At 68.1% G+C, this 111,516-nt stretch carries 108 protein-coding genes, 2 pseudogenes and 1 riboswitch (1 of these 111 only partly in view); of the genes and pseudogenes, 64 read left to right on the plus strand and 46 right to left on the minus strand.

The genetic code is table 11. The annotated features are described in order from the left end of the window. Positions 1-295 (minus strand): annotated as a pseudogene (locus M8A51_RS18775) (IS110 family transposase); the annotation flags it as partial. A 168-nt stretch (positions 296-463) separates the two neighbouring features. Here M8A51_RS18775 and M8A51_RS26595 point away from each other — a divergent pair. The 12 genes and pseudogenes from M8A51_RS26595 to M8A51_RS18830 form a co-directional block, all read left to right on the plus strand. Next, a pseudogene (locus tag M8A51_RS26595) lies at positions 464-682 on the plus strand (transposase); the annotation flags it as partial. A gap of 139 nt (positions 683-821) precedes the next feature. Then, positions 822-1,259 (plus strand): IS3 family transposase, encoded by a 438-nt coding sequence (locus M8A51_RS18780; RefSeq protein WP_251780061.1) that lies wholly within the window; start codon positions 822-824, stop codon positions 1,257-1,259. 160 nt (positions 1,260-1,419) lie between these two features. Further along, a complete protein-coding gene (locus M8A51_RS18785) occupies positions 1,420-1,821 on the plus strand; it encodes an ester cyclase (protein WP_251780062.1) in 402 nt (133 codons plus the stop codon). Between the two features lie 120 nt (positions 1,822-1,941). Then, complete coding sequence (locus M8A51_RS18790; RefSeq protein ID WP_251780063.1) at positions 1,942-2,487, plus strand: hypothetical protein; 546 nt, start codon at positions 1,942-1,944, stop codon at positions 2,485-2,487. Between the two features lie 90 nt (positions 2,488-2,577). After that, on the plus strand, positions 2,578-3,054 hold the full coding sequence (locus M8A51_RS18795) for a VOC family protein (RefSeq protein WP_251780064.1): 477 nt from the start codon (positions 2,578-2,580) through the stop codon (positions 3,052-3,054). 181 nt (positions 3,055-3,235) lie between these two features. Further along, entirely contained in the window at positions 3,236-3,781 is a 546-nt protein-coding gene (locus M8A51_RS18800) for a DUF1697 domain-containing protein (RefSeq protein WP_251780065.1), read from the plus strand. 104 nt (positions 3,782-3,885) lie between these two features. Next, complete coding sequence (locus M8A51_RS18805; protein ID WP_251780066.1) at positions 3,886-4,269, plus strand: hypothetical protein; 384 nt, start codon at positions 3,886-3,888, stop codon at positions 4,267-4,269. A gap of 303 nt (positions 4,270-4,572) precedes the next feature. Further along, positions 4,573-5,085 carry a phytanoyl-CoA dioxygenase family protein gene (locus M8A51_RS18810; RefSeq protein ID WP_259372076.1) on the plus strand — a complete coding sequence of 171 codons (513 nt, stop codon included), beginning with the start codon at positions 4,573-4,575 and terminating at the stop codon, positions 5,083-5,085. Between the two features lie 26 nt (positions 5,086-5,111). Continuing rightward, positions 5,112-5,627 carry a GNAT family N-acetyltransferase gene (locus M8A51_RS18815; RefSeq protein WP_251780068.1) on the plus strand — a complete coding sequence of 172 codons (516 nt, stop codon included), beginning with the start codon at positions 5,112-5,114 and terminating at the stop codon, positions 5,625-5,627. 3 nt (positions 5,628-5,630) lie between these two features. Then, entirely contained in the window at positions 5,631-5,942 is a 312-nt protein-coding gene (locus tag M8A51_RS18820) for a hypothetical protein (RefSeq protein WP_251780069.1), read from the plus strand. A 3-nt stretch (positions 5,943-5,945) separates the two neighbouring features. Further along, a complete protein-coding gene (locus M8A51_RS18825) occupies positions 5,946-6,482 on the plus strand; it encodes a hypothetical protein (protein ID WP_251780070.1) in 537 nt (178 codons plus the stop codon). Between the two features lie 31 nt (positions 6,483-6,513). Beyond that, complete coding sequence (locus tag M8A51_RS18830; RefSeq protein ID WP_251780071.1) at positions 6,514-6,789, plus strand: DUF2164 domain-containing protein; 276 nt, start codon at positions 6,514-6,516, stop codon at positions 6,787-6,789. A 33-nt stretch (positions 6,790-6,822) separates the two neighbouring features. Here the strand turns inward: M8A51_RS18830 and M8A51_RS18835 are convergent, their stop codons facing one another. Continuing rightward, a complete protein-coding gene (locus M8A51_RS18835; RefSeq protein WP_251780072.1) occupies positions 6,823-7,827 on the minus strand; it encodes a LysR family transcriptional regulator in 1,005 nt (334 codons plus the stop codon). A 145-nt stretch (positions 7,828-7,972) separates the two neighbouring features. Between M8A51_RS18835 and M8A51_RS18840 the strand changes: the two genes are divergently transcribed. The 4 genes from M8A51_RS18840 to M8A51_RS18855 are packed head-to-tail and all read left to right on the plus strand — an operon-like array spanning position 7,973 to position 14,744. Next, positions 7,973-8,803, plus strand: coding sequence for an alpha/beta hydrolase (locus M8A51_RS18840; RefSeq protein WP_251780073.1), 831 nt, complete (start codon positions 7,973-7,975; stop codon positions 8,801-8,803). A 50-nt stretch (positions 8,804-8,853) separates the two neighbouring features. After that, positions 8,854-10,083, plus strand: a complete 1,230-nt coding sequence (locus M8A51_RS18845; protein WP_251780074.1) for an efflux RND transporter periplasmic adaptor subunit — start codon at positions 8,854-8,856, stop codon at positions 10,081-10,083. 21 nt (positions 10,084-10,104) lie between these two features. After that, the gene (locus M8A51_RS18850) at positions 10,105-13,311 is read left to right on the plus strand and encodes an efflux RND transporter permease subunit (protein WP_251780075.1); all 3,207 of its coding nucleotides are present in this window, start codon (positions 10,105-10,107) and stop codon (positions 13,309-13,311) included. Positions 13,312-13,331: 20 nt separating this feature from the next. Continuing rightward, positions 13,332-14,744, plus strand: coding sequence for an efflux transporter outer membrane subunit (locus M8A51_RS18855; protein ID WP_251780076.1), 1,413 nt, complete (start codon positions 13,332-13,334; stop codon positions 14,742-14,744). A gap of 20 nt (positions 14,745-14,764) precedes the next feature. Here M8A51_RS18855 and M8A51_RS18860 read toward each other — a convergent pair whose 3' ends face one another. Together M8A51_RS18860 and M8A51_RS18865 are read right to left on the minus strand one after the other, a co-directional pair. Beyond that, positions 14,765-15,520 carry a hypothetical protein gene (locus M8A51_RS18860; protein WP_251780077.1) on the minus strand — a complete coding sequence of 252 codons (756 nt, stop codon included), beginning with the start codon at positions 15,518-15,520 and terminating at the stop codon, positions 14,765-14,767. Further along, positions 15,517-16,263 carry a cupin-like domain-containing protein gene (locus M8A51_RS18865; protein ID WP_251780078.1) on the minus strand — a complete coding sequence of 249 codons (747 nt, stop codon included), beginning with the start codon at positions 16,261-16,263 and terminating at the stop codon, positions 15,517-15,519. Before M8A51_RS18865 ends, M8A51_RS18860 begins: the two co-directional genes overlap by 4 nt. A 338-nt stretch (positions 16,264-16,601) precedes the next feature. Here M8A51_RS18865 and M8A51_RS18870 point away from each other — a divergent pair, with 338 nt between their 5' ends. After that, entirely contained in the window at positions 16,602-17,390 is a 789-nt protein-coding gene (locus tag M8A51_RS18870; RefSeq protein WP_251780079.1) for an ATP-binding cassette domain-containing protein, read from the plus strand. A 7-nt stretch (positions 17,391-17,397) separates the two neighbouring features. On the opposite strand, the gene gdhA is transcribed toward M8A51_RS18870, so the two are convergent. Both gdhA and M8A51_RS18880 read right to left on the minus strand, forming a co-directional pair. Then, positions 17,398-18,741, minus strand: coding sequence for an NADP-specific glutamate dehydrogenase (gdhA, locus tag M8A51_RS18875; RefSeq protein WP_251780080.1), 1,344 nt, complete (start codon positions 18,739-18,741; stop codon positions 17,398-17,400). A 190-nt stretch (positions 18,742-18,931) separates the two neighbouring features. Continuing rightward, a complete protein-coding gene (locus M8A51_RS18880) occupies positions 18,932-19,456 on the minus strand; it encodes a hypothetical protein (RefSeq protein WP_251780081.1) in 525 nt (174 codons plus the stop codon). On the opposite strand from M8A51_RS18880, the gene M8A51_RS18885 reads away from it, so the two are divergent. From M8A51_RS18885 to M8A51_RS18900, 4 genes are all read left to right on the plus strand, one after another. Next, positions 19,443-19,631, plus strand: coding sequence for a hypothetical protein (locus tag M8A51_RS18885; RefSeq protein ID WP_251780082.1), 189 nt, complete (start codon positions 19,443-19,445; stop codon positions 19,629-19,631). The genes M8A51_RS18880 and M8A51_RS18885 overlap by 14 nt on opposite strands. Before the next feature lie 475 nt (positions 19,632-20,106). Then, positions 20,107-21,618, plus strand: a complete 1,512-nt coding sequence (locus M8A51_RS18890) for an ABC transporter substrate-binding protein (RefSeq protein WP_251780083.1) — start codon at positions 20,107-20,109, stop codon at positions 21,616-21,618. Between the two features lie 10 nt (positions 21,619-21,628). After that, on the plus strand, positions 21,629-23,020 hold the full coding sequence (locus tag M8A51_RS18895) for an amidase (RefSeq protein WP_251780084.1): 1,392 nt from the start codon (positions 21,629-21,631) through the stop codon (positions 23,018-23,020). 56 nt (positions 23,021-23,076) lie between these two features. Next, positions 23,077-24,399: a tetratricopeptide repeat protein gene (locus M8A51_RS18900; RefSeq protein ID WP_251780085.1), complete on the plus strand. Its 1,323-nt coding sequence runs from the start codon at positions 23,077-23,079 to the stop codon at positions 24,397-24,399. Between the two features lies 1 nt (position 24,400). On the opposite strand, the gene M8A51_RS18905 is transcribed toward M8A51_RS18900, so the two are convergent. Both M8A51_RS18905 and M8A51_RS18910 read right to left on the minus strand, forming a co-directional pair. Beyond that, positions 24,401-24,787, minus strand: a complete 387-nt coding sequence (locus tag M8A51_RS18905) for a VOC family protein (protein ID WP_251780086.1) — start codon at positions 24,785-24,787, stop codon at positions 24,401-24,403. 76 nt (positions 24,788-24,863) lie between these two features. Then, positions 24,864-26,657 carry a sigma-54-dependent Fis family transcriptional regulator gene (locus M8A51_RS18910; protein ID WP_251780087.1) on the minus strand — a complete coding sequence of 598 codons (1,794 nt, stop codon included), beginning with the start codon at positions 26,655-26,657 and terminating at the stop codon, positions 24,864-24,866. Between the two features lie 266 nt (positions 26,658-26,923). Between M8A51_RS18910 and M8A51_RS18915 the strand changes: the two genes are divergently transcribed. Genes M8A51_RS18915 through M8A51_RS18925 form a run of 3 tightly spaced genes read left to right on the plus strand, consistent with a single transcriptional unit; the run spans position 26,924 to position 30,370 of the window. After that, on the plus strand, positions 26,924-28,402 hold the full coding sequence (locus M8A51_RS18915) for a benzaldehyde dehydrogenase (RefSeq protein WP_251780088.1): 1,479 nt from the start codon (positions 26,924-26,926) through the stop codon (positions 28,400-28,402). A gap of 18 nt (positions 28,403-28,420) precedes the next feature. After that, positions 28,421-29,188: a coniferyl-alcohol dehydrogenase gene (locus tag M8A51_RS18920; RefSeq protein WP_251780089.1), complete on the plus strand. Its 768-nt coding sequence runs from the start codon at positions 28,421-28,423 to the stop codon at positions 29,186-29,188. A gap of 39 nt (positions 29,189-29,227) precedes the next feature. Continuing rightward, positions 29,228-30,370: an ABC transporter substrate-binding protein gene (locus M8A51_RS18925; protein WP_251780090.1), complete on the plus strand. Its 1,143-nt coding sequence runs from the start codon at positions 29,228-29,230 to the stop codon at positions 30,368-30,370. A gap of 5 nt (positions 30,371-30,375) precedes the next feature. On the opposite strand, the gene M8A51_RS18930 is transcribed toward M8A51_RS18925, so the two are convergent. Genes M8A51_RS18930 through M8A51_RS18940 form a run of 3 tightly spaced genes read right to left on the minus strand, consistent with a single transcriptional unit; the run spans position 30,376 to position 32,734 of the window. Further along, on the minus strand, positions 30,376-31,194 hold the full coding sequence (locus tag M8A51_RS18930; protein ID WP_251780091.1) for a helix-turn-helix domain-containing protein: 819 nt from the start codon (positions 31,192-31,194) through the stop codon (positions 30,376-30,378). Between the two features lies 1 nt (position 31,195). Then, positions 31,196-31,834, minus strand: coding sequence for a glutathione S-transferase family protein (locus M8A51_RS18935; RefSeq protein WP_251780092.1), 639 nt, complete (start codon positions 31,832-31,834; stop codon positions 31,196-31,198). An 18-nt stretch (positions 31,835-31,852) separates the two neighbouring features. After that, on the minus strand, positions 31,853-32,734 hold the full coding sequence (locus M8A51_RS18940; protein WP_251780093.1) for an EamA family transporter: 882 nt from the start codon (positions 32,732-32,734) through the stop codon (positions 31,853-31,855). A gap of 116 nt (positions 32,735-32,850) precedes the next feature. Between M8A51_RS18940 and M8A51_RS18945 the strand changes: the two genes are divergently transcribed. Next, entirely contained in the window at positions 32,851-34,113 is a 1,263-nt protein-coding gene (locus tag M8A51_RS18945; RefSeq protein WP_251780094.1) for a glycerophosphodiester phosphodiesterase family protein, read from the plus strand. Positions 34,114-34,128: 15 nt separating this feature from the next. Here M8A51_RS18945 and M8A51_RS18950 read toward each other — a convergent pair whose 3' ends face one another. From M8A51_RS18950 to M8A51_RS19005, 12 genes are all read right to left on the minus strand, one after another. Next, positions 34,129-36,369, minus strand: coding sequence for an ATPase, T2SS/T4P/T4SS family (locus M8A51_RS18950; protein ID WP_251780095.1), 2,241 nt, complete (start codon positions 36,367-36,369; stop codon positions 34,129-34,131). Then, complete coding sequence (locus tag M8A51_RS18955; RefSeq protein WP_251780096.1) at positions 36,366-37,514, minus strand: sensor histidine kinase; 1,149 nt, start codon at positions 37,512-37,514, stop codon at positions 36,366-36,368. The genes M8A51_RS18950 and M8A51_RS18955 overlap by 4 nt, the downstream gene beginning before the upstream one ends. Continuing rightward, positions 37,511-38,164 (minus strand): GTP-binding protein, encoded by a 654-nt coding sequence (locus M8A51_RS18960; protein WP_251780097.1) that lies wholly within the window; start codon positions 38,162-38,164, stop codon positions 37,511-37,513. Before M8A51_RS18960 ends, M8A51_RS18955 begins: the two co-directional genes overlap by 4 nt. 273 nt (positions 38,165-38,437) lie before the next feature. Continuing rightward, positions 38,438-39,118: an OmpW/AlkL family protein gene (locus M8A51_RS18965; protein ID WP_251780098.1), complete on the minus strand. Its 681-nt coding sequence runs from the start codon at positions 39,116-39,118 to the stop codon at positions 38,438-38,440. A 21-nt stretch (positions 39,119-39,139) separates the two neighbouring features. Then, complete coding sequence (locus M8A51_RS18970; RefSeq protein WP_251780099.1) at positions 39,140-40,525, minus strand: alpha/beta hydrolase family protein; 1,386 nt, start codon at positions 40,523-40,525, stop codon at positions 39,140-39,142. Positions 40,526-40,627: 102 nt separating this feature from the next. After that, positions 40,628-41,212, minus strand: coding sequence for a dihydrofolate reductase family protein (locus tag M8A51_RS18975; protein ID WP_251780100.1), 585 nt, complete (start codon positions 41,210-41,212; stop codon positions 40,628-40,630). A gap of 82 nt (positions 41,213-41,294) precedes the next feature. After that, a complete protein-coding gene (locus tag M8A51_RS18980; protein ID WP_251780101.1) occupies positions 41,295-42,002 on the minus strand; it encodes a helix-turn-helix transcriptional regulator in 708 nt (235 codons plus the stop codon). Further along, positions 41,989-42,264: a TfoX/Sxy family protein gene (locus M8A51_RS18985; protein WP_251780102.1), complete on the minus strand. Its 276-nt coding sequence runs from the start codon at positions 42,262-42,264 to the stop codon at positions 41,989-41,991. Before M8A51_RS18985 ends, M8A51_RS18980 begins: the two co-directional genes overlap by 14 nt. Before the next feature lie 23 nt (positions 42,265-42,287). Next, entirely contained in the window at positions 42,288-42,677 is a 390-nt protein-coding gene (locus M8A51_RS18990; protein ID WP_251780103.1) for a VOC family protein, read from the minus strand. Between the two features lie 123 nt (positions 42,678-42,800). Beyond that, positions 42,801-44,279 (minus strand): AAA family ATPase, encoded by a 1,479-nt coding sequence (locus M8A51_RS18995; protein ID WP_251780104.1) that lies wholly within the window; start codon positions 44,277-44,279, stop codon positions 42,801-42,803. A gap of 102 nt (positions 44,280-44,381) precedes the next feature. Further along, positions 44,382-45,875: a glycerol kinase GlpK gene (gene glpK, locus M8A51_RS19000; RefSeq protein ID WP_251780105.1), complete on the minus strand. Its 1,494-nt coding sequence runs from the start codon at positions 45,873-45,875 to the stop codon at positions 44,382-44,384. A 10-nt stretch (positions 45,876-45,885) separates the two neighbouring features. After that, complete coding sequence (locus M8A51_RS19005) at positions 45,886-46,647, minus strand: DeoR/GlpR family DNA-binding transcription regulator (RefSeq protein ID WP_251780106.1); 762 nt, start codon at positions 46,645-46,647, stop codon at positions 45,886-45,888. 362 nt (positions 46,648-47,009) lie between these two features. On the opposite strand from M8A51_RS19005, the gene glpD reads away from it, so the two are divergent. From glpD to M8A51_RS19040, 7 genes are all read left to right on the plus strand, one after another. Further along, positions 47,010-48,632, plus strand: a complete 1,623-nt coding sequence (glpD, locus tag M8A51_RS19010; RefSeq protein WP_251780218.1) for a glycerol-3-phosphate dehydrogenase — start codon at positions 47,010-47,012, stop codon at positions 48,630-48,632. Between the two features lie 32 nt (positions 48,633-48,664). Next, complete coding sequence (locus tag M8A51_RS19015; protein ID WP_251780107.1) at positions 48,665-49,732, plus strand: ABC transporter ATP-binding protein; 1,068 nt, start codon at positions 48,665-48,667, stop codon at positions 49,730-49,732. A 2-nt stretch (positions 49,733-49,734) separates the two neighbouring features. Continuing rightward, positions 49,735-50,832 (plus strand): ABC transporter ATP-binding protein, encoded by a 1,098-nt coding sequence (locus tag M8A51_RS19020; RefSeq protein WP_251780108.1) that lies wholly within the window; start codon positions 49,735-49,737, stop codon positions 50,830-50,832. Positions 50,833-50,854: 22 nt separating this feature from the next. Then, positions 50,855-51,739 (plus strand): carbohydrate ABC transporter permease, encoded by an 885-nt coding sequence (locus tag M8A51_RS19025; protein ID WP_251780109.1) that lies wholly within the window; start codon positions 50,855-50,857, stop codon positions 51,737-51,739. Next, positions 51,732-52,622 (plus strand): carbohydrate ABC transporter permease, encoded by an 891-nt coding sequence (locus M8A51_RS19030; RefSeq protein ID WP_251780110.1) that lies wholly within the window; start codon positions 51,732-51,734, stop codon positions 52,620-52,622. The genes M8A51_RS19025 and M8A51_RS19030 overlap by 8 nt, the downstream gene beginning before the upstream one ends. A gap of 21 nt (positions 52,623-52,643) precedes the next feature. Beyond that, positions 52,644-52,952 carry a DUF2160 domain-containing protein gene (locus tag M8A51_RS19035; RefSeq protein ID WP_251780111.1) on the plus strand — a complete coding sequence of 103 codons (309 nt, stop codon included), beginning with the start codon at positions 52,644-52,646 and terminating at the stop codon, positions 52,950-52,952. Positions 52,953-53,041: 89 nt separating this feature from the next. Continuing rightward, positions 53,042-54,775, plus strand: coding sequence for an ABC transporter substrate-binding protein (locus M8A51_RS19040; protein ID WP_251780112.1), 1,734 nt, complete (start codon positions 53,042-53,044; stop codon positions 54,773-54,775). 99 nt (positions 54,776-54,874) lie between these two features. Here M8A51_RS19040 and M8A51_RS19045 read toward each other — a convergent pair whose 3' ends face one another. From M8A51_RS19045 to M8A51_RS19070, 6 genes are all read right to left on the minus strand, one after another. Continuing rightward, a complete protein-coding gene (locus M8A51_RS19045; protein ID WP_251780113.1) occupies positions 54,875-55,390 on the minus strand; it encodes a pyridoxamine 5'-phosphate oxidase family protein in 516 nt (171 codons plus the stop codon). Between the two features lie 242 nt (positions 55,391-55,632). Beyond that, positions 55,633-55,821: a CsbD family protein gene (locus M8A51_RS19050; protein WP_251780114.1), complete on the minus strand. Its 189-nt coding sequence runs from the start codon at positions 55,819-55,821 to the stop codon at positions 55,633-55,635. A gap of 130 nt (positions 55,822-55,951) precedes the next feature. Then, a complete protein-coding gene (glcF, locus tag M8A51_RS19055) occupies positions 55,952-57,232 on the minus strand; it encodes a glycolate oxidase subunit GlcF (RefSeq protein WP_251780115.1) in 1,281 nt (426 codons plus the stop codon). A 16-nt stretch (positions 57,233-57,248) separates the two neighbouring features. Then, positions 57,249-58,343: a glycolate oxidase subunit GlcE gene (gene glcE / locus M8A51_RS19060; protein WP_251780116.1), complete on the minus strand. Its 1,095-nt coding sequence runs from the start codon at positions 58,341-58,343 to the stop codon at positions 57,249-57,251. Positions 58,344-58,374: 31 nt separating this feature from the next. Beyond that, positions 58,375-59,904, minus strand: a complete 1,530-nt coding sequence (locus M8A51_RS19065) for an FAD-linked oxidase C-terminal domain-containing protein (protein WP_251780117.1) — start codon at positions 59,902-59,904, stop codon at positions 58,375-58,377. 163 nt (positions 59,905-60,067) lie between these two features. Beyond that, positions 60,068-60,625, minus strand: a complete 558-nt coding sequence (locus tag M8A51_RS19070; protein ID WP_251780118.1) for a hypothetical protein — start codon at positions 60,623-60,625, stop codon at positions 60,068-60,070. Positions 60,626-60,710: 85 nt separating this feature from the next. On the opposite strand from M8A51_RS19070, the gene M8A51_RS19075 reads away from it, so the two are divergent. Continuing rightward, the gene (locus tag M8A51_RS19075) at positions 60,711-61,388 is read left to right on the plus strand and encodes a hypothetical protein (RefSeq protein WP_251780119.1); all 678 of its coding nucleotides are present in this window, start codon (positions 60,711-60,713) and stop codon (positions 61,386-61,388) included. On the opposite strand, the gene M8A51_RS19080 is transcribed toward M8A51_RS19075, so the two are convergent. The 3 genes from M8A51_RS19080 to M8A51_RS19090 all read right to left on the minus strand — a co-directional run bounded on the left by M8A51_RS19080 (position 61,375) and on the right by M8A51_RS19090 (position 63,912). Then, positions 61,375-62,598: an FIST signal transduction protein gene (locus tag M8A51_RS19080; protein ID WP_251780120.1), complete on the minus strand. Its 1,224-nt coding sequence runs from the start codon at positions 62,596-62,598 to the stop codon at positions 61,375-61,377. The genes M8A51_RS19075 and M8A51_RS19080 overlap by 14 nt on opposite strands. Before the next feature lie 51 nt (positions 62,599-62,649). After that, the gene (locus M8A51_RS19085) at positions 62,650-63,354 is read right to left on the minus strand and encodes a PhaM family polyhydroxyalkanoate granule multifunctional regulatory protein (protein WP_251780121.1); all 705 of its coding nucleotides are present in this window, start codon (positions 63,352-63,354) and stop codon (positions 62,650-62,652) included. 75 nt (positions 63,355-63,429) lie between these two features. Then, positions 63,430-63,912 carry a retropepsin-like aspartic protease family protein gene (locus M8A51_RS19090; RefSeq protein ID WP_251780122.1) on the minus strand — a complete coding sequence of 161 codons (483 nt, stop codon included), beginning with the start codon at positions 63,910-63,912 and terminating at the stop codon, positions 63,430-63,432. Between the two features lie 105 nt (positions 63,913-64,017). Here M8A51_RS19090 and M8A51_RS19095 point away from each other — a divergent pair, with 105 nt between their 5' ends. Next, positions 64,018-64,908 (plus strand): pirin family protein, encoded by an 891-nt coding sequence (locus M8A51_RS19095; protein WP_251780123.1) that lies wholly within the window; start codon positions 64,018-64,020, stop codon positions 64,906-64,908. 74 nt (positions 64,909-64,982) lie between these two features. Here M8A51_RS19095 and M8A51_RS19100 read toward each other — a convergent pair whose 3' ends face one another. Then, complete coding sequence (locus tag M8A51_RS19100; protein ID WP_251780124.1) at positions 64,983-65,930, minus strand: porin; 948 nt, start codon at positions 65,928-65,930, stop codon at positions 64,983-64,985. A 194-nt stretch (positions 65,931-66,124) separates the two neighbouring features. Beyond that, entirely contained in the window at positions 66,125-67,108 is a 984-nt protein-coding gene (locus tag M8A51_RS19105) for a fumarylacetoacetate hydrolase family protein (protein ID WP_251780125.1), read from the minus strand. Between the two features lie 51 nt (positions 67,109-67,159). On the opposite strand from M8A51_RS19105, the gene M8A51_RS19110 reads away from it, so the two are divergent. The 3 genes from M8A51_RS19110 to M8A51_RS19120 all read left to right on the plus strand — a co-directional run bounded on the left by M8A51_RS19110 (position 67,160) and on the right by M8A51_RS19120 (position 70,896). Continuing rightward, the gene (locus M8A51_RS19110; protein ID WP_251780126.1) at positions 67,160-67,933 is read left to right on the plus strand and encodes a DUF3108 domain-containing protein; all 774 of its coding nucleotides are present in this window, start codon (positions 67,160-67,162) and stop codon (positions 67,931-67,933) included. 153 nt (positions 67,934-68,086) lie between these two features. Next, positions 68,087-68,365, plus strand: a complete 279-nt coding sequence (locus M8A51_RS19115) for a BTH_I0359 family protein (RefSeq protein ID WP_251780127.1) — start codon at positions 68,087-68,089, stop codon at positions 68,363-68,365. Positions 68,366-68,592: 227 nt separating this feature from the next. Then, on the plus strand, positions 68,593-70,896 hold the full coding sequence (locus tag M8A51_RS19120; protein WP_251780128.1) for an ATP-binding protein: 2,304 nt from the start codon (positions 68,593-68,595) through the stop codon (positions 70,894-70,896). A gap of 12 nt (positions 70,897-70,908) precedes the next feature. Here M8A51_RS19120 and M8A51_RS19125 read toward each other — a convergent pair whose 3' ends face one another. After that, entirely contained in the window at positions 70,909-71,301 is a 393-nt protein-coding gene (locus tag M8A51_RS19125; RefSeq protein ID WP_251780129.1) for a rhodanese-like domain-containing protein, read from the minus strand. 104 nt (positions 71,302-71,405) lie between these two features. On the opposite strand from M8A51_RS19125, the gene M8A51_RS19130 reads away from it, so the two are divergent. Next, positions 71,406-72,455, plus strand: a complete 1,050-nt coding sequence (locus M8A51_RS19130) for a homocysteine S-methyltransferase family protein (protein WP_251780130.1) — start codon at positions 71,406-71,408, stop codon at positions 72,453-72,455. Between the two features lie 23 nt (positions 72,456-72,478). Here the strand turns inward: M8A51_RS19130 and M8A51_RS26600 are convergent, their stop codons facing one another. The 4 genes from M8A51_RS26600 to M8A51_RS19150 all read right to left on the minus strand — a co-directional run bounded on the left by M8A51_RS26600 (position 72,479) and on the right by M8A51_RS19150 (position 75,442). After that, on the minus strand, positions 72,479-73,087 hold the full coding sequence (locus M8A51_RS26600; protein WP_368408571.1) for an OmpA family protein: 609 nt from the start codon (positions 73,085-73,087) through the stop codon (positions 72,479-72,481). Positions 73,088-73,231: 144 nt separating this feature from the next. Further along, entirely contained in the window at positions 73,232-73,759 is a 528-nt protein-coding gene (locus tag M8A51_RS19140) for an OmpA family protein (protein WP_251780131.1), read from the minus strand. Between the two features lie 17 nt (positions 73,760-73,776). Next, complete coding sequence (locus M8A51_RS19145; protein WP_251780132.1) at positions 73,777-74,448, minus strand: OmpA family protein; 672 nt, start codon at positions 74,446-74,448, stop codon at positions 73,777-73,779. 178 nt (positions 74,449-74,626) lie between these two features. After that, positions 74,627-75,442: a FecR family protein gene (locus M8A51_RS19150; protein WP_251780133.1), complete on the minus strand. Its 816-nt coding sequence runs from the start codon at positions 75,440-75,442 to the stop codon at positions 74,627-74,629. A 167-nt stretch (positions 75,443-75,609) separates the two neighbouring features. Continuing rightward, positions 75,610-75,687: riboswitch (S-adenosyl-L-homocysteine riboswitch) on the plus strand. On the opposite strand from M8A51_RS19150, the gene metH reads away from it, so the two are divergent. Continuing rightward, on the plus strand, positions 75,660-78,476 hold the full coding sequence (gene metH, locus M8A51_RS19155) for a methionine synthase (RefSeq protein ID WP_368408573.1): 2,817 nt from the start codon (positions 75,660-75,662) through the stop codon (positions 78,474-78,476). (Overlaps the previous riboswitch by 28 nt.) Positions 78,477-78,485: 9 nt before the next feature. On the opposite strand, the gene M8A51_RS26385 is transcribed toward metH, so the two are convergent. After that, positions 78,486-79,109 (minus strand): TetR family transcriptional regulator, encoded by a 624-nt coding sequence (locus M8A51_RS26385; protein WP_280926097.1) that lies wholly within the window; start codon positions 79,107-79,109, stop codon positions 78,486-78,488. 142 nt (positions 79,110-79,251) lie between these two features. Between M8A51_RS26385 and M8A51_RS19170 the strand changes: the two genes are divergently transcribed. From M8A51_RS19170 to M8A51_RS19180, 3 genes are read left to right on the plus strand one after another with little or no spacing between them, the layout of a single operon-like run. Beyond that, a complete protein-coding gene (locus tag M8A51_RS19170; protein ID WP_251780134.1) occupies positions 79,252-80,460 on the plus strand; it encodes an efflux RND transporter periplasmic adaptor subunit in 1,209 nt (402 codons plus the stop codon). A gap of 14 nt (positions 80,461-80,474) precedes the next feature. After that, positions 80,475-83,618, plus strand: a complete 3,144-nt coding sequence (locus M8A51_RS19175) for an efflux RND transporter permease subunit (RefSeq protein WP_251780135.1) — start codon at positions 80,475-80,477, stop codon at positions 83,616-83,618. A gap of 11 nt (positions 83,619-83,629) precedes the next feature. Then, complete coding sequence (locus M8A51_RS19180; protein WP_251780136.1) at positions 83,630-85,042, plus strand: efflux transporter outer membrane subunit; 1,413 nt, start codon at positions 83,630-83,632, stop codon at positions 85,040-85,042. On the opposite strand, the gene M8A51_RS19185 is transcribed toward M8A51_RS19180, so the two are convergent. Beyond that, positions 85,043-85,585: a gamma carbonic anhydrase family protein gene (locus M8A51_RS19185; RefSeq protein ID WP_251780137.1), complete on the minus strand. Its 543-nt coding sequence runs from the start codon at positions 85,583-85,585 to the stop codon at positions 85,043-85,045. It abuts the gene before it with no gap. Between the two features lie 127 nt (positions 85,586-85,712). Here M8A51_RS19185 and M8A51_RS19190 point away from each other — a divergent pair, with 127 nt between their 5' ends. Next, a complete protein-coding gene (locus M8A51_RS19190; RefSeq protein ID WP_251780138.1) occupies positions 85,713-86,363 on the plus strand; it encodes a LysE family translocator in 651 nt (216 codons plus the stop codon). A 37-nt stretch (positions 86,364-86,400) separates the two neighbouring features. Here the strand turns inward: M8A51_RS19190 and M8A51_RS19195 are convergent, their stop codons facing one another. Then, a complete protein-coding gene (locus M8A51_RS19195; RefSeq protein WP_251780139.1) occupies positions 86,401-87,930 on the minus strand; it encodes a YifB family Mg chelatase-like AAA ATPase in 1,530 nt (509 codons plus the stop codon). A gap of 446 nt (positions 87,931-88,376) precedes the next feature. Between M8A51_RS19195 and M8A51_RS19200 the strand changes: the two genes are divergently transcribed. From M8A51_RS19200 to M8A51_RS19245, 10 genes are all read left to right on the plus strand, one after another. Then, on the plus strand, positions 88,377-88,715 hold the full coding sequence (locus M8A51_RS19200) for a P-II family nitrogen regulator (RefSeq protein ID WP_251780140.1): 339 nt from the start codon (positions 88,377-88,379) through the stop codon (positions 88,713-88,715). Between the two features lie 24 nt (positions 88,716-88,739). Continuing rightward, a complete protein-coding gene (locus tag M8A51_RS19205) occupies positions 88,740-90,155 on the plus strand; it encodes an ammonium transporter (RefSeq protein ID WP_251780141.1) in 1,416 nt (471 codons plus the stop codon). Positions 90,156-90,338: 183 nt separating this feature from the next. Then, the gene (gshA, locus tag M8A51_RS19210; protein ID WP_251780142.1) at positions 90,339-91,634 is read left to right on the plus strand and encodes a glutamate--cysteine ligase; all 1,296 of its coding nucleotides are present in this window, start codon (positions 90,339-90,341) and stop codon (positions 91,632-91,634) included. A 102-nt stretch (positions 91,635-91,736) separates the two neighbouring features. After that, the gene (locus tag M8A51_RS19215) at positions 91,737-93,623 is read left to right on the plus strand and encodes a potassium transporter Kup (RefSeq protein WP_251780143.1); all 1,887 of its coding nucleotides are present in this window, start codon (positions 91,737-91,739) and stop codon (positions 93,621-93,623) included. Positions 93,624-93,773: 150 nt separating this feature from the next. After that, positions 93,774-94,961, plus strand: a complete 1,188-nt coding sequence (locus tag M8A51_RS19220; RefSeq protein ID WP_251780144.1) for a benzoate/H(+) symporter BenE family transporter — start codon at positions 93,774-93,776, stop codon at positions 94,959-94,961. After that, the gene (gene gshB, locus M8A51_RS19225) at positions 94,958-95,914 is read left to right on the plus strand and encodes a glutathione synthase (RefSeq protein WP_251780145.1); all 957 of its coding nucleotides are present in this window, start codon (positions 94,958-94,960) and stop codon (positions 95,912-95,914) included. The genes M8A51_RS19220 and gshB overlap by 4 nt, the downstream gene beginning before the upstream one ends. A 4-nt stretch (positions 95,915-95,918) precedes the next feature. Beyond that, complete coding sequence (locus M8A51_RS19230) at positions 95,919-96,731, plus strand: arylamine N-acetyltransferase family protein (protein ID WP_251780146.1); 813 nt, start codon at positions 95,919-95,921, stop codon at positions 96,729-96,731. A 51-nt stretch (positions 96,732-96,782) separates the two neighbouring features. Beyond that, positions 96,783-98,663, plus strand: coding sequence for an ABC-F family ATP-binding cassette domain-containing protein (locus tag M8A51_RS19235; RefSeq protein ID WP_251780147.1), 1,881 nt, complete (start codon positions 96,783-96,785; stop codon positions 98,661-98,663). 139 nt (positions 98,664-98,802) lie between these two features. Beyond that, the gene (locus M8A51_RS19240) at positions 98,803-99,150 is read left to right on the plus strand and encodes a hypothetical protein (RefSeq protein WP_251780148.1); all 348 of its coding nucleotides are present in this window, start codon (positions 98,803-98,805) and stop codon (positions 99,148-99,150) included. A 136-nt stretch (positions 99,151-99,286) separates the two neighbouring features. Continuing rightward, positions 99,287-99,979 (plus strand): hypothetical protein, encoded by a 693-nt coding sequence (locus M8A51_RS19245; RefSeq protein ID WP_251780149.1) that lies wholly within the window; start codon positions 99,287-99,289, stop codon positions 99,977-99,979. A 111-nt stretch (positions 99,980-100,090) separates the two neighbouring features. On the opposite strand, the gene M8A51_RS19250 is transcribed toward M8A51_RS19245, so the two are convergent. After that, the gene (locus tag M8A51_RS19250) at positions 100,091-100,681 is read right to left on the minus strand and encodes an ATP-dependent Clp protease proteolytic subunit (protein ID WP_251780150.1); all 591 of its coding nucleotides are present in this window, start codon (positions 100,679-100,681) and stop codon (positions 100,091-100,093) included. Between the two features lie 139 nt (positions 100,682-100,820). On the opposite strand from M8A51_RS19250, the gene M8A51_RS19255 reads away from it, so the two are divergent. After that, positions 100,821-101,624: a sigma-70 family RNA polymerase sigma factor gene (locus M8A51_RS19255; protein WP_251780151.1), complete on the plus strand. Its 804-nt coding sequence runs from the start codon at positions 100,821-100,823 to the stop codon at positions 101,622-101,624. Here the strand turns inward: M8A51_RS19255 and M8A51_RS19260 are convergent. From M8A51_RS19260 to M8A51_RS19270, 3 genes are all read right to left on the minus strand, one after another. Then, positions 101,609-101,929: a hypothetical protein gene (locus M8A51_RS19260; RefSeq protein WP_251780152.1), complete on the minus strand. Its 321-nt coding sequence runs from the start codon at positions 101,927-101,929 to the stop codon at positions 101,609-101,611. The two genes, M8A51_RS19255 and M8A51_RS19260, sit on opposite strands and share 16 nt — an antisense overlap. Positions 101,930-101,953: 24 nt before the next feature. Further along, positions 101,954-102,718: a hypothetical protein gene (locus M8A51_RS19265; RefSeq protein WP_251780153.1), complete on the minus strand. Its 765-nt coding sequence runs from the start codon at positions 102,716-102,718 to the stop codon at positions 101,954-101,956. A gap of 190 nt (positions 102,719-102,908) precedes the next feature. Further along, entirely contained in the window at positions 102,909-104,357 is a 1,449-nt protein-coding gene (locus tag M8A51_RS19270) for an aminotransferase-like domain-containing protein (protein ID WP_251780154.1), read from the minus strand. Between the two features lie 99 nt (positions 104,358-104,456). On the opposite strand from M8A51_RS19270, the gene M8A51_RS19275 reads away from it, so the two are divergent. The 10 genes in view from M8A51_RS19275 to M8A51_RS19320 are tightly spaced (at most 21 nt apart) and all read left to right on the plus strand, a layout consistent with a single transcriptional unit that may run on beyond the window. Next, a complete protein-coding gene (locus tag M8A51_RS19275; RefSeq protein ID WP_251780155.1) occupies positions 104,457-105,074 on the plus strand; it encodes a LysE family translocator in 618 nt (205 codons plus the stop codon). A 1-nt stretch (position 105,075) separates the two neighbouring features. Next, entirely contained in the window at positions 105,076-106,014 is a 939-nt protein-coding gene (locus tag M8A51_RS19280; protein ID WP_251780156.1) for a DMT family transporter, read from the plus strand. Then, positions 106,011-106,340 carry a cupin domain-containing protein gene (locus M8A51_RS19285; protein ID WP_251780157.1) on the plus strand — a complete coding sequence of 110 codons (330 nt, stop codon included), beginning with the start codon at positions 106,011-106,013 and terminating at the stop codon, positions 106,338-106,340. Before M8A51_RS19280 ends, M8A51_RS19285 begins: the two co-directional genes overlap by 4 nt. Next, positions 106,337-107,512, plus strand: a complete 1,176-nt coding sequence (locus tag M8A51_RS19290; RefSeq protein WP_251780158.1) for an aminotransferase-like domain-containing protein — start codon at positions 106,337-106,339, stop codon at positions 107,510-107,512. The genes M8A51_RS19285 and M8A51_RS19290 overlap by 4 nt, the downstream gene beginning before the upstream one ends. After that, complete coding sequence (locus M8A51_RS19295) at positions 107,509-107,820, plus strand: NIPSNAP family protein (protein ID WP_251780159.1); 312 nt, start codon at positions 107,509-107,511, stop codon at positions 107,818-107,820. Before M8A51_RS19290 ends, M8A51_RS19295 begins: the two co-directional genes overlap by 4 nt. A gap of 9 nt (positions 107,821-107,829) precedes the next feature. Next, positions 107,830-108,663: a PhzF family phenazine biosynthesis protein gene (locus M8A51_RS19300; RefSeq protein WP_251780160.1), complete on the plus strand. Its 834-nt coding sequence runs from the start codon at positions 107,830-107,832 to the stop codon at positions 108,661-108,663. Next, positions 108,663-109,334: a VOC family protein gene (locus M8A51_RS19305; RefSeq protein ID WP_251780161.1), complete on the plus strand. Its 672-nt coding sequence runs from the start codon at positions 108,663-108,665 to the stop codon at positions 109,332-109,334. The genes M8A51_RS19300 and M8A51_RS19305 overlap by 1 nt, the downstream gene beginning before the upstream one ends. Positions 109,335-109,355: 21 nt before the next feature. Beyond that, a complete protein-coding gene (locus M8A51_RS19310) occupies positions 109,356-109,985 on the plus strand; it encodes a LysE family translocator (protein WP_251780162.1) in 630 nt (209 codons plus the stop codon). Further along, positions 109,982-110,959 (plus strand): threonine dehydratase, encoded by a 978-nt coding sequence (locus M8A51_RS19315; RefSeq protein ID WP_407062253.1) that lies wholly within the window; start codon positions 109,982-109,984, stop codon positions 110,957-110,959. Before M8A51_RS19310 ends, M8A51_RS19315 begins: the two co-directional genes overlap by 4 nt. Position 110,960: 1 nt before the next feature. Next, positions 110,961-111,516: the 5' portion of an alanyl-tRNA editing protein gene (locus M8A51_RS19320; protein WP_251780164.1), read on the plus strand. It continues 176 nt past the right edge of the window; 556 of the gene's 732 nt are visible here — the first part of the coding sequence; the start codon lies at positions 110,961-110,963; the stop codon falls past the right edge of the window.

The raw sequence follows: 111,516 nt of genomic DNA on the forward strand, positions 1-111,516 counted from the left end.
TGTGGCCTTGCATGCGGTACGGCGCGGCCAGCTGTGCGGAGATGATGCGTGCGTCCAGCCCCATCGCTTGCAGCCGGCGGCCCCAGTGGTGGGCGCTTGAGCTGGCCTCCATCGCCACGAGGCAACCAGTGGGCAATTGCGCGCACCACGGCAGGAACTGATCGCGTCGCAGCGCCCGGCTGGTGATCACCCGGCCGCGCCTATCCACCGCGTGCACCTGGATCACCTGCTTGGCCAGGTCCACACCCACCCGGGTGGCTTCCCGGCAACGGTCGCTTCGTGTAATCTGCTCCACGGACTTCCCCTTTCCAAGGCTTCAGATTGATGAACTCGCAACCACCAATCTTGGCGCACTTTGTCGCCGTTGCAGGACTGGGGATGTCCCTTCGTATTCCCATCGAGGGGACGTGGAGCTTGCATCGGTTTGGTTGACACTTTCACCTAACGCAAATGGGAGTGTCGATTGGGAACTCCAGGACCTCAGAAGATCAATCGCTACAGCGTCGAGTTCAAGCTCAAGGCCGTGCAGATGAGCGATCAGCCGGGCGTGCTGATCAAGGACGTGGCCGAGTCCCTGTGCATTCACCCGTTCATGCTGTCGAAGTGGCGCAAGCAGGTGCGCGACGGCGAACTGGTGGGCAAGGTGGAGCCGGTGAAGCAGCAGGAGGTGGCCGAGCTGCAGCGGTTGCGTGAAGTCGAGCGCCAGTACAAGCGCCTGCAGCAGGAGCACGACCTGCTGAAAAAAGCTATCCGGTTTGCCTCGGATCCAAAGCGGAAGTCTTCGCCTTCATCGCGGCAAACCGCAAGAACATTCGGTCGAAATGATGTGCTCGCTGTACAAGGTGACGCGTGCGGGCTTCTATGCGTGGTGCAAGCGAGAGCGCAGTGCCCGTGCGGTCGAAGACGAGGGCTTGTTGCAGCAAATCGCTCAGGTACACGAACGCAGCCGGGGCTACTACGGCAGCCCGCGCGTGACGAGCCAGTTGCGCCAGCAAGGGGTGACCGTGGAGCGGCGGCGGGTGGCAAGGGTGATGCGCCAGGCCCGTATCCAGGGACGCAGCGCCCGGTTGTACCGGCGCTCCAAGGTGGGGCAGCGCGCCTTCTTTGCCAGCGTGCCCAACGCGCTGCGCGAGCTGCAGCTCGAGCGAAACAACCAGGCATGGGTGGGCGATGTGACGTACTTGCGCGTCGCGGGCCAGTGGCGCTACATGGCCGCCGTGATGGACCGGCACTCGCGGCGCTGCGCTGCCCCCGAATAACAGCAGCATGAGGCTCTAGAGTTCGATCACCGAGAAGGAGATTGGACCTTGCATCCTCGATGCAGTCCCATGTCTTGTTCGCCGTGACCAGGGCCACATCTGGCCTTCAACGTAAGGCGTCGCGGCACATGTCGTGCGTACTCGACGAGAAGGACTCCCGATGCTCAAGACCGATCTAACAGACATCTACCGGGACTACATCGCCTGCCTGAACCGGCAGGACTGGGCTGCCTTGGCGCACTACGTCCATGACGAAGTGAAACACAACGGAAACCGACTGGGCGTCGCGGGTTACCGTGAAATGCTGGAGAGAGATTTCACAGAGATCCCTGACCTGCATTTCAACGTTGAGCTTCTCGTCGCGCAGCCGCCTTACGTCGCTTGCCGGCTGCGCTTCAATTGCACGCCGAGAGGAAGATTCCTCAACCTGGAAGTCGACGGAACGAAGGTCTCGTTCACGGAGAACGTCTTCTACGAATTCCTTGACGGAAGAATCGTCGAAGTCTGGTCGGTCATCGACAAGCAAGCCATCGAAGCTCAGCTTCGCGGCTCACCCGGGTGACGGCGATGCGAAGCTGCGTTGCCTTCCGCAATCGACAACGGCCACATTCCTCGCCGCGCTGTCTGTCGCTTGTCCCGGCAACCCGGGCCACGTCGCTCATTTCCAACCTTAGGTCGCACCGTGCGCATTGCCTCCCGCCACATGCCGAAGTTCACGCGCCGCGCGGCGGGCCCTGCGTGGTGGTTGCTGCTCTCGTTGCTGGGTGCGAGTGTGGCCTACGTCGCAATTGCGGAGCCGAAGACCTTCGTTTCGGTCGTCGCGGTGCTCACCGTGCTGTTCGCCCTGGCGCACCTGCAAGGCAAACGCGAAGAACGCAAACTGCTGGCCCTGGCTGCTGCACGAAAGGGCCAGACGATCTGCGAATTCGCTCGCGACTTCGATGCACGTGCAGTAGACACTTGGATCATTCGAGCGGTGTATGAGCAGCTGCAAGCTCAGCTCGAGCCCATGCACCCTGCCTTCCCGGTGCGCGCAGAGGACCGACTCAAGGAAGACCTGCTCCTCGACGACGATGACTTGGACGTGGATCTCGTCCAGGAGGTGGAAGCCCGCACCGGCAGGTCACTCGACGGAAGCACCGACAATCCGTACTTCGGCAACGTCAAGACGGTTCGCGACCTCGTGCTCTTCTTTCAGTCGCAACCCAGGTCGAGCCGTGCCACCTGACCGTGCCATCGATCGGCTTGCTCCGAGAAGCTTTGCTCGCCTCAAGACAGGCGCAGCTCGTGTCGAACCACTAGACGCCCGGGAGGCCTCATGACCGTCAAGCGCATGGACAACGTCGGCATCGTGGTGGAAGACATCGATGCGGCCATCGAGTTCTTCTCCGAACTCGGCCTTGCCCTCGAGGGCCGCATGCCCGTCGCAGAAGAATGGGCCGGCCGCGTCACCGGAGTGCGCGGTCAGCGCGTCGAGATCGCCATGATGCGCACGCCCGACGGCCACAGCCGCCTGGAGCTCTCGCGCTTCGACGCCCCGGCCATCGTGTCCGATCACCGCACCGCCCCCGTGAACTCGTTGGGGTATCTGCGCGTGATGTTCACGGTCGAGGACATCGACGACACGCTCACGCGGCTCGCCAAGCTCGGTGCCACGGTGGTCGATGAAGTCGTCAACTACGAAAACGTCTACCGGCTCTGCTACATCCGGGGTCCCGAAGGAATTCTCATCGGGCTCGCCCAGCAACTCGGGCAGCAGGGTTCGCGGGAAAATCCCATGGAAAGTACGCGATGAGGGCACTGGCGTCGGCGTCTCACCATTCATTCCAGCCGACGGCGCTTTGCGGCCGCTTGATTCAGGCGCAGGTCGTTCGACACGGACACCCGGCGGCACTGCGCCAGAGGCGTGCCGAGTCACTGGCGGCTTCACGGCAGGCCGCAAACGGGGAAACCCCTTCATTCGTCGAGCGTTGAAAATGCCGAAATTCGTCGCCCTGTTGCGTGGCATCAATGTGGGCAAGGCCAAGCGAGTCCCCATGGCGGATCTTCGCGCCTTGCTCGCTGAGCTCGGGTACACAGACACCGCGACTTTGCTGAACAGCGGCAATGCCGTTTTCCGGGCGAACCAAGGAGCCCCGGCCCAGCACGCGGCGAACATTGCCGCCGCGATGCTGCAGAGGCTGAAGCTTGACGTTCCCGTCATCGTCAAGTCGGCGCGTGAGCTGTCGGCCATCGTGGGTGAGAACACATTGGCCGAGAAGGCAAGCAACCCTTCCCAACTCCTGGTCGTCTTTGCGCAGGACAACGCTTCCCTGTCAGCACTCCACGTCGTCGAAGCGGCGATCGAGCCGCCTGAGCAGTTCTTGGTGGGCAAGAACGCCGCGTACTTGCATTGCGCGGCAGGAATTCTGGAGAGCAAGGCGGGCGGCGCATTGCTCGGCAAAGCCGGGAAGACCGTCACCACGAGAAACTGGGCCACCGTGCTCAAGCTGCAGGCCTTGGTCGGTGGATCCGGTGCCTGATCTTTGCTCGGCGCCGTCACAGTCAAGCGATCGGTGGGTTGCCGTGGCCGCTGTATAAACGCACCAGTCGCGTAGCCTGATCAACCCGACAGAGGTGAAGAGCCGTGAGCCTGGAAAAGATCTGGAGCCGCATCTGCAGCGCTGCGGCTGCGCCCGTCAACTACGAGTCCATGCACGTGTCAGCGGGCAGGATCGAGTACGTCGCGGCGGGCCAGCGCCACCTCGTGCGGCTGAACGACGTTGCCAGGCTCGAATTCGTCCGGGAAGAGGCTCTCTTCCCCGACCTCGACGGGCCCTACATCGAGTCGAAGTGGCGGGTCCATCCTTGCAGCGGCACTTCGATCGAGATCATGGACGAATGGCCGCATCGAAGGCAGCTGCTGCAAGCCTTCAAGGCGCATCTGCCCGGGTTCGATCAAGACGCTGCACGGCAGGGGCTCCAGGCCAAGGGCGAGGGACGGTGGCTTTGCTGGCAGGCTCGACGGTGAACGTCCCGCTCGACACCGCTTCGGCCGCAGCATTCCGGGCCTTCGGGTTTTGCGTACTGCGCCGATTCTTCGACCCGCGGCCGCTCGCGGCAGAGATCGACCGCGTCATGCACGACGGGCGGGTCGCGTCGGCATCTGGCCGCGAAGAGGTCCGTTTCCACTACGTGCCGATGATGACGGCCGAGACACCCGTCAGCCTGTCGTTGCTGGACCGCATCGAGCCCCTGGCGTCCGGTCTGCTGGGCGGCGCGGTGCTGCCGACGCGTGCAAAGGGGGTGCGGTACTCCGGCGAGACCCCGTGGCATGTGGATTCGACATCCCCGCTCGCCAGCATCGGTTTTCTGGCCTACCTCGAGCCTCTGCGGGGGGGAGGGCGGTGCGCTGCGGGTGCTGCCGGGTTCGCACCATCCGGGCTTCCAGGAAGCGCTGCGCGGGCTCGGGGCCGAAGGCGAGAAAACGGCGGACCTGCCGGCCCACGTCATCGTCAGCGAGCCCGGCGACCTGATCCTGCTCGACGAACACCTCTTCCACGCGAGTTTCGGGGGCCAGACGCGACGGCAGTGGAGGGTCGACTTCCTGAGCGCCCCTGAAAGTGCGCAGGAGACAGCTCTCACAAGGTCTTATTTCGCTGGCATCTACCCGCCGGACTGGGACGGCGGCTACGACGTCGATCGGTACCCGAGCTATGGACCCGATTGGCGCAACTCGGGTCGACCGGCCGTGGCGCCACTCGGCGCGCTCGGCGTGTATGAGCTGGCGGCTGCGCAGGAAGCATACTCACGGGCGCGGCGATCCGGGACGCAGAGGCCCGGATGAGCGCACGCCATCTTTCACAGAAGCTTATGCAAGTCGATCTGGTCTCTCCGCCACAGTACGAGTCTCTCGTCGAGTTGCTGCGCGAGCTGCACACCTACTACCACGAAGGCTCTTCGGTGTCGCGCGAGATGGTGCGCTCCCACCTCGTCGACAACCTGCTCGGCCCGGACTCGCCCCTTCGGCTGGTCGTGGCGTACGAAAACGACGTGCAGGTGTGCGGCCTGGCCGCCATCTCGCTGACCTACTCGCTCGTCGAACCGGCTCCCGACCAACGTCGCCACTGCCAGCTGAAAGAGCTTTACGTCCGTTCGTCGCACAGAAGCCGCGGCGTGGGCAGGGCTCTCATGTCCTGGATGGCGCAGTACGCCGCAGACCATGGCTGCCATCGCATCGATTGGCCCGTCAAGGCATCGAATGCAAGGGGCATCGCTTTCTATCGGGGGTTGGGCGCGCAGCAGGTCGTCGAGCGGCTGAGCTTCAGGCTGGCTGAACCGCATCTTGGCGAGCTGGCCAGCCAGAGCCGGCGTGCGGGCGGAGGCTGATCCTTGAGCGCGCCCCAAGACAGGAACGGAAGCGTCGTGCGCCTGGGCGCTCGCGTGCGTTTGCTGGGCCTGTCCGGCAGATGGCTGGAGGAGCTTCCACAAGACGAGAGGCATGACGTCCTCTCGATGATCGGGCAGGTCTTCGAGATCGAAGAGATCGACGGATTCGGCCATGCCTGGGTGCGCAAGTCGTGGCCCGACGAAGCGGCCGGAACCTGCCGCTCGCATTCGATCGCGCTCGAGCCGCACGAGATGGAACTCGTCAGTGAGCCGGCGGCTCGGCCGCCCTCCGACCGCCCCTCGGGAGGGCGCTGAAACATGGCTCCGATACAGCGCTGCGAACTGCCGGAAGCGGCCCTGCTTCGGGGCTACTTGCAGACAGGCGCCTACACGGACTGCTATGCCACCGATGTCGCGCGGCCGGTGTCCCATGCACAGTACGTCGAGGCCTTCTACACCACCGCGGTGTTCAAGCTCGAGAGATGGCTGCTGGCGCGGCTGGTCGCCCGGCCGTCCACCGACCTGCAGGCGTGGGAGCTGGCGCGCGGGACACGGGCCGTTTTCGCGGCCTGGAGCGTCGAGGCCCGCGCAGCGGATCAACTGCTGATGTGCGACTTCCACGGGCGCACGCGCTCATGGCTCATGTGCGTGCCGACGGCGAACGGCCGCGCCGCGCGGCTCTTCTTCGGGTCGGCGGTCGTGCCCATCGTCGACCGCCGTTCCGGCCAGGCAAGCATGGGCCGGGCCTTCCGCGCCCTGCTCGGGTTTCACAAGCTCTACTCTCGCATCCTGCTGCGCGCGGCGGTCGCGCGCCTGGCCCGCGGGGCGCGGTCGAACGACTTCGGGGCTTCGTGAGCAACGGCAGTCCACAGCACAGCGATTCACCATGACGATAGAACTGACCAAAGAGGCCCGTGCCGAAGCGATCAAGTCGATCGAGCGCTACTTCGAAGAGAACATGGAAGAGCGCATCGGCAACATCGCGGCCGGCGCGTTGCTGAACTTTTTCGTGGAGGAGATCGGCCCCGTCATCTACAACCAGGCGGTGGCCGAGTCGCAAGACCGCTTGCGGGCGCGCATCGACGAACTCGACATCGAGGTGCACGAAGACGAGTTCCAGTTCTGGCGCAAGTACGACAACGGCCGCAAGGGCCGCAAGTGAGCTCACGCAGAGCGGCCCGGGTCGGTCCCGCCGTCAGGCCGTCGCCGGCACTTCGACGGTCGCTTCCTGCGCCTTGTCGGCATGCAGGGCAGCGTTCGGTTGCGGCTTCGGCAGGCTGCACTTGCGGTGGATCAGGTCGCTGCGCGCGAACAACTCGGCCACCCAGTCGACGAACACCCGCACCTTGGCACTCAGGTGCCGGTTCGGCGGATACACCACGTGGATGGGCACCGAGTCTGCGCACCAGTCGAGCAGCAGCGGTACCAGCGCACCGGCGCCGATGTGCATCTGCGCCATGAAGGTCGACGTGCGGATCACGCCCAGCCCGGCCAGCCCGGAAGCCAGCAGCGCGTTGGAATCGTTGACCGACAGTGCGTGGCGGCCATGCACTTCCAGGCGCTCGCCTTGTTCGTTGGTGAAGAAGAACGGGTAGATGCGCCCGGTGCGGTGCGAGAAGTGGTTGACGACGACATGGTCGTCGCCTTCCAGGTCGGTCGGGTGCAGTGGCGTGCCGTGGCGCTTCAGGTAGGCCGGCGACGCACAGATGATCGAATGGAACTCGCCGATACGCCGCGCCACCAGCGACTGGTCGGTCAGCTCGCCGGCACGCAGCACGCAGTCGATGTTCTCGCTGATCAGGTCGACGGGACGGTCGCTGACGCCCAGGTCGATCTGGATCTGCGGGTAGCGTGCGTAGAAGTCGGGCAGCGCGGGAATCAGCAGCAGCTGCGCCACCGGTGCGCCGACGTCGATGCGCAGCCGTCCCTTGGGGTTGCGCTTGGCGCGCGACATGCTGGACTCCAGCTCGTCGATCTCGCTGAGCAGCCGCAGCGCGCGGTCGTAGTACGCGGCGCCATCGGCGGTGACGGTCACGCGGCGCGTGGTGCGGTTCAGCAGCTTGGTGTCCAGGTGCGCTTCCAGCGCCTGGATCAACCGCGTCACCGTGGGCTTGGGCAGATTCAGTGAATCCGCGGCCTTGCTGAAGGTGCCGGCCTCGACCACGCGCGCGAAGACCTGCATTGCTTGGAATCTGTCCATGGGCAGATTGGAACCGAAGACGAGCGCCCGATTGTTAGCCGGCTTGAAATGAAGCATGAGCGAAGCGGCTATTTATTGGCCGGGGCGCCGAACCTATCTTCGCTGCATTGCAACAACACCCGGGCGCCGCAGCGGCGGTCTGGCCATGCAGTCCACTTCCTTTCCCTCCACGCCCAGCCCGGCTTGCGGCTCGCCGATGGCGATCGCCGTCGACCGCGTGAGGGCGTTGTCGGCACGCTACTACGCCTGTCCGGACGCCGGTGCGGCACACCCGCTGGTGCTGCACCTGCACGGCGGTGCGTTTGTCGCCGGCTTGCCGGCGCAGGGCGCGCCGGTGGCGCAATTGCTGTGCGACGCCGGTGCCGCGGTGTTGTCGCTCGACTACCCCGTCGCCCCGGCGCACCCGTTTCCGCGCCCGCTGGAGACGGCGTATGCGGCCCTCGTCTGGGTGCAGCAGCAGCGCAAGCGCCTGGCGTGCACCGGATCGCGGCTGTTCGTGGCCGGCGAGGAGGCCGGCGGCAACCTGGCGGCGGCGCTGGCGATGGTGGCGCGCGACCGCGGCGGGCCGGAACTGGCTGGCCAGATCCTGTTGTCGCCCATGCTCGACGTTTGCGTTGCGACCGCCTCGCAGCGGCAGGCCGGCGCCGGCCATGTCGGTTGCCCGTGGGCGGACGGCTGGCGCAGCTACCTGGCCGAGGCCAGTGACGCGATGCACCCGTATGCCGCGCCCGCGAATGCGATGCGCCTGGCCGGGTTGCCGCCGGCCCTGCTGATCACCGCGCGCGACGACCCGTTGCGCGATGAGACCCATGCCTATGCACAGCGCCTGCAGCAGGCCGGCGTGCCGGCCGGCGAAGCGGTGCTGTCGTTGGCCACCGAGTGGCCGTTGAGCTACCGCGACCCCTCGCAGGCGGATGCCCCGTGGGCCCGCGCGGTGCGCACGCACCTGCGGCGGTTTCTCGAAGCACACCGCTGACGCCCGAACGAATTTCCCTTGCCCCCGTTTCTTCAAGAGTGAGGACTCCGATGAACAAGAACCTTCTCCGCACCCGCCCCGGCCTGCTCGCCGCGGCCGCTGTGATCACCGTGGCGGCCGCAGTGCCGGCCGCACTGTTCGGCGTCGGCAGCACGCAGGCCGAATCCGCGCCGGCCGACGCGCCGCCGCCGGCGATGCCCGCGGCCGTGGCCACCGTCGTGCAGAACGACGTCGTCGCCTGGGACGAATTCTCCGGCCGGCTCGAGGCGGTCGACCATGTCGAGCTGCGCCCGCGCGTGGCGGGCACCGTGCAAGCGGTGCACTTCCGCGAAGGCGGGCTGGTCAAGCGCGGCGACCTGCTGGTGACGATCGACCCCGCGCCGTATGCGGCGGAGGCCGAGCGTGCGCAGGCGCAGGTGGCTGCCGCGCAGGCCCGTGTGACGCATGCACAGAACGAGCACGCGCGGGCCGTGCGGCTGTGGGAAGAAGACGCCATTGCGCGGCGCGAACTCGACGAACGCGACAACGCGTTGCGCGAGGCGCAGGCCAACCTGCGGGCGGCCGCTGCGGCACTGCAATCGGCCCAGCTCAACCTCGGCTACACCCAGGTGCGCGCGCCGATCGATGGGCGCATCGGCAGGATCGAGGTGACGGTGGGCAACCTCGTCGCTGCAGGGCCGGGCGCGCCGGTGCTGGCGAGCATCGTGTCCGTGCATCCCATCTATGCCAGCTTCGACGCCGACGAACGCATCGTCGCCCGCGCGCTGCAGCAACTGCCCGGCGGCAGCGGTGCGCGCGCGCCGATCGAGCGCATCCCGGTGCAGATGGGCACCGGCGACGCCGGCAACGAGCTGTCGCACGAAGGCAAGCTGCAACTGATCGACAACCAGGTGAACGCCGCCAGCGGCACGGTGCGCGTGCGCGCGGTGTTCGACAACCGCGACGGCCGCCTGATGCCGGGCCAGTTCGCGCGGCTGCGCATGGGGCAGGCGACTGCCAGCGCGGCGCTGCTGATCAATGAGCGCGCCGTGGGCACCGACCAGGACAAGCGCTTCGTGATGGTCGTGGGCGCCGACAACAAGGCGGCGTACCGCGAAGTGACGCTCGGCCCCTCGGTCAACGGCCTGCGCGTGGTCACCAGCGGCCTGAAGCCGGGCGAGCGCATCGTCGTCAGCGGCCTGCACCGGGTGCGGCCCGGCACCTTGCTGGCACCGCAACCGGTGGCGATGGACGCCAAACCGGAATTGCAGGTGCAGCGCAAAGACGCCTCGCAGTCGTGAGCGAGTGATCGAAAGCTTCCCATGAATCTCTCCAAGTTTTTCATCGACCGGCCGATCTTTGCCGGCGTGCTCTCGCTGCTGATGCTGATCGCCGGCCTGATCGCGCTGCGGGTGCTGCCGGTGTCCGAGTATCCCGAGGTGGTGCCGCCGTCGGTGGTGGTGCGCGCGCAATATCCCGGCGCCAACCCCAAGGTGATCGCCGAGACGGTGGCGACACCGCTCGAGGAGTCGATCAACGGCGTCGAGGACATGCTCTACATGAGCAGCCAGGCCACCGGCGACGGCTTGCTGACGCTGACGGTCACCTTCGCGCTCGGCACCGACCCGGACAAGGCCCAGCAGCTGGTGCAGAACCGCGTCGCGCAGGCCGAGCCGCGCCTGCCCGAAGAGGTGCGCCGGCTCGGCATCACGACCGTCAAGAGCTCGCCCGACCTGACCATGGTGGTGCACCTGATCTCGCCGAACGAGCGCTACGACGTGACCTACCTGCGCAACTACGCGCTGCTCAACATCAAGGACCGGCTGGCGCGCATCCAGGGCGTCGGCTCGGTGCAGATGTGGGGCTCGGGCGATTACTCGATGCGCGTGTGGCTCGACCCGCAGAAGGTGGCAGAACACGGCCTGTCGGCCACTGACGTGGTGCAGGCGATCCGCGAGCAGAACGTGCAGGCCGCCGCCGGCGTGATCGGTGCTTCGCCCGGCCTGCCCGGCGTCGACCTGCAGCTGTCGGTCAATGCGCAGGGCCGCTTGCAGACCGAAGAAGAGTTCGGCGACATCATCGTCAAGTCGACGCCCGGCGGTGCCGTCACGCGGCTGCGCGATCTGGGGCGGCTCGAGCTGGGCTCGTCCGACTACGCCCTGCGTGCCACGCTGGACAACAAGCCGGCGGTCGGCATCGGCGTGTTCCAGGCGCCGGGGTCGAACGCGATCCAGATCTCCGACGACGTCCGCCGCACGATGGACGAACTCAAGCGCAACATGCCTGAAGGCGTGGACTTCCGCATCGCCTACGACCCGACGCAGTTCGTGCGGGCGTCCATCAAGGCCGTGGTGCACACGCTGCTCGAGGCCGTGGCGCTGGTGGTGCTGGTGGTGATCCTGTTCCTGCAGACCTGGCGTGCCTCGATCATTCCGCTGCTCGCGGTGCCGGTCTCGGTCATCGGCACCTTCGCGGTCATGCATGCGTTCGGCTTCTCGATCAACGCATTGAGCCTGTTCGGGCTGGTGCTGGCGGTCGGCATCGTGGTGGACGACGCCATCGTGGTGGTCGAAAACGTCGAGCGCAACATCGAGGCCGGGCTGCGCCCTCGAGAGGCGACGTACCGCGCGATGCGCGAGGTGGCCGGGCCGATCATCGCGATCGCACTGGTGCTGGTGGCGGTGTTCGTGCCGCTGGCCTTCATCACCGGCCTGTCGGGCCAGTTCTACCGGCAGTTCGCGTTGACCATCGCGATCTCGACGGTGATCTCGGCCGTCAACTCCCTGACGCTGTCGCCGGCCCTCGCGGCGCTGCTGCTCAAGCCGCACGACGCGCCCAAGGATGCGCTGACGCGCGCCATGGACCGCCTGCTGGGGCCTGTGTTCCGCGGTTTCAACCGGCTGTTCCACCGCGGCTCGGCCGGCTACGGCGGCGGCGTGCAGCGGGTGCTGTCGCGCAAGTCGCTGATGCTGGCGGCCTACCTGGTGCTGGTGGCGCTGACGGCGGTGCTGTTCCGCACCGTGCCGTCCGGCTTCGTGCCGGCGCAGGACAAGCAGTACCTGATCGGCTTCGCGCAGCTGCCCGACGGGGCCACGCTCGACCGCACCGACCAGGTGATCAGCCGCATGAGCGAGGTGGCGATGAAGACGCCGGGGGTCGAGGCGACGCTCGGGTTCCCGGGGCTGTCGATCAACGGCTTCACCAACAGCTCGAGCTCCGGCATCGTGTTCGCGATGCTCGACTCGTTCGACAAGCGGGGTGATCCGTCGTTGAGCGCCGATGCCATCGCGCAGAAGCTCAACGAGCAGTACGCCCAGATCGACGAGGCGTTTGTCGTGATGTTCCCGCCGCCGCCCATCCTCGGCCTCGGGCAGACGGGCGGGTTCAAGCTGCAGCTGCAGGATCGGGCTTCGCAGGGCTATGCCGCGCTCAACGAGGCGACGCAGGCCTTCATGGCCAAGGCGGCCCAGGCACCGGAGCTGACCGGGCTGTTCTCCAGCCTGCAGGTCAACGTGCCGCAGCTGTATGCCGACATCGACCGCACCAAGGCGCGCCAGCTCGGCGTGGCCGTGACCGACGTGTTCGACACGCTGCAGATCTACCTCGGCAGCCTGTACGTGAACGACTTCAACAAGTTCGGCCGGACCTATTCGGTGCGCGTGCAGGCAGACGCGGCGTACCGGGCCCGCGCCGAGGACGTCGGCCAGCTGAAGGTGCGCTCGGCCAGCGGCGAGATGGTGCCGCTGTCGGCGCTGATGAAGGTGCGTCCGAGCTTCGGCCCGGAACGTGCCATGCGCTACAACGGCTTCCTGGCGGCCGACATCAACGGCGGGCCGGCCGCCGGCTATTCGTCGGGGCAGGCTCGCGAGGCCGTCGAGCGCATTGCCGCCGAAGTGCTGCCGGCCGGCATCGGCTATGAATGGACCGAGCTCACCTACCAGGAGATCCTGGCCGGCAACTCGGCGGTGTGGGTCTACCCGCTGGCGATCCTGCTGGTCTTTCTGGTGCTGGCCGCCATGTACGAGAGCCTGGCCTTGCCGCTGGCGATCGTGATGATCGTGCCCACCGGCCTGATGGCGGCGATGACGGGCGTCTGGCTGTCCGAGGGTGACAACAACGTGTTCACGCAGATCGGCCTGATCGTGCTGGTGGGGCTGTCGGCGAAGAACGCGATCCTGATCGTCGAGTTCGCGCGCGAGCTGGAGTTCTCCGGCCGTACGCCGGTGCAGGCGGCCATCGAGGCGAGCCGGCTGCGCTTGCGGCCGATCCTGATGACCTCGCTGGCGTTCGTGATGGGCGTGCTGCCGCTGGTGCTGGCCAGCGGCGCGGGCTCCGAGATGCGGCAGGCCATGGGCGTCGCGGTGTTCGCCGGGATGATCGGCGTGACGGCCTTCGGCATCTTCTTCACGCCGGTGTTCTACGTGCTGCTGCGCCGCATGGCGGGCAACCGGCCGCTGAAGCGGCACGGCGAGGTGCCGCATCTCGAAGAGGCGTTTGCCGGCACCGACGACGTGGTGCCCGCGAAATGAGTGCGACCAGGAGCTTCCCGATGACAAGCAAGACATTTCCCCGGCTGGCGCCTTTGATGTTCGCGCTGGTGATGGCCGGTTGCACGACGCTGCCGGTGCCGGATCCTGGCGACCTGCCGGTCACGCCGCAGGCGTTCAAGGAGGCGGGCCACCGCTGGACCACTGCAACACCGGCCGAGGCGCAAGCGCGCGGCGAGTGGTGGAAGGCGTTCGCCGACCCGGTGCTCGACGGGCTGGTCGAGCGCGCGCAGCTGCGCAATGCCGAGATCCACATCGCTGCCGCGCGCCTGCGGCAGGCGCAGGCGCTGGTGCGCGACGCCGAAGCCGACCGCTTGCCGCAGCTGGGCCTGGGCGCCGGCGCGGTGCGCGAAGCCGAGCCGGGCGCACGCGGCCGCGCCGGCACGCTCGTGAGCCTGGGGGCCAACCTGCGCTATGAGGCCGATCTGTTCGGCCGCCTGGCGCGCGCGCGCGATGCCGCAGCGTTGGACGCCGACGCTCGCGCGGCGCTGCTGCAAAGCACCCGGTTGCTGGTGCAGACGCAGGTGGCGCAGCTCTACCTCGCACTGCGTGCGACCGAGGCCGAGCAGGACATCGTGCGCGAGACGGTGCAGGCCTATCGGCGCACGCTCGACCTGAGCGAGCGTCGCCAGCGCGCAGGCGACGTGGCCGAGCTGGAGGTCGCACGCGTGCGCACCGAGCTGGCGTCGACCGAGTCCGAGGAGATCGCGCTCGAGCGACGGCGCACGGCACTGGAGCACGCGCTGTCGGTGCTGGTCGGCGAAGCGGCGTCCAGTTTCACGCTGGCACGCGGGACGCTGCCGGCCGCCTTGCCGGTGGTGCCGCCCGGTGTGCCGGCGACCGTGCTGGCGCGCCGCCCTGACGTGTCGGCCGCGATGGCACAACTGCAGGCGGCACAGGCTCGCGTCGGCGTCGCGCAGGCGGCGTGGTTCCCCAGCGTCGAGCTCACCGCCTCCGGCGGTGTCGCGTCGCCGGAGCTGTCCGACCTGTTCAAGTGGTCAGCCCGCGCCTGGGGCGTTGGCGCGCTGTTGTCGCTGCCGCTGTTCGACGGCGGCCGGCGCGAGGCGGGCGTGCAGTCGGCGCAGGCCGAGTTCGACGCGGCGGTGGCCGGCTATCGCGAGCAGGTGCTGGTGGCGTTCAAGGACGTGGAGGACGAACTGGCGGCGCTGCGCCTGCTGGCCGACCAGGCGCAGGCCCAATCGCGCGCGGTGAGTTCGGCGGCCCGGGCGACGACCTTGTCCGAGTCGCGCTACCGCAACGGGTTCGTGAGCCAGCTGGAGCTGCTCGATGCGCAGCGCAGCGAACTGCGCAACCGGCGGCAGGAAGTGCAGGTGCGCGGTGCACAGTACGAGTCGACGGTGGGTTTGATCCGCGCCCTGGGCGGCGGGTGGACGAGCAGCGGCACCGGGGGGTGAGGGTGCGTGAGCCTGGCGCTTCAGCCCGAGGCCTTGGCGACGCGCTTGTCGCGCGGGACGGTCCCGGCGGGAAGGGCCAGGCGCGGAGCCAGTGACGCCAGCGTGCGCAATGCGGCGTCAGGCACCGCCAGCAGGAACGGCCGCAACCAGGCACGTGGCACCGTTGCGCGAAGAATCGCACCGTAGTTGCACGACGCTTCGTGCGGGAAGTAGTTGTCCCGCACGGCGACGAGCTGGCGGAACCCCTTGTGGTAGTAGTAACGTAGCTGCGGGTCGATCGGAACCCCCGACCGGGTGGCCCGGGCATAGCGTTGTACGCATGCGCCGGGGTGCTTCGCCAAGTGGCGCGCAAGGCCGGGCATCGGTGAGCCGAGATAGACGTGCCGGTATCCCCGCTTCACCGCGGCAAGAAACTGGAACGCGATGAGCTGGAGCGCCGCGCCGGGCTCCACACTCGTGAGGCTGATCCCGAAGAGACTGTCGGCCTTCTGGCTGTCGCTGCAGCCTGGGTCGACGGCTGCGTTGGCCTCCCAGTCCTTGGGCGCCGTCCAGTCGCCCTCGGCTGTCGGTTTGCAGAACAGCGAGGCCAGCAGCTCTCCAGTGCGGGCGTTGAACGCCCCGCTGCACAAGTGCGGGTGCGCGGTGATGCGGGCCTTGAATGCGTCGGCGGTGGCGGCCTGCTCGGCGGTCCACTGCTTGTGCTCGAGGTCCAGCAAGGCGGGAATGTCGCCGAGACGCAGACAGCGGGTCACGACGCGAGGCGGGCGGGGCGTCATTCGGCGGGTCCTTCCGACCGGGGCGCCGGGCCCGGGTCTGGATGGTGAGAAAGTGCGCACGGCGACGGCGCGTGCGGGTGGCAGGTGCAGTTTCTCGGCCGCACCGGGCTGAGCCGGTGCACGAGGTGACGTGCCGCGTTGTGAAGCCAGCGCGGCCCCAGCGTCCACCACGGGCAGTGGAAACCGCTGAGCAGAATGCTGGGTTGCAGGTTGACCACCTCATGCCACCAGCCTTGCGGCACATGGATCGCGTCGCCTGCGTACAGATCGACCGTCAACAGGTCGCCCTGCCGCAACGGCAGGCGGGACAGGGCCTGCACGTCGGTGGCTGCCAGCCGTGCATAGCGGTCGTACTTCGAGGACATCGCGCCGATGCGTTCCACCACGCCGGGTCTGACGAGGAAGAAGCGCTTTGCGGCGCGTATCAACGTGGCACGGTTGTCGAGGTAGTCGTAGTGCAGCCCGGTGCGCGCGCCGGTGCCCCCGAGCCAGGCGCTGCTGAAGACGGCGTGTCCCGCGGGACACAGCGCAGCGGCAGGCGCCTCCTTGCGCAGCCGCGGGGCGGTACCGAGCAGGTCGAATTCCTTGAGGTGGGCCGGCTGAGACCCGTCTCCCCACAGCGGCTGGCCCTGCGCGAGCCGGGCGAGGCAAGCCCGCAGCGACGCCTTCACCAGGCGTGTCGCGCCGGCTTCCCGGTTGCCGAGCACCAGCGTCACCTCCTGCTCGTCGCAGGCAGCGGACAAGTGGGCGAAGCATCCATCGATGCACCGCAGGCCAGGCCGCTGCGGCGGCGCGCAGCACGACCGGCACCTCGCCGCTGGCCAGGAACGCCTGCATCGAGACACTCTCGGTCACGGAAGCGAATGCCCCGCGCGCCTGCCCGCGGCACGCCGTGCTCGTCAGATCGGTCATCAGCTCCCCGCTGTTTGGGATCGACCCGGCGAATGGTCCCAGCGGTCTGTTGTCGTTTTGTGAAAACGGGCGGCAGCCTCACCCTGCGTCGACGAGCGCGTGGGCGGGCGCTCGCTCACCGCCGATGGATGGGGTCGCCGGGGACCGGCTTTGGGTAAGCTTGCGCCCCATGCCCTTGCTCGAAGTCGACCGTCTCACCCAGCACTACCGCCTGCCACGCACATCGTTGTGGCGCCCCGCCGATGCGGTGCCCGCCCTCGACGGCGCCAGCTTCGTGATGGAAGCGGGGCGCAGCCTGGGTGTCGTCGGGGAATCGGGCTCGGGCAAGTCGACTCTCGCGCGGCTGGTGATGGCGCTGGAGCGGCCGACCGCCGGCACCGTGCGCTTGGAGGGCCGGGACCTGCATCGGCTGTCGCCGGGCGACCTGAAGCGCGCCCGGCGCGACATGCAGATGGTGTTCCAGGACCCGTATGGTTCGCTCGACCCCCGCCAGCGCGTCGGCCGCATCGTCGCCGAGCCACTGTCGGCACTGGGCCGCGACGACGCCGCCGGCCGACCTACACGCATTGCCGAAACGCTGGAGGCGGTCGGCCTGCGCGCCGGAGACGCCGACAAGTATCCGCACGAGTTCTCCGGCGGCCAGCGCCAGCGCATCGCCATCGCGCGCGCACTGGTGACCCGGCCGAAGCTGATCGTCGCGGACGAGCCGGTCAGCGCGCTCGACGTCTCGGTGCAGGCACAGGTGCTGAACCTGATGCGCGATCTGCAGGCTGACTTCGGCGTGACCTACCTCTTCATCAGTCACGATCTCGCGGTGGTGGAGTACCTGTGCGACGAGGTGATCGTGATGCAGCAAGGCCGCATCGTCGAACGCGGCGCAGCGACGGAGGTCTTCCGCGCGCCGCGACACCCCTACACGCGCGCCCTGCTGGACGCGGTGCCGACGCTGGAACCCTGAGCCGGTTTCAGACGACGCCTTGCAACAGCATGGCGTCGGCCACCTTGACGAAACCGGCGATGTTGGCGCCGTCGACGTAGTTGATCGTGCCGTCGGCCCGCGTGCCGTGGCGCACGCAGTGCATGTGGATGTCCTTCATGATGGCGTGCAGGCGCTCGTCCACCTCGGCATGCGTCCAAGACAGGCGCATGGCGTTCTGCGTCATCTCCAGCCCCGAGGTGGCCACACCGCCGGCATTGCTGGCCTTGCCCGGTGCGTACAACAGGCGTGCGGCAAGGAACACGTCGACCGCTTCCAGCGTGCTCGGCATGTTGGCGCCCTCGGCCACGCACACCGCGCCGTTGCTGACCAGCCGCTTCGCGTCTTCGGCGTCGAGCTCGTTCTGCGTCGCGCAGGGCAGGGCCACGTCCACCGGCACGTGCCAGGGGCGGCGGCCTGCATCGAAGTGCAGGCCGTGCTTGTCGGCGAACGCGGACAGCCGCCCGCGCTGCACGTTCTTCCACTCCATCACCTGCCTCAACCGCTCATCGCCGAGTCCATCGGGAACGACCAGCGTGCCGTCGGAGTCGGACAAGGTGACCACGCGTGCCCCCAGGTCGATGGCCTTTTGAGCCGCATATTGCGCAACGTTGCCCGAGCCGGAGATCGATACCCGCAGGCCGTCGAAGCTGCGGCCCGCGCGGTGCAGCATCTCCTGGGCGAAGTACACCGTGCCGTAGCCGGTCGCTTCGGGACGCATCAAACTGCCGCCGTAGGACATGCCTTTGCCGGTGAACACGCAGGACGCGTCGTTGGTGAGCTTTTTAAGCATGCCCGCCATGAACCCGACCTCGCGCGCGCCCACGCCGATGTCGCCTGCCGGCACGTCGGTGTCGGCACCCAGGTGGCGGTGCAGTTCGAACATGAGGGCCTGGCAGAAGCGCATGACTTCGCCGTCGCTCTTGCCCTTGGGATCGAAGTCTGATCCCCCCTTGCCACCGCCCATCGGCAGCGTGGTCAGGGCGTTCTTGAAGGTCTGTTCGAACGCGAGGAATTTCAGGATCGACAGGTTCACCGACGGGTGAAAGCGCATGCCCCCCTTGAAGGGGCCGATGGCGTTGCTGTGCTGCACGCGCCAGGCCCGGTTGACCTGCGTGTGGCCCGCATCGTCGATCCACGACACACGGAACTGGATCACCCGCTCGGGCTCGACGAGCCGTTCCAGCAGCGCCTGTTCCGCGTAGCGCGGGTGCTGCTCGACGAAGGGCCACAGGCTGGTCATCACCTCCTTGACCGCCTGGAGAAACTCCGGCTGGTGAGGATCGCGAGCCGACACGGCGCGCAGGAAATCGGCGACGGAACCGTATTTCAACTGGGTCTCCTGGAAATGGCGAAAAGAATCGCACCCGAATGGGGCGCGAAGATCGTTTTCGGTGCATTCTAGGACCGGGTGCGCACGACATTCGGGCGTTGACGCACCACCAACCCCGGGACGCTCGCATTTGGTGCGCCGCGGGCCTGCCGAGGCCCTGCGCCGCGGCGATGCAGGACCGACGTTGACGTCAGGCAGGCCCGGTACCGAAGCTTCGATTCAGGTTCACGAAGTTCGGCGGCAGCAGTTGCTGGCGCAACCGCGCGTATTCCCCTTGAAAATCGGCCGCCGGTTGCCCCTCCAGTCGCGGCAGCTGGCGCACCAGACCGTCGATCAGCTTGAACGCTTCGACCCGTTGGTTGCCGCTTTTCAGGTACTGCGCCTGGCCCGCGAGGTCGAGCACCGCCTGGCACATCTTTTCTTTTGTCTCGGTCAGCACCGCCGACGGGTTGATGGCCGCCGAAATCGCCGTTGCAAGCCGGCCGAATTCCCGTACGCGCTGGTTTTCGGGAACTTGATGGAAGCGCATGATGGAGGCCGCCGACGGCAGCGGGGCGACGGCGCGAGCCGGTCGTGCCGCGCTCGCTGCTTGCCGGGTTCGGTCCAGCGCGGCCAGTGCGTCCGCGGTGAGCGGGGTCGTGGGCACCGCCGTGGAGCGCTCGCCGGCCTGCGCTGTGGTGGCCGCGTGCGTTGCAGGCCGCTTGGGCGGCGGCATCGACGGCTCCTCGGTCTGCTTGCGCTTCGATCCCGCCGCCGCGGCTGCTTCCTCGGGAGACACGTCGTTCAACAAGCTCATCACCGACATGGCGCGCGAGGCGGGTGCCCGGGGCGGGGCCGCTGTTGACGTGACGGACGAGGCGGTCAGATCGATGACCTGTGCAGGCGGCTGAGCCGAAGCCAGCGTGGCCAGCGCCTCCAGCCGACTGCCTGTCAGATCGACGACGGGCGTCGGCAGCGGCTGAGGCCCCGTGCTTTGCGCAGGCGATCCACCGGGCCGCGCCGTGCGGGGCGGCTGCACAGTGGCCGCCGGGGCACTTTCATCGGCGGCCGACCTTCGACGTGGAAGTTGCTCGGCTGCCGATGTCTCCTGTGAGGCGGGCTCAGCGCGCTGGTGGGCGGATGAGGGTTCGGGCGTGGGGCTGGTTCTCACGACGCCTCTGTTGACGGTGTTCCAACTGGATGGCATGGCTGATCGGCGGGCAGTTCGACGCCAGCAATCCTAGGCGTCGGATGACCCGTTCGACAGCCCCGACCTGAAAGCGTCGACAACAACGCGAAGCGCGCAGTGACGTGTTCCCGGCGGCAGCGCGGCCGGATCATGGTGCAATATGTCGCAGGATCTTCGTTTCGAATCAGGAGAGACCGATGATGACCCGCTCCTTTCGCCTGCCGGCTCTCGTGCCGGTCTACGCCGCGAGCCTCGTTGCACTGGCCCTCCTGCCCGTCGACGCGTCAGCGCAAACCGGCAAGACCACCGCCGTGATCGGTATGACGCTGGAACCTCCAGGCCTGGATCCCACCACCGGCGCCGCCGCCGCGATCGGCGAGATCGTTCACTACAACGTGCTCGAGGGCCTGACGAAGATCAGCGAAAACGGCAGCGTCTCGCCGCTGCTGGCCGAGAGCTGGAACGTCGAGCCGGACGGCAGGAGCTACACCTTCAAGCTCAGGCGCGGCGTCAAGTTCCATGACGGCGAGGCCTTCGACGCCAGCGACGTGAAGTTCAGCTTCGAGCGCGCCCGTGCCGAGGGCTCGACCAACAAGGCGAAGAAGGCGGTGTTCGACAACATCGCCCGCGTCGACACGCCCGACCCGCACACCGTGATCCTCACGCTCAACCAGCCGGACGGCACCCTGCTGTTCCGCCTGGGCGAGAACACCGCGGTGATCCTCGACCCGAAGAGCGCGGCCGCCACCGCGACGAAACCGGTCGGCACCGGGCCGTTCAAGTTCGAAAGCTGGGCCAAGGGCTCGGCGGTGGTGCTGAGCAAGTGGGACGGCTTTCGTGCGCCGCAGGCCGTCAAGCTCAAGCGCGTGACCTTCCGCTTCATCAACGACCCGGCCGCGCAGGTGGCGTCGCTGCTGGCCGGGGATGTCGACGCGATCCCGCGCTTCCAGGCGACGCAGAGCGTGGCGCAGTTCAAGAGCGACCCGCGCTTCGAGGTCCGGGTCGGCGGCACCGAAGGCAAGACCATCGTCAGCATCAACAACAAGCGCAAGCCGCTCGACGACGTGCGGGTGCGCCGCGCCATCGCCGCGGCGATCGACCGCAAGGCGCTGATCGACGGGGCGATGGACGGCTTCGGCACGCCGATCGGCAGCCACATGGTGCCCAGCGACGCCGGTTATGTCGACCTGACCGCCGTGAACCCGCACAACCCCGACAAGGCCCGGGCGCTGCTGAAGGAGGCGGGCGTCGCGACGCCATTGAACCTCACGCTGACGCTGCCGCCGCCGCAATACGCGCGCAAGGGCGGCGAGATCGTCGCGGCGCAGCTCGCGAAGGTGGGCATCGTCGCGAAGATCGAGAACGTCGAATGGGCGCAGTGGCTGTCGGGCACCTTCAAGGGCAATTTCGACCTCACCATCATCAGCCACGTCGAGCCGCTGGACATCATGGTCTATGCGAACCCGGCCTACTACTTCGGCTATGACTCCCAGGCCTTTCGCGACCTGATGGCGAAGTACAACGGCAGCATCAATCCGAAGGAGCGGCAGAAGCTGATCGCCGGCGCACAACGCATGCTGGCCGACGACTCGGTCAACGCCTTCCTGTTCCAGCTGCCGCAGGTGTCGGTCAGCAACAAGCGGCTCAAGGGGTTGTGGAGCAGCTCACCGGTGTTCGCCAACGACATGAGCGCCGTGGCGTGGCAGTGAGGGCAACCCGATGGCCGAACTGCATGAACTGAGCGCGGCCGAACTCGGGGCGCTGTATCGACAGGGCGCTGCGTCGCCGGTCGAGGCCACGCGTGCGGTGCTGCGCCACATCGAGCGCTGGGAGCCGCACCTGGAGGCGACCTATGCGCTGGACGGCGAGACGGCTCTGGCGATGGCGCAGGCGTCCGAGGCCCGCTGGATGAAGGGCGAGCCCGCCAGCGCGATCGACGGCGTGCCGACGATGCTGAAGGAAAACATCGCCACCCGGGGCGTGCCGGTGGCGCTGGGCACGGCGGCGACCGAACTGGTGCCGGCGGCAGCCGACTCGCCGCCTGCCGCCCGGCTGCGAGAGGCCGGCGCGGTGTTCCTCGGCAAGACCACGATGCCCGACTACGGCATGTTGTCATCGGGGCTGTCGAGCTTTCACCCGTTGACGCGCAACCCCTGGGGCCTGAGCAAGAACCCGGGCGGCTCCAGCTCGGGCGCCGGTGCCGGTGTGGCGGCGGGCTACGGGCCGTTGCACCTGGGCACCGACATCGGCGGCTCGGTGCGGCTGCCGGCCGGCTGGTGCGGCATCGTCACGCTGAAGCCCAGCCTCGGCCGCATTCCGATCGACCCGCCTTACCCGGCGCGCGTGGCCGGGCCGATGACCCGCACGGTCGAGGACACGGCCTTGCTGATGGAGGTGCTGTCACGCCCGGACGCGCGCGACCACATGAGCCTGCCTTACCAGCGCATCGACTGGGCGCGGCTCGATCGCGACGTGGCCGGCCTGCGCATCGGCCTGCTGATGGATGCCGGCTGGGGCACGCCGGTCGAGCCTCAGGTGCGGCAGGCCGTGCTCGATGCGGCCCGGGCCTTCGAGGCGGCCGGCGCCATCGTCGAGCCGATGCAGCCGTGGGCCGACCGCTCGATGATCGAAGGCGTCGACCGCTTCTGGCGCATGCGTTTTCACCTCGAGATGTGCAAGTTGCCGGCCGAGCGGCGCGACCGGGTGCTGCCCTTCATCCGCGCCTGGGCCGAAGGGGCCGCCGGCTTGAGCGGCGAGGCGGTGTTCGAGGGCTACAGCCAGACGCTGAACCTTCGCGCCGCGACGGTGGCGGCGACGCAGCCGTACGATTACGTGCTGTCGCCGACCGCCCCGATGCCGGCCTTCGCCGCCGAGCTGCCGTGCCCCACCGACGACGTGACGCGGCCGTTCGACCACATCGCGTTCACGCTGGCCTACAACATGAGCGAGCAGCCGGCGGCCTCGGTGAACTGCGGCTACACCGGCGGCGGTCTGCCGATCGGCCTGCAGATCGCGGGACGGCGCCACGACGACCTCGGCGTGCTGCAGCTGGCACGCGCCTGGGAACGCATGCGCCCGGCACAGCGCGCGTGGCCGCAACCGCCGCGGTGAGCCGGGAAGCCCGGGCTCCCGTCCACCTGCGAACCTCGATGCAGGATCCGCGCGGCGTGCCCGTCGGCACACGCTCCACCGAAGCGATGCGGCACGCCGAGCAGGCGCTGTGGCGCATGCTGTCCTTCTTCGGCGACCCGATCCCCGACCTCGATGCCGCCGCAGCAGCCGACCCGGGCTGGCTGCTGCCACCGGTGATGAAGGCCGGCTTCCTGTTGAGCCTGACGGAGGCCGCCTTCCGGCCGCAGGCCGAAGCGGCGCTGGCGGGCGCCGAGGCCGCGAGCCGTGGCGCACCCGCGCGCGAGCGCACCTTGCTCGCCGCGGTAACGCAAGGCTGGCAAGGCGACTGGCAGGCCGCCTGCGACACCTGGGACCGCGTGCTGCTCGATCACCCGCACGACATCCTGGCGCTGCTGTGGGCCCACTTCTTCGACTTCCATCGTGGTGACGCCTGGCAGTTGCGCCGGCGCGTGGCGCGCGTGCTGCCGCAGTGGGATGCGTCCGCGCCGCTGTACCCGTACGTGCTCGGCATGCACGCTTTCGGGCTGGAGGAAAACCACCTGCACGCCGAGGCCGAAGCCGCGGGCCGCCGGGCCCTCGACATCGATCCGCAGGTGCCGTGGGCGGTGCATGCGGTCGCGCACGTGATGGAGATGCAGGGGCGTTTCGACGAAGGCGCTGCCTGGCTGCGTCGGCATCGTCCGCACTGGTCGGTGGGCAACGGCTTCGCCGGCCATTTATGGTGGCATCTCGGGCTGTTCCGGCTGGAGCGCCTCGACACCGACGGCGCGTTGCGGCTGTACGACGAGCACCTGGGCGGGGATGCCGTGCAGATCGCCTTCCAGCGGCTGGACGCCACCGCACTGCTGTGGCGGCTGCATCTGCTCGGGATCGACGGCGGTGAACGCTGGCCCGCACTGGCGCAAGGCTGGGACCGCTCGGACGATGTGGCGGGGTGGTCGGCCTTCAACGACCTGCACCTGATGCTCGCGCTGGCCGGCGCGGCTGACGTGCCGGCCGCACGGCGGTGGCTGGCGCAGGTGGAACGCCGCGTCGAGACGACGGTTTCGACCGAGCGGCAGCTCGCCGCTCGCACCGGGCTGGCGTTGCTGCAAGGGCTGCTGGCGTACGCGCATGGCGACGACGAGGCGACCTGGCGGCAGCTTCATCCGTTGCGTCCGGTGGTGCAGCGTCTCGGCGGCAGCCATGCGCAGCGCGACGTGATCGACCAGACCTTGCTCGCTGCCGCCGCGCGCGGTGGCCTGCAGTCGGCCGGCCGTGGCCTGGTCAATGAGCGGCAGCTGGCGAAACCGGCGACACCGCTGACCCGTCACTGGGCCGGACGGCTCGGCGTGCGGCTCGACGGCCGCCCGTCGTGACTCAGCCGACCCGTGTCGAGATCCACCAGGTGGTGCCGCCAGCGTCCTTGACGCCGCCGCGCTTGTCTTCGTCCTGCTTCTTGACCGGCTCCTGCACCGCCTCGGCTCCTGCCTGCAGCGCGCGGCGGTAGGTGGCGTCCACGTCAGGCACGTAGACGTGCACGTGCGCCGACAGTGCCGGCCACGCCGGCGCACTGTCGGCCAGCATCACGACGCTGTCGGCGATGCGCACCTCGGCATGCATCAGGCGGCCTTCCGCATCGGGGTAGCGGCGCAGCTCGGTGGCGTCGAAGGCGCTTTTCAGGAACTCGATGGTGGCGGCCGCGCCTTGCACGACCAGATAGGGTGAGACGCTGGTGTAGCCCTCGGGCTTGTAGGCAACGGACATGGCAGTTCCTTGCTCGTGTTCGAAATGGCCATCGTGCATGGCAAGCGCTGCGCTGTCTTGTATGAATCGGAAGGCCTCAGCCGCTCCGGGGTGCCTGCGCGTTGCGCCGCCGGTAGGCGAGTTGCGCCCGTGTGAGGCCCAGCAGGCGCGCAGCGGCCGACAGGTTGCCGCCGGCACGCTCGACGGCCTCGGCCATCAACTGCTGCTCGATCGCGTCCAGCGACAGGCCGGCCTCGCCGGTGGCCCGCAGGCGCTCGAACAGGCTGCCGGGTTCGGCCTGCTCGTCGATGCGCTCGGCGCTGCCGGACAGTGCACCTCCCGTGCCCAGCGCCAGCAGCGCGCCCTCGCGCATCTGCTCGCGGCGCAACATGTGGGGCAGGTCGATCACACCGCCTTCGTCGGCGCTGATGACGCCGCGCTCCACCATGTTCTGCAACTCGCGGATGTTGCCTGGGAAGCCGTAGCCGAGCAGCGCCTTCACGGCGCGCGGCGTGTAGCCCAGCAGCCGGCGTCCATGCAGCCGGCCGTAGTGGTGCAGGAAGTGGCTCATCAGCAGCGGGATGTCCTCGCGCCTCTCGCGCAGCGGCGGCAGGTGGATGGGGAACACCTCGAGCCGGAAGAACAGGTCCTCGCGGAAGCGCCCGGCCTTCACCTCGGCCTGCAGGTCGACGTTGGTGGCCGCCACCACCCGCACGTCGACCTGGACGGTGCGCGAGCCGCCGACCCGCTCGATCTCGCCTTGCTGCAGTGCGCGCAGCAGCTTGCCCTGGCCGACCAGGCTCAGCGTGCCGATCTCGTCGAGGAACAAGGTGCCGCCGTCGGCCCGCTCGAAGCGCCCGGGGCGCGACGCGGACGCGCCGGTGTAGGCGCCGCGCTCGACGCCGAACAGCTCGGCCTCGATCAGGTTCTCGGGGATGGCCGCGCAGTTGATCGCGACGAAGGGCCGCTCCTTGCGCGGACTGATGCGGTGCAGCATCGACGCGAACATCTCCTTGCCGACGCCGGACTCGCCGGTGAACAGCACGGTGGCCCGCGTGGGGGCCACACGCGACAACAGGTGGCAGGCCGACTTGAACGCCGACGACACGCCGACCATTTCTTGCGCGTCGGCGCCGGCGAGTACGCTGCCGCCGAGCACCGCCGGCGGTGCCTGGCTGCCGTGCGATTGCGTGCTCAGAAAGTCACGTGCGTTCAGGTAGCGCAGGTCCTCGCTGACATCGCCCCAGGCTTCGGCCACCTTGCCGATCACGCGGCACACGTCGCTGCCCGTCGAACGGCACTCGACCTCGCGGAACACCACCAGCCGGCCCATCAGCCCGGTGACATAGCCCATGGCATAGCCCAGCTGCATCCAGCAGGCCGGCTCGGTGCCCAGTCCGTAGGCGGCGATGTGCTCGTCGTCCTCGGTGGAGTGCTGCCACAGGAACTCGCCGTGATAGTGGCCGCGCTCGGGGTCGATCTCGAACTCGACCGGCTCGACCTTGACCACGCCTTCCAGAGCGTGCAGCCGCGTGCCGGCCATGAACACCGGCACCAGGTCGCTGTCGGGCCAGCGTTCGCGCACCAGTCGCGCGTCGCGCGCACCCGATTCGTAGCCGGTGCGCGTCAGCAGACCGCGCGCCTGTTCCAGCCCCAGCGTGTCGATCAGCTCGCGGCGCAGCGTGCCGAGCGACGCGGTGTGCATCAGCACCATGCGCTGGTCGTTCAGCCAGATGCGCCCGTCGCCGGGCGAGAAGAACAGGCATTCGGTCAGGTCGGCCAGTTGCGGATGCTCTTGTCCTTCGAGCGGCGAGGGCTCGCCGCGCCGCATCAACGCGCCGGTGGCCCGGGACACATCGGCAAGGGAAACGCGCTGGGTGGGAGGACTCATGGGTACCGGGCGGTGGATCGATGCACTGCAGCAGTGTTCGGTGAGTTGATCATTTGAGCAAGCCGGCTCGCGGGTAAACACTGACCGCAGAGCGCGCATGCGACCCGCACGGAGCCTGCGGGTAAGTCCCGATCTCCCCTATGACGCAGCACCGTGTCCGACCCGGGGATGTGCTCGTTGCACCGGCCCGCGGCCCGCGGGTTGCGTAGCTCAGCGCGTCGGCCACCGTCTGGCCGGAATGCTGAACCTTCCAGGAGACACCCACGATGGGCACACCCGAGACCCTTCCCCTGATAGACCCCGGCCTCTGGCAGGGGCGCGTGTTCGACGGCGGCCAGTGGCGCGCGCCGCGCGGCGGCCTGCGCGATGTGGTCGAACCGGCCACCGGCAAGACCTTGGGCCAGACCGGCGTGGCGAATGCCGAGGACATGGGCGATGCGATCGGCCGTGCCCATGCAGCGCAGGCGGCCTGGGCCGCCACCGGCGCGCGCGAGCGTGCCGCGGTGCTGCTGAAGGCCGCCCGGTGGCTGCAGGAAAGCTTCGACGAGCTGGCGCTCGTGATCGCCCGCGAGACGGGGGGCATCGTGCCCAAGGGCCAGCACGAGGTGAAGGAGGCCGCGGTCATCTGCAACATCGCGGCCGGTCTGCCGATGCGGTCGCAGGGCGAGGTGCTGCCGAGCGTGCCGGGGCAGTTGTCGGTTGCGCGGCGCGTGCCGCATGGCGTGGTCGGCGTGATCTCGCCGTTCAACTTTCCGCTGATCCTCGGCATCCGCTCGGTGGCGCCGGCGCTCGCGCTCGGCAATGCGGTGGTGCTCAAGCCCGACACGCGCACGCCGATCAGCGGCGGCGTCATCATGGCCGAGGTGTTCCGCCGCGCCGGCCTGCCGGACGGCGTGCTGCAGGTGCTGCCCGGCGATGCCGAGGCGGGCGAGGCGCTGGTGACCGACGAGCGCGTGCCGATGATCGCCTTCACGGGTTCGCCCGCCGTCGGCCGGCGCATCGGCGAACTGGCCGGCCGCCACCTGAAGAAGGTGTCGCTGGAGTTGGGCGGCGCGAACAACCTGATCGTGCTGGAGGACGCCGACCCCGACCGGGCCGCCAGCGCGGCGGCCTTCGGCGCGTGGTTTCACCAGGGCCAGATCTGCATGGCGTCCAACCGCATTTTGGTGCACGAGTCGATCGCCGAGGCCCTGCGTCAACGGCTGGTCGCGAAGGCGCAGCACCTGCCGGTCGGTGACGGTGCCAGTGGGCAGGTCGCGCTCGGCCCGCTGATCGACCTGAAGCAGCTGCAGCGTTTCGACGCCGTCGTGAAGGACAGCATCGCCGCCGGCGCGACGCTCGATGCCGGTGGCCGCCACGAAGGGCTTTGCTACCGGCCGACCGTCTTGAGCGGCGTGCGCCCCGGCATGCGCGCGTTCGACGAAGAGCCGTTCGGCCCGGTCGCCAGCCTGGTGACCTTCCGCAGCGACGACGAGGCGGTGGCCTTGGCCAACCGCGGCGCGGGCGGGCTGGCCGCCGCGGTGATCAGCCCGTCGATCGGCCGCGCCATGGCGATCGGCCGTCAACTGAACGCCGGCATGGTCCACATCAACGACCAGACCGTCAACGACGAGTGCACCAATCCGTTCGGCGGGCCCGGCATCGGCGGCAACGGCAGCGCCGTCGGCGGGCCGGCGGACGTCGACGAGTACACGCGCTGGCAGTGGATCACGGTGAAGGACACGCTGCCCGCCTTCCCCTTTTGAACGGCATTGGAGACGCACATGACCCTCACTCACAAGACCGTCGTCGTGACCGGCTGCTGCTCAGGCATCGGGTCGGATTTCGCCAAGCTCGCACGTCTGCAGGGTGCGCGGGTGATCGGCATCGACCGCAACGAGCCGACACTGTCGCTCGACGGCTTCGTGAAGGCCGACCTGGGCGACCCGCAGGCGATCGATGCCGCGGTGGCGGCCTTGCCCGCGCACGTCGACGCGCTCGCCAACATCGCCGGCGTGCCGGGCACGGCGCCGGCGGACCTGGTGGCCCGGGTCAACTACCTCGGCCTGCGGCACCTGACGCAGCGCGTGCTCGACCGCATGCCGGCAGGCGGCGCCATCGTCAACGTGTCGTCCATCCTGGGTGCTGAATGGCCGCAGCGGCTCGAACTGCATCGCGCGTTGGCGCAGACCGGCGGCTTCGAGGCAGGCGCGCACTGGCTGCGCGATCACCCGGTGGCGCAGCCAACCTGCTACCAGTACTTCAAGGAGGCGCTGATCGTCTGGACATCTACGCAGTCGCAACGTGTCTTCCTGGAGCGCGGCGTGCGCATGAATTGCGTGGCGCCCGGGCCGGTGTTCACGCCCATCCTTGGTGACTTTGTCTCGATGCTCGGCCAGGAGCGGGTCGAGAAGGACGCACACCGCATGAAGCGCCCGGCCTACAGCGATGAAGTCGCGCCCGTGATCGCTTTCCTGTGCAGCGATGCGTCCCGCTGGGTCAGCGGCGTCAACCTGCCGGTCGATGGCGGGCTCGCATCCACCTACGTGTGATGCCGTCAGGCACGCAACAAGAACGAAACGGAGACCACCATGAAACACCGCATCCGCGCTGCTGCACTGGCACTGGCGCTGCTCTCGGCCGGCGCCGTGCGTGCCGAGCTGAACATCGGCGTGAGCCTGTCGCTGACCGGCCCCCTGTCCTCGCTCGGCCTGCCGCTGAAGGCGTCGCTGGCGCAATGGCCCGACACCATCGCCGGCGAGAAGGTCCGGCTGACGGTGCTCGACGATGCGTCGGACACCACCGGCGCCGTCAAGAATGCACGCCGCTTCGTGACCGAGCAGGTCGACGTGATTCTCGGCTCGTCGGGCGTGCCCGGCGTGCTGGCGATCGCGCCGGTGGCAACGGAAGGGCGCACGGTGCAATTGGCGTTCGCGCCGGCACCGCGGCCCGGCGGGCCGGGCGACTGGACCTTCGTGCTGCCGCAGCCGGTGTCGCTGATGTCCGACGCGGTGGCGCGCCGCATGGCCGACGACGGCGTGCGACGGGTCGCCTTTCTCGGCTGGAACGAAGGCTATGGCGAAATGTGGCTGCAGGCCTTCGGTGCCTCGGCCAGGAAGGCGGGTCTCGAGATCGTGGCCACCGAACGCTTCGCGCCGATCGACACTGCCATCACGGCGCAGGCCTTGAAGGTGGCGGGTGTGCGGCCGGACGCGGTGCTGATCGTCGGCGCAGGCTCGGCCGCCGCGATGCCGCAGATCAACCTGCGCGAGCGGGGCTATCGCGGCCCGATCTACCAGACGCACGGTGCCGGCTCACCCGACCTGGTGCGGGTGGGCGGCAGGCACATGGAGGGCACGGTGCTGCCGGCCGGGCCGGTGCTGGTGGCCGAGCAACTCCACGCCGCCAACCCGGTGAAGGCGGTGGCACTGGAGTACGTGTCGGCCTACGAGAAGGCGCACGGCCCCAACACCCGCACACAGTTCGGTGCGCATGCGCACGATGCGCTGAAGGTGCTGCAGCGGGTGGTACCCGTGGCGCTGAAGCAGGCGCGGCCGGGCACGCCGGCGTTTCGCCAGGCACTGCGCGACGCGCTCGAGTCGGAGAAAGAGATCGTGATCTCGCATGGCGTGCTGAACTACACGCCGACCGATCATCTCGGCTTCGACGAGCGCGGCGTGGTGATGCTGCGCATCGACGGCGGGCGCTTCCGCGTGTTGCCGCCGAGACAATGAGCGGCTCATGCCAGCCGCGCGTGGTTCGCGTGCTCGGTGCGCAACGCCCGGTACTGGGTGGGCGTGAGCCCCGAGAAGGCGCGGAAATCGTGGTTGAAGTGGGCCTGGTCGTGGTAGCCGCAGGCCAGCGCCAGTTCGGCGCCGTCGAAGCCGGCATCGGCATGCAGGCGTTGCAGCGCCGCCTGGAAGCGGCACACCCGGCTGTAGCGCTTGGGCGGTTGGCCGACCTGCGCGGTGAAGAGCTCGGTGAAGCGGCGCGCACTGAGGCCGGCGCGCTCGACCACCGCCGAGACGCTGGGCCCGCTCGTGTCGGCGCGCCACTGGGTCAGCGCCATTGCGACGGCGGGATGCAGCCGCGGGTCGCACCGACGCGCATCGGACTGCAATCGCGACAGCAGCGCGCGCTCGAGCACGGCGAAGCGCGCGGCGTCGCCGCGGGCCTCGTGCAGCCGTTCGCGCAGCTCGCAGGCCAGGCCGCCCCACAACAGGTCGAGCGGGGCGTCCGTGTCTGCCAGCTCGCCCAGCGGCAGCGTGAAGAAGGGCGCGGCCCCCCCAGCGCGAAAGGCGACACCGGCCAGCACCATGCGTGCCTCGAAGTCGACCACGCAGACCTGCGCATGGGCCCCGACGGCCACCATGCCGCCGGCCACCGAATCGCACGGCCCGCCGGGGCTCACGTCGACGATGAGTTGCAGCTTGCCGCTGGGCAGGACGCGCTCGCTCCAGCGTGCGCCGGGCGCTTCCCGGCCATCTCCTTCGTACAGCCACAGCCCCTCGACCCAACGGTCGAGCGGGGCACGGGCCCGGCGCGCAGAAAAACGCATGTCAGAAGAACGTCTCGCGGATGCCCTGCTGCTCGTACATGCGCTGCACCGCCGGACGCTCCAGCATGCGTTGCAAAAAGGCGCCCAGGTGCGGCAGGCTGCGGGCCGGCCGCGGGAAGAAGCGGGTCCAGCGGCACAGCGTCAGCACATAGGGGTCGAGCAGCGTGTAGGCGGTACCAAGGAGCCAGGGGTGGCCCGGCCGTGCGAACTCGGTGTCGAGCTGGTCGAGCAGCGTGCCGATCTTCTGCTCGGCGCAGACCTTCACCTCGGCCACCGCGCCGGGCGTCTCGGCCCACCGTTCGGGGTACCAGTACACCATCAGCGCCGGCTGCAGCGTGTCGGCCAGCCACATCAGCCACTTGTAGGCATGCGCGCGCTCCGGCGTGCCCAGCGCCGGCAGCAGCCCGCCCTCGGGATGCGTGTCGGCCAGGTGCAGGCAGATGGCCGCGGTTTCGTACAGCACCAGGTCGCCGTCCACCAGCACCGGGATCAGCCCGTTGGGATTGAGCTTCAGATAGTCGGGCGACTTGTGCGCGTTCTGCTGCCGGTCCACCAGCGTCAGGCGGTAAGGCACGCCCAGTTCTTCCAGCAGGATGTGCGGCACCATCGCGGCCGTGCTCGGGTAGTAATACAGCTCCATCGTCGGTTCCAGGGTGGGTCAGCTCAGGGCGGTACGTGCCGCCGACATGCGGGCTGCGAGCACGTTGAGTGCCAGCCCGGCGATCACCAGCGCGGCGGCGGCGAGCTTCCAGCCGGGCAGCGGCTCGCTCAGCCACCACGCGGCCGCGCCCATGCCGAACACCGGCACCAGCAACGCACTGGGTGCCACGGTAGCGGTAGGGTGCCGCGAAAGCAACCAGTTCCAGGCGGCATACGCGAACAAGGTGTTGCCGACCGCCTGCCAGACCACCGCGCTCCAGGCGCTCCAGCTGGCGCCGGTGAGCGCCGTGCCGATCAGCTGCGACCCTTCGAAGACCAGGCTGAGCGCCAGCAGCGGCGGCACCGAAAACAGGCTGGACCACACCATGAAGGCCAGCACGTCGACCCGCCCGGCCGACTGCGCGACCAGGTTGGCGCAGGCCCAGCAGAACGCAGCCGCCAGCACCAATGCCAGGCCGAGCAGGGTGGTCGTGCCGTCGCTGAGCAGGGCGATCACGCCCATGCCGGCCACAGCCAGTGCGAGCGCCAGCCACTGCACCCTTGTCAGGCGCTCGCCCTTCAGTGCGATCGACAGCCCGATCGTGAAGAACACCTGGGTCTGGACCACCAGCGACGCCATGCCGGGCGAGATCGACGTGCGCATCGCCAGGAACAACAGGCCGAACTGGCCCGCACCGAGCACCACGCCGAAGGTGGCCAGCGTGCGCCAGCGCACCGGCGGCCGGCGGATGAACAGCAGGAACGGAAACGCCGACAGCGCAAAACGCAGCGCTGCGAACAGGAAGGGCGGCAGCTCGGCCAGGCCGAGCTTGATGACGACGAAGTTGGTGCCCCAGACGAAAACGACGGCGAGGGCGAGCAGGAGGTGCGAAGCCGGCATGGCATGGAGTGTCTAACATGTAATCAATTACCGCTCGTCACCGTGCTGCCATGGAGGCTGGCTACCGTGAGATCAGGGCCCGCGTCGTGGCCCGTCAACCTACAGCGGAGTACTTCATGCGTCGAACCCTCCTTCTTGCCGTGCTGGCCTGCGCAGCCGCCGTGCCGGCCCTGGCGACCCCGTTCCACGACCACCACGACCGCCATGGCGGCAAGGACGTGGACGTGCAGCTCGGCCCGCGCCCGTTTTTCCTGGTCAACGACATGGCCGACGGCCCGCTCAAGCGGCACCTGCAGGCATGTGCGCAGCGGCCCCGCTACCGCAGCAGCGACTTCTCCATCGGCCACCGCGGTGCGCCGATGCAGTTTCCCGAGCACACGAAGGAATCCTACGAGGCGGCCGCGCGCATGGGCGCCGGCGTCGTCGAGTGCGACGTCACCTTCACCCGAGACAAGCAGTTGGTCTGCCGCCACGCGCAGAACGACCTGCACACCACCACCAACATCCTGGCCACGCCGCTGGCCGCCAAGTGCACCCGCCCGTTCACGCCGGCCACCTTCGATGCGGCGGGCAACCTGGTGACGCCGGCCAGCGCCGAATGCCGCACCAGCGACATCACGCTGGCCGAGTTCAAGACCCTGCGCGGCAAGATGGACGACTCCAACCCGCGCGCCCGCACGGCCGACGAATACATGAAGAGCACGACCTCGTGGCGCACCGACGTGTATTCCGGCCCCAGCAGCGGCACGCTGCTGACGCACAAGGAAAGCATCGAGCTGTTCAAGCGCCTGGGCGTCAAGATGACGCCCGAGCTGAAGTCGCCCAGCGTCGCGATGCCCTTCGACGGCTTCACGCAGGAAGCGTATGCGCAGAAGATGATCGACGAGTACAAGCAGGCCGGCGTGCACCCGAAGCAGGTGTTCCCGCAGTCGTTCGACCAGGCCGATGTGCTGTACTGGGTGCGCAACGAGCCGGCCTACGGCCGCCAGGCGGTGTACCTGGACGACGCCAACACCGTCGCCGACCTGCCGGGCTACGGCGAGCTGGCGGCCTACAAGGCGCAAGGCATCAACATCGTCGCGCCGCCGCTGTTCGCGCTGCTCACGCACGACGGCAACGGCCACATCGTGCCGTCGCAGTACGCCAGGAACGCCAAGGCCGCCCGGCTCGACATCATCACCTGGACGCTGGAGCGCTCGGGCCTGCTCGCCGACGGCGACAACGGCTTCTACTACCAGACCTTCGACCCTGCCGTTACCCGCGAGGGCGACGTGATGCGCGTGCTCGACGTGCTGGCGCGCCAGATCGGCGTGCTCGGCGTGTTTTCCGACTGGCCGGCGACGACGTCCTTCTACGCCAACTGCATGGGCCTGAAGTGAGCCGCAGGTGCCGGCTCAGACCGGCACCTGCGGTCCCAGCACGCGCAGCAGTTCGTCCGGTGTCGTTTGGCCGGCGTGCACCTTTTCGCGCCCGTCGTCCAGCAGGCCGAGCATGCCCCGTTCACGCGCCAGCGCCGACAAGCGCTTGACGCTGGCACCTTCGAAAATCGCATCGCGCAGGTCCTCGTCGAGCAGCAGCACTTCGTGCAGGCCCACGCGGCCGGCGTAGCCGTGCGAGCAGCGGCGGCAACCGCGGCCGCGGTAGGTCTTGAGCCCGGGCTCGGTGAACAGCGGCCCCAGCTGCGCGAGCACCAGGTGCGAGACCGGCGCTTCCTCGCGGCAATGCGGGCAGATGCGACGAACCAGCCGCTGCGCCACGATCGCCTCGAGCGCCGAAGCCAGCAGGAAGGGCTTGATGCCGAGGTCGAGCAAGCGCGCGACCGTCGCGATGGCCGAGTTGGTGTGCAGCGTCGACAGCACGAGGTGTCCGGTCATCGCGGCATGCAGTGCCACCTCCGCGGTCTCGCCGTCGCGGATCTCGCCGAGCAGGATCACATCCGGGTCCTGCCGCAGGATCGCGCGCAGCACGGCGGCGAAGTTCAGCCCCAGCCGCTCGCGCACGGGCACCTGACCGGCCATATCGACGAAGGCTTCGACCGGATCTTCGACGGTGATGTAGTTCTTCTCCGGCGTGGCCTCGTGCTGCAGCAGCGCGTACAGCGTGGTCGTCTTGCCGCTGCCGGTCGGCCCGGTCGCCAGGATCAGCCCCTGGGGCTTGGCGATCGCGTGCAGCAGGCGCTTGCGGTTGGCATCCGACAGCCCGAGCACATCGACCGACTGCGGGGCGCCCTCGCGGTCGAGCACGCGCATGACGATCTTCTCGCCGTTGAGCGTCGGCAGCGTCGAAATGCGCAGGTCGGCGGTTCGCAGCGACGAGCGCACGGTGATGCGGCCGTCCTGCGGACGACGACGCTCGGCGATGTCGAGCTCGGCCATGACCTTGATGCGCGAGACGACCGAAGGGTGCAGGTTCAGCGGAACCTGGATCTTGTCGGCCAGCACACCGTCGATGCGGTAGCGGATGATGACGTACTTCGAGCGCGGCTGGATGTGGATGTCGCTGGCACCGAGCCGCAAGCCCTCGAGCAGGATCGCGTTGACGAGCCGGATCGCAGGCGGCTCCGACGAACCGGACAACAGGCGTTCGATCGATTCCTCGTGCGCTTCGTCGTCGAGCACGATTTCGATGCCTTCGTACGGATCGTCATCGCCGACGGTGGCGACGAGGTCGCGAAAGTCGTGCTGCACGGTGCCGAACACGCGCTGCAGCGCGGCCTCCATCGCAGCCGGCATGGCGACCACCGGCTCGATGGTGCAGCCGGTACTGAACTTCAGCTCCTCGATCAGGCCGAGGTCCATCGGGTCGGTCATCGCCAGCGTGATGCGTTTGCCGTTCAGGCGCACCGGCAGCACCCATTGGCGCTGGCACACGGTGGCGGGCACCAGAGACAGCGCGTCGGCCGGTGGCTGCACTTCGGTCAGATCGATCGGCTCGAACAGCAGTTCCTTGGTCAGGATCTGATGGATCTGAGCCTCCGGCACCCACTGCTTGTCGTGCAACTGGCGCATCACGGGCGTCTTGCGCAGCTCGAACTCGGCATGGATCTGCTGCAATTGGCGGCTGTTGAGCTGCCCCTTCTTGTGCAACATGATCGCGAGCTGGCTGCGGTTCGACGTCATCAACCGGTTCAGCGCCTCGATGTCGCGCCCCTGCTCGCGCGTCTGTGCTTCGAGCTGGCGATTGCGCTGGATCAGCTCGTACTGCTCCAGCGCCAGCCCGATGGTCAGCCGCAGGTCGTCGTCGTTCCACGGCTTGAGGATGAAACGGTAGACCGCTCCTTCGCTGATGGCGCCCATCACGGCGTCCGTCTCGCCGTGCGCCGTCAGCATCAGCCGCAATATGTCCGGATAACGCTTGCGAACCTCGCGCAGCAAGTCGGCACCATTGGTACCCGGCATGCGGAAGTCCGTCATCACGAGATGGAAGCGGCCTTGCTCCAGCTTCTGCAGCGCTTCGCGCGCCGACTGCGCGACCTCGATGGCATAGTTGCGGCCGCGGAAGATGCGCTGCAGCGACGACAGCACATTCGGCTCGTCGTCGACGAACAGCAGGCGATACGATGCGCCGGGCGGTTGCGACGCAGGCGCCGGCGGGGCGGGAGCGGTGCCGCCGAAGAGCGCGTCGTAGCGGCTCACGTCGGCACTCCTGCAGCTTCCACGCCAGCGGCCGGCAGACGCAGCTCGACCTCGGTGCCGGCGTCCGGTCCCGGGCGCAGCAGCAAACGGCCGCCGTGCAGCCGCGCGGTTTCTGCGGCCAGACTGAGGCCGAGGCCCACGCCCTGGCCTACGTCCCGCGTCGAGAAGAACGGGTCGCAGGCACGGGCGCGGGTCTCTTCACTCATGCCGCAGCCGTTGTCGCACACACGCAGGCTCAGCTCGTTCCCGTCGAGCGTGCAATGCAGTTCGATGCGTCCGTTATCGCCGACCGCCTGGCTGGCGTTGCGCATCAACTGGTGCAGCGCCTGGCTGATCCGGGCCGGTTCGCAGACCCAGTACAGCAGCTCGGGCCCGCAGTAGTGCAACGTCACCGTGCCGGGGATCTCGGTGCGGATCAGCGCAATGACCGCCTTGGCCAGCGCCGCCACGTCCGCCTCGCAGACGCTGGATCGGTCCACGTTCGAGAACTGGCGCAGATGGGCGACGATGGTCGCGATGCGACGAGCGCCCTCCAGTGCTTCGTCGAGCAGCGCGCCGAAGTCGTCGATCAGCTCGGTGCCGCTGGGGGCGGTCAGGGGACGGAGTTCGCCCAGATAGTCACGCGCCGTGCGCAGGTTCGACGAGAGGAAGCCGACCGGGTTGTTGATCTCGTGCGCCATGCCGGCGGCCAGCTGTGCGACCGACCGCAACTGCTCGGCCTGGAAGGCATACAGCTGGGCCCGCTGCAGCTCGGCCACCTGTTGCTGCACCCGCTCCTCCAGCTGTGCGGCAAGGCCTCGGTAGCGGGCTTCGGACGCGAGCACGCGTTCGTAGTCGGCCTGCGTGGCGGTGATGTGCAGCCGCGATGCCAGCCTGTAGCGGATGCGTTCGCGCACGTAGCGAGAAAATACCGCGCGCACGGGGTCGGCCAGGGGCTCGAGAGCGGCGCGCACGGCGAGCAGGGACTCGAGTTCGTGCTCGATGACCCAGTCGCCGGCCTCGGCCTGCTGGGGCGGAAGCAGTCGGACCGGCGCCCGGTGCAGCGCCGACAGCCAGTCTTGCCAGTCGGCGAGTTCGGCGTCGCCGAAGAGGTCGGCGAAGTCGATCTCGGCATCGAAGGACGCAATCGAAAGGTCGGTGGTCATGTCTCGAGTCCAAGAGAGCGAAGCAGCGCCTGCGACGTCAGCCCGTGCTGGCCGGCCAGACCGTGTTCGGCCTCCAGGCTGGGCAGCACCCGCAGCAGCAGCTCGCGGAACGTGGAGCCGACGCCGATGCCTTTCAGCGCGGTGGCGAGTGCCGGCATGCCCCACGGCGTCGGCCCCCAGCGCTGCGCCAGCTCTTCCTCCGGAACGATCTCGGGCAGGTCGCGCTTGTTGAACTGAAGCACGACCGGAAAGCGCTCGATGTCCCGGCCCAGTTTTGCCAGGTTGTCGGCGAGGTTGCCGAACGAGGCGGCGTTGTTCGCCGTCTGACGCAGTTGCGAGTCGGCCACGAAAACCACCCCGTGGCAATCGGCCAGGATCGCCTTGCGCGTGCTGTCGTGCTGTACCTGCCCGGGCACGGTGAACACCTTGAGCTTGACGAGCAGGCCGGAGGGGGCGCGCACGCCCAGCGGCAGCAGGTCGAAGAACAGGGTGCGATCATTGCGGGTATCGAGCGCGATCAGTTCCCCGCGCTGCGTGCTGCTGATCTCGTCGTGCAGGCGCTGCAGGTTGGTTGTCTTGCCGCTGAGCGCCGGTCCGTAGTAGACCAGCTTGATCACCAACTTCTCGTGGGCTGCGTCGGGTTGCGTCATGGCGTGGCGTGTCGCCGCGGGGCGTTCGCTTCGTGGGTACGGTATTTGCGGCCACCGCGCGTGCATGGGGGCGCCCACGGCGGCCGTGTACCTCGAAAACATCGACAGCGTGCCAGCAGGCTTGAGGGTGGAGCGGACCCGCAGGCCTGAAGACGTGACGAATGTCTCGGTGATGTACCTGCCCGGCAAAAAAAGAGCCCGGGCAAGGCGAACCTTTGACCGGGCGAGGGCAGGAGGCCGGCGCCACCGGCCTCGGAGGAAAAGCTGGAGCGCCTAGAAGGCGTAACCGACCGACATCGTGAACACCACGGGCCGGAAGTCGATCGTCGTGCGGCGCACGATGGTGTCTCCGTCGGCCGTCGTGGTCGTGGCCTTCAGGTCGCTCTTCACCTTGGCAGCGGCCACCGTGGCATTCAGCGACCACTTGTCGGTCAGCGCGTAGCTGGCACCCACCTGGGCGGCCAGGCCCCACGAGTCGGACAGCTTCAGCTTGGTGGGGCCGCCGCTGGCCCAGTTGCCGGCGGTGGTGCTCTTGGTGTCGGTGAAGCGGGTGTAGTTGATGCCGATGCCGACGAAGGGGCGCAGCTTGTCGCCGGCGCTGCCGAAGCGGTAGTTCGCGAACAGGGTCGGCGCCACCTGCTTGGACGACGAGATCTGGCCGAAACCTTCGAGCGAGCCGCGGCCGTGGACCTTGTGCTTGGGCGGAATGCCGAGCGCGAGGTCGATGCCCCAGTGGTCGTCGAAATAGCGCTGGTAGCCGAAGATCAGGGTCTTCGCGTCGTCGACATCCAGCCGCGCGTCGGGCGGGGTCGATGGCCCTTCGAGCGCATCGGCCTTGGAGTTGATGTTGATGTAGGCGCCACCGATGTAGACCATCTGGCTTTGCGCGTGGGCGGCGGTGCCGGCGAGGCCGCACAGGGCCGCCGCCAGCAGGGCGGGCAGGAATTGCTTCATGAGTTCTCCGCGAGAAGCGCTTTACAGGCCGAGTTGGAGGACTTGCTGGAAGTAGCCCCGAATCAGCGCGTTGCAGAACGGCGGCACCAGCGCGCCGTGGTATTGGGCTTGCACTTCGGCACCGGCCTGGGTTTTGCGTGCCTGGAAGCCGCCGTAGATCGCGTCGCCGGTGGCGCCGGCCGGCAGGGTGGCCCGGGTTTCCAGGTCGAAGGCCGGGACCGCCGCCTGCGCCGGCAGGCGCGAATTCAGGTCGGCCTGCATCGCCGTGGTGTTGACCGCATAAAACACCGTCGGGTCCTGCGCGCCGCCGCACATCGCCACCGGGCGCGTTGGTGTCCAGCCGAGCAGCGTGTTGCGCGCCAGGCCCTGGCGGAACCCGTTGTTCTCGTTGCTCAGGAAGTCCTGCCGGTAGCTGTCGGTGAGCAGCCCGCCGGTGCCGAACAGCAGCGTGAAGGTCGGGTCAGCCGGCAACCGGCCTTCGGCGATCAGCGTCGCGAGCGGCGTGTCGGTCGGAAACAGCCTTTCGGCGGTGGCGGCGTAGGGGCTCTGGTAGGCCTCGGTCGGGGAACCGTAAACGTTGCCGTACGAGCGCTGGTATGACGTCAGCAGCATCGGCGTGAAGATGGTGGCACCGGCATTGATCGGCCCGGACCCGTTGACGACCATGCCGAAGGCCAGCAGGTTGTAGGGCCCGGACATCGGGCCCGACGCCGTCACCGTGAATTCGCTCGCGTAGTGGGTCTGGATCTCGCGATGGGTGGCCATCGCGACGTGGCCGCCTTGCGAGTAGCCGGTGATGAGCAACTGCGCCGACGGCTTGACTGCGCTCTCGGCATTCAGGTGGGCCTTCGCGGCACGCAGCCCGTCGATCATGTCGACGGCCTGGGCCTGGGCGTTGAGATAAGGGTGCCAGGTCAGGCTGGAACGGTCGTAGCCGAGGTAGTTGGGAGCCACGACGATGAAACCCTGGGCGGCGTACATCGCCATCATCAGGCTGGCTTCCTGGTCGGTCTGCACGTCGGCCATGTTCTTCGAGCGTGCGGTGGTCGTGCCGTGGGCATACAGCACCACCGGGCGCTCGCCCTGGCAGGCAGCGCCGTCGCCGCTGGGCACCAGCACGCCGGCCGACGCGGTGGCGGGTTCGCCGGCCGGGTCGCGGGTCACGTACATCACATAGCGGACGTCGACGTCGCACTGCGCGGCGCCCGACAGGGGCTGCAGCCCGCTGGCCTGGGTGCCGGCATCGATCTGCGCGATGGTGGCGTGGCCGGCCAGCGTGGACGCAAGGATCTCACCGCGCTCGGACGGCGGGTCGTCGTCGCCCCCGCCGCCGCCGCAGGCAGCCAGGAGCAGGGAGGCGGAGAGCGCAGCCGCAAGCGCGGGCGAGCGTAGGCGTGAGACGTGCATGGGGTCCTTTCTTCAAAAACGAACGAACGTTCGTGTTTCGAGGGCCGGACTATAGGGAAGGCTGTCGCAGCCGTGACAGACGGGGAAACCCTTTCCCTGCGTTCACGGGGAAGGGTTGAAACCTGTTGACCCGGCCGACGGGATTTGCCAGGCAGCCCGGAGCAGGTAGCTTGCCTGCGTAAGACCACCGGCGTAGCCGGTGCAACGCTGCAGCCGCCACGACGCGCCGGCGCCGGCGCGCGGCGCGAACACCGGTACGCCCCCGCCGAGCGCGACCGGCACGGTGCTCAGCACCAGCTCGTGCAGCAGCTCGGCGTCGAGGAAGGCACGTGCCACCTCGCTGCCGCCAACGAGAAAGACGTGGCGCCGCCCGAGCGAGCGCCACAGCGCATGCAGCTGTGAAGGCGTGGCGGCGGTGACTTCGGTATCCGGCGGCAGTGCGCCAAGATCGCGCTGCCGCGTCATCACCCAGCAAGGCTTGCCTGCGTAGGGCCAGTCGCCCAGCGCCCGGCAAGCCTCGTAGGTGCGCCGGCCCATCACGACCGCGTCGACACTGTCGTAGAAGGCGCGGTAGCCGTAGTCTTCGCCGCCGGACGGGTCCACGGGCGGCAGCCAGTCGAGTTCGCCGTCGGGACCGGCGATGTGGCCATCGAGCGAAGCGGCCACGAAGTAGGTGATGCGTGTCATGTTGAAGGCGAATCGGAAAGAGTAGAACGTTTGCCGCAAACGTTGCAAGCACGAGAACTCGTAGAGTCCCCGGGGGCGGTGCTCAGGCCCTCAGGCAGCGCTCGTACTCCTCCGCTTCCGCCTCGGATTTGCGGAACAGATCGGCCAGCGTGCGGCCCGGCTCGTCGTGGAAGCGTTCGTTCAGCGGTTCGGTCTCGCGGATGCGGTCGACGCGGAAACTGCGGAAGTCCTCGCGGGCTTCGCACCATGCGCCGAGCGTCCACACCTTGCCCCAGTAGAAGCAGCCGAGCGGGCGGATCACGCGTTGCGTGACGCTGCCTTTGAGGTCTTCGTAGTCGATGCGCAGCTTCACGCGCGCCTCGATCGATTCGCGCAGTCGTGCAAGCCGGTCGAGCGTGGCCGGATTGCCGACCGGCGGCGCGTACAGCGCGATGCTCTCGGCCGCGACGCGCGCGGCGGCGGGCAGCACCGTCATGATCTTGCCGAGCGCCGCTTCGGCCTGGCGCGCCAGCGCCGGATCGAGCCAGCCTTGCGCCAACCGCACCGCTGCGGCGAGCGACTGCGCTTCCTGGCTCGTGAACATCATCGGCGGCAGGTCGTAACCGGCGCGCATGCGGTAGCCGACACCCGCCTCGCCTTCGATCGGTACGCCCTGCGACTGCAGGTCGACGATGTCGCGGTAGACCGTGCGCTCGGACACCTCGAGCCGGCCTGCCAGCCAGGCGGCCGTGCTCAGCCGCCGGCCGCGCACCAGCTGCACGATCTCGAACAGGCGTTCAGCGCGGCGCATGACCCATCTCGTCGAGTTGCAGCAACAGCTCGGTGCGGCGCTCCTGCTGGATTTCGCGCCACGGCCGGCCTTCCTGCGCGCCTACCAGCGCGTAGAGCATGTTCACGCTCGTGGCAGGCCAGGCGGCGCGCAGGCGGACGTACAGCTCGAGCGCGTCCGCCTGCCGCAGTTGCTCGGCGGTGTGCACGCCCACGCGCCCGAGCACCTCGGCGCTTCTCGGGCCCAGGTTCTTCAGCGTACGAAGTGGGGCGGGTGCATGCATCGTCAGCTCCTGCTTCAGGGGGCTCAGTTCATCGCATGCAGGCCGACCCGGTTGCCTTCCGGGTCGAGGATGTGTGCGAAGTAGCCGTGGCCGCCACCGATTTCGGTGCGCGGGATCGCAATCTTGCCCCCGGCGCGCTCGACGCGCGAGAGCACCGCGTCGAGCGAGGGCTCGGCGTTGAGGTAGACCACCGTGCCGCCTTCGACGCCGGGCACCGCGCCTTCGCCCTGCGCCAGGCAGCCGCCGACGCCTTGCGACGGGTCGCTCGGGAACATCGCCATCTTGTACTCGCCCATGTCGTTGCGTTGCAACGGGGCTTCGAGCATCGCTTCGTAGAACTGCTGGGCGCGGCCGATGTCGCGGGTCGGAATTTCGAACCAGTTGACGGCGTTGCGTTGGGTCTGTTGTGCCATGGTGAGCTCCTTGAGGGGTTGAGGGAGCCGTCATGGTGCGCGGCGGCTCCTGACAGCGTGGTGGCAGGAGCGTGACAAGAGGGAGAAGCTTCCATGCGCCGCCACGGCGGCGGCGCGCTGCCGTCAATCGGCCTTCACGGTGCGATCGGCCGCCCAGGCACGCAGCGCTTCGATCTTCTCCGCCATCACCACCGACAGCGGTCGGGTGCGGTCGACTTCGGCCTCGATCAGTGTGTCACTGAGCGGCACGCGTTGCGCGTGCGCTTCGTACAACGCGCAGATCACCGCCTGCTCGATCTCGGCGCCCGAATAGCCTTGCGTGCGCGCGGCCAGGCGCGGAAGATCGAAGTGCGACGGGTCCTGCTCACGCTTGGCGAGGTGGATGCGCGCGATCTCCTGCCGCGCGGGGCCGTCGGGCAGGTCGACGAAGAAGATCTCGTCCATGCGACCCTTGCGTACCAGCTCCGGCGGCAGGCGTTCGATGTCGTTCGATGTGGCAACGATGAACACCCGGCTCTTGCGCTCGGCCATCCATGTCAGCAGCGTGCCGAGCACGCGGCGCGATTCGCCGTTGTCGCTGTGGTCGCTGGTCGACAGGCATTTCTCGATCTCGTCGATCCACAGCACGCACGGCGCCATCGAGTCGGCGGCCTTCAGCGCTTCGCGCAGGTTGCGTTCGGTCTCGCCCAGCCACTTGTTGTAAAGCGCGCCGAAGTCGAGCCGCATCAGCGGCACGCCCCAGGTGCCGGCCACGGCCTTGGCAGCCAGGCTCTTGCCGCAGCCTTGCACGCCGAGCAGCATGATGCCCTTGGGTACATCCAGCCCTTGCGCTCCCGCTTCGTCGAGGAAGGGCGCGCGGCGGCGGTCGAGCCAGCGCTTCAGGGCCGCGAGACCGGCGACATCGGCGAACTCGGCGGTGTCGAGCTCGAACGAAAGCGAGCTGTCGCGGCTGAGGATCTGCTGTTTCTGGTTGATCACCCGCGGCAGGTCGTTGCCGTCGAGCACGCCGTCATGCTCGATCGCATGGCGGATCAAGCGGCGCACGTCGGGCTCGGCCAGCCCGCGCAGCAGTCGCAGCAGCATCTGCAGCGCTTCCTGTTGGCCCTGCAGGCGCTTGGGCGCGTGGCGTGTCTGCCACGACTGCACCTCTTCCTGGAAGATGCGCTGGATGCCGGTCTCGTCGGGCAGCGACAGCGCGAAACGCACGGTCAGCTTGTCGAGCTCTGGCGGCACCTCGGTGCGGTGGCTCATCAGCACTAGCGTGCGCGGCACGCGGTCGTAGTCGGCAGCGATCTCCTTCAGCAGCCGCACGTGCAGCGGGTCGTTCAGGAAGGGGTGGAAATCGAGCAACGCATAAACGCCGGGCTGGCGCACGTTGCCGACATGGCGCAATGCAGGGGCCGGGTCTTGCGTGGAGGCGAATGCGATCTGGGTCTGCAGCGGCTTCCAGCCGGTGGTGACCGACCAGGTGTGCACCGGCAATTGCCGTCGCGACGCGCAGCGCGCCAGCAGGTTCACGGCGCGTTGTTCCTCATGCGTCTCGATCGCGATGATCGGGAAGCGCGAGGCGATCAGCAGTTCCAGGTCGTGCTCGTCTTTCATGGCGCGGCGAGTCGGTGTGGTCGTCCGTCACCGCGCATCGACGGATGCGCCGTGGCCCCCTCCGAGAGGCGGGCCAATTTAGCACAGGGGAACGCCCGGTCGTTATTCGAGCGTGGCCTGCCTGACCGCATGCTCCCAGCGCTGCATCAGCTCCTCGGCGCGGCCGCGTGGCATCGTCGGCATGAAGCGCCGCTCCACCTGCCACTGATCGCTCAATTCGTCGAGGCTCCGGTAGACGCCGCAGCTCAAGCCGGCCAGGTAGGCGGCGCCGAGCGCGGTGGTCTCGATCACTTTCGGCCGCACCACCGGAATGCCCAGCAGGTCGGCCTGGAACTGCATCAGCAGATTGTTGACGCAGGCGCCGCCGTCAACGCGCAGCTCGGCCACCGGCGAGCCGCCGGCGGCCACGGCATCGCGGCTCATGGCCTGCAGCAGTGCCGCGCTCTGGAAGGCGATCGATTCGAGCGCTGCGCGTGCGATGTGCGCGGCGCCGCTGCCGCGCGTCAGGCCGACGATGGTGCCGCTGGCATTGGGCTTCCAGTACGGCGCGCCCAGGCCGGTGAAGGCCGGCACGAACATCACGCCGCCGGAGTCGGGCACCGACTCGGCCAGCGACTCGACCTCGCTCGACGCCTTGATCGCGCGCAGCCCGTCGCGCAGCCACTGCACCACCGCGCCGCCGATGAAGATGCTGCCTTCCTGCGCGAACTCGGGTGTCGCCGTCGGCTGCGCGGCCGACGTGGTGACCAGCCCGTTGGTCGACAGCTTGGTGCGTGTACCGGTGTGCATCAGCATGAAGCAGCCGGTGCCATAGGTGTTCTTCGCCAGGCCCGCGCTGAAGCAGGCCTGCCCGAACAGCGCCGATTGCTGGTCGCCCGCGATGCCGCCGATGCGCAGGCTTTTGCCCAGCAGGTGCGCATCCGTCTCGCCGTAGACGTGTGCCGACGGATGCACCTCGGGCAGCAGGCTGCGCGGGATGCGCAGTGCGGCCAGCAGCTCGTCGTCCCACCGGTTGCGGTGGATGTCGAACAGCATCGTGCGCGAGGCGTTGGTCACGTCGGTCACGTGCAGCCGTGCGCCTGTGAGCTGCCACACCAGCCAGGTGTCGACGTTGCCGAAGGCCAGTTCGCCGCGTTCGGCGCGCTCGCGCACGCCGGGCACGTGGTCGAGGATCCACTGGATCTTGGTGCCGGAGAAATAGGCGTCGATCACCAGGCCGGTCTTTTCGCGCACCAGCGGCTCCAGCCCCTGCCCGCGCAGCGCAGCGCAGATCGGTTCGGCCCGGCGGTCCTGCCAGACGATCGCGTTGTAGACCGGTTCGCCGGTCTTGCGGTCCCACAGCAGCGTGGTCTCGCGCTGGTTGGTGATGCCCAGCGCGGCCATGTCGGCGGCGGCGAGCCCGGCTTTCACCAGCACCTCACGCGCCGTCTCCAACTGGCTGCTCCAGATTTCGCGCGGGTCGTGCTCGACCCAGCCGGGCTGCGGATAGATCTGGCGGAACTCACGCTGCGACATCGCGACGATGTTGCCCTGTGCGTCGAAGACGATGCTGCGGGAGCTGGAGGTGCCTTGGTCGAGGGCGAGCAGATAAGTCATTTCATGGTCCTCATGCCACTTCGCACTGAACGCCGGCCTCGGCCAGCAGCTGCGGATAGGGCTCGGGCGGCGGCGTGTCGGTGAACAGCATGTCGAGTTCTCCGACATGTGCCAGTTCCACCATCGCAGGCCGGTTGAACTTGCTGTGGTCGACCGCCAGCCACACTTCGCGGGCGTGCTCGATGATCGCGCGCGACACCTTCACCTCGCGGAAGTCGAAGTCGCGCAGCGAGCCGTCGGCCTCGATGCCCGAGATGCCGATCAGCGCGATGTCGACCTTGAACTGCCGAATGAAGTCGACCGTGGCTTCGCCGACGATGCCACGGTCGCGCGCGCGCACCACGCCGCCGGCGACGATCACCTCGCAGTCGGGGTTGTCGGTCAGGATGGCCGCGACGTTGAGGTTGTTGGTGATCACGCGCAGGCCCCGGTGGCGCAGCAGCTCGCGCGCGATCGCCTCGGTGGTGGTGCCGATATTGAGGATCAGCGAGCAGCCGTCCGGCACCGCCTTGGCCACCGCGCGCGCAATGCGCTGCTTGGCGTCGGCGTTGAGGTTCTGCCGCTGCCGGTAGGCAATGTTCTCCACCGTCGAGCTCGGCACCCGCACGCCGCCATGGAAGCGCGCCAGCAGCCCCGCCTCGGCCAGCATCTTCACGTCGCGTCGCACCGTCTGCAGCGTGACGCCGAAGCGCTCGGCCAGCGCCTCCACCGACAGTGCACCCTTGGCGCGCACTTCCTCGAGCAGCTCGGCTTGGCGGGGGTTGGGTGACATCGGGATGGTTGTGCGAATAGCGAAGCGCGGGTTGTAGCCTATTTTTCGTTTCGCGCCGCGGCGAACCTTAAGCGAACCAAAACGAAAACAAATTAGGGTTTGCCATGCATTGCTTTCTGCGCGTTCGTGGGCTAAAACGAAAAAAGAAAGACGCAAACGAACAAAAACGAACACCAAGGATCGCTGGTTGCTCGTTTGCGGCTCAACGACACGACCACGCCCCTGAGCGTACGGCCCGCCCCATCGAGTGGCGCCACGGATCCGGCTTCGCCGGTCCGTCGGTGCCGCCCCTTGAGGGGCGCGCGTAGCGCGTAGGGGTGGGTCTCACCCCCAGGAGCCACGAGGTGACCGAGCCTCTTGCCATGCATGCCCGCGCAAACGCGTCGGCTGCCGGACCTGCCGCCGACGCGAGCTGCGACGTGCTTGTCGTCGGCGGCGGCATCAATGGTGCCGGCATCGCACGCGACCTCGCGGGCCGCGGCCTGCGCGTCGTGCTGTGCGAGAAGGACGATCTCGCGCAGCACACCTCGTCGTCGTCGACCAAGCTGATCCACGGCGGCCTGCGCTACCTCGAGTACTACGAGTTCTCTCTGGTGCGCAAGGCACTCATCGAGCGCGAGGTGCTGCTCAAGAGCGCCCCGCACATCATGTGGCCGCTGCGTTTCGTGATGCCGCACGACCGCTCGCTGCGCCCGGTGTGGATGATCCGCGCGGGCCTGTTCCTCTACGACCACCTGGCGCGCCGCGAGGTGCTGCCGGGCTCGGCCACCGTCGACCTGCGCATGCACGAGGCGGGCGAGCCGCTGAAACCCGTCTACACCAAGGGCTTCGTCTATTCGGACGGCTGGGTCGACGACGCACGCCTGGTGGTGCTGAACCTGCTCGACGCGCAGCAGCGCGGCGCACGCATCCACACGCGCACGCGCTGCATCGAGGCACGGCGCGGCACGACCGGATGGCAGGCGGTGCTCGAAGGGCCCGGCGGCGAGCACACCAAGGTCACCGCCCGCGTGCTGGTCAATGCAGCCGGCCCCTGGACCGAGCAGTTCCTGCGCGAGCAGGCGCACCAGCGCGGCACCAAGGGACTGCGGCTGGTCAAGGGCAGTCACATCGTGGTGAAGAAGATGTTCGACCACCCGATGGCCTACATCTTCCAGAACCCCGACAAGCGCATCATCTTTGCGATCCCCTATGAGCAGGACTACACGCTGATCGGCACGACCGACGTCGAGCACCATGGCGCCGTCGGCGAGGCGCGCATCGACGACAGCGAGATCGGCTACCTGTGCGAGCAGGCCAGCCGCTACTTCGCCAAGCCGGTGCGGCGCGAGGACGTCGTCTGGACGTATTCCGGCGTGCGCCCGCTGCTCGACGACGCATCGGGCGACCCGTCGGCCGTGACGCGCGACTACCTGCTCGACGTCAGCACCCAGCAGTCGAACGAAGACGGCAGCAAGCGGCCCGCGGCACCGCTGCTGTCGGTGTGGGGCGGCAAGATCACGACCTTCCGCAAGCTGGCCGAGGAGGCCGCGGACCTGCTGTGTCCGGTGCTGAACCATCCGTCGATCGGCTGGACGGCCGGAGAGTTGCTGCCGGGCGGCGACCTGAGCGCCTACATCGGCGCGCCGCAGCGCCCCGATGTCGATTTCGAGCGCTTCGACCAGGCGCTCGGCCAGCGTCATCCGTGGCTGCCGCCGGTGCTGCGGCGGCGCCTGGCGCGCAACTACGGCGGCCGCATCGACCTGATCGTGGGCCGTGCGCAGCGGCTGTCGGACCTGGGCGAGGAGATCGCCCCCCACCTGCACGAAGCCGAACTGCACTACCTGAGCCAGCACGAATGGGCGCGCACCGGCGACGACGTGCTGTGGCGGCGCACCAAGCTCGGCCTGCACATGAGCGCGAGCCAGCGCGAGGCGGTGTCGCGCTGGTTCGAACGTGCACACGAACCGACGCAACCGGCCACGCTGGCCGCTGGCGTCCGCTAGAACGCGAGAGATGAGAGAGCGATGGAGACGACATGCAACTGATGCTTGAGCGCATCGAACAGCAGGTGGGTGCACAGACCCATCTCTACCCGATGGACCTGGCGCTGCAGCCTGGCGCTGTCACCGTGCTGCTGGGCGCGACGCAGGCCGGCAAGACCAGCCTGATGCGCGTGATGGCCGGGCTCGATGCGCCCAGCAAGGGCCGGGTGCGGGTCGACGGGCGCGATGTCACCGGCACCCCGGTGCGCCAGCGCAACGTCGCGATGGTCTACCAGCAGTTCATCAACTACCCGTCGATGAGGGTGTACGACAACATTGCCTCGCCGATGAAGCTGCGCGGCGAGATCAACGTCGCGCCGCAGGTGCAGGCGCTGGCCGAGAAGCTGCACATCGACCCCTTCCTGCAGCGTTACCCGGCCGAGTTGTCCGGCGGGCAGCAGCAGCGGGTCGCGCTGGCCCGTGCACTGGCGAAGAAGGCGCCGCTGATGCTGCTCGACGAGCCGCTGGTGAACCTGGACTACAAGCTGCGCGAGGAACTGCGCGAGGAACTGACCCACCTGTTCGCCACCGGCGACTCGACCGTGGTGTACGCCACCACCGAGCCGACCGAAGCCTTGCTGCTCGGCGGCTATACCGCCGTGATGGACGCCGGCGAACTGCTGCAGTACGGGCCCACGGCCGAGGTGTTCCACCGGCCGAAGTCGATCCGCGTGGCGCGTGCCTTCAGCGACCCGCCGATGAACCTGGTGGCCGGCGAGGCCACCACCATCGGCGTGCAGCTGCCGGCCAATGTGCAGGTGTCGGTACCGCTGCCGGCCCCGGGCTCGAGCAAGCTGACGATCGGCGTGCGTGCCAGTGCCTTGCGAGTCCATCCGCGTGAAGGTGACGTGGCGCTGCCTGGCAAGGTGGAACTGGCCGAGATCTCCGGCTCCGACACCTTCGTGCACGTCGACACTGCGGTGGGCGAGCTGGTCGCGCAACTCACCGGCGTGCACTACTTCGATCTCGGTGCGTCGGTGACGCTGTACATGCACCCGACGCAGGTCTACGTGTTCGACGAGGCGGGCCAGTTGCTGGTCGCGCCGACCCGGGGAGCCTGACCATGGCCCGCATCGACCTCGACCTCGCCCATTCGTACAAGACCGACCCGCAGCGCGACGAAGACTATGCGCTGCTGCCTTTGAAGATGAGCTTTCGCGACGGCGGCGCCTATGCGCTGCTGGGTCCGTCGGGCTGCGGCAAGACCACCTTGCTGAACATCATCTCCGGCCTGCTGCAGCCGTCGCACGGCACGGTCAGCTTCGGCGACCGCGACGTCACGCGCCTGAGCCCGCAGCAGCGCAACATCGCGCAGGTGTTCCAGTTCCCGGTCGTCTACGACACGATGACGGTGGCCCAGAACCTGGCCTTCCCGCTGCGCAACCGCGGCGTCGCGCCCGAGCGCATCAAGCAGCGCGTCGGCCAGATCGCCGAGATGCTGGAGATGAGCGGCCAGCTCGACCAGCGTGCGGCCGGCCTGGCGGCCGACGCGAAGCAGAAGATTTCGCTCGGCCGGGGCCTGGTCCGCGAAGACGTGTCGGCCGTGCTGTTCGACGAACCGCTGACGGTCATCGACCCGCACCTGAAGTGGCAGCTGCGCCGCAAGCTCAAGCAGATCCATCACGAGCTGAAGCTCACGCTGGTGTATGTCACACACGATCAGGTCGAGGCGCTGACCTTCGCCGACGAGGTGGTCGTGATGACGCGGGGCAAGGCCGTGCAGGTGGGGTCGGCCGACCAGTTGTTCGAGCGGCCCGAGCACACCTTCGTCGGTCACTTCATCGGCTCGCCGGGCATGAACTTCCTGCCGGCCCGCTACACCGAAGGCCGGCTGCAGATCGGCGCCTTGAGCGTGGCGGTGCCCGAGAACCGCGCGGAGGCACTGCAGCAGGCGCAGGAGCTGACGCTGGGCGTGCGGCCCGAGTACGTCGCGCCGGCGGCAGCCGGCGATGCGCATGCCGTGCCGGTGCAGATCACGCAGGCGCAGGACATCGGCACGCACTGGCTGGTCACCGGCCGCGTCGGCGACGGCGCACAGGCCGCGACGATCAAGGCCCGCCTGACGCCCGAGCGACCGGCCCCTCGGGTCGGCGACACGGTGTGGTGGTCGGTCGTCGGCGCCCACACCTGCTTCTACAAGAACGACCTGCGCATCGCCTGATGCGCCGCGACGGAGACCAACGATGAAACCCATCAACCAGAAGGCCTGGCTGCTCGTGCTGCCGGTCTTCATCTGCGTGGCCTTCTCGGCCGTGCTGCCGCTGATGACGGTGGTGAACTATTCGGTGCAGGACATCATCTCGCCGGAGCGGCGCGTGTTCGTCGGCACCGAATGGTTCGCGATGGTGATGCGCGACGAGGAGCTGCATGCCGCGCTGTGGCGCCAGCTGACCTTCTCGCTGGCGGTGCTGGCGGTCGAGATTCCGCTCGGCATCGCGCTGGCGCTGTCGATGCCGGCCCAGGGCTGGAAGGCGTCGCTGGTGCTGGTGCTGGTGGCGCTGTCGCTGCTGATCCCTTGGAACGTGGTCGGCACCATCTGGCAGATCTACGGGCGCACCGACATCGGCCTGCTCGGCGCGACGCTGGCCAAGTTCGGCGTGGACTACAGCTACACCGGCAATGCGACCGACGCGTGGATCACCGTGCTCGTGATGGACGTGTGGCACTGGACGCCGCTGGTGGCGCTGCTGGCCTTCGCCGGCCTGCGGTCGATCCCCGACGCGTACTACCAGGCGGCGCGCATCGACGGTGCGTCGAAGTTCGCGGTGTTCCGCTACATCCAGCTGCCCAAGATGCGTGGCGTGCTGATGATCGCGGTGCTGCTGCGCTTCATGGACAGCTTCATGATCTACACCGAGCCGTTCGTGCTTACCGGCGGTGGCCCGGGCAATGCCACGACCTTCCTCAGCCAGTACCTGACGCAGAAGGCCGTTGGCCAGTTCGATCTCGGGCCCGCCGCCGCCTTCTCGCTGATCTATTTCCTCATCATCCTGCTGCTGTGCTTCATCCTCTACAACTGGATGCAGCGTGTCGGCACCCAGAACCCCCAGGAGGCCGGCCATGCCTGAACTCGTCGCCGACCCGTCGCAACCCGGCGCCGCTGCGCCGGTCGTTCGCCAACCCGCACGACAGGAGGCCAAGGTGGGCACCGCCTTCCGCAAGCGCACGCTGTTCCTCGTCGCCTATCTGCTGTTCGCCATCCTGCCGATCTACTGGATGGTCAACATGTCGTTCAAGACGAACAACGAGATCCTGAGCGGCTTCACGTTGTGGCCGCACGAGTTCACGCTGGCGAACTACGTGCGCATCTTCACCGACGAGTCCTGGTACTCGGGCTACATCAACTCGCTGATCTACGTGGCGATCAACACCGTGATCTCGGTGTGCGTCGCCCTGCCGGCCGCCTATGCGTTCTCGCGCTACCGCTTCCTCGGCGACAAGCACGTGTTCTTCTGGCTGCTGACCAATCGCATGACACCGGCAGCGGTGTTCCTGCTGCCGTACTTCCAGCTCTACACGACGCTGGGATTGATGGACACGCACCTCGCGGTGGCGCTGGCGCACCTGGTGTTCAACGTGCCGCTGGCGGTGTGGATCCTCGAAGGCTTCATGAGCGGCATCCCGCGCGAGATCGACGAGACGGCCTACATCGACGGCTATTCGTTCCCGAAGTTCTTCTTCAAGATCTTCCTGCCGCTGATCAAGGCCGGTGTCGGCGTGGCGGCGTTCTTCTGCTTCATGTTCAGCTGGGTCGAGCTGCTGATGGCGCGCACGCTGACCAGCGTGAACGCCAAGCCCATCGTTGCGACGATGACACGCACGGTCTCGGCCTCCGGCATGGACTGGGCGCTGCTGGCCGCTGCCGGCGTGCTGACCATCGTGCCGGGCGCCATCGTGATCTGGTTCGTGCGCCACTACATCGCGAAGGGGTTCGCGATGGGCCGCGTGTGATCTGGACAAGGAGTCGATGAAATGTTTGATTGGATGGTCTGGACACTGCCGGTGGCGGTATTTTTCACCTGCATCGCACTGATGCTGGCCGGCATGACGGTCTGGGAGATCAAGTCGCCGACGACGTCGCGCAAGGGCTTTCTGCCGATCGAAACCACGCGCGGCGACCGCCTGTTCATCGGGCTGCTGACGGCGGCCTACATCAACCTGGCCTGGGTGGGCCTGGCCGAACACGTGATGGAGTGGTTCTCCCTGGAAGAGGAGCCCTCGGTGTGGGTCAGCTTCGTGTTTTCGATGGCCGTTCTCGCATTCGTCATGCGCAAAGGCTGACGAGGATCTCCAGAATTCGGGCCGGAGCTTCCCGCGGCCTGTGTTCTTTTGTGCGCACCGGGAAGAACTATTCTCATGAGGAGACTTCAATGAAGCAGCGCTTGAGCGCAGTGGCCTTTGCCGCGATGGCCCTGGCGATCGGCCAGCAGGCCTGGGCGGGCGAGGCCGAGGCGAAGAAGTGGATCGACAGCGAATTCCAGCCGTCGACCCTGAGCAAGGACCAGCAGATGGCCGAGATGAAGTGGTTCATCGACGCCGCCAAGAAGCTGCAGGCCAAGGGCGTGAAGGAGATCTCGGTCGTTTCCGAGACCATCACCACGCACGAGTACGAGGCCAAGACCCTGGCCCGGGCTTTCACCGAGATCACCGGCATCACCGTCAAGCACGACCTGATCCAGGAAGGCGACGTGGTCGAGAAGCTGCAGACCTCGATGCAGTCGGGCCGTTCGATCTACGACGGCTGGATCAGCGACTCCGACCTGATCGGCACGCACTACCGCTACGGCAAGATCCTGCCGCTGTCCGACTACATGAAGGGCGCCGGCAAGGACTACACCAACCCCGGGCTGGACCTCAAGGACTTCATCGGCACCAGCTTCACGACGGCGCCGGACGGCAAGCTCTATCAGCTGCCCGACCAGCAGTTCGCCAACCTGTACTGGTTCCGCGCCGACCTGTTCGAGCGCAAGGACCTGCAGGACAAGTTCAAGGCCAAGTACGGCTATGACCTCGGCGTGCCGCTGAACTGGAGCGCCTACGAGGACATCGCCGACTTCTTCACCAATGACGTGAAGCAGATCGACGGCAAGCCGATCTACGGCCACATGGACTACGGCAAGAAGGACCCGTCGCTCGGCTGGCGCTTCACCGACGCCTGGCTGTCGATGGCCGGTACCGCCGACAAGGGCATCCCGAACGGCCTGCCGGTCGACGAATGGGGCATCCGCGTCGCCGAAGACAAGTGCACGCCGGTCGGCGCCTCGGTGCAGCGCGGCGGCGCCACCAACTCGCCCGCGGCCGTCTATGCACTGACCAAGTACATCGACTGGATGAAGAAGTACGCGCCCAAGGAAGCCATGGGCATGACCTTCGGCGAAGCCGGCCCGGTGCCGGCCCAGGGCCAGATCGCGCAGCAGATCTTCTGGTACACCGCCTTCACCGCCGACATGACCAAGCCGGGCCTGCCGGTGGTCAACGCCGACGGGACGCCGAAGTGGCGCATGGCGCCCGGTCCCAACGGCCCGTACTGGAAGCAGGGCATGCAGAACGGCTACCAGGACGTCGGTTCGTGGACCTTCTTCAAGGACCACGATGCGAACCGCACCGCCGCCGCCTGGCTGTACGCGCAGTTCGTGACGGCGAAGACCGTGTCGCTGAAGAAGACCGTCGTCGGCCTGACCCCGATCCGCGAGAGCGACATCCAGTCGAAGGCCATGACCGACATGGCGCCCAAGCTCGGCGGCCTGGTTGAGTTCTATCGCAGCCCGGCCCGCGTGGCGTGGACGCCGACCGGCGGCAACGTGCCTGACTACCCGAAGCTGGCACAGCTGTGGTGGAAGAACGTGGCCACCGCGGTGACTGGCGAAAAGACGCCGCAGGCCGCGATGGACAACCTGGCCGAAGAGATGGACCAGGTGATGGCCCGCCTGGAGCGCGCCGGCATGGAACACTGCCCGCCCAAGCTCAACAAGAAGCAGTCGGCCGACAAATGGCTGAGCGACAAGGGCGCACCGTGGAAGAAGCTGGCGAACGAGAAACCGCAAGGCCAGACCATCGCCTACGACAAGCTGCTCGCCGCCTGGCGTGCCGGCCGCGAGCGTTGAGCGCGGGCGCGTAAATCCGTTGTGACTCGGCCCCGCGGTGTCCCGGCGGGGACCTTGAGCCGCACGCTGTCACGAGCAGTGTGCGGCTTTTTCTTCGGCTCAATGCGGCCGCAGGGGGACTTCGCGATGCTCACCCAGGTCCAGGGGACGCTGGCCGGTCGCGGCGGCCTTGGCCATCTTGAACAGCTGGGTCATCTTGCTCGCCGTCACATCCCAGTATTCGGCGTGATCGATGTGGACGGCGAGCAGACCGACATTGGCGTCGCCCGGTCCGTTCGGGAACCAGGCCTCGTTCGCAGTCGACCACAGCTCCTGCTTCCTGGCCGGGTCGTCGACGAAGCGACCGTAGCCTGCAATCGAGACATAGCAGTCCTTGTGCGGGTCGGCGTACGAGACATTGATGGCGCCATCGTCCTTCAGGTCCATTGCCGGTTCGGTGTCGAGCGCGACGAAGAACCACAGGATCGCGCCCTCGTCGATGGAGCGGTTCTGCGTCGTCATCGGGCGGGAGCGCAACTGGCCATCGGTGTGGCGGGTGGTCAGCATGCCGTAGCGAATGTCGCGGATCATCTCCCACAGCCGCTGCTGGGGAGAGGCGTCGTGATGCAGGGTCATCAAAGGTCTCCAGGGTAGATGCCGGCCGCTACAGCATCGGCGGCGGCATCGTGGGCGGCTCGTGGATCGGCACCGGGTTGTCGGGCGGAGGCGGATCCTCGATGTCCGGTGCCGCAGGCTCCGGGCCTGGTGGCACCTCCACCGGCGGCGGCGGGGGCGGCGGCACGGAAGGCGGCGGCGGCTCGGTATGGGCGCGCGCCGCGCCTTCGGAAGCGATGAGCGATGTCACTCGGTGCGCCCGGTCAATGGCGGCGGTCGAAGGCGTCCTTCACCCGCTCCTTGGCATCACCGTAATCACCCTGCACGTCGCCCGCGGTTTTCTGCACGCGGCCCTTGGCTTCCAGACGTTCACTGTCGATCGCCCGGCCGGTGACTTCCTTCACCTTGCCCTTGGCCTGCTCGGTGCGTCCCTTGACTTGGTCTCGGTTCATGGTGAGTCCTTTCTGCAATGTAGAAACGACGGGGCCTTCCCCGACAGCTCCACTTTGCATGCGGACGCCATGTCACGCCTGTCGGCCGGGCCCGCCGGCCCGCGTAGGACAAATCCCGACCGGGCGGCCTTCAGGTCAGGGCGTCGTCCAGTACCTCCACCCAGTGCCGCACCGGCGTGGTGGTCCCGGTCCGCAGGTGCTGGATGCAGCCGATGTTGGCCGAGACGATGGTCTGCGCCTCCAGCGGCGCCAGATGCGACAGTTTGCGGTCGCGCAGCTGGTACGCGAGCTCGGGCTGCAGCACCGAATAGGTTCCCGCCGAGCCGCAGCACAGGTGCGCCTCGCCCGCGGCCAGCTGCACGTCGAAGCCGAGCTCGCGCAGGCCGGCCTCGACGCCGCCGCGCAGCTGCTGCCCATGCTGCAAGGTGCAGGGCGGGTGGAACGCCAGGCGTTTCCTGGGGGCGGCTGAGGAGGCCGCACCCTCTGCCCGTTCCTTGGCCGCGCGGGGAAGGGCCAGGCGAGGCTTGAGTTTCGGTACCAGTTCCGGCAGCAGCTCGGAAAGGTCCTTGGTCAACTCGCTGATGCGTCGGGCTTGCTCGGCGTACTGCGGGTCGTGTTGCAGGTGGTGGCCGTATTCCTTCACTGTGACACCGCAGCCGGAGGCGTTCATCACGATCGCCTCGACCTCGCCGCGCACGACCAGCGGCCACCACGCATCGATGTTGCGGCGCATGTCGGCCAGCCCGCCGTCATGGTCGTTCAAATGGGCGCGGATCGCGCCGCAGCAGCCGGCGCCGTCGGCGACCACGGTCTGGATGCCCGCGGCGTCGAGCACGCGCGCGGTGGCGCTGTTGATGTTGGGCATCATGGCCGGCTGCACGCAGCCGGTCAGCATCAGCACCTTGCGGTCGTGCCGGCGCGTGGGCCACTGGTGGGCCCGGGCCGAGCGGTCTTTCGGCGGCACCTTGTGCTTCAGCCTGGCCGGCAGCAGCGGCCGCACCAGCTGGCCGAGCTTCATCGCCGGGCCGAACAGCGGTGAGGTCAGGCCTTCCTTGAGCGCCGCGCGCACCAGGCGCTCGCCAGCCGGCCGCTCGACGCGTTCCTCGACGATCTGGCGGCCGATGTCGACCAGTGCGCCGTACTGCACCCCGGAAGGGCAGGTCGACTCGCAGTTGCGGCAGGTCAGGCAGCGGTCCAGGTGCAGCTGCGTGCTGCGCGTCACCGGTTGACCCTCGAGCACCTGCTTCATCAGGTAGATGCGCCCGCGCGGGCCGTCGAGTTCGTCGCCGAGCAGTTGGTAGGTCGGGCACGTGGCGGTGCAGAAGCCGCAGTGCACGCACTTGCGCAGGATGGCTTCGGCCTCGCGGCCTTCCGGCGTGTCCTGGAATTCGGGGGCGAGATGGGTTTGCATGTCTCGGTCGTCCGGGTCATAGGCCCGGGTAGAGGCGGCCGGGGTTGAAGATGCCGGCCGGGTCGAAGGCCTTTTTCAGCTCGCGGTGGATGCGATCCAGCGGTGCGCCCAACGGCGCGAAGCTGCCGGCACTGCGGTCACGCCCGTAGAACTGCGTGGCGTGGCCGCCGGCCTGGCGTGCGGCCTCGCGCATCGTGCCCGCCGGCATGGTGGTGCACAACCAGCGTTGCGCGCCGCCCCATTCGATCAGTTGTTCGCCGGACAGTTGCAGCGGTTTTGCCGTGGACGCCACCGACAGCCGCCACAAGCTGCCGCCGGCATCGACGGCCGCCTTGGCCTTGGCGAAGAATTCGTCGGTGTGATGGCGCAGGCCCTGCCAGAAGTCGTCGGCCTGAGGGGCGGCGATCGGCTCGCCGCCCAGCCACTGCATGGCGGCGTCGACAGCCGCCGCCGCGCCGCGCAGCCGCAGCACCAGCATGCCGTCCCACCAGGCGCTCGCATTGATCGGCAGCGGCCTGCCGCCCCATTCGTTGAGCCGCTGGATCGCGGTGGCCTGGTCCATCTCGAAGCGCACGGTCGCCGTCGCAGGCGCTGTCGGCAGCACCTTCAGCGACACCTCGAGGATCGCGCCCAGCGAACCGAGCGAGCCGGCGAGCAGGCGCGAGACGTCGTAGCCTGCGACGTTTTTCATCACCTGGCCACCGAAGCTGAGCACTTCGCCTTTGCCGTTCAGCAGCGTTGCGCCGAGCATGTAGTCGCGTACCGCGCCGACCGCCGCACGCGATGGGCCCGAAAGGCCGGCGGCGACCATGCCGCCGACGGTGCTTCCTGGCGCGAAGTGCGGGGGCTCGAAGGGCAGGCACTGGCCTTTGTCCGCCAGCACCGCCTCGAGTTCGGCAAGCGGGGTGCCGCAGCGGGCGGTGATCACCAGTTCGCTCGGCTCGTAGCTGGTAATGCCCCGGAAGGGCCGAACGTCGAGGGCGGCGGCCGCGTCGACGGGGTTGCCGTAGAAGGGTTTGGTGCCGCCTGCCTGGATACGCAGTGGGGTGCCGGTTGCGGTGGCGGACCTGATCCGGTCGACCAGGGGATCCAGTTCGGGGTGATTCGTCACGGGGTGGCCCTTGCTGTGCGACGTCATCACGTCAGAACCGCGGAATGTCCGCAAACGCCATCAAGCCCTTGCGCACCACCATCTTCCCGTACTCCGCGCAGCGATTCAGCGTGGGCACCACTTTCCCGGGATTCAGCAGCTCGAGCGGATCGAACGCCCGCTTCACCCCCCGCATCTGCTCCAGCTCCTCGGGCGTGAACTGCACGCACATCGAACTCAGCTTCTCGACACCGACCCCATGCTCGCCGGTGATGGTGCCACCGAGCGCAACGCTGGTTTCCAGAATGTCGGCGCCGAACAATTCGCAGCGGTGCAGCTGGTCGGCGTCGTTGGCGTCGAACAGGATCAGCGGATGCAGGTTGCCGTCTCCCGCGTGGAACACGTTGGCACAGCGCAGCCCGTACTTCTTCTCCATCTCGCCGATCGCGATCAGGATGTCGGCCAGCCGCTTGCGCGGGATCGTCGAATCCATGCACATGTAATCGGGGCTGATGCGCCCGCTGGCAGGAAAGGCGTTCTTGCGCCCGCTCCAGAACTTCAGCCGCTGGGCTTCGTCGCGGCTCACTTCGACACGGGTGGCGCCTGCACCGACGAGCACGTCGACCATACGACCGATCTCCTCGTTCACCTCCTCGGGCGTGCCGTCGCTCTCGCACAGCAGAATCGCCTCGGCACCGAGGTCGTAGCCGGCCTGCACGAAATCCTCGACGGCGGCCGTCATCGGCTTGTCCATCATCTCCAGCCCGGCCGGGATGATGCCGGCAGCGATGACATTGGCCACCGCGTCGCCGGCTTTGCGGATGTCGTCGAAGCTGGCCATGATGCAGCGCGCCAGCTGCGGTTTCGGCACCAGCTTCACGGTGACCTCGGTCACCACGCCCAGCATGCCCTCGCTGCCGACGAACAGCGCCAGCAGGTCCAGGCCCGGCGCGTCGAGTGCGTCGCCACCGAGTTCCAGCGGCTCGCCTTCGACCGTGTAGCCGCGCACCTTCGACACGTTGTGCACCGTCAGGCCGTACTTCAGGCAGTGCACGCCGCCCGAGTTCTCGGCGACGTTGCCGCCGATCGTGCAGGCGATCTGGCTGCTCGGGTCGGGCGCGTAGTACAGGCCGTAGGGTGCCGCAGCCTCGCTGATCGCCAGGTTGCGCACGCCGCCTTGAACGACGGCGGTGCGTGCATACGGGTCGACCTTGAGGATCCGGTTGAACTTGGCCAGGCTGAGGGTCACGCCGAGGCGGTGCGGCAGGGCGCCGCCGCTCAAGCCGGTGCCGGCGCCGCGCGCCACCACGGGCACGCGCAAGGCATGGCAGGCCCGCAGCACGGCGGCCACCTGGGCTTCGGTCTCGGGCAACGCCACCACGAGCGGTTGCTCCCGGTAGGCGGTCAAGCCGTCGCACTCATACGGCACGGTGTCCTCGCGCCGCCACAGCAGCGCATGGGCGGGCAGCACGGCCGACAACGCGGCCACGACAGCCGCTTGCCGTTCCCGGCGCCCGGGCTCGGCGGCCGCGGCATCACCGGGCCCGGACAGCGCCGCGGCGGGCGGCAGGGGGGCATTCATCGTGGGGTCTCCTCATCGGCCGCCGGTCTCGGCCAGCGGCATCTCGAATCGGTCGCACTGTAATGCGCGCAAGCTGAGACCGGGCTGAAGATGTGCCCCGTGCGACGTCATGTCGGTTTTGACCTGGGAACAAAAGTGCCGGGTTTGATGCCGATCAGCCCGATCACCGGCGCGGCACGTTCAGCGAGGCCGGCTTGTCGGCGGGCCGGGCGGCCGGTGCCGACCACGGCCGCGGCTCCCAGGGCGGGCGCGGCGCAGGGCGTACGCCAGGTAGCCAGGGCCGGTGCCAGCCGGGGATCACCACGGCTGGCGGCGTCTGTTCCGCCAGTTGGCGCGCGGTGCGCTCGCGCTCGGCTTCCAGCAGGGCCAGTGCCTGGGCGCGTCGCATCCGCTCGATCTCCAGTTCGTTGTCGAGTTGCTGGCGGTAGTCGGCGGCACGCTGGACCCGCTGGTGGATCTCGTTCGCTTCGGCGCGCGCCGCTTCACGGCGTGCGGCGGCCTGCACCGGGTCGTCGGGCACGAAGCTCCAGTTGCGCTCGGTCACGGCGCCGGGCTCCGGCCGGTCGGAGAAGACGATGCGCCCATCGGGCAGGCGCTGTTGGTAAACGGTTTGCGGGGCGCGCTCGCCTTCGGCCGCTATCGCGGGGCCGACGGCCAGCGCGGCGGCACAGACGAGGCAGGCCACGAACGAAGGGGTGGAGCAAGTCAGTCGCATTGACATTTCGACCTCTCGGGCAGCACCGGGTTCCGCCGTTCGGGCCGGGGCTCACTACACTTTGGCACTTTCACGTCTGCTGCGCCAGCCCATGCCGCCTGTTTCCCTGTCGCCCGTTTCCCGCCCCTTCGTGTCGCTGTGGTTCGTGCTCGTTTTCGCCGCCGCGGCGCTGGTGCTGTGGGCTGCGCTGCCGCCGCCGCAGGTGATGGCACTGATGTCGGAAGACGGGCCGGTCGAGATTGCCTCCGCGACGCTGTACTTCGTCACCGCCGTGGCGTTGTGGTTCGTGCGCGGGCGCAGCATGCCGGCCGCGCTGGCGGTGGCACTGTCCGTCGTGCTGTGCGCCTTCGGCGCGCGCGAACTCGACCTGCACAAGGCCTGGACCGGCGTCAGCACGCTGAAGGTCAGCTTCTATCTCGGTGCGGCACCCCTGCAGCAGAAATTGGCAGCGCTTGCGGTGATCGGGCCGGCGGCGTACGCCATGGTCTACCTGCTGCTGCGCTATGGCCTCCCGGTGCTGCGCGGCCTGCGGCAGCGCGACCCGGTGGCGGTCACGGTCATCGTGTTCTGGGCCACGCTGGTGTTGTCGAAGCTGATCGACCGGTCGCAGAACGTGCTGCTGGAGGACTTCGGCATCCAGTTCAGTCCAGCTTTGTCCGCGCTGCGGTCGGCCTGGGAAGAAGGCCTCGAGCTTTGCGCCGGCGTGCTCATCTGGGTCGGGCTGCTGCAGCACCGACGCCAAGCTGGTGCCGGGTCTATTCGGCCGTGAACACCGTCAGCACACCGGTATAGCCGTACAGGTGGTGGCGGGCGATCTCGCCGCCCGCGAAGAACCCGGTCAGCGGCACGTCGCCGAGCGCGTGGCGCACGATCTGCAGTTCGGCCGACGAGCCGCCGAAATGCGGCCCGCCGCGCCCGGCGCAGCTCACATACACCGCGCCGGCGATGCGCCGCCCGCCCAGGGGCGCGCCTTGCGGCTCGCCGCCAGCCGCCTGCCGTGCGAATGCGGCAGCGGCTTCGACGGGCAGCGATTCCGGTTCGAGTTCTTCGCGGATCTCGGTGCAGATGCGCACCAGGTCGCGGCGCGCCGCTTCGGCGTCGCGTGAGCAGAACGCCAGCTGCATGCCGGTCTCGGGCTGGTCGGCGACCGCGATGCCACGCTCGCGCGGGTCGATGCCGATCAGATGCCTGACACGCGTGTCCACGCCGAACTGCCCGGCGCGCGAGATCGACAGCGTGGCGGCATCGCTCAGGCCCACCAACGTGGTCTGCAGACGCGGCAGCGCCTTGCGCGGCTCCGCCGGGTCGACGGCCAGGTCGCGCAGCAGGCAATCGAGCGCCGGCTCGTCGTCGAGCGTGGCGACGACGTTGCGCTCCACGCGGGTGATGCGACGCGCGGGACCGACCGGGCGGCAACCTTGCGTCACGCGCGAGATCAACGGCACCGAGGCATCGAAAGCAACCCCCGACAAGCCGCCGGTGAACACCTCGTCCGCGACGTGCAGCGTGCGCGTGCGGGCCGCGGCCAGGCCGCCGAACAGGTAGCCGCTGGCCGTGCGTGCGGCCAGCTCGCCGACCAGGTCGTCCATGTCGGGCGTGCCCGGGTCGGCGTGCACCTGTGCCGCGTGGGCGGCGAACTGCTGCGGTAGCGGCCGCACGCCCGAGAACACGCGGAAGCTGTCGCGCGGCGGGTCGCCGAGCATCACGCTCAAGGCCGGTTCGTCGAAGTATTCGACGCCGCAACCCATCACGCCGACGCCGACCGCACCGACCCAGGCCGTGCCCGGGTGCCGCTCCGTCAGATGAGCGAGGATCTGTTCGGCTTGCGCGGCGTGGTGGTCCGTCAGGTAGAGCCAGCCCAGCGTGGGCTGTGCCACGGCGCCGGGGCGGCCGCGCTGGCCGTCCAGTTGTGCCAGCACGAGCGACAGCGCCATGCGCCAGTCGGGGTGCATGGCGTGGGCATGCAGGAAGGTGTTCATGTCTCAGTGTGCCCCGCCCGTGCCGCGGCAGGCGCAAGGGCGAGGTCCGGTTCAGGTTTTTGCGGGTGGCTTCGACGCGGCGGCGCGCGGCTTGCCGGTCTTGGCGCGCGCCCCGGAGGCCCGCTTGCCGGCGGCTGCGGCCACCTTGCGGGCCGGCTCCATCGTCTTGCGCAGCGTTTCCTCCGCGGTGCTGAACGATTGCTTCATGAGGTTGGTCGCGAGCCGGCTGGCGGATTCGCTGGCCGTGTCCTTCAGTGCTTCCGTCATCGTGCTGGTGGCCAGCGTCGTGAACTGCTTGGTCAATGCACCCCACCACTGCATCGGATCGACCGCGCCGGCGGCCGCGTCGCCCTTCGGCGCGGTCGTCTCCTTGGTCGGCTTGCGCCCGGTCGTTTTCTTGCCCGCTGCGGCGGGCGCCGAGGCCTCGGCAGCCGGGGTGCCGGGGGCGTCCGGCACCGGCACCTTCAGCGATTCGCGCAACGCCTCGACCGGCACGTTCATCGTCTGCAGCGTCGACAACGTCATGCGCTGCACTTCCATGGCCTGGATCGTCGCGCCCAGCATGCGGGCGTTCTGCTCCAGCCAGAACTGCACGGTGCGCAGTTCGCCGATGCGCTTTTCGAGCTCTTCCGGGTTCAGCGTCGGCGCCACCCACTGCGTGAAGTTGGGCAGCGCGGTGCCGGCACTCTTGACCAGCCCTTGCAGAAAATCAAAGCCGGGGACCAGCTTGCCGATGCCTTGCAACGCGTCGCTCATGGTGTCTCCTTGTTCGTTCGGCGGATTGTGCTCCGCGACCGGCGTGCCGGCCAGTCGGGCAAGCGCGAGTGGGCGTCACTGCTGGCCCAGATCGACGGTCAGTTCGTCGCCGCGCTGGCTGAGGTGCAGCCGTCCGAGCACGTCCATGCCAAGCAAGGCGTGCTCCAGCCCGGGCAACACCACGACGCGCAACCGACGTGCCTCGACGCCGCCTTCCAGGCTGATGTCGGCCTGCGCGATGGCGCCGGTCACGACACCGCCGGCGGTGCTCGATCGCACGCTGCCCTGCTCGCGCAGTCCTGCGGCGCGCGCGACGGCCTGCGGCACCGCCGTGCTGGTCGCGCCGGTGTCGACCAGGAAATCGACCTCGACGCCGTTGATGCGGCCCGGCCAGTGATAGTGCCGGTCGGCTGCGCGCCGCAGCGTCACGGTGTCGCCGTTCCATTCGAAGCGCGTGCGTTGCTGCCGCGCTTCCAGGGCCTGGAAGCCGAGAAACACCGCCAGGCCGAGCATCGCCCAGACTGTGAAGATCTTGAGCGTGCGAGGGAAGTCACTCATGATGCAATGGTGGTGTGAGGCTCAGGCACCATAGCAGCTGTTTGCCGGTGGGTCGTTTGAAACTCGATGCACGACGCGGGAGTTCAGGGCCAGGAGAAATACACCATGGGACCGATACGACTGAAGTCGCATGCCAAGTCACTCGGCGAAGGCCTGACGGTGCGACAGTTGCTGCCGGCTGCCGCGATGCGGGCCGTCGGCCCCTTCGTCTTCTTCGACCACATCGGCCCGGCCGACTTCGCGCCCGGCCAGGGCATGGACGTGCGCCCGCACCCGCACATCGGGCTGGCCACCGTCACCTATCTGTTCGAAGGCGCCATCGCGCATCGCGACAGCCTGGGCACCCTGCGCGACATCCTGCCGGGCGAGGTCAACTGGATGGTCGCCGGCCGCGGCATCGTGCATTCCGAGCGCACGCCTCCGGCGCAGCGCGCCGCCGGGCACCGCCTGCACGGCATCCAGACCTGGATGGCGTTGCCGCTGGCCGACGAGGAGGCCGAACCGGCCTTCGTGCATGTCGGGGCCGACGAGTTGCCGCTGATCGAGGCGCACGGCGTGCAGCTGCGCGTCGTTGCGGGCGAGGCCTTCGGGCGGCGTTCACCGGTGCCGGTGCGCAGCGCCACCTTGTATGTGGCGGCCGAAATGCCCTTCGGCAGCAGCATCGAGGTGCCGCCGGACCACGCCGAGCGGGCGATCTATGTCGCCTCCGGTGCGCTCAGTGTCGACGGCGAGCCGGTCGACACCGGCGAGATGCTGGTGCTGCCGGCGCGGCCGGTGCGCCTGCGTGCGCTCGAGAAGACGCAGGCCCTGCTGATCGGCGGCGAGCCGCTCGACCTCGGGCCCGAGAACACGCCCGAGACCCCGCGCCACATGCGCTGGAACTTCGTCAACAGCCGGCAGGCGCGCATCGACGAAGCAGTGCAAGCGTGGAGCCGGCAGGACCCGCAAGCCTTTGCGCCGGTGCCGGGCGAGAGCGAGTTCATTCCCTATCCCTGACCTGGCACGATCGACATGCATGAAAAACGGCCCCCGCGGGGGCCGTTTGTCGTTCAGACCGGGTGAAACGCCGATCAGAAGTTGTGGCGCAGACCCAGGGCGAACGAGCGGAAGTCGTCCGTGTAGGGATTGGCGCTGTCGGCGGAGATCTTCGTCGCGAAGGCGTACAGCTTGGTGCGCTTGGACAGGTTGTAGTTGTAGGCCAGCGTGTACTGCTTGGCACCGGAGTCGTCGGTGTCGCCCACGTCGCCGGCCAAGCCGACGTTCAGGTGGAACTCCGACGCGCCCAGGACGTACATGCCCGACAGACGGAAGATGTTGGCATCGCCGTCGTCAGCGAAGGTCTCGTCCATGGAGGCACGCTGGTAGTAGCCGCCGAAGGTGAAGTCGCCGATGGTGTACAGGCCGCGCAGCGCGAACTGGGTGTCCTCGGCCACCTTGGTGTAGCCAGCGCCCAGTTGCAGGGGGCCGACCGCGTAGTTGACGGCCAGGTCGAGCGAGTGCTCGCCGCCTTCGCCCAAGCCGTACTGGACTTCACCGACCGCGCCGCCGAAGCTCGGGGTGATGTAGCTGAACTTGTTGTTGGTGGCCCAGCTCTGGAAGCCCAGGCTGTACAGCGCGTCGGCAGAGGTGCCGGTGTCGTGGTTGTGCAGGCTGACGTAGTCGGCCGTCGCATAGTAGGCGGCGCTGGTCTGGCGGCCCAGACGAATTTCACCGAAGTTGCCCGACAGGCCGACCCAGCTGTCGCCGGACCAGAAGTCGCCGGTGACGGTGCCGTTGTCCGAACCGAGACGATGCTCGAGCAGGAAGTTCGCCTTCAGGCCGCCGCCGAGGTCTTCCGAGCCCTTGAAGCCCAGACGCGAGGCGTTGTTGACCATCTGGCCTTGCGACTCGCCGTCACCGACCTTGATGTGCTCGATGGAGGTGTTCATGCGACCGTAGATGGTCACGTTGCTGCTTTGCGCAAAAGCGGGGGCGGCGAACAGGCTGGCGAGAGCGGCCGCGAGAGCGAGACGTTTCATGTAGAAATTTCCTTTAGACAGGGTTTGGGACGGGGACTACGACCCGGCACGGATCGTAGGGGCCGTGTCACAAAATTGTAAAAAGGAAAATCGACTGTCCCTGGTCAGATTCACTAGGGACACCCCCCCTAACCTCTAAATCTGATGCTGCGGCGCAACAGTCGTGGCTCGATTCCCCAAGTTCGGTCGCAGATTCACCGAAACGGTGCAACCTTTTGTTCGATGGCTCCGCACATCGATTGCCCGTCCAGTCCCTTCATCTCGATGCGGATGGTGTCGCCATGGCGCATGAATTCGGTTTTCGGTGCCCCATGCTCGAGGGTCTCGATCGCCCGCTTCTCGGCGATGCAGGAATAGCCGTGCGACCCGTCCTTGTTGCTGACCGTGCCGCTGCCCACGACAGTGCCGGCGCGGACATTGCGCGTCTTGCAGACATGAGAGATCAACTGCCCGAAGTGGAATTGCATCTCGGGTCCGGCGTCGCACAAGCCGACCTTCTTGCCGTTCCACGTCGATTGCAGCGCCAGGTGAACGCGGCCGCCTTGCCAGGCGGTGCCGAGCTCGTCGGGTGTCACGGCGACCGGGCTGAACGCCGTGGCCGGCTTGCTCTGGAAGAAGCTAAAGCCTTTCGCCAGCTCGGCGGGGATCAGGTGGCGCAGCGACACGTCGTTCGCGAGCATCACGAGGCGGATGCCTTCGAGCGCCTCGTCGGGCGACGCACCCATCGGTACGTCGCCGGTGATGACGGCGATCTCTGCTTCGAAGTCGATGCCGAAGTCCTCGCTCGCCACCACGATGTCGTCGCACGGCCCGAGGAAGTCGTCGCTGCCGCCCTGGTACATCAACGGCTCGGTGTAGACGCTTTCCGGCACTTCGGCGCCGCGCGCCTTGCGCACCAGCTCCACATGGTTCAGGTAGGCCGAGCCGTCGGCCCACTGGTAGGCCCGCGGCAACGGCGCCATGCACAGCGCCGGGTCGAACGCGAAGGCATGCCTTGCCTTGCCTTGGTTCAGCGCCTGATAGAGGTCTTGCAGCTGCGGCGAGAGGAAGTTCCAGTCGTCCAGGACTTGCTGCAGCCGGGTCGCGATGCCCGTCGCATAATGAGCCATGCTCAAGTCCCGCGAAACGACGACCAGTTGCCCGTCGCGCGAGCCGTCCTTGTAGGTGGCGAGCTTCATGTGCGTGGAGGAAGTCCAGGGAGCCCGCGATTGTAGAGAGGCGGAGCCAGCGTGCCGACAGTGAGGCGCTCGGGCCCATGCGTCTCGCACCGACGCCGCGACCTGCTGACAGTGGCGGCGCTTGGCTGGGCTGCAAGCTCCGGCGCCGCACCGCCGGAGCTTGCGCCGACTCCCGTCTACTCGACGCGTCTGCCCCCCGCCTTCACCTGGACGTACGCGTTGCAACGCGGGGCGCTCAGCGGCACCGGCGAGTTGAGCTGGCGGCCGCTAGCCTCGACCTACCAGCTGAAGCTCGAAGGCAAGGTGGTGGTGATCGGGGCCGTGCTGACACAGGTCAGCCGTGGCCGCACCGACCCCACCGGCCTGGCGCCACAGCGTTTCACCGATCGCCGGCTGCGCCGCGCCGAGCAGGCAGCGGTGTTCGACCGCGCAGCGGGCAAGATCACCTTCACGGGCCGTTCGACGCAGCGGCCGCTGGTGCCCGGCGTGCAGGACCGGCTCAGCTGGATGGTGCAATTGCCGGCCATTGCGCAGGCCGACCCGGACCGCGTCCGTGCCGGCGCGGCGGTGGTGCTGCGAGTCGTCGGCGCTCGCGGCAACCTCGACGTCTGGACCTTGCGTTCGCAAGGCCTGCAGACGGTCCAGCTCGAAGGCCGCACGGTACAGGCGGTGAAGCTGACACGCGAACCGGACGATCCGGACGACACGGTCGCCGAGATCTGGCTGGACCCCCAGCGTCACCATCTGCCCGTGCGGGCGCGGCTGACCGACGGCCGGAGTGACCCCTTGGAACTGTTGTTGCAATCGGGGACATCGCGCCCATGACTGCGCTCAAGCGGGGACACGCCTGGCCGATAAGGAGGTACAAGCCCATGAGCGCGGAGATGGCTTGAAACTTGCGGGGCAGGACCCACGTAGATGACGTCTGGGACCCCCGGGCGTCCGCCACGGTGGCCTTTCAACGAAGGAGCAAGGTCCATGCAAATGCTTTACAACTCCGACAACTTCGCCGTGGTGGAGTTCGAGGTGCCTGCCATGACGCCGGCGTCCGAGGGCGACGACGCAGGGCTGACGCGCGGTGGCTACGAGATCGTCGACAAGTTCAAGCGCAAGGAGATCTACATCGAAGGGGCGCTGGCCGAGAGCTTCAAGCAGGGGGTCGAAGCCCTGATCGAAGGTTCGCCGACCATCGAGGACATCGACGCCTACATCGAACGCTTCTCTTCGCTGATGCTGCAGCCGGTCGTGCTGCACTGAACGTTCCGGAACCGGCCGCATCCTTCGCGGCCGGTGGGCCCGTGTGCGATCGGCGCCGCCATCTCCTCGCCCCCCTTTCCCCGGCCACAGGGCTTGCGTGGTCAGAATGCGCAAGTCGGTCCCTTTCCCGCCTTCCCATGTGCCGCACGCTGCGTTATCGTGGCTCGGCCCGGGCGCTTGCCGGGGCTGCCAACGAAACGCGAGGGACCCCAACCGAGGAGGCGCCCATGGTCAAACGTCATGTCGAGGCCCGTGTGGCGCCTTCGCCGGGGCTCGCCGAAGCGCCGGTGCTGGACCGCATGTGTTCGCATTTCGTGCTGACCCTCACGTTGCGGCACACCGGCCGCTTCAATGTCCGCCGCGACTGGAACAGCCTGCTGTCGCTGACCGGCCGCCACCTGGTCTGGCCGGTGTCGGTGCTGGCACGCGTGCGTGAGTTCCTCGCGCGCCGCTGCGTCGGCAACGAGCACTGGAAAGGGCACGAGAAGCTGGATGACCCGCCGTTCCTGGAGCGTCACGGCGCCTGGCGCGGGCCGTACGAAGAAGGCACGCTCTTTTTCTACATCGACGAATACATCAAGGACGCGCCCAAGGACCTGCTCGCGGTGCTCGGCGCCACCTGCGACTGGCTCGGGCGCAACCTGAAGAAGGAATCGACGCTGGTCGAGAAGAACATCGACGCCTTGGCCGGCCGGCTGCAGCTGAACCCGGCCGAGCGGGCGCTGCTGCTGTACGGCACGCTGGCGCGCTACCAGCGCGAGCTGCGGGGGCTGCTGGTCGAGTTCAAGGTGGCCAACGCGCAGGAGGCCTATGCCGTGCTGGCCGAGATCGCCGGCGTGGATGAGAAGGACGTCGGCGAGGCGCTGCGGGCCGGTTCGCGGCTCGAGCGCATCGGCATGGTCGAGAACCTGATCTCCGAGCACAACATCACCGACCTGGCCGACCTGATGAAGGTCTCGGAGCAACTGCCGCCGGTGCTGATGCGCGAGTACCGCGACGAAGCCGAGCTGATGGCGGTGTTCACCCGGCCGGCCGCGCCGAGCGAGCTGACGCTCGAAGACTTCCACTATGTCGGCGAGGACACCCGCATGCTGGTGGCCTTGTTGCGCAACGCCGTGGCGCACAAGGAGCCGGGCGTCAATATCCTGCTCTACGGCCCGCCGGGCACCGGCAAGACCGAGCTCGCCAAGGTGATGGCGCTGGCTGCCGGGCTGGAGCTGTACGAGGTCGAGTACGCAGACCGCGACGGTAACTCGCTGTCCGGCCGTGACCGGTACCGCTCGCTGCAGATCAGCCACGTCTTTTTGAAGGGCAGCCCGAACGTCGCATTGCTGTTTGACGAGGTCGAGGACGTGTTCCCGCCGATCAGCACCGACACCGCCCAGCTGATGGCGCGGCTCGAGATCGGCGACGGCATGCCGAACGGCTCGGTCAGCGGCAAGGCCTGGGTCAACCAGATCCTGGAAAGCAACCCGGTGCCGGTGCTCTGGGTCACCAACCGCATCGAGCAGATCGACCCGGCCTTTCGCCGGCGCTTCCAGTACCACCTGGAGCTGAAGTCGCCCCCGCCGGGCGCGCGCGAGGCGCTGGTCGCCAAGGCCTTGTCCGAGGTGGCGGTGGCGCCGGAGTTCGTCGCCAAGCTGGCTGCGCGCAAGGCGCTCACGCCGGCCCAGATCCGCACCGCAGTGCGATTCGCCCGACTGGCCGGTGGGGCCGACTCGCCCACGGCCGAGGCGTTGATCGAACGCCAACTGGGCAATGCCGACAAGGCGCTCGGTACGGCAGGCGGCGAACGCGGGGCGCGGCACGTCGTCACGCACTACGACCTCGGGCTGGTCAACACCGAGTCGCGCTTCGAGGTGCCGCGCGTGATCGAGGCACTGCGCCGCAAGGGCTTCGGCACGCTGTGCTTCCATGGCCCGCCCGGCACCGGCAAGACCGCGCTGGCGGAGCACATCGCGCGCGAGTTGCAGCAGCCGCTGATGGTGCGCCAGGCTTCCGACCTGGTCAGCAAGTACGTCGGCGAGACCGAGCAGAACATGGCACGCATGTTCGAGGAAGCCGAGGCCGAGCAGGCGGTGCTGCTGCTCGACGAGGCCGACAGCTTCCTGCGCAGCCGCCGCATGGCCGAGCGCAACTACGAGGTCAGCGAGGTCAACGAGATGCTGCAGGGCATGGAGCGCTACAAGGGCGTGTTCATCTGCACGACCAACCTGTTCGAGGAACTCGACGAGGCCGCGCTGCGACGCTTCACGTTCAAGATCCGCTTCAAGCCGCTGACGCTGGAGCAGCGCGAGCGCATGTTCGTTGCCGAGGCCCTGGAGGGCGACCCCTCGCGGCTGACCGGCGAACAGCGCGAACGGCTGCGGCAGCTCGACGCGCTGGTGCCGGGCGACTTCGCTGCGGTCAAGCGCCAGGTCGACATCCTGGCGGTGGCGTTCGAGCCGGACGAATTCCTGTCGCAGCTGGAGGCCGAGCACCGGGTCAAACCCGAGGTGCGGCAAGCGCGCGGAATCGGTTTTCTGCGCTGAGACCGACCGGCCTCAGAGTTGCTCCCACGGCAGTCCGTCGAAGCGCCAGCCGTTCACCGTGTTGCGGTGAAAACGGGCGTCGAGGTCACCCTCGAAGCCGTGCAACACGTTGATCACCTCGGTGAAGCCGGCCGCCTCGAGGGTTTCACCGGCGGGGAGGGTGCGCTTGCCGGAGCGGCACAGCAGCAGCACCGGGCGGCCGGTCGAGCCTGCTTCGCGCAACACCTGCTGGGCGAAGCGATCGGGCGCCGGCTGCATGTCGGGGTATTCGTACCAGGCGATGTGCACCACCCCCGGAGGGTGGCCGACGTACATGTATTCGATCTCCATGCGCACGTCGACGAACAGCGCCTCGGGGTTCGCCTGCAGGTAGTCCCAGGCCTGTTTCGGGGTGAGGTGTTTCATAGGAGTGCCCGATTGTCATGCACTCGCCGGCGGCAGGGCAGGGGCCAAACCATGGAAAAGGTCGCATCCGGGGCCGGATTTGACGCGCTGCCTACAATGCCGGGATGAACGCCCGACCCTATACCCGCGCCACCGAGCTGCCCGAAATCCTCAAGCGACGCATCGTTGTGCTCGACGGTGCGATGGGCACGATGATCCAGCGCTACAAGCTGGGCGAGGCCGACTACCGCGGCACCCGTTTCGTCGACCATAGCCGGGACCTGAAGGGCAACAACGAACTGCTGCAGTTCACCCGTCCCGACGTGATCCGCGAGATCCACGAGGGATACCTGGCGGCGGGCGCAGACATCATCGAAACCAACACCTTCGGCGCCACCCGCATTGCGCAGGAAGACTATGCGCTGCCCGAGGTGGCGCACGAGATGAATGTCGAGGCTGCGCGTATCGCGAAAGCAGCCTGCGAGAAGTTCTCGACGCCGGGCAAGCCGCGCTTCGTCGCCGGCGCCTTCGGCCCGACGCCGCGCACTGCAAGCATCAGCCCCGACGTCAACGACCCCGCTGCACGCAATGTCGGTTTCGACGAGTTGAAGGCAGCGTACTACGAGCAGGCCGAAGGTCTGCTCGTAGGCGGCGCCGACCTGTTCCTCGTCGAGACCATCTTCGACACGCTGAACGCGAAAGCGGCTATCTTCGCCATCGACGAGCTGTTCGAGGCCACCGGCGAGCGCCTGCCGGTGATCATTTCCGGAACCGTCACCGACGCCTCCGGCCGCATCCTGTCCGGGCAGACGGTCGGGGCGTTCTGGAATTCGGTGCGCCACGCACGGCCGATCGCGATCGGGCTCAACTGTGCGCTCGGAGCGGCGTTGATGCGCCCTTACATCGAGGAGTTGTCGAAGATTGCCGGCGACACCTACATCAGCTGCTACCCGAACGCGGGCCTGCCGAACCCGATGAGCGACACCGGTTTCGACGAGACGCCGCAGATCACCGGTGGGCTGATGGAAGACTTCGCGAAAGCCGGCTTCCTCAACATCGTCGGCGGCTGCTGCGGCACGACGCCCGACCACATCGCCGAGATCGCCCGGCGCGTGGGCGGCTACCAGCCGCGCTGCCGCCACGAATCCCTGTTCACCGGGCTGCTGGCGGCCTGACGGCGGCCGGCAGCCGGGGCGGATCAGCGCCCTGCGGGGTGCGCAATGAGCAGCTCGACGCGCCGGTTCAGCGCGCGTCCATCGGCGGTCGCGTTGTCCGCGACCGGTTCGCGTTCGCCACGGCCTTGCGCCGTGATGCGCTCGAAGGCCACGCCGCGCGCGATCAGATAGTCCTTGGTCGCGTTCGCCCGCTCTTCCGAGATGCGCTGGTTGAGTGCTTCCGAGCCGACGCTATCGGTGTGCCCCAGTATCAGGACCGTCACGTCGGGCCGGCCGGCCAGCGACGCCGTCAAACCGTCGAGGAAGCGGCGGAAATGCTCGTTGAGCGCCGCGCGCCCCGGTTCGAAGGCAGCATCGCCGGTCACACGGATCAGCACGCGGTTGTCGGTGGTCCGTGCCACTTGCATCGGCGTGCCGCGCGCCACGTCTTCTGCGGTTTGCGAGATGACGACCATCTGCGGCGTCCAGGCGAATCCGTCGATGACCGAAACCGGTGGCGGCGCCGGCACGGGAGCTGGAGCCGCAGGGGGCGGTGCGGGAGGCGGCGGCGGCGCCGGCGTGGCACAGCCGGCGACCAGAGCGCACAGTGCCGCCATCAACGCGGCTCGATGGTGAACGGGAACGGTTTTCACGAGGCTTCTCCTGTGGGTGGGCGCGCCTGCACGACGGCCACAGCCGCCGCCCTCGGCACATTCGAAGCGACGTAATCTAGCAGCGCATGGTTACATCGGCCTCCCCCCGAGGCAGAGGGAAGCCATTTCTCGTGAAATGTTCTATCAACGAACCGCGGTGGCGCCCCGTTCCGAGACCAGGATCTCGACCTCCGCGCTGTCTGCCGAGGCGCCGACCGTCGCGAACCGCTCGCGCGGCACGCCGCGGGCGATGAGGTAGTCGCGGGTGCTTTCGGCACGGTCACGCGCCAACAGCGCGCCGCCGCGCCCGTCCGACGGCGCGGTGACGTGGATCTCGGCGCCGGTGTTCGGGCGCACGCCGTTCGCCACGCGGTCCAGCACGGCCGCCAGCGGCGCCTTGACCGCCGAGCGCTTGGGATCGAAGGCGAACTTCAGCGGCACCGCGACGCGATAGCCGTCGCCGGCGGCTTCCACGGTGACCGGCGTACCCGCGAGCTCGCGCGCGAGACGATGGCGTTGCTGGTCCACCGACGGGCCGCCGGCCCCGGGCGACACCATGCCGCCGCCGGTGCACGCGGCGAGCAAGGCGAGCACCAGCCATGTGCTGCGGCGCAGCCACGTCGCGGCGGGAAAAACGGGGCCTGAGGCCCGGTGCGTCAGCGTTGTCGTCATCGAAGCGCTGTCCGTGCTCAACGGCTCTGCGCGACCGATTCCGGCTCGGCGACGTAGATTTCAACCCGGCGGTTCTCGGCGCGGCCGGTGTCGGTCTGGTTCGACGCCACCGGCTCGCGGCTGCCACGCCCATCAATGGCGATACGCGAGGCCGCGACGCCGCGAGAGACGAGGTAGTCGCGCGTGGCGGCCGCGCGATCGACCGAGAGCGGATTGTTGATCGCGTCGGTACCGGTGTTGTCCGTGTGACCGACGATGCCGATGGCCGTGGCGGTATGGTCGCGCATGCCCTGCGCGAACTTGTCGAGCACGGTGCCGAGCTGCGGCTTCACGCTGGCACGGCCGACGTCGAAGCCGGCGTCGCTGGGAATCTGCACCTTGATGCGATTGTCGGCAGTGCGCTCGACGTCGATGCCGGTGCCCTGCGTCGCCTGCTCCATCTTAGCCTTCTGCTCTTCCATGCGCTTGGACCAGATGTAGCCTCCCAAGGCGCCGACCGCAGCACCGGCTGCCGCGCCGGTCGCGGCGCTCTTGCCCTTGTTGCCGCCGGCGGTCGCGACGCCGATCAGCGCACCGGCCGCGGCGCCGATGCCGGCACCCTTCGCGGTATTGCTCTGGGTTTCGCTCATGTTCGAGCAACCGCTGGCCAGCACGGCCACGGCAGCGAGCGTGACGATGGAGTGTTTCATGGCAGGCTCCTTTTCTCTTCGTTAGAACTGCGAGGGGGGATTGCAGCCCAACCAGCAGCAGGCGGCAAGCCCGCCAGAGTGAAACCTGTAACAGCCGGCGCCGGGCCTCAGCTGGCGGCCGTTGAAAAGATAGTGTGCGCACACATCGATGGACCGAGAAAGCCCATGCAGACGCCCGTCAGCGCTTGAAGATGTCGTTGAGCAGACCGGGCAGCGTGCCCTTCAGCTCCTGCGGCACCTGCTTGCGCAGCTCCTGCTGCAAGCGGTTCACTCCCTCCTGCTTCAGGTTCTTCAGGGTGCTATCGAAGCTGCCGTCGCGGAAGATCCCCTGCGGATCCCGGATCAGTCCGACCTGGACGGCGCTGCTCAATCCGCGTGCGACCAGGTCGGCGCTGGTGGCAAAGCCCGTCTGCCCCGCATCCACTTCGACGCGCCGGCCGTCGGCGCCTTCCATGAAGGTGCCGCCCTCGATCACCCGCGTGTACGTGCCGGCTTCGGTGTCGGCGGTGCGTTCCTCGACATACGCCGTCTCGAAGTCGGTGCCGCGGATGCCGATGGTCGCCGTCGGCGTCGTCACGCGCACAGCCTCTGGCGCGGCCTTGCCCATCAGGCCGGTCACGAAGCGGAAACTGCCGGTGACGAGCTGCAGCAGGCTGGCATGGCGCTTGGGCTTGTCCTGCCGGTACTGGTAGCGCGTCACCTGGACCTGGGTCTTCGCCCGCAGCGCCATCAGCGCGCCGTCGGTGAAGCGGATCAGCGCCTCGCTGTCTTCGGCGGTGTTGATGCGCTCGCCCTCCGCCAGCGTCTCGCCCTGGCTGGCCGTGCGCCAGCCGCCGGTGCCCAGCACCTGCACCGTGCCTTTCATCCGCTCGATGGCGCCGACGTTGCACCAGCCGGCCAGCGGGCAGAGCAGGGCCAACGCGAGCAGCGCGAGACGCGGCAGCCGCAGCGGCGGCAAGACAGGAAACAACGGAAGCCGGGCGAGGGCGGTCATCGTGGCGTGCGAAGAGTGGAGGCGCCGCGAGGATAGCGCCGGCGATACGCCTCGATACATTCGTTCTAGGGAGCCGGCCGTGCAAAGTTGTCCCTTCGTCAGGGGACAAGCGCTCCTGCCCGCCTTGGTTGCCGCCTGTCAGAGGGGCTGGCGTAGAATCGCCCCTCCTCCAAGGAGCGTTGCAGCGCGCCGGTTCCACCCGCCGCGTCAGGCTTGGATTCGAACCGCAACGACGCTCACCCGTGCCACGGGTGAGCCGTGGCCGCCATTTGCTGTCGCACAGGCCATGACCGAAACCACCGCTGCTGCCGCTTCCCCCACCGTTCCGCCGATGCGCCTGTCCGGGCTTGAGCCCGTGTCGATCGGCGCAGGCACGCTGTTCGTCAACATCGGCGAGCGTACCAACGTCACCGGCTCCAAGGCCTTCGCGCGCATGATCCTCAACGGTCAGTTCGAGCAAGCGCTGGCGGTCGCGCGCCAGCAGGTCGAGAACGGCGCGCAGGTCATCGACATCAACATGGACGAGGCCATGCTGGACAGCAAGGCCGCGATGGTGCGCTTCCTGCACCTGATCGCTTCGGAGCCCGACATCGCGCGCGTGCCGATCATGATCGACAGTTCGAAGTGGGAAGTGATCGAGGCGGGCCTGAAGTGCATTCAGGGCAAGGGCATCGTCAACTCGATCTCGCTGAAGGAGGGGGTGGAGGCGTTCAAGCACCAGGCCAAGCTGGTGCGCCGCTACGGCGCTGCCGCGGTCGTGATGGCCTTCGACGAAAAGGGCCAGGCCGACACCTACGAGCGCAAGATCGAGATCTGCGAACGCGCCTACCGCATCCTCGTCGACGAGGTCGGCTTCCCGCCCGAGGACATCATCTTCGACCCCAACATCTTCGCGATCGCCACCGGCATCGAGGAGCACGACAACTACGCGGTCGACTTCATCAACGCCACGCGCTGGATCAAGCAGCACCTGCCCGGCGCCAAGGTGTCGGGCGGCGTGTCGAACGTGAGCTTCAGCTTTCGCGGCAACGACCCGGTGCGCGAGGCCATCCACACGGTGTTCCTGTACCACGCGATCCAGGCCGGCATGGACATGGGCATCGTGAACGCCGGCATGGTGGGCGTCTACGACGACCTCGACCCGGAGTTGCGCGAGCGGGTCGAAGACGTCGTGCTGAACCGCCGTCCCGATGCCGGCGAGCGCCTGGTCGAAGTCGCCGAGAACGCAAAGGGCGCCGCCAAGGACGACAGCACCAAGCTTGCGTGGCGCGCCAAGCCCGTCGACGAGCGCCTGACGCACGCCCTGGTGCACGGCATCACCGACTTCATCGTCGAGGACACCGAAGAGGTGTACCGGCGCATCAGTGCGCAGGGTGGGCGCCCGCTGCACGTCATCGAAGGCCCGCTGATGGCCGGCATGAACGTCGTCGGTGACCTGTTCGGCCAGGGCAAGATGTTCCTGCCTCAGGTCGTGAAGAGCGCGCGCGTCATGAAGCAGGCTGTCGCCCACCTGTTGCCCTATATCGAGGCCGAGAAGAAGGCGATGGTGGACGCCGGCGGCGAAGCAAAGCCCAAGGGCAAGATCGTCATCGCGACCGTGAAGGGCGACGTGCACGACATCGGCAAGAACATCGTCACCGTCGTGCTCCAGTGCAACAACTTCGAGGTCGTCAACATGGGCGTGATGGTGCCCTGCCAGGACATCCTCGCGCGTGCCAAGGCCGAGGGCGCCGACATCGTCGGGCTGTCGGGGCTGATCACACCCAGTCTTGAGGAAATGCAGTACGTGGCCGCCGAAATGCAGCGCGACGAGCATTTCCGCGCCAAGCAGATCCCGCTGCTGATCGGCGGTGCGACGACGAGCCGCGTGCACACCGCGGTGAAGATTTCGCCGCACTACGAGGGCCCCGTCGTCTACGTGCCGGACGCGAGCCGCAGCGTCGGCGTGTGCAGCGATCTGCTCAGCGACGACAAGGCGGCGGCCTACATCGCCGATCTGAAAACCGACTACGAGAAGGTGCGGCAGCAACACGCCAACAAGAAAGCCACGCCGCTGGTGAGCCTGGCGCAGGCGCGCGCCAACAAGACGCCGATCGACTGGGCGGCCTACGACGCACCGGCGCCCAAGTTCATCGGCCGGCGCGTGTTCAAGAACTACGACCTGGCCGAGCTGGCGCAGTGCATCGACTGGGGCCCGTTCTTCCAGACCTGGGACCTTGCCGGTTCGTACCCCGGCATCCTCACCGACGAGATCGTCGGCGAATCGGCGCGCCGCGTGCTGAGCGACGGTCAACGCATGCTCAAACGCCTGATCGACGGCCGCTGGCTTACCGCGAACGGGGTGATCGGCCTGTACCCGGCCAACACCGTCAACGATGACGACATCGAGATTTACGCCGACGCGGCGCGCACGCAGGTGTTGATGACGTGGCGCGGCCTGCGCACGCAGACCGAGCGGCCGGTGGTCGATGGCGTGCGTCGGCCCAACCGCTGTCTCGCCGACTTCGTTGCGCCGAAGGACTCAGGCATCGCCGACCACGTCGGGCTCTTCGCGGTGACGGCCGGACTCGGCGTCGACAAAAAAGAGAAGCAGTTCCTCGACGACCTCGACGACTACAGCGCGATCATGCTGAAGGCGCTGGCCGACCGGATGGCTGAGGCGTTTGCCGAGCGCATGCACCAGCGGGTGCGCACCGAACTGTGGGCCTATGCTGCCGACGAGCAGCTGAGCAACGCTGACCTGATCGCCGAGAAGTACCGCGGTATCCGCCCGGCGCCCGGCTACCCCGCCTGCCCGGACCACAGCGTCAAGCGAGAGATGTTCCGTGTGCTCGCCTGCGACGAGATCGGCATGGGCCTCACCGAAAGCCTGGCAATGACGCCCGCGGCCAGCGTCAGCGGCTTCTACATCGCGCACCCGCAAGCTGTGTATTTCAACGTCGGCAAGGTCGGAGCCGACCAGCTCGAGGACTGGGCCCGTCGCACGGGCCAGGCACAGGCCGAGGTGGAGCGCTCGCTGTCGAGTTTGTTGTAGGGCGGGCCGTCAGCCGGCCTGCCGCCGGCTGTCCACGTGCGCCGCGATCAGGGCGTTCAGTTCGCGCCGCGTTTGCAGCGCGGGCACGCCCAGCAGCCGCAGCCGCAGCAGCCCGGTCAGGAACACCAGCGTTTCCATCGCAGCCATCTTCGGCGAGATGCCGGTGCGCAGGTCGCCGTTGCGTTGCGCCGCCTGATAGGTACGCTGCAGTTTGGACAGGCATTCCTCGCTATGCACGACGTAATCAGCGAGATCTTGCTGCATTTCGCCGACGAATTCGCACTTGAAGTTGAGGATTTCCATCGTATGGCGAACACTGGGGTCGTCGCTGACCGAGTCGGAAAACTGCATCAGGAAGTTGCGGATGCGGTCCAGCGGGGCGGTCGCGGGATCTGACAGCAGTGTGTAATCCATGCGATCAGCCAGGGGAACCGTCACTTCCTGGCGCATCGCCTTGAACAATTCCTCCTTGTTGGCGAAGTGCCAGTAGATCGCGCCGCGGGTCAGGCCGGCGGCATGGGCAATCTGTTCCAGACTCGTGTTGCCGACGCCCTGCTCGTGGAACGTCTTGCGAGCGGCCGCGAGGATGCTGCGGCGGGTCTGCTCGGCTTCTTCCTTGGTGCGTCGGACCATGGGCTCGTCTTAATAGGATCTTCAAACATACATACAGGAATGTATGTATGATAGCCCGTACCCCCGTTCGTTCCCCGGTCGTTTCATATTTGTCTACCGTCGTGTGACGGTTTTGTTGTTCCTTTCAGTTCCAGGCACACCCATGGCTCATCCGCAAACTCGTTCCGTGGCTCTCGCGACGCCAAAAGCCTCGTCTGTCGCCGCGCCTCGCCTGCCTTTCGTTCCCGTGCTGGCCGCCGTGCTGGCGCTCGCAGCCTGCAGTCCCGGGCAAGGACCGCAGGCCAATGCGGCCCAAGGCGGCGCGCCGCAGGCCATGCCCGTCAACGTGCGCACGGTGCAACTGCAGACCGTGCCGGTGACGCTGGAAGCCGTCGGTCGCGCCGAAGGCTCGAAGGAGGTCGAAGTGCAGGCGCGCGTGACCGGGCTGATCGAACGTCAGCTCTACCAGGAAGGCGAGCGCGTCAAGGCCGGTGCGCCGCTGTACCGCATCGAGCGTGCGCCGTTCGAGATTGCGCTGCAGCAGGCACGCGCCAACCTGGCGCAGCAGGCCGCGCAGCTCGAGCAGGCCCGGCGCGAAGCGCAGCGGCTGAAACCGCTGGCCGAGCAGCAGGCCGTCAGCCAGCGCGAGGCCGACGACGCTGCATCGGCGCTGCGGCTGGCCGAAGCGGCCGTCGCTCAGGCCCAGGCGCAGGTGCGCGAGGCCGAGCTGAACCTGTCGTACACCGCTGTGCATGCACCCATTTCGGGCATCAGCGGCCGCTCGCAGAAATCCGAAGGCAGCCTGGTGTCCCCCGGCACGAACGGCCTGCTGACCACCGTCACCCAGACCGACCCGATCTGGGTGCGCTTCTCGTTCTCCGAGGGGGAGCTGACCCGCCTGCGGTCGTCGCGCGACGCCAAGGTGCGGCTGCTGGACGCGAACGGCCAGACGCTGATGAACGGCGGGCGGCTCAACTTCGCCGGCTCGACGGTGGACCCGCAACTTGGCACCGTGCAACTGCGCGCCGAGTTCCCGAACGCGCAGCTGACCGTGCTGCCGGGGCAGTTCGTGCGAGCCCAGGTGGTCGCCGGCGAAACCGAGGCCTACACGGTGCCGCAGTCGGCCGTGATGCAGTCCGACCAGGGCAAGTCGGTGTGGACGATCGTCGATGGCAAGGCGACGCCGGTGCCGGTGGAAGTCGGCGGCTGGAGCGGCTCCGACTGGGTCGTACGCCAGGGCCTGAAGCCGGGTGACCAGGTCATCGTCGACAACCTGATGAAGCTGCGTCCCGGTGCACCGGTGACGGCGCAGGCGCCCGCTCCGGCGGCGGCACCCGCCGCACCGGCGCCGGCCTCGGCCGCGTCGCAATAAAAAGGGAGCCGCGCATGTCTTCCCGCTTTTTCATCGAGCGGCCGATCTTCGCCGCCGTCCTGTCCATCATCATCGTGCTGGCAGGCTTGGTGGCGCTGAAGATCCTGCCGATCGCGCAATACCCCGAAATCGCGCCGCCCACGGTGACGATCACCGCCACCTATCCTGGTGCGTCGGCCGAGACACTGTCGAAGACGGTGGCGGCTCCGATCGAGGAGCAGCTGTCCGGCATCGAAAACCTGCTGTACTTCGCGTCGAACTCGTCGTCCAACGGCACGGTGACGATCACCGCCACGTTCGAAGTCGGCACCGACATCGACAAGGCGACGTTCAACGTCAACAACCGGGTGCAGCTTGCGACGCCGCGCCTGCCCGACGAGGTGCGCCGCAACGGCGTGGTGGTGGCCAAGCGCTCCGAGAACTTCCTGCTCGTGATCGCGCTGAATTCGCCGAAGAGCACGTATGACGAGCTGTTCCTGTCGAACTATGCGACGCAGAACATCCTCGACGAACTGAAGCGCATCCAGGGCACCGCCGACGTGCTGGTGTTCGGCGCACGCGATTATTCGATGCGCGTGTGGCTGCAGCCCGACAAGATGGCCCAGCTGGGCGTGACCACGGCCGAGGTCGGCGCGGCGATCAACGCCCAGAACGCGCAGTACGCCGCCGGCAAGATCGGCGCCGAGCCGGCCCCCAAGGGCCAGGAACTGGTCTACACCGTCACGGCGCGCGGCCGCCTGATCGAGCCGGAGCAGTTCGGCGACATCGTGCTGCGTTCGGGCGGCCCGACCGGCGTGCTGAAGCTGAAGGACGTCGCCCGCATCGAGCTCGGCGCGCAGAGCTACGACCAGTCGAGCACCGTCAACGGCCAGCCGGCCATCGCGATCGGCGTGTTCCTGCAGTCGGGCGCCAACGCGCTCGACGTCGGCGATGCCGTCAAGGCCAAGATGGTCGAGCTGAAGAACGAGCGCTTCCCGAAGGACGTCGACTATCTGATCCCGTACGACACCACGCGTTTCGTCTCGGCGTCGATCTCCGAGGTGGTCAAGACCGTGCTCGAGGCTGCCGCCATCGTGCTGCTGGTGGTGTTCGTCTTCCTGCAGACCTGGCGTGCGACGTTGATCCCGATGCTGGCCGTGCCGGTGTCGCTGATCGGCACCTTCGCAGGGCTGTGGCTGTTCGGCTTCTCGATCAACACGCTGACGCTGTTCGCGATGGTGCTGGCGATCGGTATCGTCGTCGACGATGCCATCGTCGTGCTCGAGAACGTCGAGCGCCTGATGCGCGAGGAGAAGATGAGCCCGATGGCCGCGTCGATCGAGGCGATGCGCGAGGTCTCCGGCGCCGTCATCGGCATCGTGCTGGTGCTGTGCGCGGTGTTCATCCCGGTGGCCTTCATGGGCGGCATCGCGGGCCAGTTGTACCGTCAGTTCGCGGTCACGGTGGCGATCGCGGTGGTGCTGTCCGGTGTGGTCGCATTGACGCTGACGCCGGCGCTGTGCGCGCTGCTGCTCAAGCCCCACCACGACGGCGTCACGCGGGGCGAGCGCTTCTTTGCACCGTTCAATCGCGGCTTCAACTGGCTCACGCACCGCTTCCTCGGCGGGGTCAACTTTGCGTTGAAGCGCCGCATTGTCGCGCTGCTCGGTTTCGCGCTGATGGCAGCCGGCGCCGGCTATCTGCTGTGGCAGGTGCCGAGCAGCTTCGTGCCGGAGGAAGACCAGGGCTACATCATCGCCGCCGCGGTGCTGCCTGACGGCGCCACGCTCGAGCGCACAGCCCGTACGACCGAGCAACTGCGGCAGATGAACGCGAGCAACACCGGCATCGACAGCTTCTTCATCATCAACGGCTTCGACCTGATCGGCGGCGGCTCGAAGAGCAACTCGGCCACCATCTTCATTCCGATGAAGGGCTGGGAAGAGCGCCAGCAGACCACCCAGGAGCTGGCCCAGCAGGTCAGCGGCATGGGTTTCGCGCTGAAAGACGGCATCGCCTTCGCGTTCAACCCGCCCGGCATCCAGGGGCTGGGGCAGGCGGGCGGCTTCGAGGTCTACGTCCAGGGGCGCAGCGAGTCCGACCCGCAGCGCCTTGCGCAGGTCACGCAGGACTTCATGAACGCGCTGATGCAGCACCCGGTGCTGGGCCACATGCAGACCTTCTTCAGCCCGACGGTGCCGCAATTGCGCGTCGAGGTCGACCGCGAGAAGGCGCTCGCACTGGGGGTGCCGGTCAACGAGGTGTTCTCGGCGCTGCAGGCGCAGATGGGCTCGCTCTACATCAACGACTTCAACCGCTCGGGCCGCACCTACCGCGTCACCATGCAGGCGGACGCGCCGTTCCGCTCCAAGCCGGAAGACCTGGGTCGCCTGTACGTGCGTTCGCAGACGAGCGGGCAGATGATTCCGTTGAAGGCGCTGATCCGCGTCGACAGCGTGATCGGTGCCGAGCAGATCGAACGCTACAACTCCTACATTGCCGCCAAGGTGATGGGCAATGCCAAGCCGGGCTACAGCTCCGGCGAGGCAATCGCCGCGGTCGAGGAGGTGGCCCGCAAGGTGCTGCCGCCGGGCTACAACTACGAATGGACCGGTCAAGCCTTCCAGGAAAAGCGCACCGGCAGCGCGTCGGTGTTCGCATTCGGCTTCGCGCTGGTGATGGTCTACCTGATCCTGTCGGCGCTGTACGAGCGCTGGGGCGTGCCGTTCGCCGTGGTGCTGGCGGTGCCGTTCGCCCTGACGGGGGCTCTGCTCGCCGTGTGGTTGCGTGGCATGCAGAACGACATCTATTTCCAGATCGGCCTGGTGGTGCTGATCGGCCTGGCGGCGAAGAACGCGATCCTGATCGCGGAGTTCGCGATGCAGGGCATGGAGCAAGGCAAGACGGCGGTGCAGGCCGCGCTCGAGGCCGCGCGCCTGCGCTTCCGCCCGATCGTGATGACGTCGCTCGCCTTCGTGCTGGGGGTCGTGCCGCTGGTGCTCGCCACCGGCGCTGGCGCGGCCGCACGCCAGTCGATGGGGACCGGCGTATTCGGCGGCATGCTGGTCGCCACCTTCGTCGCACCGATCTTCGTGCCGCTGTTCTTCGCGCTGCTGGCGCGCAAGCCGCGGCCGCAACACAGCCACACACCCGGGGCCACCGAAGAGGTGCCGGTATGAGGTTAATTCACATGCGTTCCTTGACCCTTTCCGCGCTCGCTGCGGCGGTGCTGGCCGGCTGTGCCGTCGGGCCCGACTACCACCGCCCCGACGTGATGCTGCCCGAGAAGTACTCGGCTGACGCCGCCGCGGTGCCGGCCGCCGGGGCACCGCAGGAGGTGTCGCCGCGTTGGTGGACGCTGTTCAACGACCCGCAACTCGACACGCTGATGGACGCTGCGTTCGAACGCAACACCGACCTGTTGCAGGCGGTGGCGCGTGTCGAGCAGGCCGAGGCCTTGCTGCGCGAAGCGAGGGCGGTGCAATGGCCGTCGGTCAGCCTGGACGGTAACGCGGCGCGCGGGCGTTCCAGCGAGACGACCGGGACCCCAGGCGGCGGCACCGGCAACAACTTCCGGGCGGCCTTGTCGACTGCCTTCGAGCTCGACTTCTGGGGCCGGCTGCGCCGCGCCTCGGAAGCGGCGCGTGCCGAGGCGCTCGCGACCCGGTATGGGCAGGAAGTGGTGCGGCAGACGGTCGCGGGCCTGGTGGCCCAAAGCTATTTCAACCTGCGCGCGCTCGACGAGCAGGTCCTGTTGACCCGCGAAACCTTGAAGACCCGCGAGGAGGGCGTGCGCATCCTGCGCATCCGCCTGCAAGGCGGTACCAGTGCGCGCATCGACCTCGATCAGGCCGAGGCACTGCGTGCCGAAGCCGCGCTGCAACTGCAGGAGCTGCAGCGCCAGCGCGCGCTGGCGCAGTCGCAGCTCGGGCTGCTGACCGGCCAGGCCGGCATCGATCTCGAACAGGGTTCGTTGCGTGGGCTGCCGTTGCCGCCTGCTCCGCCTGCCGGCCTGCCGTCCGCGCTGCTCGAGCGACGCCCCGACGTGCGCCAGGCCGAGCAATTGCTGGTTTCCGCCAACGCGCGGATCGGCGTGGCGAAGGCAGCGATGTTCCCGACGCTGTCGTTGACCGGCCTGGCCGGCGGCGAAAGCGCCGAGCTGTCCGACGTGCTGAAAAGCGGCTCGCGGATCTGGTCGGTCGGTTTCGGCCTGACGCTGCCGATCTTCGATGCCGGCCGCCGCATCGCCCAGACCGACCAGGCCGAGGCGCGCCAGCGCGAGGTGCTCGCGGCCTACCAGGGGTCGGTGCAGTCGGCCTTCAAGGACGTGGCCGATGCGCTGGTCAATCTGCGCGCCGCCCGCGAATCTCAGGTGGACGTCGAGGCCAGCGAGCAGGCCTACCTCAACGCACTGAAGACCGCGCAGCAGCGCTACGACGCCGGTTACTCGGCCTACCTGGAACTGCTCGACGCGCAACGTTCGGCCAATGCCGCACGGCTGCGCACCGTGACCAACCGGCAGGCGCAGCTGGCGGCGACCGTCGACCTGTTCAAGGCCCTGGGGGGCGGCTGGGACGCGCCGTCGGTGGCGCAGGCACGCTGATCAGTCTCGCTGCGGCGGCAGCAGGTAGTTGTTCTTGACCCGCACGTAGTGCTCGGCCGAATAGCGCAGGTGTTCCAGTTCGGCGGCCGTGAGCCGCCGCACCGGCTGCGCCGGCCGGCCCACGTAGAGCCAGCCGCCGTCGAGCCGCTTGCCCGGCGGCACCAGGCTGCCGGCACCGAGCATCACGCGGTCCTCGATCACCACGTCGTCCATCACGATGCAGCCCATGCCGATCAGGCACTCGTTGCCGATCTTGCAGCCGTGCAGGATCACGGCGTGGGCGATCGTCACCCGGTCGCCGATGATCAAGGGCGAGCCCTCAGGCTTGGCCGGCGTCTTGTGCGAGACGTGGCACATCGCCAGGTCCTGGATGTTCGTCATGCTGCCGATGCGGATGCGGTTGACGTCGCCGCGGAGTACGGCGTTGCACCAGACCGAACAGTCGTCGCCGAGCGTCACGTCGCCGATCACCTGGGCCGAATCGTGCAGGTAAACCCCGGCACCGAGTACCGGTTGTGTGTCGAGGTAGCGGGTGATCGGCATGGCGTGCGGCGGGGAAGGCGGACGGGGGGCATTGTCGCCGGCTTGGCACCCGGGGCCCGGCGCGGCACACTGCGGCGCAGGGCGAGCGTCGCGCTCGCATCATCAGCCTGTTGTCGTGGAGACTTTCATGATCGATGTCCTGCCTCCCTGGCCTCTGCTCGGCGCCTTCCTGCTGGCCAGCCTGCTGCTGGCGGTCACGCCCGGGCCGGCGGTCGTTTACCTGCTGACCCGCACGCTGGCCCAGGGGCGGCGTGCCGGGCTGGCGTCGGTGGTCGGGGTGGCGCTGGGCAACCTCGGCAACGCGGTCGGTGCGGCGATCGGCCTGGCGGCGCTGTTCGCGGTGTCGTCGCTGGCCTTCACGGTGGTGAAGTACGCCGGTGCCGCTTACCTGGTCTATCTGGGCGTGCAGGCGCTGCGCAGTGCCCAGGCGGTGCCGCAGCAGCAGGCGCAGACGCCGCCGGCGACGATGAAGACGGTCTTTCGGGATGGCTTTCTGGTGGCCCTGCTGAACCCGAAGACCGCGCTCTTTTTCGCGGCCTTTCTGCCGCAGTTCACCAGTGCCGCGCACTCGCCGCTGTTGCAGAGCGCGACGCTCGGCGCGGTGTTCGTCGCGGTGGCGGCGACCACCGACGTCTTCTACGTGTTGATGGCCAGCCTGGTCGCCGGCAGGGTGCGGCGGATGGGGCGGGCGCGCCTGTGGGGCCGCTACGCGACCGCCGGCGCCTTCATCGGGCTGGGCGCCTACACGGCACTTTCCGGGTCGCGCGGCAAGGCCTGAGCCCGGGAGGGGCGACCGCCCCGGGGCGCGGCGGACGTCAGGCGCTTTGCAATGCGCGGCGCAACTGGATCGCTTCGGCAATGTGGGGGGGCGAGATCGCCTCGGAGCCTGCCAGGTCGGCCACCGTGCGGGCCACCTTCAGCACGCGGTGGAAGCTGCGCGCCGACCAGCCGAGACGCGAGGCGGCGTTCTGCAGGAAGCTCGATCCCTCGCGGTTCATTTCGCAATAGGCGTCGATCGCCGGCCCCGCCAACTGCGCGTTGCTGCACCCTTGGCGGCTTCGCTGGCGAACCAGCGCCTGCCCCACCCGCTCGGCCACCCGTGCGCTGGGCTCGCCGTCCGGCGCGGCCATCAGTTCTTCGGGTGGCACGGCAGTGACTTCGACCTGCAGGTCGATGCGATCGAGCAGCGGACCGCTCAGTCGGGCCTGATATCGGGCCACCGTGTCCGGCCCGCAGCGGCAGGCGCGCAGCCGCGAGCCCAGGTAGCCGCAGGGGCAGGGGTTCATCGCGGCAATGAGCTGGAACCGCGCCGGAAACTCGGATTGGCGCGCGGCACGCGAGATCGTGATGTGGCCGGTCTCCAGCGGCTCGCGCAGCGCCTCCAGCGCGGTCCGGGCGAACTCCGGCAACTCGTCGAGAAACAGCACGCCGTGGTGTGCGAGCGAGATTTCGCCTGGACGGGGAGGGGACCCTCCACCGACCAATGCCACCGACGAAGCGGTGTGGTGCGGGGCGCGGTACACGCGCTGCCGCCAGCGCTCGGGCGCGAACCCGCCGGTCAGGCTGAGTACCGCCGCAGACTCGAGCGCCGCTTCCGTATCCAGCAGCGGCAACAACCCGGCAAAGCGCTGGGCCAGCATCGACTTGCCGGTGCCGGGCGGGCCGACCATCAGCAGGCTGTGCCCCCCGGCGGCCGCGATCTCGAGCGCGCGTTTCGCCCCCGACTGGCCCTTCACGTCGCGCAGGTCGGGATGCTGCCCGACCGGTTCCGGTTCGGGCGTCTCGAGGCGCACCCAGCCGGGCTCCGGCGGCGCGGCGTCTTCGGTGAGCGGCAGCAGGGCCTGCACCACGTCGAGCAGATGCCGGGCGCCGTAGACGTCGGCATGCTGCACCAGCGAGGCTTCGCGCGCGCTGTCCATCGGCAGCACCATCGCCCGATGCCCGCCCTGGCGATGCAGCGCCAGGCTCATCGCCAGGGCGCCGCGCACGGGGCGCAGGTCGCCAGCCAGCGACAGCTCGCCGGCGAATTCGTAAGGCGCCAGCCGGTCGGCATCGAGCTGTCCGCTGGCCGCCAGGATGCCCAGCGCGATCGGCAGATCGAATCGGCCCGATTCCTTGGGCAGGTCGGCCGGCGCCAGATTGACGGTGATGCGCTTGTTGTGCGGGAACTCCAGCCCGCTGTTCAGCAGCGCTGCGCGCACGCGCTCGCGCGCCTCCTTCACTTCGGTGTCGGCCAGGCCCACCAGCGTGAAGCTGGGCAGGCCGTTGGCAAGATGGACTTCGACGGTGACTTCTGGGGCTTGCAGACCGGCGAGCGCGCGGCTGCAGATGACGGCGAGCGACATGGACGAGAACCTCTCCCTGCGGGTTTTGCTTTGATGTCCCGCCTGCAGCGGGTGTCCGCATTCTCGCGGCACGCACCGTAACAGGGTGTGAAGCCCGCGCGTCGGGACCAGGGGAATGCACCTTGCTGGTGCCGCGGCAGCGGGTGCACATTGTCGGTGCACGAAACTCCGGGCCGGCCCGCATGATCGCGCCTTGTTGGGGCGGGTGCACCGTCGATGGTCGTGGCATGGATCGTGCAGACCGACTCCCCGAACGTCGCGCCCCTGCTCAACGCCTCCACGGAGAACCGCATGCTTGAGAAACCGCTGCCTGCTGCTGCCCCCGGTGGCGTCCCCGGCCTGCCGGAGGACGACGAGACCCGTTTCAACCTGACCATCACCAAGGCGATGTGACGTGCAGGGGCGGCCCTGCACCTCTACGCAGCCTCAACACAAGGAGCAACCTCATGAAGATGGTGACCGCCATCGTCAAGCCCTTCAAGCTTGACGAAGTGCGTGAGGCCCTGAGCAATATCGGCGTTCAGGGCATCACGGTGACCGAAGTCAAAGGCTTCGGTCGTCAGAAGGGCCACACCGAGCTGTACCGCGGCGCGGAGTACGTGGTCGACTTTCTGCCCAAGGTGAAGATCGAGGCGGCGGTCGACGACGCCATCGTCGATCGCGTGATCGAGGCGGTGGAGAGCGCTGCTCGCACCGGCAAGATCGGCGACGGCAAGATCTTCGTGTCGGCACTCGAGCAGGTGGTTCGCATCCGCACGGGCGAGACGGGCAAGGACGCTCTTTGAACGAGAAGACATAGAGAGACAACCATGAAGAAACTGCTTGCAATCCTGGCGCTCGGCGCGGCGGCCCTCGGCTTCGCCGACCTCGCCCTGGCACAAGACGCTGCGTCGGCGCCGGCCGCAATGGAAGCGGCGCCTGCAGCGGCCCCTGCCGAGGCGCCCGCGGCGGCTGCCGAAGCCGCCCCCGCTGCTGACGCCGCGCCGCCGGCGCCTACCGTCGACAAGGGCGACGTCGCCTGGATGATGGTCTCGACGCTGCTCGTGATCATGATGACCATTCCCGGCCTGGCGCTGTTCTACGGCGGCCTCGTGCGCGCCAAGAACATGCTGTCGGTGCTGATGCAGGTGTTCGTCGTCTTCTCGCTGATCGTCGTGCTGTGGGCCATCTACGGCTACAGCCTGGCCTTCGGCGGCGGCGGCGCGTTCATCGGCACGCTCGACAAGGTCTTCCTGTCGGGCATCACGACCGAGTCGCTGGCCGACACCTTCTCCGAAGGCGTGAAGATTCCCGAGCTGGTGTTCGTCGCGTTCCAGTCGACCTTCGCGGCCATCACCTGTGCGCTGATCGTCGGCGCCTTCGCCGAGCGCATCAAGTTCTCGGCGGTGCTGCTGTTCTCGGTGCTGTGGTTCACCTTCAGCTACATCCCGGTCGCCCACATGGTGTGGTTCGGCGAGGGCCTGCTGTTTAAGGACGGCGCAATCGACTTCGCCGGCGGCACGGTGGTGCACATCAACGCCGGTATCGCCGGACTGGTGGGTGCCTACCTGGTGGGCAAGCGCGTGGGCTACGGCAAGGAAGCGATGCCCCCGCACTCGCTGACGCTGACGATGGTGGGCGCCTCGATGCTGTGGGTCGGCTGGTTCGGCTTCAACGCCGGCTCCAACCTGGAGTCGAACGCCGGCGCCGCGCTCGCGATGGTCAACACGCTGCTGGCCACCGCGGCTGCCACGCTGTCGTGGATTGCCGGCGAAGCGCTCGCCAAGGGCAAGGCCTCGATGCTGGGTGCGGCTTCCGGCGCCGTCGCCGGCCTGGTCGCCATCACTCCGGCCTGCGGCACCGTCGGCCCGATGGGCGCCATCGTGCTGGGCCTGCTGGCCGGCCTGGTCTGCCTGTGGGGCGTCAACGGCCTGAAGCGCATGCTGGGCGCCGACGATGCACTCGACGTGTTCGGTGTGCACGGCGTGGGCGGCATCCTGGGTGCCATCCTGACCGGCGTGTTCACGTCGCCCAGCCTGGGCGGCACCGGCGCCGAAGACTTCTCGATCGCCAGCCAGGTGCTGATCCAGACCAAGGGCGTGCTGATCACCATCGTCTGGTCGGCCGTCGTCTCGCTGATCGCCTACAAGATCGTCGACATGGTCATTGGCCTGCGAGTGCCAGAAGAAGCGGAGCGCGAGGGCCTGGACATCACGTCGCACGGCGAGACCGCCTACAGCAAGTAAGGACCTGCATCGCAGGAAACCGCGCTCCCGCCAGGGAGCTGCACGAAAAAGGGCCTCCTGTGCAGGAGGCCCTTTTCATTCGTTCGCCCGTCCCGGCTGCCCTTGCGCAAAGCGCTGGAACCCCCATTTGCCTAGAATCGTTCGCCCGACCCTCCCAAAACGCCCCACCCGAGGCCCGACTCCATGGTTCCCCACCTCATCACGGCGCTGACCGGCCCGATCAACGAACTCGAGCAACGCATCCTGGAGTCCATGCCCGCCATTGAGCGCTGGTTCCGGCTGGAGTGGATGGAGCACACGCCCCCGTTCTACAGCTCGGTCGACGTGCGCAACGCCGGCTTCAAGCTGGCGCCGGTCGACACCAACCTGTTCCCGGGCGGCTTCAACAACCTGACCGAGGAAATGCTGCCGCTGGCGGTGCAGGCGGCCATGGCGGCGATCGAGAAGATCTGCCCCGAGGCGAAGAACCTGCTGCTGATCCCCGAGAAGCACACCCGCAACACGTTCTACCTGATGAACGTGCAGCGGCTGGTCCAGATCTTCCACCAGGCCGGCCTGAACGTGCGGCTGGGCACGCTGGACGACACGATCCAGGAGCCGACCACGCTGAACCTGCCCGACGGCAGCACGCTCGCGGTGGAACCGTTGCTGCGCACCAAGCGCCGGCTGGGGTTGAAGGACTTCGACCCCTGCACCATCCTGCTCAACAACGACCTCTCGGCCGGCCTGCCCCAGGTGCTCGAGGGCCTGCACGAGCAGTACCTGCTGCCGCCGCTGCACGCCGGCTGGGCGGTGCGACGCAAGTCCAACCACTTCCAGGCCTATGAAGAGGTCGCGAAGAAGTTCGCCAAGCTGCTCGGCATGGACCCGTGGCTGATCAACCCGATGTTCGCCAAGTGCGGCCAGGTCAACTTCGCCGAAGGCGCCGGCATCGACTGCCTGCAGAGCAATGCCGACGCGCTGCTCAGCAAGATCCGCCGCAAGTACAAGGAATACGGCATCCAGGAAAAGCCGTTCGTGATCGTGAAAGCCGATGCCGGCACGTACGGCATGGGCATCATGACGGTGCGCGATGCGAAAGACCTGACCGAGCTGAACCGCAAGACGCGCAACAAGATGAGCGTCATCAAGGACGGCCAGGAGGTGACCGAGGTCATCATCCAGGAGGGCGTGCCGACCTACGAGCGCGTCAACGACGGCGTGGCCGAGCCGGTGGTCTACATGATCGACCGCTACGTGGTGGGCGGTTTCTACCGGGTGCACGCCGAGCGCGGCATCGACGAGAACCTGAACGCCCCGGGGGCGAGCTTCGTGCCGCTGGCCTTTGCCGAGTCCAACCACCTGCCCAAGCCCGGCGCCAAGCCGGGCGCCAGCGCGCCGAACCGCTTCTACATGTACGGCGTGATCGCGCGGCTGGCCATGCTGGCTGGCAGCTACGAACTCGAAGCCACCGACCCGGACGCCGAGACCTACGACTGAACGGCACGGTCCTGTCGCCGTTGCTGCGCTGCAACATGGATTGGGCGATGCCGGCGCAGGCGGGGGCACAATGACGAGCTTCCGCATTCTGCCGACGCCTTCGTGCCCACCCCTTCCCAAGCAGCGCCGACCGGCTCCAAGCTCGCTGCCCTGACGCTCGGCGCCATCGGCGTCGTCTATGGCGACATCGGCACCAGCCCGCTGTACGCTTTCAAGGAAGTCTTCATCCACGGGCACATTCCCGTCACCGCGGAGAACATCCTCGGCATCCTGTCGATGATGTTCTGGACGTTGGTGCTGATCGTCGCGGTCAAGTACGTCGGGCTGATCCTGCGCGCCGACAACAACGGCGAGGGCGGCCTGGTGGCGATGCTGGCCCTCGCTTCGGTGGCCGTGAAGGACCGCCCGGTGCTGCGTCGTCGACTGCTGGTGCTCGGCATCTTCGGCACGGCCATCTTCTTCGGCGACGGTGTCATCACGCCATCGATCTCGGTGCTGTCGGCGGTCGAAGGCCTGGAAGTCGCCACGCCTGCGCTGCAGCCCTACGTGGTGCCGGTCACGCTGGTCGTGCTGACGCTGCTGTTCGCCGCCCAGCGTCACGGCACCGGGCAGATGGGAAAGTGGTTCGGGCCGATCACGGTCGGGTGGTTCGCCACGCTGGCCGTGCTGGGCCTGTCGCACCTTGTCGGCAACCCGACCGTGCTGCTGGCCATGAACCCGTTGTATGCCTTGATCTTCATCGCCCAGCACCCGGGCATCGCCTTCGTCTCGCTGGGCGCCATCGTGCTGTGCGTGACCGGCGCCGAGGCCTTGTACGCCGACATGGGCCACTTCGGCCGCCGTCCGATCCGGCTCGCATGGTTCGGCCTCGCGATGCCGGCGCTGGTGTTGAACTATTTCGGTCAGGGCGCGATGCTGCTGGCCCACCCCGAGAACGTCAACAACCCGTTCTACGAGATGGCGCCGAAGTGGGCGCTGTACCCGCTCGTGGCCATGGCCACCTGCGCCACCGTGATCGCCTCGCAGGCCCTGATCTCGGCCGCTTTCTCGGTCACGAAGCAGGTGATCCAGCTCGGCTACCTGCCGCGGCTGCGCTGGACGCACACTTCCGTGCGCGAGACCGGGCAGATCTACGTCCCCTTCGTCAACTGGACGCTGTACGCCTGCATCTTCGCCGCGGTACTCGCCTTCGGCTCCAGCAGTGCGCTCGCGTCGGCTTACGGCATCGCGGTGACGATCGACATGCTGATCACGACGACGATGACGTTCTTCGTGATCCGCTACGCCTGGCACTACCCGTGGACGCTGTGCGTCGCGGTCACCGGCTTCTTCTTCGTGATCGATGCGCTGTTCTTTGCGGCCAACGCGATCAAGGTGTTCGACGGCGGCTGGTTCCCGCTGCTGATCGGCGCGGTGATGTTCATGCTGATGATGACCTGGAAGCAGGGGCGGCACCTGCTCGGCGAGCGCTTGCGCGAGGAGTCGATCGACCTGAAGAGTTTTCTCGAAGCCGTGTTCGTCAGCCCGCCGGTCCGGGTGGCCGGCTCCGCCGTGTTCCTCAACGCCGAGACCGGCAGCACGCCGAACGCGCTGATGCACAACCTCAAGCACAACCGGGTGCTGCACGACACCAACCTGTTCGTCAGCGTGCGCCACCACGAGGTGCCGTGGATCGGCTTCGACAAGCGCATCGAGGTCGAGCCGCTGGGCCACGATTGCTGGCAGGTGGTGCTGCATTTCGGCTTCAAGAACGACCCCGACGTGCCCGAAGCGCTCAAGCTGCTGCGCGGTCGCGGCGTGCAGCTGGACGACATGGAGACCTCGTACTTCCTGTCGCGCGAGATCGTCATTCCGTCGATGACCAAGGGCCTGGGTGCCTGGCGCGCCAAGCTGTTCGCGGGGATGCACCGCAACGCGGCGGCGGCCGCCGATTTCCTCAACCTGCCCGCCAACCGGGTGGTCGAACTGGGGTCCAAGATCCAGCTCTAACTGGACCACCCCTACGCGCTTCGCGCGCCCCTCAAGGGGCGATGCTGGCGGACCGGCGGAGCCGGATCCGCGGCATCACTCGAAAGGAGAGGCGCTGCGTGCGGGAAGGGGTGCGCTTAAGCTTGCGGCTTTTGGGTCTTCCGCAACGTCATGCGCTTCTTCCACGACTTGTCCCTGTCGGCTGTGGTCGCCGGCTTCGTGGCCGTGCTGGTCGGCTTCACCAGCTCGGTCGCGATCGTGTTCCAGGCGGCGGCCGCGCTCGGTGCCACGCCGGCGCAGGCCACCTCCTGGATCTGGGCGTTGGGCCTGGGCATGGGCGTCACCAGCATCGGGCTGTCGCTCGCCTATCGCCAGCCGGTGCTGACCGCCTGGTCGACGCCCGGCGCCGCGGTGCTGGCCACGGCCAGCGCGTCGATGCCCGAGGCCGTCGGTGCGTTCATGCTGTGTGCGGTGGCCATTGCGGTGGCGGGCTACACCGGCTGGTTCGCCAAGGTGATGAACCGCATCCCGACGGCGCTGGCCGCCGCGCTGCTGGCCGGCGTGCTGACGCGTTTCGGCATGGACGCCTTCGGCGCGATGAAAACGCAGCTGCCGCTGGTGTCGGCGATGTTCGCCGCCTACTTGCTGGGCCGGCGCCTGTGGCCGCGCTACGCGGTGCCGGGCGTGCTGCTGGTCGGCATCGCAGTGGCGTCGCTGTCGGGGAACTTGAGCTGGTCGGCGGTGCAGTGGTCGCTGGCGACGCCCGTGTGGACCACGCCGGTCTTCACGCTGCAGGCGGCCATCGGTGTGGCGCTGCCGCTGTTCGTCGTCACGATGGCATCACAGAACCTGCCCGGTGTCGCAGCCATCCGCGCGGCCGGCTACGACACTCCGATCTCGCCGGTGATCGGCACCACCGGGGTCGCGACGCTGCTGCTGGCACCGTTCGGCGGCTACGCGCTGAACCTCGCCGCCATCACGGCGGCCATCTGCATGAGCCGTGAAGCGCACGAGGACCCGGCGCGGCGCTACACCGCGTCGGTCATGGCGGGCGTCTTCTATGTCGCGATCGGGCTGGTCGGCGGTGCGGTGGTCGGGCTGCTGGCCGCGTTCCCGCGCGAACTGGTGGTCGCGATCGCGGGGCTGGCACTGCTGGGCACCATCGGTGCCGGCCTGGCTGCCGCTGTCAAGGACGATCGGCATCGAGAGCCGGCACTTATCACATTTCTCGTCATGCTGTCGGGCCTGTCGTTATGGGGGGTCGGCTCGGCCTTCTGGGGCGTGGTGGCCGGCGTGATCGCGCTGGTGGTGCAACACTACCGGTTCCGTTCCGTGGCAGCCCCTGCGAAGACCCGATGAAACTGCTCTTCATTGCCGACCCGCTCGGCCATTTCAAGATCTACAAGGACACCACCTTCGCGATGATGCGCGAAGCGGCACGGCGCGGCCACGAGCTGTGGGCCTGCGAACCGCGCCACGTCAGCTGGCAAAGCGGCGGGCGGGTCACCGCGGTGGCGCGCGAGATCACGCTCACTGGCGACCCCGACGACTGGTACGCCGCCGGCGGCGACACACCGCTCGCGCTGGCCGACTTCGGTGCGGTGGTGATGCGCAAGGACCCTCCTTTCGACAGCGAATACTTCTATGCCACCCACCTGCTGGAGCAGGCCGAGCGCGAGGGCGCGTGCGTGATCAACAGCGCGCGCTCGCTGCGCGACCACCCGGAAAAGCTCGCGGTGATGGAGTTCCCGCAGCATGTCCCGCCGACGCTGGTGAGCCGCGACGCGCAGGCGATCCGCCGCTTCCATGCCGAGCATGGCGACATCATCCTGAAGCCGCTCGACGGCATGGGCGGGTTGGGCATCTTCCGTGTCGGCCCGGACGGACTCAACCTCGGCAGCATCACCGAGACACTGAACCGGCAGGGCACCCAGACCGTCATGGTCCAGCGCTACGTGCCCGAGATCGTGCACGGCGACAAGCGCATCCTGATCATCGACGGCGAGCCGGTGCCCTATGTGCTCGCGCGCATCCCGCAGGGCAGCGAGATCCGCGGCAACCTGGCCGCGGGCGGCAAGGGCGTCGCGCAGCCGCTGGCCGCGCGCGACCGCGAGATCGCGACCGACATCGGTGCCAGGCTCGCGCCGCGCGGGCTGCTGCTGATCGGGCTGGACATCATCGGCGACCGCGTCACCGAGATCAACGTGACCAGCCCGACCTGCTTCCAGGAAATCCAGCAACAGACCGGCTTCGACGTCGCGCAGATGTTCGTCGACGCACTGGAGCGGGCGATCGGCCGCAGCCGGGTGTGAACCTGTGAGCCTCGACCTCGGCGCCTACTTACGCCGCGTCGGCTTCGAAGGGCGGGCCGAGGCAACGCTGCCGACGCTGGAGCGGCTCGCCCGGTTGCACCCGCAGCACATCCCGTTCGAGAACCTCGACCCCTTGCTGCGGCGACCCGTCGCGCTCGGCCTCGACGCGCTGCAGCGCAAGCTGGTCGACGAACGCCGCGGCGGCTTCTGCTACGAGCACAACCTGCTGTTCAAGGCGGCACTCGAAGCGATCGGCTTCCGGGTCACCGGGCTGGCGGCTCACGTGCTATGGGGCGGCACCGACGACACGCCGCGGCCGCGCACGCACATGCTGCTGAAGGTCGAATCCGACGACGGCCCGCGTATCGTCGACGCCGGTTTCGGCGGCCTGACGCTGACCGGCGTGCTGCGCCTGCTGCCCCATGCCGAACAGCCCACGCCGCACGAGCCCTTCCGGCTGCTCGAGCACGAGGGCGAGTACACGATGCAGGCGCAAGTCGGCGGTGAGTGGCGCGCACTCTATGCATTCGATCTGCAGCCGCAGCGACTGCCCGATTACGAGCTGACCTGCTGGTATCTCTGTCACCACCCGGCGTCACGCTTCGTCAACCACCTGCTGGCCGCGCGCACCGACGGCGAGCGCCGCTACGGCCTGCTCGACAACACCTTGAACCTGCACCGGGCGGGCCATCCCAGCGAGCGCCGCAGGCTCGACAGCGTCGAGGCGCTGCGCGATGTGCTGGTCGCTGTCTTCGGCCTGCAACTGCCCGACGACCCGGCGCTGGACGACACGCTGCAGCGCATCGCCGCGCGCTGATACCCGTGCGCCCGCAGGTGCCGCCCTGCGGCACCGGATAATCGGCGCCTCATGGCCCTCATCACCCTCACCAATGCCCACCTGGCCTACGGCCACGTGGCCCTGCTCGACGGCGCAGGTTTTTCGCTCGAAGCCGGCGAGCGCGTCGGCCTCATCGGTCGCAACGGCACCGGCAAATCTTCGCTGCTGAAGATCCTGGCCGGCCTCGAAAGGCCCGACGACGGACTGCTGCAACTGCAGCAGAGCCTGCGCATCGCCTATGTGCCGCAGGAGCCGCAGTTCGCCGCCGGGCTGTCGGTGTTCGAGGCGGTCGGCGACGGCCTGGCCGAAGTGCGCGAGCTGCGCGCGCGCTACGAGGCGCACGCGCCTGGCGAAGACCTCGACGCGCTGCAGACCCGCATCGAGGCACTCGACGGCTGGACCTGGGAGCAGCGCGTCGAAGAGACACTGCACCGCCTGCGGCTGGCACGCGACGAGCCGGTCGAGCGTTTGTCCGGCGGCACGAAAAAGCGTGTCGCGCTGGCGCAGGCGCTTGTCACGCAGCCCGACGTGCTGCTGCTCGACGAACCCACCAACCACCTCGACCTGGCGTCGATCGGCTGGCTCGAAGAGCTGCTGAAGGACTTCCGCGGCAGCGTCGTGCTGATCACGCACGACCGCGCCTTCCTCGACAGCGTGGCCACGCGCATCGTCGAGCTCGATCGCGGCGTGTTGCGCAGCTACCCCGGCAATTTCAGCGCGTACGAGTCGCTGAAAGAGCAGCAGCTTGCCGACGAGGCGGTCCAGTCGGCCAAGGCCGACAAGCTGCTCGCCCAGGAAGAGGTGTGGGTGCGCAAGGGCGTCGAGGCGCGCCGCACGCGCAGCGTCAGCCGCATCAACCGGTTGCAGGTGCTGCGCAAGCAACGCACCGAGCGCCGAGATGCGGTCGGTCGCGTCAAGCTCGACCTCGACGCCGGCGTGCCCAGCGGCAGACTGGTGGCCGAGCTGCAGCACGTCGGCAAGTCCTACGGGGGCCGCCCCATCGTGAGCGACTTTTCCGCCACCATCCTGCGCGGCGACAAGGTCGGGCTGATCGGCCCCAACGGCGCCGGCAAGACCACCCTGCTGAAGCTCATCCTCGGCGAGATCGAGCCCGACAGCGGCACCGTGCGGCGCGGCAGCAAGCTGCAGGTGGCCTACTTCGACCAGATGCGCGACGCGCTGAACCTCGACGCGACGCTGGCCGACACCATCAGCCCGGGCAGCGAATGGATCGAGATCGGCAATGCGCGCAAGCATGTCATGAGCTACCTGGGCGATTTCCTGTTCTCGCCGGCGCGCGCCCATTCGCCGGTGCGCACGCTGAGCGGCGGCGAGCGCAACCGCCTGCTGCTGGCGCGCCTGTTCGCGCGGCCGGCCAACGTGCTGGTGCTCGACGAGCCGACCAACGACCTCGACATCGACACGCTGGAACTGCTGGAAGAACTGCTGCAGACCTATGACGGCACGGTGTTCCTTGTCAGCCACGACCGGCGCTTCCTCGACAACGTCGTCACCAGCACCATCGCGTGGGAAGGCGAGCAGCAGGGCGGCTTCTGGCGCGAATACGAAGGCGGCTACGAGGACTGGCGCGTACAGAGCCAGCGCACGCGCGCGCTGCAGGAGCGCGCCGCGCCGGCCGCGCCACCGGCTCCCGCCGCGCCGAAGGGCGAGCTGGCGAAGCCGGCGCAGCCGAAGAAGCTGTCGTACAAGGAGCAGCGCGAACTCGACGAGTTGCCCCGGCGCATCGAAGCGCTCGAAGCCGAGCAGAAGCAGCTGGGCGAGCTGCTGGCCGGCACCGAGATCTACCAGGGCGACGCACGGCGCCTCGCCGAGGCGCAGGGGAGGTACGCGCAGATCGAGGACGCGCTGATGGCGGCACTGGAGCGCTGGGAGGCGCTCGGGTCGCGCTGAATATCGGCAGAACGCTTCAATCGCTCACATTTGCGCGATTGTGCGATCTGCGAAGTGCACGTAGTCTTGGGCCACGAATGAGCAGAACGACATCGACCAGCTCTGGCCGGTTTGACTCGGGCGATCAGGGGAGGGATAGATGACGAACCCTGCTGTGGATACTCGTGCGCAGTCGTCGTCGTTGTGGCGTCGGGCGCCCTTGCTACTCAATGTGGCGCTTCTGTGCCTGCTGGCGTGGCATATCGGTTTTGAGGCCCTTCCAGGCGTCGCGAATGACTACCGCGGCCTCACGGGAATTCTGGATCGTTGCTTCGCGGTGATGCCCTTTTTTCCCTATATCGTGCTGATCGCCTTCGTCATTCGATCGCCTCGCGTGTTGGCAACATGGCGAGCAGCCGCCTTGGTCCCTTTGGCCATGCTGCTTTACGTTGCACTGTCGATGGCCGCCTTCCTCCTGATCCACCGCGGCTTCTTTCCGCTCGACTGAGCATCGAATCTATTGCGCATTCAAGGGAATACACCTTGAGACGCGCCACATCGTTCTTGCTGTAAGCCGTACCTTGGGTCGCCTCAGCCGGATTTGTCGGGCAGGCGCCTTTCTTTCAACCTCATCAGGAGGGGCAATGGCTAAACCGAGCATTCGAGTGGAGCGTGACGCAATCTGCGTCTATGTCGATAACGTACGTGTCGTTGCTGTCGGGACACGAGATATCTCGCTCGGACAAAGACATTTCGTGATCGACAAGACCGGAGTGGTCACTGAAGTCATCGCTGTGGGTGTTCTGGGTTCTCTCAGAATCTCCAGCGATGGGACGGGAGAGATCGCGATAACACCGCTGAATGGTGGGCTCGCCGCCGTCTCCGCAAGAATTCGATTCTCCACGGCCACAGGTCACGTGGAAAAACTGCATCTAGAAATCGGGCGCGAAATAGTTCTTGTTGGTGCCACCTTCGGCGTCACGCTGGAATCCACCCTACGGCCATTGAGTTTCAACGGACAAATGCTCTTTCACGGGCAGCACATGGCGAAGGCAACGTTGTTCGGGAAAACGATCCTGTCTCATACACTCTCGCGACCTCTGGGTCTGCACGACTCCATCGATGCCCTTTCGTTGCTGAGCACAGGGTATCTCGACCCAACGGAAAACCCGAACATCAAGGCCTTCCTCGAACGCATCAAGCGAACGAAAGACGGTGACTTGCCCGGGCTCTCCTCGTTGTCGGCACCGGAAATCGCAACCTTGCTCACATTGCTGAGAAGCAAGACGCCCGGCGCACTGGTGTCCGAGGCAGTGCGCGATGAACCCGCGATCTGACGCCGTGGCGTCAAGCCGAGAGGGGTGCGGGGCAACCGAGACCGACGAATCGCACCCGACGCCGGCGCGCCCAGCGACCAGCCGGTGGCCTAGTTGCAGCGTGCTGACCGATCAGCGTTCCAGCTCTTCACGCTGCGTGACGATACGCGACACCAGCCCGTAGTCGATCGCCTCGCGAGCGCTCATCCAGAAATCGCGCTCGATGTCGGCACGCACCTGCGCTGTCGGCCGGCCGGTCTCGCGCGCGATCACCTCGGCAATGCGCTCGCGGGCCTTGACCAGCTCGCGCGCCTGGATCGCGATGTCGGCCGCCGGCCCGCCGGCGCCGCCGCTGGGCTGGTGGATCAGGAAACGGGTGTTGGGCAGGCAGTAGCGCCGTTGCCGGGGGGCCGCCAGGTACAGGTGGCAGGCCGCGCTGCCGACCCAGCCGGTGCCGACCATGCGGACCGGCGCGCTGATGAAGCGCACGACGTCGTGGATCGCATCGCCCGACTCGACGTGGCCGCCGGGCGACGACACCAGCATCGTGATCGGCTCGGCCGATGCGCCTTCGAGCGCGATCAGCTGCTTGACGACCGAGGCCGCGAGGTTGGCATTGATTTCGCCGAACACCAGCACGGTGCGGCTGCGAAAGGCGCGCTCGTCCAGCAGGCGAGTGGCTGTTGCGTCGGTGTCTTCGGGGGCGGGGGTGGCGAGGTCCATGCGTGCGTGTCCTTGAAGCCGGTGCTCCGGCATGAAGGAAGACGTGGCTCGCTGCTGGCGTGTGACGCGGTGGCGCCCTGTCACGAAATGGCGGGCTGGAACGTCTGGGATGATGAAGACCTGCATTCCGGAGATTGCCGTGAGCGACACCAAGGCCCAGCTGTTCATGTCCCTGCGCAAGCGCTTGCTCGGCATTGCCGGGCGTGTGCTCGGCGTCCCGGCGGAAGCCGAAGAGGTGGTGCAGGAGGCGTACCTGCGCTTTCATCGCGAAGCGGCGGGCGGCCTGGTGTCGGCCGAAGCGTGGCTCGTCACGGTGGTGACCCGCCTCGCGATCGACCGCCGGCGCGAGCGGCTGGCCTTCGGGCGAGCGCTCGAGGCCATGGACACCGCGCGCCTGCTGTGGCCGCAACCGACGCTGCCGTCCACGCGTGGCGAGCCGGACGTCGGCCCGCAAGTCGTGGTATCGGAAGAGGCACGCGCCGAGCATCGGGCCGAAGTGAATCGAGCCTTGCAAGCGCTGCAGCGCTCGCTGCCGATGCACGAGGCGCTCGTGCTGCTGCTGCACGACGTGTTCGAGGCCGACTACCGGGATCTGGCGCAGTGGCTGGGCAAGAGCGAGGAGGCCTGCCGCCAGCTCGTGCATCGCGCGCGCAGCAAGCTGCTCCAGCGGCGCCCGAAAGACGGCGCGGGAGAGGCCGCCGACGCCGGCCGCAACGAAGTGAAAAGGTGGCTGCAAGCGCTGCTCGACCGCGATCACCGCAGCCTGGTGGCCGCGCTGCTGCGGTGCACCGGGCGGCCGCAGCCGGCGCTGCTGGCGAGCCGCACCGAGACCACTGTGTCCATCGGCTATGACCGGCAGGGCCGGCTCTCGCTCAAGCTCGGGCCCCATCTGCTCTGCGCGCTGCCGGTGGCAGCGTGCGACGCCGCTCAGTGCTGCGGCTGAGCAAGCACCGAAGAATCGCACCCCACGCCGGCGGCGATCATGCGGCGCGCCGCGCGCGCCAGCCATGGGGCTGCCCATCGCAGCCCACGCGGCAACTGCTGCTCGGGCCGGGCCAGGGCGCCGCAGACATAGCGATGCCGCCCCTCGTCCCACAGCAGCGCGCGGCACGGGCCGCTGGCGCGCCGGCTCAGCACCCGCCCCAGCGGGCAGGGCTCGCTCGCGCAGCACACGCCGCAGCCGTTGCACACGGCGTACTCGGGGGGTTTCGAAGGGGCCTGCGGGTGCAGGTAGATCACCCGGTCCATGGGAACGACGGCTGTGAACAGGCCCTAGCCTTGCCGCCGCCGCAAGCCGAGATTCGCGAACCAGGACTCGGCCGACGAGGTCGGCAGGGCGCGACTGACGATCAGGCCGGACTGCAGGTACAGCGCATTCAGCAGCCTCACGGCCGCTTCGCGGCCCTCGCCGAGCAGGTCGGCCAGTTCGCGCAGCGTGACTGGCTGCATGCGCAGGTGGCGGATCACCGCGCGTTGCAGCTTGCTCAGCGGCAGCATCTGCAGGTCGAGCCCAGGCGCGGTGCGATAGCAGGCGGTGCCGGCGATCTCGGGCAGCAGTTCGGTGCGGCTGCCGTACATCGCCATCGCCCACAGCAGCGGCGCGATCGGGTGGTAGTGCGCCGCAGGCGCGACCAGCGCGGTCTCCGCGTCGCCGGGCGGGCGCAGCACCGCGGGCTCGATGCGCAGCACCTTGAGCTGCGCCAGGCGTTGCATCAGGTAGCTCTCGGGCTCGGCCGGGCAGTGATACAGCCGCTCCCGCGGGAAGACGGTGATCGGCACGACATAGCCTTCGGCGTCGCAGTGCACCACAACGCTTTGCGCGTGGCGCAGACAGGCCGCCAGCACCTCCACCACCTCGGTGCCGCTCGGACGATGCTCGAAACGCTGCAGGTCGGCCAGCAGCGACGGGCTCAGCGATGCCGGCCCGGACGATGCCGAGTTCATGCCGGGATGGCCGGCCAGCTCGTCCAGGTAACGCTGGAAGGCGCTGGCGCGCATCAGTTCCGGTTCGCCGAAGGGGATGGTGGTTTCGTCCATCGCGGAAAAAGCGGCCCGCACAAGAGGGAAAGCACGGGCCAGAGGGTGAGCATGCAGGCTCTGGCGGAAACCAGGTCTTGCAGTGGTAAGTGTTGGTGACTGTACTTGAGGGATGACCCGTAGTGCACCTGAAAACACTGACAGCGCGGGGGCATCCCGCGTGACATTTGCCTGTCGCGCCCTCAAAAGTTCAGAGTTGCCGCCGCACGCGCTCGAAGTCCCGCCAGAACCCGGCGTCCTGCGTGGTCGCAAAGTTGATGCGCATCAGCGAACTCGGCTGGTGCACCGCATGGAACAGCGACCCGGGCGCGAGCAGATAACCGTCATCCATCATCACCTGCGCGAGACGGTCGGTGTCGACCCCGGTGTCGAGCCAGCCGAACAGGCCGGCCGGCTCGGTGACAAAGCGGCAGCCGGCCTTCACGGCCAGCTGCACGGCACGAGCGCGCGCAGCCCCCAGGCGTGCCCGCACGCGCTCGGCATGGCGGCGGATCTGCCCTTGCTCCAGGCAGTGCGCCAGCGCCTGCTCGAACAGCGACGGTGTCGTCAGCGTGCCCAGCAGCTTGGTGTCGATGAAGCGCTCGACCAGATGCGGCGCCGCGGCCAGGTAGCCGACGCGCCAGTTGGGAGCCAGGATCTTCGCAAAGCCGCTGATGTAGATCGTGCGCTGCAGGGCGTCGAGCGAGCACATGCGGGTGGCGTGTTCGGGCGCGAGGTGCGAATAGGTGTCGTCCTCGACCACGTGGAAACCGTGCTGTTGCGCCAGTTGCAGCACCCGGTGCGCGCTGCTCGGGCTCAGGGACTGGCCGGTGGGGTTGTGCAGCACGCTGACGCTGACGAACAGCTTGGGCCGCTGATCGGGCGCATAGGCCTCGCAATAGCGCGTCATCACTTCCAGGTCGGGCCCATCCTCGCGCCGCGGCACCGGCAGGATGCGCATGCCCATTTGCGTCAGACGCGCGAACTCGACGGCCCAGCCCGGCTCGTCGACCATGACCGCGTCGCCGGGGCGCAGGAGTGTGCGGCACACGATGTCCAGTGCGTGGGTGGCGCCCACGGTGGTGACGATCTGGTCCGGCGCGGCTTCGATCTCCAGCGCCGCCAGCTTCTGGCTCAAGGCGCGCCGCAACCCGGTGTCGCCGGCCGGCTCGCCGTACTGGAGCGACAGCGAATACAGGTTGGCGGTGCCGGTGACGCGCCGCACCGCCGCACCCATGAACGGCGTTTCCAACCAGCCGGGCGGCAGCACGCCCATGCCGGGCACGGCCTTCATCTGGCCGTCCTGGCCATGCACCTGGCGGAACATGCCGCGGATCAGCGTGGCAGCATCGATCGGCGTCCGGGTGCGCGTTTCCAGGCTTGGACGCACAGCCCGCGGCGACGGCGTCGGCTCTGCCCGGTGGTCGACGCGCGACTCACGCACGAAAAAACCGCGGTTGCGGCGCGCTTCGATCAGTCCCTGCGCCAGCAACTGGTCGTACGCCGCCACCACGGTGTAGGGGCTCACCTCGTGCCGCCGTGCGCACTCCCGCACCGAAGGCAGACGCGACCCGGGCGCCAACAAGCGGTTGCGTATCCGCTCGGAAAAGCGGTTGGCGAGCTGGTCGGTCAGGGTCTCGGCGGGCGAACGCATCAGCATGAGGGCCTCGTGTGTTGGCAAGCGAACCGGTACAGCGTTGCCGGTGACAAGGTTATCTGTGTCGGTGGTGTATTGGAGGTCAAGCATAGACTGGCTGTCATGAGCCTGCAAGAGTTCCTGGCCCTGCTGATGCTTGCGACCGCGATGAGCTTCACGCCGGGGCCCAACACCACCCTGTCGACCGCGTTGGCCGCCAACGGCGGGCTGAAGGCCGCGTTGCGCTTCTGCGTCGCGGTGCCGGCGGGGTGGAGCCTGCTGATGCTGGCCTGCGGGCTCGGGCTCGGGGTCGTCGTGATGACGGCACCAGTGCTGCGCAGCGTCGTCAAGGTGCTCGGCGTCGGCTACATGCTGTGGCTGGCATGGAAGTTGTGGAACGCCCGCGTGCTGACGCAGGCCGACGGCGCTCGCCTCGACGTCGGTTTCCTGCAGGGCGTGGCGCTGCAGTTCGTCAACATCAAGGCGTGGATGCTTGCGCTGGCGCTGACCGCCGGCTGGGTCGTCAGCCAGCAGGGCGGGCAGCCGGCGGCGAACCCTGGCGAGCGCCTCGCCATCGTGCTTGCCGTGATGGCGGTGTATGCCTTCGCCAGCAACTTCACCTATGCGCTGGTCGGTTCGCTGCTGCGGCAATGGCTGTCGCATGGCTCGCGACTGCTGGTGTTCAACCGCGTGATGGCGGCCGTGCTCGCCGCCACGGCCGCCTGGATGCTGAGCGTTTGACATGACCGCCGCGGCACTTCATACGACGGCAGCCGACGAGACCCGCGGTCTCTGGCTCGGCGTGCTCGGCGTCGCGATCTTCGCGCTGACGCTGCCGATGACGCGGCTGGCCACCGGCACGGCCGAAGCGCCGCAGTTGTCTCCCTGGTTCGTGACCTTCGGCCGGGCTGCACTGGCCGGGATGCTGTCGGTCGCCTATCTCGCGTGGGCCGGTTGGCAGCGTCCGCGTGGCAACCAGTGGTGGCTGCTGCTGTTCACCGCGGCCGGCACGGTGGTGGGTTTTCCGCTTTTTCTCGCACTCGGCCTACGCCAGGTGCAGGCGGTGCATGCGTCGGTGATCATGGGTCTGCTGCCGCTGATCACGGCGGTCGTCGCAGCCCTCGCCTATCGGCAGCGGCCCTCGTTCGGCTTCTGGGCCTGCGCAGCGCTGGGCAGCGCGCTGGTCGCGGTCTATGCACTGCTGAAGGCCGGCTCGTCGCTGGATGCCGGGCTGCAGATGCACTGGGCCGATGGCCTGCTGGTCCTGGCGGTGCTGTCGGCCTCGCTCGGCTATGTGTCGGGTGCGCGCCTCACGCCGGTCCTGGGGGCCGAACGCGTGATCTGCTGGGTGCTGGTGATGTCGCTGCCGTTCACGCTGCCGGCGGCGCTCTGCACCGCGCCGGCGCAGGCGGTGCAAGCTTCTGCCTGGCTCGGCTTCGGGTATGTCGCACTGTTCTCGATGTGGCTCGGCTTCTTCGCGTGGTATCGCGGGCTGGCGCTCGGCGGGCCGGTGCGGGTGAGCCAGGTGCAACTGATCCAGCCGTTCCTGTCCATGTTGTCGGCGGTGCCGCTGCTCGGCGAGCGGCTCGACGCGACGACGCTCGGCTTCGGCCTGGCGGTGATCGCGACGGTGTTCCTGGGCAAGCGGGCCTCGACCGACACCCGGGGGGCGGCTCGATGAAGGCGCGTCTTCAGGACGCGCTGGCGCAACTGCCCGGTGCGCAGGGCGAGCGTTTCCGCCGGGTGCTCGCGCATGGCTCGATGAGCGTCGAGATCTATGCGCCGCAGGGCACCGACCCGCAGCAGCCGCACGCGCAGGACGAGCTGTACTTCATTGTCAGCGGCCGCGGCATGTTCCACAGCGGCGGCGAGCGTCACCCGGTCGGCCCGGGCGACTGCCTGTTCGTGCCCGCGGGCCGCGAGCACCGCTTCGAAGAGTTTTCCAACGATTTCGTCACCTGGGTGGTCTTCTGGGGCCCACCCGGCGGCGAGGGAGCTATTGCATGACCTGGACCCTGGCCCGGCGCGCCGAGCGCATGAACCCGTCGATCATTCGCGAGATCCTGAAGGTGACCGAGAAGCCCGGCATCCTCTCGATGGCTGGTGGTCTGCCGTCACCCGACAGCTTTCCCGTCGAGGCCATGCGTGCGGCCAGCGAGAAGGTGCTGCGCGAGGCCCCGCGTGAAGCGCTGCAGTACGCCGCGAGCGAAGGCTACGCGCCGCTGCGCGAATGGGTGGCCGCGCACCTCGCGCAGCAGGGCCAGCAGGTGCAGCCCGGCCAGGTGCTGATCACCACCGGTTCGCAGCAGGGCCTGGACCTGCTCGCCAAGGTGCTGATCGACCAGGGCAGCCGTGTGCTGGTCGAGACTCCCACCTATCTCGGCGCACTGCAGGCGTTCTCACCCTACGAGCCCGAGATCGCGGCCGTGCCGTCCGACGACGAGGGGCCGTTGCCCGATGCGTTGAGCGACTACGCCCGCAGCGCCCGCTTCTTCTACGTGCTGCCCAATTTCCAGAACCCGACCGGCCGCTGCATGAGCGAAGCGCGCCGTGCGGCACTGGTGAAGGAAGCGCAGCGCCTGGGCCTGCCGCTGATCGAAGACAACCCTTACGGCGACCTGTGGTTCGACACCCCGCCGCCGGCGCCGCTCGCGTCGCGCGATGCCGACAACGTGCTCTACCTCGGCTCGTTCTCGAAGGTGCTCGCCCCCGGGCTGCGCCTGGGCTACCTGGTCGCGCCGCCGGGGTTGTACCCCAAGCTGCTGCAGGCCAAGCAGGCGGCCGACCTGCACACGCCGGTGTTCAACCAGCGCATCGTGCACGAGGTGATACGCGACGGCTTCCTCGACCGCCACGTGCCGAGCATCCGCGCGCGCTATGCCGCGCAACGCGACGCCATGCGCGCGGCGCTGGAGCGCCACATGCCTGCCGGTTGCCGCTGGAACACGCCGAGCGGCGGCATGTTCTTCTGGATGCGCCTGCCGCCGGGCCTGGACGCGATGGCGCTGCTGCCCAAGGCGGTGGACGCCGGCGTGGCGTTCGTGCCGGGAGCGGCCTTCTATGCCAGCGAGCCGCAGACCGATACCTTGCGGCTGTCGTTCGTCACGCTGACGCCCGAGCAGATCGAACGTGCGGTGAAGGCGCTGGCGGACGTGCTGCGGCGGGAGCCGGGCGCATGATCACCTGCTACCTGCGCTACGTGATCGACCCGTTCAAGCTGAAGGAATTCGAGCACTACGGCAAGCTGTGGATCCCGCTGGTCGAGAAGTTCGGCGGCACCCACCACGGCTACTTCCTGCCCGGTGAAGGTGCGAACGACATCGCGCTGGCGCTGTTCAGTTTTCCGGGTTTGGCCGAGTACGAGCGGTACCGGCAGCAGTCGTTCGACGACCCGGAATGCCGGGCTGCTTTCCGCTACGCCGAAGAGACGCGGTGCATCGTCAGCTACGAGCGCAGCTTCTTCCGCCCCGTGTTCAACGCTGAATGATTCCCTGCCATGTCCCATGCCTTCAAGCAGATCGACGTCTTCACCACCGAGGCCCTGAAAGGCAATCCGCTGGCGGTGGTGTTCGGTGCCGACGACCTGAGCGACGCGCAGATGCAGGCCTTCGCGCGCTGGACGAATCTGTCCGAAACGACCTTCCTGCTGAGGCCCACGCAGGCCGGTGCCGACTACCGCGTGCGCATCTTCACGCCTGCCAGCGAGCTGCCGTTCGCAGGCCATCCGACGCTGGGCAGCTGCCACGCCTGGCTCGAAGCCGGCGGCGTGCCGAAGACGCCCGGCCGCGTGGTGCAGGAGTGCGGCGTCGGGCTCGTGGCGCTGAAGCTGGACGGTGCACGCCTGGCTTTCGCGGCGCCGCCGATGGCGGCACGCGAACCCGAGCCCGGCCTGCTGAAGCAGGTGGCGGCGGCGCTCGGCCTCGAGAGGCCGCAGATTCTCGGCGCCCGCTGGCTCGACAACGGCCCCCGCTGGCTGGGCTTGCGGCTGGCGTCGGCCGATCAGGTGCTGGCCATCGAGCCCGACTTCTCGGCGCTGGCGAAGCTGGCCTTCGTCGGCGTGATCGGCCCGCATCCCGACGGTGGCGAGGCGCAGTACGAGGTGCGTGCGTTCGTGCCCGCCGACGGCATTCCCGAGGACCCGGTGACCGGCAGTCTCAACGCCAGCCTGGCGCAATGGCTGATCGGCGACGGCATCGCACCGCGGCGCTATGTCGCGGCGCAAGGCACGCGGCTGCAGCGCGCCGGGCGGGTCCATATCGAGGCCGAAAGCGACACCGTCTGGGTCGGCGGCAGCAGTCGCACCTGCATCGACGGGAGGCTGTCGCTGTGATGAACGCCGAGGTCGACCACATCGTCATCGGCTGCGCCCGGCTGGAGCAGGGCGTGGCGTGGTGCGAGGCGCGCTTCGGCGTCGTGCCCGGGCCGGGCGGGCGCCATGCGCTGATGAGCACGCACAACCGGCTGCTGGCCATCGGCACACCGCAGGCACCGCGCGCCTACCTCGAGCTGATCGCCATCGACCCCCAAGCACCGCCGCCGGGCCGGCCCCGCTGGTTCGGGCTCGACGAGCCCGCGGTGCAGGCTGCGATGGAACAAGAGCCGCAACTGCTGCACTGGGTGGCGGGGGTCGCCGATGCCGACGGTGCTGCAGCCGAGTGGCGGTGTCTCGGGCTCGACCCCGGGCCGGTGCTGGCGGCCGAACGCGACACACCGAAGGGCGTGCTGCGCTGGCGCCTGACGGTACGCGACGACGGGGCGCGCCTGCTGGGCGGTGCCTTGCCGACGCTGATCCAGTGGGGCGCCGTGCATCCGTCCGACGCGATGCCCGCCAGCGGCGTCACGCTCGAGAGCCTGGCGCTCGGCGGCGGCGACTCGCCGACGCTGGGGCAGGCCCTGCACGCGATCGGGGCCGGTGGCTTCGAGTTGCGCTCGGGGCTGCCGGCGTTGCGCGCCACCTTCCAGACACCGCACGGCGAGGTCGTGCTCGCTTCCATGGTCTGACCCACCGAAAAAAGGCTGACGATGTTCACGTTGCAAGAGATCGCGCTGTTCGCGCTGGCCGCCGCCGTCCTCGCGCTGACGCCCGGGCCCAACATGGTCTATTACGTCTCGCGCACCCTGTGCCAGGGGCGGGGCGCCGGGCTGCTGTCGCTGGCCGGCGTGGTGGTCGGCTTTCTGTTCCACCTGACCATGGCCGCACTGGGCCTTACCGCGGTGCTGATGGCGGTGCCGTTCGCATTCGAGGCCATCAAGTTCGCCGGCGCGGCCTACCTGCTGTGGATGGCGTGGCAGGCGGTGCGTCCCGGCGGCGGCTCGCCGTTCGAGCCGCGGGCACTGCCGCACGACCCGCCAGCGGTGCTGTTCCGCATGGGCCTTGTCACCAACCTGCTGAATCCCAAGGTGGCGGTCTTCTATGTGTCTTTCTTCCCGCAATTCCTGCACCCCGAGCGGGGCGACCTGCTGCTGCAGAGCTTCATGCTCGGCGGCGTGCAGATCACCGTCAGCACGCTGGTCAACTTCTGCATCGTGCTCGGCGCTGCCCAGATTGCGCGCTTCCTGCAGCGCAGCCCGGGCTGGATGCGGGCGCAGCGCTGGATCATGGGGACGGTGCTCGGGCTGCTCGCGGCGCGGCTGGCCTTCGAACGGAGATGAACGCCATGACGCTGTTCCGACGCGAAGAGATCGAAGCCGCGCATCGCCTGGTGCACCAGGCGATGCCGGCGACACCGCAATACGCCTGGCCGCTGCTGGCGCGCCGGTTGGGCGCGCAAGTCTGGGTCAAGCACGAGAACCACACGCCGGTGGGCGCCTTCAAGCTGCGCGGCGGCCTGGTCTATCTCGACGGGCTGCGCCGCCGCGAGCCGCGCTGCACCGGCGTGATCAGCGCGACGCGCGGCAACCATGGGCAATCGATGGGTTTTGCGGCGCGACGGCACGGCCTGTCGGCCACCATCGTGGTGCCGCACGGCAACTCGCTCGAAAAGAATGCCGCGATGCGCGAACTGGGCGTCGAGTTGCTGGAGCACGGCGACGAGTTCCAGGCGGCGCGCGAGCATGCCCAGGCACTGGCGGCTGAACGCGGCCTGCACATGGTGCCGTCCTTCCATGCTGACTTGGTGCTCGGCGTTTGCACCGGCTGGGTCGAGTTCTTTTCTGCCGTGCAGCCCGATGTGCTGTTCGTGCCGGTCGGCATGGGCTCGGGCTTGTGCGCTGCGGCTGTCGCGCGGCGCCACACCGGCGTCCACACCCGGCTCATCGGCGTCGTGTCGTCGCACGCGCTGGCCTACCGCCTGTCCTTCGAGCAAGGCCGCGCGGTCGAGGCACCCGTCACCACGCAGTTGGCCGACGGCATGGCCTGCCGCTCGCCGGACCCGCAGGCACTGGAGATCATCCGCGCCGAGGCCGAGGACATCGTCTGCGTCAGCGACGCCGAGGTCGCCGAGGCCATGCGCGCCTTGTTCGCCGACACCCACAACGTCGCCGAAGGCGCCGGGGCTGCCGCTTTTGCCGCCGCGATGCAGCAGCGAGAACGCTGGCGCGGCAAGACGGTCGGCGTGGCGCTGACCGGCGGCAACGTGGATTCCGGTGCCTTCGCGCAGGTGCTCGCCTGCGCCGCAGGAGCGTGAAGTGACTGAGGAACTGTTTCGCGAAGACAGCTACCTGCGCGAGTGCCAGGCGACCCTGACGGCGGTGGACGCGGCCGGCGTGCAACTCGACCGCACGGTCTTCTACCCCCAAGGCGGCGGGCAGGCGGGCGACGCGGGCGAACTGCTGCTGCCCGGCGGTCACGTGCTGCGCATTGCCGACACGCGCAAGGGCGCCGAGCCGGGCCAGATCGTGCATCTGGCCGTCCCCGGCCAGGAGGAGTTGCTCGCCACGTTGCAACCCGGCCAGCCGCTCACCGCACGTATCGCCTGGCAGCGCCGGGAGCGCCACATGCGCTTCCATACCGCCACGCACCTGCTGTGTGCGCTGGTGCCGCACCCGGTCGACGGCTGTTCCATCACCCCCGACTATGCGCGGCTGGACTTCCACATGACCGAGCCGCTCGACAAGGACACGCTGACCGCCGGCATCGCCCGCCTGGTCGCCGAGGCACGCCCGGTCAGCCACAGCTGGATCTCGGACGCCGAACTCGACGCCAACCCGCAGCTGGTGCGCAGCATGAGCGTGCAGCCACCGC

It is taken from the genome of Caldimonas mangrovi, from assembly GCF_023721835.1.
In the GTDB taxonomy this organism is placed as follows: domain Bacteria; phylum Pseudomonadota; class Gammaproteobacteria; order Burkholderiales; family Burkholderiaceae_C; genus Caldimonas; species Caldimonas mangrovi.

Coding starts and splice junctions, on each gene's coding strand:
- M8A51_RS18780 (WP_251780061.1), top strand. CDS start 822: ATGATGTGCTCGCTGTACAAGGTGACGCGTGCGGGCTTCTATGCGTGG.
- M8A51_RS18785 (WP_251780062.1), top strand. CDS start 1,420: ATGCTCAAGACCGATCTAACAGACATCTACCGGGACTACATCGCCTGC.
- M8A51_RS18795 (WP_251780064.1), top strand. CDS start 2,578: ATGACCGTCAAGCGCATGGACAACGTCGGCATCGTGGTGGAAGACATC.
- M8A51_RS18800 (WP_251780065.1), top strand. CDS start 3,236: ATGCCGAAATTCGTCGCCCTGTTGCGTGGCATCAATGTGGGCAAGGCC.
- M8A51_RS18810 (WP_259372076.1), top strand. CDS start 4,573: ATGTGGATTCGACATCCCCGCTCGCCAGCATCGGTTTTCTGGCCTACC.
- M8A51_RS18815 (WP_251780068.1), top strand. CDS start 5,112: ATGCAAGTCGATCTGGTCTCTCCGCCACAGTACGAGTCTCTCGTCGAG.
- M8A51_RS18825 (WP_251780070.1), top strand. CDS start 5,946: ATGGCTCCGATACAGCGCTGCGAACTGCCGGAAGCGGCCCTGCTTCGG.
- M8A51_RS18830 (WP_251780071.1), top strand. CDS start 6,514: ATGACGATAGAACTGACCAAAGAGGCCCGTGCCGAAGCGATCAAGTCG.
- M8A51_RS18835 (WP_251780072.1), bottom strand. CDS start 7,827: ATGGACAGATTCCAAGCAATGCAGGTCTTCGCGCGCGTGGTCGAGGCC.
- M8A51_RS18840 (WP_251780073.1), top strand. CDS start 7,973: ATGCAGTCCACTTCCTTTCCCTCCACGCCCAGCCCGGCTTGCGGCTCG.
- M8A51_RS18845 (WP_251780074.1), top strand. CDS start 8,854: ATGAACAAGAACCTTCTCCGCACCCGCCCCGGCCTGCTCGCCGCGGCC.
- M8A51_RS18850 (WP_251780075.1), top strand. CDS start 10,105: ATGAATCTCTCCAAGTTTTTCATCGACCGGCCGATCTTTGCCGGCGTG.
- M8A51_RS18855 (WP_251780076.1), top strand. CDS start 13,332: ATGACAAGCAAGACATTTCCCCGGCTGGCGCCTTTGATGTTCGCGCTG.
- M8A51_RS18860 (WP_251780077.1), bottom strand. CDS start 15,520: ATGACGCCCCGCCCGCCTCGCGTCGTGACCCGCTGTCTGCGTCTCGGC.
- M8A51_RS18870 (WP_251780079.1), top strand. CDS start 16,602: ATGCCCTTGCTCGAAGTCGACCGTCTCACCCAGCACTACCGCCTGCCA.
- M8A51_RS18880 (WP_251780081.1), bottom strand. CDS start 19,456: ATGCCGCCGCCCAAGCGGCCTGCAACGCACGCGGCCACCACAGCGCAG.
- M8A51_RS18890 (WP_251780083.1), top strand. CDS start 20,107: ATGATGACCCGCTCCTTTCGCCTGCCGGCTCTCGTGCCGGTCTACGCC.
- M8A51_RS18895 (WP_251780084.1), top strand. CDS start 21,629: ATGGCCGAACTGCATGAACTGAGCGCGGCCGAACTCGGGGCGCTGTAT.
- M8A51_RS18905 (WP_251780086.1), bottom strand. CDS start 24,787: ATGTCCGTTGCCTACAAGCCCGAGGGCTACACCAGCGTCTCACCCTAT.
- M8A51_RS18910 (WP_251780087.1), bottom strand. CDS start 26,657: ATGAGTCCTCCCACCCAGCGCGTTTCCCTTGCCGATGTGTCCCGGGCC.
- M8A51_RS18915 (WP_251780088.1), top strand. CDS start 26,924: ATGGGCACACCCGAGACCCTTCCCCTGATAGACCCCGGCCTCTGGCAG.
- M8A51_RS18920 (WP_251780089.1), top strand. CDS start 28,421: ATGACCCTCACTCACAAGACCGTCGTCGTGACCGGCTGCTGCTCAGGC.
- M8A51_RS18925 (WP_251780090.1), top strand. CDS start 29,228: ATGAAACACCGCATCCGCGCTGCTGCACTGGCACTGGCGCTGCTCTCG.
- M8A51_RS18930 (WP_251780091.1), bottom strand. CDS start 31,194: ATGCGTTTTTCTGCGCGCCGGGCCCGTGCCCCGCTCGACCGTTGGGTC.
- M8A51_RS18935 (WP_251780092.1), bottom strand. CDS start 31,834: ATGGAGCTGTATTACTACCCGAGCACGGCCGCGATGGTGCCGCACATC.
- M8A51_RS18940 (WP_251780093.1), bottom strand. CDS start 32,734: ATGCCGGCTTCGCACCTCCTGCTCGCCCTCGCCGTCGTTTTCGTCTGG.
- M8A51_RS18945 (WP_251780094.1), top strand. CDS start 32,851: ATGCGTCGAACCCTCCTTCTTGCCGTGCTGGCCTGCGCAGCCGCCGTG.
- M8A51_RS18955 (WP_251780096.1), bottom strand. CDS start 37,514: ATGACCACCGACCTTTCGATTGCGTCCTTCGATGCCGAGATCGACTTC.
- M8A51_RS18960 (WP_251780097.1), bottom strand. CDS start 38,164: ATGACGCAACCCGACGCAGCCCACGAGAAGTTGGTGATCAAGCTGGTC.
- M8A51_RS18965 (WP_251780098.1), bottom strand. CDS start 39,118: ATGAAGCAATTCCTGCCCGCCCTGCTGGCGGCGGCCCTGTGCGGCCTC.
- M8A51_RS18970 (WP_251780099.1), bottom strand. CDS start 40,525: ATGCACGTCTCACGCCTACGCTCGCCCGCGCTTGCGGCTGCGCTCTCC.
- M8A51_RS18975 (WP_251780100.1), bottom strand. CDS start 41,212: ATGACACGCATCACCTACTTCGTGGCCGCTTCGCTCGATGGCCACATC.
- M8A51_RS18980 (WP_251780101.1), bottom strand. CDS start 42,002: ATGCGCCGCGCTGAACGCCTGTTCGAGATCGTGCAGCTGGTGCGCGGC.
- M8A51_RS18985 (WP_251780102.1), bottom strand. CDS start 42,264: ATGCATGCACCCGCCCCACTTCGTACGCTGAAGAACCTGGGCCCGAGA.
- M8A51_RS18990 (WP_251780103.1), bottom strand. CDS start 42,677: ATGGCACAACAGACCCAACGCAACGCCGTCAACTGGTTCGAAATTCCG.
- M8A51_RS18995 (WP_251780104.1), bottom strand. CDS start 44,279: ATGAAAGACGAGCACGACCTGGAACTGCTGATCGCCTCGCGCTTCCCG.
- glpK (WP_251780105.1), bottom strand. CDS start 45,875: ATGACTTATCTGCTCGCCCTCGACCAAGGCACCTCCAGCTCCCGCAGC.
- M8A51_RS19005 (WP_251780106.1), bottom strand. CDS start 46,647: ATGTCACCCAACCCCCGCCAAGCCGAGCTGCTCGAGGAAGTGCGCGCC.
- glpD (WP_251780218.1), top strand. CDS start 47,010: ATGCATGCCCGCGCAAACGCGTCGGCTGCCGGACCTGCCGCCGACGCG.
- M8A51_RS19015 (WP_251780107.1), top strand. CDS start 48,665: ATGCAACTGATGCTTGAGCGCATCGAACAGCAGGTGGGTGCACAGACC.
- M8A51_RS19020 (WP_251780108.1), top strand. CDS start 49,735: ATGGCCCGCATCGACCTCGACCTCGCCCATTCGTACAAGACCGACCCG.
- M8A51_RS19025 (WP_251780109.1), top strand. CDS start 50,855: ATGAAACCCATCAACCAGAAGGCCTGGCTGCTCGTGCTGCCGGTCTTC.
- M8A51_RS19030 (WP_251780110.1), top strand. CDS start 51,732: ATGCCTGAACTCGTCGCCGACCCGTCGCAACCCGGCGCCGCTGCGCCG.
- M8A51_RS19035 (WP_251780111.1), top strand. CDS start 52,644: ATGTTTGATTGGATGGTCTGGACACTGCCGGTGGCGGTATTTTTCACC.
- M8A51_RS19040 (WP_251780112.1), top strand. CDS start 53,042: ATGAAGCAGCGCTTGAGCGCAGTGGCCTTTGCCGCGATGGCCCTGGCG.
- M8A51_RS19045 (WP_251780113.1), bottom strand. CDS start 55,390: ATGACCCTGCATCACGACGCCTCTCCCCAGCAGCGGCTGTGGGAGATG.
- M8A51_RS19050 (WP_251780114.1), bottom strand. CDS start 55,821: ATGAACCGAGACCAAGTCAAGGGACGCACCGAGCAGGCCAAGGGCAAG.
- glcF (WP_251780115.1), bottom strand. CDS start 57,232: ATGCAAACCCATCTCGCCCCCGAATTCCAGGACACGCCGGAAGGCCGC.
- M8A51_RS19065 (WP_251780117.1), bottom strand. CDS start 59,904: ATGAATGCCCCCCTGCCGCCCGCCGCGGCGCTGTCCGGGCCCGGTGAT.
- M8A51_RS19070 (WP_251780118.1), bottom strand. CDS start 60,625: ATGTCAATGCGACTGACTTGCTCCACCCCTTCGTTCGTGGCCTGCCTC.
- M8A51_RS19075 (WP_251780119.1), top strand. CDS start 60,711: ATGCCGCCTGTTTCCCTGTCGCCCGTTTCCCGCCCCTTCGTGTCGCTG.
- M8A51_RS19080 (WP_251780120.1), bottom strand. CDS start 62,598: ATGAACACCTTCCTGCATGCCCACGCCATGCACCCCGACTGGCGCATG.
- M8A51_RS19085 (WP_251780121.1), bottom strand. CDS start 63,354: ATGAGCGACGCGTTGCAAGGCATCGGCAAGCTGGTCCCCGGCTTTGAT.
- M8A51_RS19090 (WP_251780122.1), bottom strand. CDS start 63,912: ATGAGTGACTTCCCTCGCACGCTCAAGATCTTCACAGTCTGGGCGATG.
- M8A51_RS19095 (WP_251780123.1), top strand. CDS start 64,018: ATGGGACCGATACGACTGAAGTCGCATGCCAAGTCACTCGGCGAAGGC.
- M8A51_RS19100 (WP_251780124.1), bottom strand. CDS start 65,930: ATGAAACGTCTCGCTCTCGCGGCCGCTCTCGCCAGCCTGTTCGCCGCC.
- M8A51_RS19105 (WP_251780125.1), bottom strand. CDS start 67,108: ATGAAGCTCGCCACCTACAAGGACGGCTCGCGCGACGGGCAACTGGTC.
- M8A51_RS19115 (WP_251780127.1), top strand. CDS start 68,087: ATGCAAATGCTTTACAACTCCGACAACTTCGCCGTGGTGGAGTTCGAG.
- M8A51_RS19120 (WP_251780128.1), top strand. CDS start 68,593: ATGGTCAAACGTCATGTCGAGGCCCGTGTGGCGCCTTCGCCGGGGCTC.
- M8A51_RS19125 (WP_251780129.1), bottom strand. CDS start 71,301: ATGAAACACCTCACCCCGAAACAGGCCTGGGACTACCTGCAGGCGAAC.
- M8A51_RS19130 (WP_251780130.1), top strand. CDS start 71,406: ATGAACGCCCGACCCTATACCCGCGCCACCGAGCTGCCCGAAATCCTC.
- M8A51_RS19140 (WP_251780131.1), bottom strand. CDS start 73,759: ATGACGACAACGCTGACGCACCGGGCCTCAGGCCCCGTTTTTCCCGCC.
- M8A51_RS19145 (WP_251780132.1), bottom strand. CDS start 74,448: ATGAAACACTCCATCGTCACGCTCGCTGCCGTGGCCGTGCTGGCCAGC.
- M8A51_RS19150 (WP_251780133.1), bottom strand. CDS start 75,442: ATGACCGCCCTCGCCCGGCTTCCGTTGTTTCCTGTCTTGCCGCCGCTG.
- M8A51_RS26385 (WP_280926097.1), bottom strand. CDS start 79,109: ATGGTCCGACGCACCAAGGAAGAAGCCGAGCAGACCCGCCGCAGCATC.
- M8A51_RS19170 (WP_251780134.1), top strand. CDS start 79,252: ATGGCTCATCCGCAAACTCGTTCCGTGGCTCTCGCGACGCCAAAAGCC.
- M8A51_RS19175 (WP_251780135.1), top strand. CDS start 80,475: ATGTCTTCCCGCTTTTTCATCGAGCGGCCGATCTTCGCCGCCGTCCTG.
- M8A51_RS19180 (WP_251780136.1), top strand. CDS start 83,630: ATGCGTTCCTTGACCCTTTCCGCGCTCGCTGCGGCGGTGCTGGCCGGC.
- M8A51_RS19185 (WP_251780137.1), bottom strand. CDS start 85,585: ATGCCGATCACCCGCTACCTCGACACACAACCGGTACTCGGTGCCGGG.
- M8A51_RS19190 (WP_251780138.1), top strand. CDS start 85,713: ATGATCGATGTCCTGCCTCCCTGGCCTCTGCTCGGCGCCTTCCTGCTG.
- M8A51_RS19195 (WP_251780139.1), bottom strand. CDS start 87,930: ATGTCGCTCGCCGTCATCTGCAGCCGCGCGCTCGCCGGTCTGCAAGCC.
- M8A51_RS19200 (WP_251780140.1), top strand. CDS start 88,377: ATGAAGATGGTGACCGCCATCGTCAAGCCCTTCAAGCTTGACGAAGTG.
- M8A51_RS19205 (WP_251780141.1), top strand. CDS start 88,740: ATGAAGAAACTGCTTGCAATCCTGGCGCTCGGCGCGGCGGCCCTCGGC.
- gshA (WP_251780142.1), top strand. CDS start 90,339: ATGGTTCCCCACCTCATCACGGCGCTGACCGGCCCGATCAACGAACTC.
- M8A51_RS19220 (WP_251780144.1), top strand. CDS start 93,774: ATGCGCTTCTTCCACGACTTGTCCCTGTCGGCTGTGGTCGCCGGCTTC.
- gshB (WP_251780145.1), top strand. CDS start 94,958: ATGAAACTGCTCTTCATTGCCGACCCGCTCGGCCATTTCAAGATCTAC.
- M8A51_RS19235 (WP_251780147.1), top strand. CDS start 96,783: ATGGCCCTCATCACCCTCACCAATGCCCACCTGGCCTACGGCCACGTG.
- M8A51_RS19240 (WP_251780148.1), top strand. CDS start 98,803: ATGACGAACCCTGCTGTGGATACTCGTGCGCAGTCGTCGTCGTTGTGG.
- M8A51_RS19245 (WP_251780149.1), top strand. CDS start 99,287: ATGGCTAAACCGAGCATTCGAGTGGAGCGTGACGCAATCTGCGTCTAT.
- M8A51_RS19250 (WP_251780150.1), bottom strand. CDS start 100,681: ATGGACCTCGCCACCCCCGCCCCCGAAGACACCGACGCAACAGCCACT.
- M8A51_RS19260 (WP_251780152.1), bottom strand. CDS start 101,929: ATGGACCGGGTGATCTACCTGCACCCGCAGGCCCCTTCGAAACCCCCC.
- M8A51_RS19265 (WP_251780153.1), bottom strand. CDS start 102,718: ATGGACGAAACCACCATCCCCTTCGGCGAACCGGAACTGATGCGCGCC.
- M8A51_RS19270 (WP_251780154.1), bottom strand. CDS start 104,357: ATGCTGATGCGTTCGCCCGCCGAGACCCTGACCGACCAGCTCGCCAAC.
- M8A51_RS19275 (WP_251780155.1), top strand. CDS start 104,457: ATGAGCCTGCAAGAGTTCCTGGCCCTGCTGATGCTTGCGACCGCGATG.
- M8A51_RS19280 (WP_251780156.1), top strand. CDS start 105,076: ATGACCGCCGCGGCACTTCATACGACGGCAGCCGACGAGACCCGCGGT.
- M8A51_RS19285 (WP_251780157.1), top strand. CDS start 106,011: ATGAAGGCGCGTCTTCAGGACGCGCTGGCGCAACTGCCCGGTGCGCAG.
- M8A51_RS19290 (WP_251780158.1), top strand. CDS start 106,337: ATGACCTGGACCCTGGCCCGGCGCGCCGAGCGCATGAACCCGTCGATC.
- M8A51_RS19295 (WP_251780159.1), top strand. CDS start 107,509: ATGATCACCTGCTACCTGCGCTACGTGATCGACCCGTTCAAGCTGAAG.
- M8A51_RS19300 (WP_251780160.1), top strand. CDS start 107,830: ATGTCCCATGCCTTCAAGCAGATCGACGTCTTCACCACCGAGGCCCTG.
- M8A51_RS19305 (WP_251780161.1), top strand. CDS start 108,663: ATGAACGCCGAGGTCGACCACATCGTCATCGGCTGCGCCCGGCTGGAG.
- M8A51_RS19310 (WP_251780162.1), top strand. CDS start 109,356: ATGTTCACGTTGCAAGAGATCGCGCTGTTCGCGCTGGCCGCCGCCGTC.
- M8A51_RS19315 (WP_407062253.1), top strand. CDS start 109,982: ATGAACGCCATGACGCTGTTCCGACGCGAAGAGATCGAAGCCGCGCAT.